This window comes from Microbacterium sp. GXF7504 (assembly GCF_054798235.1).
In genome coordinates this window covers 280,106-369,582 of sequence record NZ_JBSJZI010000004.1, presented here as the reverse complement: position 1 = coordinate 369,582, position 89,477 = coordinate 280,106, and the positions used below count along the sequence as shown (strand labels likewise).

The window sequence follows — 89,477 nt, the reverse complement described above, 5'->3', positions numbered from 1 at the left end:
GAATGCGTGTGCACCACACCACCGACCTCCGGCATGTTCCGGTACACGTAGGCGTGCGCCGCCGTGTCACTCGACGGCGACCGGTCCGACCCCGGCGTGCCGGGGACCACGTTGCCGTCCAGATCGCACAGGATCATGTTCTCCGGCGCCAGATCGTCATACGACACCCCCGACGGCTTGATCACGAACAGATCCGCACCCGGCACCCGGCCCGACACGTTCCCACCCGTCCACACGACCAGCCCGTACCGCACCAACTCCGCATGCAGCCGCGCCACCTCCTCACGCACCCGCGCGATCGCGACCTCGGTCGCTGCGGTGATGGCCGTGTCTTCGTTCGCCATGGGGTTCCCTTCGTCTGGTGACCTCCAGCATGTTACCGGTAACAACGATCCTTCGACGACCGTCCCGCCGACGCCGTCAAGGCCTGGCCCGTCGGGATGCCGCGCCCCTAGCGTGACGGGACGACGAAAGGAGACCCCATGTCGACCGGAGGATTCCCCCCACCCGCACCCTTGGACGACGACGCCGGCGCCGACGAGCCGGTCCGCGAGACGGACGGCGACGAGGTGCTCGACGAGGACGCGAACGACGACCTCGTGGACAGCGCGGAAGCCGACCGCATCGCCGCCGAGGACGGCTCCGCCTGAGCCTCCGCCTCCGTCCGGCACGGATGCGGCGACCGCCCGTGCCGGACGGCGACGGCGGTGACGCCGGTCAGAGCGCGAGCAGCCGGTCGGTGTCGCCGTAGACCTCGAGGCCCGCGCACTCGGCGACCCCGTCGAGGAGGACCGTCCCGTCCCGCGCGGTGTGCCGCACCGCGATGCGCGCGTCGAGGGTCTCCTCCACCCGCTGGTGCATGGCCGTCCGCAGCGGCGCGTGCAGGAGCCCGCCGCGCACCCGCTCCGCGTCGAGTTCGAGCGTGCCGTCGGGCCCCTCGACCCGCCACCGCACCCGGTCGTCGGTGATCGACAGCTCGCGTTCGACCGAGCGGTTGTAGGTCGTCCAGCGGTGCAGCCGGCCGCCGTGCCGGAGCCCCACGATCGAGCCTCGGAACGCGCCGCGGAGCCACGGGATGATCGCGACCGAGCCGATGAGCGACGCGTCGGCCCGCTCGCCCGCGGGTTCGTCGATGTGGTTGCTGGCGAGCCACACGTAGCCGTCCGGGAACGCCTTGCCCCAGTCCTTCTCGATGTAGCCGCGTCCGCCGTCGAACCCGTGCCGGGCACCGTCGATCTCGAGGCTCCCCCGCAGGCCGTGACCGAACGACACGATGCCGTGGAAGCACTCCATGAACGGCACCAGCCCGTACCAGCCCATGATCCCCGGCTCGCGCCGGGTCACCGGCCACGGTTCGAGCGGTGCCACGAACGAGACGTCGCCGCGCATCCCCGGCAGGTCGAGGTGCACGCCGTCGGCGCTGAACCGGTTCGCGCCGACGCGCACCTCGAACTCCCGGTCGGATGCGGTGAAGTCGCCCGGTTCGAACCGGTGGTACCAGGACCGCCCGGTGAGCCCGTCGAGCACCTGCACGAACGCCTCGTCGGTGACGCCCCCGTCGAGGCCGCGGAAGACGCCCGGGATGACGGCCCACCGTTGCGACCGGTCGGCGGAGACGAGCTTGACGTACCAGCCTTCGAAGAACCCGCGGCGCACCCCGTGCCCGTGGAACGCCTCGGGGTGCCGGACGCCGCGCACCCACGCGGCCGGCGACCTCACGACACCTCCGCCCCACGGACGGATGCGGTGAGGCCTGGGCGCTGCGCCATGCGGGCTCCTTCGGATCGGCGTGGCGCCAGTGTGCCCCGTCGCCGCCGCATCCCGCAGCCCCTTGCGCTCAGACGATGGGGTGGGTGTGCACCGCGGTGGAGCAGGTGGTGCCGTTGAGCTCCACATAGAGCCAGCCCTCGGTGACGGTGAGGCTCATGGTGTTGCGTCGCTCGATGAGCGGCACGGCGAGGTCGAAGAAGCCGGGGTCGAAGCTGCGCAGCACGATGTCCTCGGCGCGGTGGATCTTCTTGCCGGCCCAGTTCGGGAGCACCTTGGCCGGGTCGCGGTGCGTGTAGACGAGGGTCCGCTCGGCGAGACGGCTGCCGTGGTGGAGGCGGTCGGCGTCGGGCGCGCCGACCTCGACCCACGCCGTGACGGCACCCGTGGCGTCGCGGGCGATGACGGCCGGTTCGTCCTGCGCCGCGATGCCCTCGCTGAACCCGATGCCCTCCTCGTACTCGAGGCAGTAGGCGAGCACCCGCGTCAGCATGAACGCGTCGGTCTCCGAGGGATGACGGGCCACCCGCAGCGCCAACTCCTCGTACACGCCGCGGTCCATGTCCGCCAGCTGCACCGTGAACGTGTGGATCACCGAACCGATCGCCATCCGAACGAGCCTACGCGGTCGGCGTCACTCCGCAGCTGCGACGGCGGCACGCACGAGCGCGAGGTTCGCGGCGATCGTCACGGCGACGTCGTCGGGCGTGCGGTCGGACGGCCGACGCACCACCTTGACCCCGATCCACGGCACGGCGCCCGCGGCCCGGATCACGGCATCCAGCGCTGCGGCGTCCAGCAGCGACCCGGAGACGGGGTCGGCGTCGAGGAGCGGCACGTGCGCGTCGGCCCAGGCCCGGCCGTAGGGGCCGTCGACGGCCGCGGCCCCGGAGAGCGCGAGCCCGCGCAGGCGGCCGGATGCGGCGACCGCGGCGATCTGCGCCGTGACGGCGTCGACGTCGCGCAGCTCGACCGCGGAGCGGCCCCAGTTCAGCCACATCCCGATCGGGGCGCCGGTCCGCTCGATCGCGGCGAGTTCGGCCTCGACCGGGAGGAAGCCCTTCTCGAACGGCTGCCCCGGCACCTCCGCGTCGCAGTGTTCGACGACGAGTTCGGCACCGGACCAGTCGAGCCCGGCCAGTTCGGCCAGCGACGCGGCGAACGCGTCGGCGTCCCCGCCGCCGCGCGGCGCGCTGTGCACGACGACGACCTCGACGTCGGCCGCAGACGCCGTCTGGAGCGTCCGGACGTCGGCCGCGAGCCGCCGGGCATCGGCGAGCGCGGCGGCCCGACCCGCCGCATCCGGGGACGCGAGCCCGTAGCCGCGTTCGACGGCTGCGCGCTGCATGGTGAACGGCAGCGCCGTGACCGTCATCCGTCCGGCGGGGACGTGCGCGAGGAACCAGGCGTCGTCGTGCGGGTGGACGCCGCCGAGCCACGGCAGCTCGAGCCCCGCGACGTCCGGCAGCGCCGCGAGGGCGGGCAGGAGCGCGGCGTCGAACGCGGGGTCCCAGGCGGCGTGGGCGGGTGAGGCGACGTAGCCGCTGACGGTGAGCGAGGGGGATGCGGGGTGGGGGATGGCGGATGGCACCTCGAAACGATACCGGCGGCGGTCAGCCCGCCAGCACCCGGTGCACCGAGGCGATGGCGCTGGAGCCTTCGCCGACGGCCGCCGCCACGCGCTTCATCGAGCCGCGGCGGACGTCCCCGGCGGCGAAGACCCGCGGGAGGGAGGTCTCGAACGGAAGCGGTCCCCGGTCGAGGTGCGCCCACGGGTCGGCGGGCGACACGTCGGTGCCGGTGAGGATGAACCCCGCCTCGTCGCGGTCGAGCCCGTCGGCCCAGCCGGTCGCGGGGTCGGCGCCGATGAAGCAGAAGAGGCCCCGGGCGGGCACCCATCCGGCGGTGTCGAGTTCGACCCGGTGCAGGGTGCCGTCGCCGTCGAGGCCGACCACGTTCGACGAGGTGTGCAGCCGGATGCGGGGATCGGCCGCCAGCCGGTCGACGAGGTACGACGACATGGTCTCGCGGGGGTCCTCCCGTCGCACGACCAGGTGCACGGTGCAGCCGTTCGCGGCGAGGAAGAGCGCCGCCTGCCCGGCCGAGTTCGCCCCGCCGACGACCACCACCGAGCCGCCGCCGACCTGACGGAGTTCGAGCGGGGTGGCGGCGTAGTGGATGCCGCCGCGCTCGAACTCCTCCCAGCGCTCGAGCGGCAGGCGCCGGTAGTGCACACCGGAGGTGACGACGGCGGACCGGGCGGCGATGACCCCGCCGCCGACGAGGTCGATCTCCACGCCGTCCGCAGTGGACCGCAGCGACGCCGCCTCGCAGGGCGCGCACACGCGCACCCCGAACTTGATGGCCTGGAGCGTCGCCTGGCCGATGAGGTCGTCGCCCGAGACTCCGAACGGGAACCCGAGGAAGTTCTCGATGCGCGAGGTCGCCGCCGCCTGCCCGCCGGGCGCGACCGCCTCGAGGAGCACGGCGCTCAGCCCCTCGGACGCGGCGTAGATCGCGGCCGCGAGTCCGGCCGGCCCGCCGCCGACGATCGCGACGTCCGCCGACCCGTCGTAGGCGGGGTCGTAGGCGAGGCCGAGCCGGTGGGCGATCTCGCCGGGGGTGGCACGTGGCACCGGTTCGCCCCGGATGAAGGCGATGGGGAGGTCCGCCGCGGAGATGTTCGCACCGGGGTGGTCGAGCCCTTCGCCCGGCGCAAGACCGACGGCGGTGTGGACGAGGTCGAACCGCTCGGCGAACCTGCGCAGCGCGAGGAACTCCGCGGAGGTGCCCACGCCCACGAACTTCAAAGTGAACGCGGCCGTGCCGGTGCGGAGCGACTCGCGTCGTGCCCACAGCGTGCGCAGGATCGTGTCGCCGAGCTCGTCGTCCTCCGCGAGCACGCGCCGGAGGTCCGTGCGGGCGAGGCGACGGATGCGGCTGGGCGCGGTCGCGCGCACCGACAGGAACGCCCGCTGGCCGTTCAGGAGTCCGAGTTCGCCGAGGAACGTCCGGGGGCCGGCGGTGGCGACCACCTCTTCCCCGAGCCATCGCAGCGGGTCGCGGACGAGCTCGAGCTCCCCCTCCTCCACGAGGATCATCGGGTAGTCCCGGTCGCCGGCGGGCACGACGACCTCACCGGCCTGCACCGTGGCGGGGACCGCATCCGCGCACAGCCGTCGCCACTGCGCATCCGTCAGTGGAGGCGCGAGCTCGGTGTAGGCGCGGGTGCCGGAATCGATGTCGGTCATGAGGGTCTCCTCCCGCCGCCTAGCCTGACGTAGAGTTCGGCCATGGTCGAGGGCATGATCGACATCGCCGTCCCGCCGTCGGGGACGGGCTGCGCGGAGTGCGAGCAGGCGGACGGCTGGTGGGTGCACCTGCGCCGCTGCGCCGCGTGCGGGCACATCGGATGCTGCGACTCGTCGCTCGGCCGCCATGCGACCGCGCACTTCGAGGCCACCGGCCACCGGTACGTGCGCAGCTTCGAGCCGGGCGAGACGTGGTTCTGGGATTACGAGGAGGGCCGGTCGGTCGACGGACCCGACCTGGCGCCGCCCGCGAGCCGGCCCGAGTCGCAGCCCTCCCCCGGTCCCGAGGGTCGCGTCCCGGCGGACTGGCGCCGGTTGCTCGCCGCCCGCGACGCCTGAGCCTCCGTGCCGCGGCCGGCACCTGGTCGGGTCAACGGTTGCGCCAACGGGGCGGTCGCTTGCGGGCGAACGCGGTCATCCCCTCGAGCGCGTCGTGGCTCACCATGAGCTCGTCGATGACGGACGTCCGCAGGGTCACGGCGTCGACCACATCGGGGATCGCGCGCGTCTGCGCCATGAGCCGGAGGGACGTGCGCACGGAGGTCGGGGAGACGGCCGTGATCTCCGCCGCGATCTCCTTCGCCGCCGTCAGCGCGGCGCCGGCGGGAACCACCCGGTTGACCAGTCCCAGCCGGTGCGCCTCGGCCGCATCGACCTGACGGCCCGTGAGGATGAGCTCGGTCGCGATCTTCTCCGGGATGGCGCGCGGCAAGCGCACGACACCGCCGGCGCCCGCCACCAGGCCCACCTTCACCTCGGTGAGTCCGAAGCGGGCGGTCTCCCCCGCCACGATGAGGTGGCACGCCAACGCCGTCTCGAACCCGCCGCCGAGCGCGTACCCCTCGACTGCGGCGATGACGGGTTTGGACATGTCCCGCCGGCTCGTCAGCCCGGCGAACCCCTGTGCCGGCAGGTAGGTGGGTTTACCGGATGCGGTGTGCACGAGGTCGTTGCCCGCGCAGAACGTGCCGCCGGCACCGGTGATGACCGCCACCCACAGGTCACGGTCGGCGAAGAACGCGTCGAACACCGCTCCGAGTTCCTCGTTGGCCGCGGGGAACAGCGCGTTCCGCGCCGCCGGCCGGTCGATCGTGACGACGAGCAGGTGGCCGTCGCGCTCCACGCGCACGTGCTCGTACCGCTCGGCGAGGACGGGCGGTCGCGACGGGCGGAGCTCCTCGGCGCGTTCCGGCGACACCGTCACCCGGTTGCCCGGCCCGGTCGACAGTGCCCAGACCCGCATCCCGATCGGTTCCTCCCCGGCGAGCAGGTCGAGGATGCGGTCGTCGTCCTCGAGTCCCAGCGCGACGAACCGCTCACCGGTCGCCTCGAGCCGGCCGATCACGATCCCGCGGCGGCGGCCGTCCCGGTGGTGGTCGATCGTGCAGGTCTCGATCACCGCCCAGCCGTTCGCCCGGCTGGTCTGCGGCACGGCCGGCGCCGCGGCGTCGAGCTCCGCCTGCACGTGCGCGGACCGGCCGGGGCGCCAGGCGCACGGGGTCGTGGAGTACACGGCGGCGGAGTACTTGCCGAGGATGCCGCCGTTGGCACCGACGAACCCGACCGCGCCGGGCCGCCGCCGCATCCGCTGCACCGTCTCGGCGATCGCGTGCATCGCGTAATCGTTGCCCGGACCGCCGAAGTAGGGCAGTCCGCCGGTGACCGTCAGCCCGCGCGGGTCGTCCGGCTCCAGACCGAGCCCGTCGACGGCGACGGCCGTGACGGCGATCGGGAAACAGCTGTAGAAGTCCCACGTGTCGACCTCGTCGAGCCCGACCCCGGCGGTCTCCAGCGCCAGCGCGGCGGCGGCGACCGCGGCGGGGCTCCGGGACAGGTCGGGGCGGTCCATGAGCGGGCGCTCACGCAGATCGGCGTGCCCGTGGAGGAAGACCCACTGCTCCTCGGGGACGCCCAGCTCCCGTGCGGCGGCGACGGAGGCGAGGAGCACCGCGGCGCCCTGGTTGACCTGGTCGCGTGCGACGAGCAGGCGCGGGTACGGGTCCGCGATCATCCGGTTCGCATCGGTGACCGTGACCAGCTCGTCCGCGGATCGCGACACGGGTGCGGCGGCGTACGGGTTCGCGGCGGCGACCGCGGTGAACGACGCGAACAGTTCCCCCATCGAGCGCGCGTAGGCGGCACGCGAGCAGCCGAGGCGTGCGCGTCGGGCGTGCTCCAGGAGTGCGTACTGCGGCGCGGCGGCGGCGAGCCCGTGCTTCGCCAGTTCCATCGTGACGATGCCCTCGAGGCCGTACCCCCGGTCGTCGAGTCCGCCGTCGACGTGCTCGGTGAAATCGGGCCGGTCGTCGGCCCGGGCGAGCGCGCGGACGGTGGAGATCGCCTCCGCCCCGACGGCGAGCGCGACGCGACGGGTGCCGGCGGCGATGGATGCGGCGAGCTCGGTCACCAGGTGCTGCGGGCTCTGCCCGCCGCCCACCTCGAGGATCGCGTGCGCGGGGTCGGCGCCCAGGCGTGCGGCGACCGAGCGCGGCACGTTGTCCGACCGTCCCAGGGGAGCCCGGGCGCCCGGTGTGGAGTCGTCGAACTGGCGGATCGCGGCGACCGTGTCGATCGCGGTGCGGACGGCATCCGCATCGGCTCCGGTGTCGTCGATCGCGCGGGCGGCGGCGGCCGCAGCGAGGTCCACCGCCGACCGCGCTTCGTAGTCGTCGGCGCCCAGCCGGTCGATGCTCTGCCCGACGCCGATGATGACGGGGGTGTTCGGGTCGATCTCGGTCACGCCGTCCTCCTGTCGCGTGCGCGTCATTCGCCGACCGCCTCCTCGACACGTCCCACCGCGTCGAGGAAGTCCTCGGCGAAGTCGAGGACGATCTGCCGGGAGGTCTTCTGCCGGTTCATGAGCCCGACGCCCTGCCCGACCCAGTAGGTCGCGAGCGCCTGCGCCCCCTCGTGTCCGCCGTCTGCGAGCCGGTCGATCGTGCGGAGGTTCTGCTCGGACAGCATGCTCTGCAGCGGCATGCCCAGCGGAGTCGGCGCACCCGTCTGCTCGTACGCCTCGGTCCAGTCGCTCTTGAGCTGCCGCGACGGTTTGCCGGTGCGGCACGCCGTGCGGCGGGTGTCCCGTGAGGAGGCGGCGAGGAGTTTGCGCTTGACGGTCTCGGACACCTCGGACTCGGGGGTCGTGAGCCACACCGACCCGGTCCACGCACCGGCCGCGCCCAGCGCGATCGCCGCCGCCATCTGCCGCCCGGTGACGATGCCGCCCGCCGCGAGCACGGGGACCGCGTCGCCGATCGCGTCCACCACCTCCGGCACGAGCACGAGCGTCGACACCTCGCCGCAGTGCCCGCCCGCCTCGCCGCCCTGCACGACGAGGAAGTCGACCCCGGCGGCGACCTGCTTCAGCGCGTGCTCCTTGGCGCCCACGAGTGCCCCGATGGGAACGCCGTGCTTCTTCGCCTCGTCGATCATGAACTGCGGCGGCACCCCGAGCGCGTTGGCGATGAGCTTGATCGGATGCCGGAACGCGACCTCCAGGAGCTTCTCGCCCGTGTGCGCGGTGGGCGCGCGCCCGAAGTCGCGGACCACGTCCTCCGGGGCGGTCTCGATGCCGTGGGAGGTGAGCAGGTCGGCGACGAAGCGCCGGTCGCTCTCGGGGATCATCCCGACCAGACGGTCGCGGGTCATCCGCTCGCCCTTGCCGACGAGCTTCTCGGCCACGATGATGTCGATCCCGTACGGCTTGCCGTCGACGTGCTCGTCGATCCAGGTGAGCTCCTCCTCGAGGCTCTCCGGGGTGAACGAGGAGCCGCCGAGCACACCGAACCCGCCCGCGTTGGTGACCTCGGCGACGACGTCGCGGCAGTGGCTGAAGGCGAGCAGGGGGATGTCGATGCCGAGCATCTCGGTGATGGCGGTCTTCATGGTTCCTCCGGTGACGGATCGGGGAGCGGCGGCGCCTCGAGCACCCCGCGGGTGAGCAGGTCGTCGACCTCGGCGGGGCTGAGCCCGAGGACGTCGGTCGCGATCTCGACGGTGTGCTGCCCGAGCATGGGCGCCTGCCCGGCGGGCGGGTCGGCGACGTGATCGGCGTGGACGAGCACGTCCTCGAGCACGAACGGCTCCCGCGCATACGGATGCCGCTCGCTGCGGAATCCGCGGCGGAACCGGAAGTAGTCCCAGTCGGGCAGCTCTGCGCCGCGCAGCATGGCCGCCGCCGGCACCCCCGCCGCCTGCAGCAGTTCCATCGCGGTGCCTGCCGGGTGCGCGGCGGCCCAGTCGCGGACGGCCGCCTCGATCCTCGTCCGACCCGCCGTGCGTCCGGCCGCGTCGGCGAGTGCGGGGTCGTCGCGCAGATCGCGTCTGCCGATCACGTCCATGAGCGCCCGCCAGTCGGCGCCGTCGCGCGCGGTGACGACGAGCCAGTCGTCGTCACCGTCGGCGGCGAACACGCCCCACGGCACGTCGCGTCCAGCGGTGCGCACGTCGTGCCCCCGCGCCGCGAGCGCGTCGGCGACGAGTTCGGGGCCGAGCTGGTCGAGGATGACCTCGGCCTGCGCGAACGCCGCCGCGCCGCCCGTCCCGGTGCGGTCGCGCCGGATGAGGAGGGCGAGGCCGAGGAGTGCGCTGAGCCGCGCGCAGACATGGTCGGGGTAGGCGGTGACGTCGTCCTGGAAGCGGTCCGGCAGGTCGGGGTGGACCCATCGTCCGGTGAAGCCGACGGCGGCGCGCACGAGCGGTCCGTAGCCCAGCCGATCCGCCCATGGTCCGGTCGCCCCGAAGGCGGAGCTCTCCACGGTGATGACTCCGGGCGCCCGCGCCGCGAGCGTCGCCCGGTCGAGACCGAGCTTCGCGGTCGTGCCGGGCTTGAAGTTCGAGAACACGAGATCGGACCGTGCGGCGAGCGCGTGGAGGAGCCGGCGGCCCTCCGTCGTGGTGAGGTCGATCCCGATCGACCGCTTGTTACGGTGCCCGGAGGCGAACCCGGCCATCATCCGCCCCGGCGGCAGCGATGCGCGGGCGCCGTCGGGGAACGCGGAGCTCTCGACCTTGATGACCTCGGCACCGAGGTCGGCGAGGATGCGGGTGCTGTCGCCGCCCACGATGATGACACCGAGATCCAGCACGCGGACCCCGGCGAGCGGCAGGGTGCGCGACGCGGAGGCGGGGTCCGCCGCGGCAGGGGGCCGCGCGGCGGCCGGGGACGCCGACCGTGCGGGCGCGCGCAGTCGCATCCCGTCGACCTCCGCGAACCCGGCCGGGACGGGCGCGACGAGTCCCGGCGCGAGTTCCGCGTCCTCGACGGCGCCGCGTTCCCGCAGATGCGGCGAGCGCAACGCCTCGTCCACGCTCCGCAGCGCGGCGGTCGGCACACCGTGGCGGCGCCCCTCCTCCTCGAGCTCGGCCCGGGTCTTGTCGGCGAAGAACGCCGCGATGGCGGGAAGGAGGGACGGGGTCCGGTACCGCACGTGCAGCAGGTCGAGCTTCGGGTCGGCGAACGCCTCCGGCCGCCCCATCCACTCGAACATCCCCCGCCACTGGCGCGCCGCGAGGATGCAGATGCGGACGTGCCCGTCGCGACAGGGCAGGATCGGGTACTTGTGCCCCTCATCGGTGCGGCCGCGCGGCAGCGAGGCGAGGGGCTTGCCCATCGTCGCGGAGCCGGCCATCCCGAACGCCGGGTCGATGGCGGCGGTCGCGCCCTCGAGCACCGCGAAGTCGATGCGGTCGCCACGGCCGGTCCGACGTGCCTCGCGGACGAGCGCGAGCGCCTGGACCGCGGCCTGCACGGCCGCCGCGTCGTAGGGCAGTTCCCCCGGCGGGACGAGCGGTTCCCGGCCGGGTTCGCCGGTCCGTGCGAGCACCCCGGTGAGCGCGTGGAAGACCGGGCTCGTCGCCTGCCAGCGCGAGAACCGTGTGTCGCGGCCGAAGTCGCTGAGCGAGAGCACCACCAGCCCCGGGTGGGCGGCCCGGATCCGCGGCACGTCGAGCGACGCCTCCGCCGCCGAACCCGGCGGGGTCGCCTCGACGAGCAGGTCGGCGCCCTCCAGCATCCGCCGCCACGTCGCCGGATCGGCACGGGGATCCACCTCCGCATGCCGGGCCCCGCGGGCCGCCAGCGCGTCGACGACCCCGATCCCGTCCACGACCGGGCCGAAGGGCCGCTCGACGGTGATCCCGGGCGCGGTCACCCGGGTCAGGTCGGCGCCCAGCTCCGCGAGGAGTCGGCCGACCGTCTGGAGCGGACCGCCGGTCAGATCGAGCACGCGGATGCCGCGCAGCGGCGGATCGACTGCGTCGTCCGTCATCCGTGTCCTCCTCGTCCGCGGCCCCGCAGGGTCCCGGGTGCCGTCACCGGCATCCGACCAGCGGCGGCGCGCGTGTGTCCATCACGGATGCGGTCACCTGCACATGAGCGGACGCGACACGTGCCGCGCCGCACATGTCCGATCCGCTCACCTGCGACTGACCCGATCCGTCGTGTACGGGCGCGGCGGCACGGTGGTTGCGTGTTCGGCAGCGGGGGTCCCCCGTCGAGGAGAGGAGCGGCCGGTGACGCTGCAGGACGAGGTCCACGAGTTCGTCGACACCGCGTGGCGTGGGGCGGACGACCCCGCCTACCGCCGGCGCGTGTTCGCTGCGGGCTGGGCGGCGCCGGGATGGCCGCGGGACGCGTACGGGCGCGGGCTCCCGGCGGCCGAGGCGCGCCGGGTGCCGGCGCTGTTCGCGGCGGCCGGCGCCCCGGACCCGGTGCGCAGCACCCGCGGGTACGGCGCACTCATGGGCACGCCGGTGCTGCGCGAAGGGTCGCCCGAGCTGCGCGAGGCCGTGCTGCCGAAGCTCCTCACCGGCGAATGGCACACCGGATGCCTGCTGTACAGCGAGCCGGGCAACGGCTCCGATCTCGCGGGCGTGCAGACCCGGGCGGTGCGCGACGGGGACGACTTCGTCGTCACCGGGCACAAGATCTGGACCACCGAGGCGCACCTGGCCCAGGCCGCGCTGCTGCTGGCGCGGACGAATCCGGACGTGCCGAAGCACGCAGGGCTCACGCTGTTCGTCCTCGACATGGCGACGCCCGGCATCGAGGTTTGCCCGATCCGGCAGATCACCGGCGAGCAGGACTTCAACGAGGTGTTCCTCACCGAGGTGCGCGTCCCGGCGCGGAACGCGATCGGCCCCGTCGACGACGGATGGCGGGTCCTGCAGATCGCGCTCGCCGAGGAACGACGCCTCATGGGGCTCGCGCTCGGGGTGCGCCCGAAACGGCCCGGGGAGCGGCCGCGGATCTTCACCGCATCCGACGACCTGGTCGCCGCGGCGCGCGCCGCGGGCCGGCTCGACGACGAGGCCGTGCGGCAGCAGCTCATGCGCATCCACTCCTGGCGCATGGTGAACCGCTGGACCGGGCAGCGTGCGCTCGCGGAGCTGCGGCGCAGCGGCTCGTCGTCCCTCGCCTCGATCGGCAAGCTCGAGAAGTCCCGGATCCTGCACGAGGGCTGGGGTCTGCGGTTCCGTCTGCAAGGGGCGCAGAGCCTGCGCTACGACTACGACGACCCGGCCGCGTCGGAGGTCGGGCACCAACTCATGTGGTCGTTCATCAACTCGATCGGGGGCGGCTCCGACCAGATCCAACGGAACATCATCGCCGAACGCATCCTCGGCCTGCCCAAGGGGCACGAACCCGACCGCGACGTCCCGTTCCGCGACATCGTGAAGGGCGGGATGCTGCACCCGCGGGCCGAGGAGGACCGCGCATGACGTTCGGGGCACCGAGCGAGGAGCAGGAGGCGTTCCGCACCGTGGTCCAGGACTTCTTCCGGGCCACGGCGGACGAGGCGACGGTGCGCCGGCTCATGGCCACGGAGCAGGGGTTCGACCGCGAGGTCTGGCGTCGCCTCGCGCAGGAGGTGGGCGCCGTCGGGATCGCCATCCCGGCCGAGTACGGCGGCGGCGGGTACACGTGGGCCGAGCTCGGCGTCGTGCTCGAGGAGGCCGGACGGGTGCTGTTCCCCGGCCCGCTGCTCTCGACCGCGGTGCTCGCGGTGACCGCGCTCCTCGAATCGGACGACGAGGCCGCGAAGCAGCGGCACCTGCCCGGGATCGTCGCCGGCGAGACGATCGCCACCCTGGCGATCACGGATGCGTCGGGCGGCTGGGACCCTCGCACCATCGCGATCACCGCGACACCGGACGGCGCGGGGTGGCGGCTGCGCGGCGAGGCGCATCACGTCGTCGACGGGGCGAGCGCCGACCTCGTCCTGGTCCCGGCGCGCACCCCGGCCGGGCTGTCGCTGTTCGTCGTGGACCCGGCCTCGCCCGGGGTGCGCCGGACCACCACCCCCACGCTCGACCAGACCCGCCGGCTGGCGGTCGTCGCGCTGGAGGCGGCGCCGGCGACGCTGATCGGCACCGACGGCGGCGCCGACGCCGTGCTCGATCGCGTGCTGGATGCGGCGGGCACGGCGCTCGCGCTGGAGCAGGCCGGCGGCGCCCGCGCGGCCCTCGAGATGTCCGTCGCGTACCTGAAGACGCGGGTGCAGTTCGGCCAGCCCATCGGTGCGTTCCAGGCGCTCAAGCACATGGCGGCCGACGTGCTCGTCGAGGTGGAGTCCGCCGCATCCGCCGCGCACTACGCCCTCGCGGCGATGGTCGAGGGCTCCGAGGAGTTCGCACCGGCCTGTTCGCTGGCGCAGGCCACCTGCAGCGAGGCGTTCGTGTACGCCGCGCACCAGAACATCCAGTTCCACGGCGGCATGGGGTTCACCTGGGAGAGCGCGCCGCACCTCTACTACAAGCGCGCACGTTCGTCGGAGATCTACTTCGGCGATGCCGACCACCATCGCCGCAGGCTGGCCGAACGGATCGGGATCTGAGCTCAGACCGGCACCGGCGCGAACCGACCGGTGAGGGCGGCGACGGCGGCCGGGATGCGTTCGTCGCCGTCCGGCAGCCACGCGAGCGCGAGCTTGGCCGGCGGGTAGGAATCGGGATCGAACGGCACGAGCGCGAACTCCGGCGGCGAGAACATGCGGCCGACGAAGGAGTCGGGGGCGTAGGGCAGCACGACCGGGGTGCCGTGCGCGTAGGCGTAGTTCGCGAGTTCCAGCTCCCCGCCCTTCGCGGTGACCGAATGGACCAGCCGGGTGAGTCCGACGGCGTTGAGCCGACGGATCGTCCAGGCCAGCAGTTGGGGGTTGGGACGGGCGAAGTCGACGAGGATGTCGCGATCCCTGACGTCCTCCACGCGGATGGCGGCGAGCTGTGCGAGCGGGTCGTCCGCCCGCACCGCGAGCGCCGTGGGGTAGCTCGAGATGACCTGCTTCAGCAGCCGGGAGTCGAGGACCGGCAGGTGGATGAGCCCGATGTCCAGCCCGCCCGAGAGCAGCTGCTCCTTCACCTCGGCGGCGGACCCGGCCACCACCGCATCCGCCCCCGCCGCGAGCCCGCGACACGCCTCCTGGAACTCGAGGAGGAACCCGCTCGGCGCGTACGCGGTGATCCCGATCCGCAGCGGCGGGGCGTCCGTCACGCCGCGTGCGACGGCCGCCCGGAACCCGCCGACCGCGGTGAGCACCGACCGCGCCGCCGGGAGCAGCGCCTCCCCCAGCGGGGTGAGCCGGACCCGGTGGTAGTGCCGCTCGAACAGGGCCCCGCCGACCTCGCTCTCGAGCACGCGGATCTGTCGGCTGAGGGGAGGCGGGCTGATGCGCAGCCGTTCGGCGGCACGCGCGAAGTGCAGTTCCTCGGCGACGGCGACGAAGTAGCGCAGGCGCGTGAGGTCGACATCCATGGCTCCCCCTCCGGGCGACGACACCGGCGCCCGCTGACACGATACTGCGGCGCGGGGCCGCGTCCGAAGCCTCCCGCAACCCTCTTGTCGGGGGCGCACTGCAGCGGCACCGTGGCGGCATGAGTGACAGAGACGACATCAAGCAGCCCCTCGACCATCTGCCGAAGAAGGAGGAACGGGACCCGCTGATCGAGGTCGACGAGCCCCACTACCCGGATGCGGGCGCCCCCGCCGGCGGCTCGCACGCATCACCGCAGACCGCCGCCGAGCCGGACAAGGCCGACCGGCACGGGGTGGCGAAGCAGCCGCCCAGTTCCCGCTGACGAACACGGGCCCCGCGTGCACTGCTCACGCGGGGCCCGATCCTTTCACGCGCCGGTCGTGGTGATCACCACCGGCACGGAGACCGACTTCAGTCCTTCCACACCGAACTCCAGGCCGTACCCGGAGCCCTTGATCCCGCCGAACGGGACCATCGGGTGGATGCCGCCGTGGGCGTTGATCCAGACGGTGCCCGCCTCGAGCTGCAGCGCGATCTCGCGGGCGGCGGCCGGATCGTCCGACCAGACCGAGGCGCCGAGCGCGGCGTCCAGCGCGTTCGCCCGCTCCACGGCGTCGGCCACGTCCCGGTACTTGATCACGGGGAGCACGGGACCGAACTGCTCCTCGTCGACCAGGGGCGCCCCGTCCTCGATGTCGGCGACGATCGTGGCCTGGAAGAAGTTCGGCCCCAGGTCGGATGCGGGTGCACCGCCCGCCACGATGCGCGCGCCACGCTCCCGCGCGTCGTCGACCAGGCGCTGCACGATCCCGAACTGCTGCGGGTTCTGCAGCGGCCCGAGCACGTTCGTCTCGTCGAGCCCGATCCCCATCGGAGTGGACTTCGCCCGCTCGGCGAGCGCCGCGACCACCTCCTCGTACTGCGACTCGTGCACGTAGAGGCGCTTCAGCGCCGCGCAGGTCTGCCCGGTGTTGATGAACGCGCCCCAGAAGATGTCGTCGGCATGCGCGGCGATGTCCGTCCCCGGCAGCACGATCCCGGCGTCGTTGCCGCCGAGTTCCAGCGTGAGCCGGGTGAGGTTGTCCGCGGAGCTGCGGATGATCGCCTTCCCGGTCGCGGTCGAGCCGGTGAACATGATCTTGTCGAACCCGGGGTGCGACGCCATCGCGGCGCCCACCGCGCGGTCACCGGAGACGACGTGGAGCACGTCGGCGGGAAGCACGTCGTTCATCACCGTGATGAGTGCCTGCACCGACAGCGGCGTGTACTCGGACGGCTTCACGACGACCGTGTTGCCCATCTTCAACGCGGGCGCGACCTGCCAGATCGTGATCATCATGGGCCAGTTCCACGGCCCGATGGCGGCGACGACCCCGACGGGCTTGTAGATGAGCTCCGAACGGTTGCCGGGCTCGTCGACGACGACCTCCACCGGCACCTGCGTCGCCGCGGTCGCCCGCAGCCACGCGGAGCACGCACCGACTTCGAAGCGTGCGTTCGGCCCTTCGAGCGGCTTGCCCTGTTCACGGGACAACAACCGGGTGAGTTCGTCGGCGTTCGCGTCGATGGCGTCGGCGACGGCGTTCAACAGGGCGTCGCGCTCGGCCTGGGGCAGCGCCGCCCATCCCTTCTGCGCCGCGCGGGCCGCCTCGTACATGCGCTCGAGATCGGCGACGGTGTGGCGGGCGGTCCGCCCGATCACCTCGCCGGTCGCGGCATCCGGGATCTCGCGGCCGTCGTCGACGACGACCCGGTCGATGAGTGACATGGTGACTCCTTCTGGTCCGGGGGGGTTCAGGCGTTCAACAGCAGCTCGGCGGCCTTCTCGCCGATCACCGCGCTCGGGGCGTTCGTGTTGCCGGTGGTGACGGTCGGCATGACCGACGCGTCGGCGACCATCAGCCCTCGAAGTCCGCGGACGCGAAGCCGCGGGTCGACCACGGCGCGGTCGTCGACACCCATGCGGCAGGTGCCGACCTGGTGGTGGTAGGTGATGACACGCTCACGCACGTACTGCACGAGGTCGTCGCCTGCGACGTCGGGTCCGGGGTACACCTCGGTCGCACCCCATGCCTCGGCCAGTGCCGGCTGTGCGCCCACACGACGGCACTGCTCGACGGAGGCGAGCATGCTGCACAGGTCGCGTTCGTCGGCGAAGACCTGCGGGTCGATCAGCAGCCCGTCGGCCGGGTCGGCCGAGGCGAGCTTCACCGTGCCACGGCTCTTCGTCGACACGATGCCGGCCATGAGCGAGAAGCCCCAGGGGATGGGTGCCATGTCGGGCTCCAGCATCGGGACGCTGAAGTTGATCGGCTGGGTGTCGGGCACCGTGAGCGACGGGTCGCTCTTCCAGAACCAGTGCGTCTGGGTCACCGACCGGTGCGGCTGCGGCGGTTCGACCTCGCGCTCGGTGCCGAAGATGACCGGGACCAGGTAATGGTCGTGCAGGTTCTCTCCGACGGGGAGGTCGGCGACGACGGGGATGCCGAGCCGTTCGAGGTCTGCCGCGGGACCGACTCCGCTGCGCAGCAGGATCTCGGCGCTGCCGAGCGTGCCGGCAGCGAGGACGACCTTGTCCGCCGTGATGGTCTCGGGACCGTCCGCCGTGAGGATCTCCACACCGGTCGCGCGGTCGCCGTCGAACCGGAGCCGGAGCACCTGCACGCCGGTGCGCGCTTCCAGGCGACCCGCCTCGACGGCCGGCTGGGCGTAGGCGTCCCAGGTGCTGACGCGGTCGCCGTGCTCGATCGTCACCTGCTGGCGGGAGACGCCCTCGAGCGACGCGCCGTTGTAGTCCTCGTTGCGGGGCAGGCCCTCCTCGACCGCCGCCGCGATGATGGCGTCCTGGATCGGATGCATCGGCTGGTTCTCCTCGATGGGGAGCAGCCCGTCGGTGCCTCGGAGCGCCGACGGCGTCCCGTTCCAGTGCTCGATGCGGCGGTACACCGGCTCGACGTCCGCCCACGACCAGCCCTCGGCCCCCTCGGCGGCCCAGCCGTCGAAGTCCTCGGGCGCGCACCGCACCCAGATGGCGGCGTTGAGCGAGTGGCTGCCGCCGAGCACCTTCCCGCGCGGCAGGTGGATGCGACGGTCGGCGGCGTGGGCCTGGGGGACGGTGTGATAGTTCCAGTCGGTGTCGCTGTGCCAGAGCTGATTCAGCCGGCCGACGTCCTGGATGTCGTCGCGGCGGTTGTCGCCGCCGGCCTCGAGGATCAGCGTCCGGCGCCCCGCATCCGCGAGCCGGCGGGCGATGATCGAGCCGGAGGTGCCGGCGCCGACGATGACGACGTCGTAGTGGGTCATGCTTCGTTCCTTCATCCTTCTGAGAGCCGGTACGCCCGGCTCAGCTGGTCCGGGTCGCGCTGGAGGTCCGCGGCCGGTGCGTGCAGACTGACCTCGCCCTGCGCGAGGACGGTCGCCGTGGTCGCGAGTTCCAGCGCGACCGTCGTGAACTGCTCGATCAGGAGCACCCCCACACCGGATGCGGCGATCGAGCGGACGGCGGGGATCAACCGCTGCACGATGACCGGGGCGAGCCCCAGCGACATCTCGTCGATGACGAGGTACGCGGGCTTCGCGACGAGCGCGGACGCGAGCGCCAGCATCTGCTGCTGGCCGCCTGACAGCTGTCCGCCGAGCCGGTCGGCGAGGCCCCGGAGCTCGTCGAAGAGCTCGAGGGTGGACTCGACCGCTGCGGCCCGTTCCTTCGCCGGCAGCGGCAGTGCGGCGATCCTGAGGTTGTCGGCGACGGAGATGTCCGCGAACACGCGGTGCCCCTCCTGCACGGTCGCGATGCCGGCGCGGCGCGTGCGGGTGGGGTGCCCGGACTTCAGCGCCGTCCCGTCGATCGCGATGGTGCCGGTCACCTCGCGGATGATCCCGGCGACGGCGAGGACGGTGGACGACTTGCCGGCGCCGTTCGCGCCCAGGAGCGCCGTGACCTCGCCGGCGGGCACCGTGAGGTCCACGCCGTGGACCACCTCCCGCCCGCCGCGCGTGACGCGCAGGTCGGTGATCGTGAGCTCGCCCATCAGTCCTCCACTCCGAGATAGGCCTTGCGCACCGCGGGGGACGCGAGCACGTCGTGCGTGGGCCCGAACGCGATCCGCTTACCGAAGTCGAGCACGGCGACGGTACCGCATGCGGCGCGGACGAGGTCCATGTCGTGGTCGACGAGGAGCACCAGTGCCCCGAACCGCTCCGGGATGCCGGTGATGAGCTCCAGCAGCCGGGCGGATTCGGCGGGGTCGAGCCCCGCCGCGGGTTCGTCGAGGAGCACGAGCTTCGGCGCGCCGATGACGCATCGGGCCACCTCCACGAGCCGGCGCTCGAGCATCGTGAGCCGGTTCCCCGGCCGGTCGCGGTCCTGCAGGCCGACGTAGTCGAGCGCACGCTCGACCTCCGCGAGGGACGCGCCGGTGTGGTCGGCGCCCAGGCGCACGTTGTCCCAGAGCGAGAGGGTGCGGATCACCTGCTCCTGCTGGAAAGTGCGGCGCAGCCCCCAGCCGGGCCGCCGGTGCGGCGCGAGGTCGAGCAGGGACTCCCCGTCGAGCCGGACGCTGCCGGCGACCGGCAGCGCGAACCCGGACAGGACGTTGAAGAGCGTCGTCTTGCCGGCGCCGTTCGGCCCGATGATGCCGCACACTCCGGGCTCGAAGGTGAAGCTGACGTCGTCCAGCGGGGTGACGCCGCCGAACCGCACGGTGACGTTCTCGATCGCGAGGCTCATCGCCGATCCGCCTTCCGGTCTCGGATGCGGGCCCACAGGCCCGTGAGCTGGCCGGCGATGCCGCCGGGCGCGGTCGTGATCGCCTGCACCAGGCCGAGGCCGAGGATCACGAAGATGAGGTTGCCGTTCACACCCCAGGCGTCCAGCAGCGGCGGGACCCCCTGGAAGAAGAAGCCGGCGATGAGCGCACCGCCCAGCGTGAACGCGCCGCCGATGAGCACGGTGGCGAACAGCAGGATCGACTGCTGCGCCTTGAACGAGACCGGGTCGAGCAGCCCCGCGTTCGCGGCGAGGAGGGCGCCCGCGACGCCGGTGAGGGCCGAGACGACGGCGAGGGCGAGCAGCCGGTAGCGGGTGACGCCGATCCCGACCGAGATCGCACCGGCCTCGCCCTGGCGGATCGCGGCCCAGGAGCGTCCGGGCTTGGACCCGAGCAGCCAGCTGAGGAGCAGGAACACGATGAGGAGCACGATCACCACGTAGCGGAAGTACGAGGCGTCGTCAGGTGCGAGCACCGGACGCGGCATCGCGACGGGGAGGGTGCCGCCCTCGACGCGACCGAGGAACCCGGTGCCGCCGTTGGGGAACCCGCTCGCGCTGATGAGCACCTCGATGGCGCCGGCGACCATGAGCGTGACGATCGCGAGGCTGAGCCCCGAGAGCCGGAGCGCCGGAAGGCTCACCACTGTGCCGATGATCCCGGTGCCGATCGCGGCGATGAGGAGGACCACCTCGAAGGGGAGGTGGGTGCCGTGCCAGACGCGGAGGGCGATCCAGCCGCCGATCGCGACCAGCCCCACCTGCATGATCGACACGAGGCCGACCCGGCCGTACAGGACGCCGACGCCGGCGGCGGCGATCGCGTAGATCGCGCACACCGTGAGCACACGGGTCCAGTACGCACCGGCGATCATCGGGACCGCGACGATCGCGAGCAGGGCGATCACCACGCCGAGCGCGTTGGCCCGCACATAGGTACCGAACGCATGCCGCTTCATGAACGCACCACCGAGATCGAGATGAACCGCCGCCGACGGCCGATGAGGATGACGATCGTCGCGATGACGAACGGCACGGCGGTGCTGAACGCGCTCGTCGCAGGGTTCGCCGAGACGAGCGACTGGACGAGCCCGATCCCGAGACCGCCGAGGAGCGCCCACCACAGCGAGCGGAAGCGTCCGACGACGACCGTCGCGAGGATCGGGATGATGAGGAAGGTGAGGAACGCCGGCTCGAGCCTGGTCTGGTCGGCCAGCAGGATGCCGGAGACCCCGGCGATGGCGCCGGAGATCGTCCAGGCGCTGAGTTCCACCGCCCGCACGTTCGTCCCGAGCACGGCGGCGAGCTCGCGGTCGCTGGCGAGCGCGCGCATCGCCGCACCCACCGAGGTCCGCGCCAGTGTGAGGGACGTGCCGACCACGACCAGGAGCGCCAGCGCGAGGCAGATGATCTGCGTGAGGTTGATGCGGGCGCCGGGCACCGAGAACGCGATCTTGCTCGTCTCGAGGCTCAGGGTCCGAGCCTTGTCGTTCCAGGCGAACAGCATCACCCCGAGGAGGGCGAGCGCGAGTCCGAGGGTCGCGGTCGCCTTCCGGAGTTCGTCGATGCGGGCGAGATAGGGCCCCGCGATGAGCCCGAACAGGAGGGCGACTGCAGCCCCGATCGCGATCGCGAGCACGATCGCGATCGAGGGCTGCATCCGTGATGCGATGAACTGCCACGCCATCATCGCCGAGAGTCCCCCGATCGCCCCGTGGGCGAAGTTGAGGACACCGGTCGTGCGGTACAGCACGAGCACTCCCACACCCGACAGGGCGTAGACGGAACCGATGACGAGGCCGGCGATGATGAAGGGCAGGACATTCATCGGTTAACGCTCCAGCAGACCTTCCGACTGCTCCCGCTCGAGGATGTCGGCCATGGCCGGGTCCTCGACCTCGGTGCAGCCCTCGACCTCGACCCACTCGCCGTTCTCCATCTTGGCGTTGCGGGTGGCGTGGTTCGCGTGGTGCTCGTCGGCCTCGCCGTAGTACCAGGGCGCGCAGAGCAGGCTGGACTCGTAGCCGGTGATGCCGAGAAGCGCCTCGGAGACGGTGGCGCGGTCGAGGGTCGCGGGGTCATCGATCTCGAGCAGCGTGTCGGTGAAGATCTTCGCTGCGAGGAAGCCCGCCTGGCTGAAGGTGTCGCGCGGGGTGTCCGCCGGGGCGTAGGCGTCCATGACCGCGTTCCACAGGTCGCTGTCACCGCCGGTCGCGGTCACGAGCTGGAGCTCGGAGTTGACGAGGAAGCCCTCCCAGTAGTCGCCGAGACCCGCCGCGAACTGCTGGTCGTAGCAGGAGGCCGTACAGGCCCACGCGATGTCGCCACGAGCATCCTGCTGCTCGGCCGAGGCCAGGATGGAGGCCGTGATGGGCGCCGGGTCGGCGATGACCAGCGCGGATGCGCCGGAGGACTGGATCTGGCCCACGAGCGGCAGCCAGTTGCTCTCGGCCGGGTCGCTCAGCGTCTCGCCGACGAGGTCGATGCCCGCTTCCTCGGTGTACTCCTGGATGCCGGCGGCGACCCAGTCGCCGTTGCCGCGGGTGTTCAGTCCGACGGAGTAGAACCCGCCGTCGAGCAGCCCCTCGCGCTCCATGTACTGCACGAGCGCGAGCGCCGAGGTGCGCGGCCCGGCGTTGACGGGCGCGATGTTGGTGGACTCGAAGCAGGCCTGCGGCACGCCCACGCCGGTGATCGAGTAGAGGCCGGCCTTCGCGTACTCGACGTTCGCGACGTCGCAGCCGACGAAGGTCGCGTCACCGACGAGCGCGACGACGTCCTGGTCGCCGGCGAGGCCGGCAGCCAGCTGCGCGGTCTTCGTCGGGTCGAGCGCGTCGTCCTCGAAGCTGTACTCGATGGGGCGGCCGTTGATGCCGCCGTTGTCGTTCACGCAGTCGAAGAACGCCTGCGCGGAGACGGGCGAGGACGAGAAGTCCACGCCGCCGGATGCGGTAGCGATGGCGCCGACCTTGATCGGGTCGCCGGTCGCCGCCTCCCCGGTACCGAGGCCGCAGGCGACGTCACCGGCTGCTGCTGTGCCGCCCCCGCCTCCGGGGGCTGCTTCATCGGCCACACAGCCGGCGAGCGATGCCGCCAGCGTGGCACCGACGAACAGGGCGCCCAGGCCCTTCATGGTGCGATTCATGGCTGTACTCCTTCGTACGGTCGCGGCGCATGGCTGTCGCTCACCCGCCGAGACCAGCGTCTCGGGCCGCGGCGTTCCGCGATTGAACGAGCGTGAACACGGGGTTGCCCATGCGTGCACGAAGCGGCCGCGGTTGGCGCGCTGGAGGGCACGGTGTATAGATAGGTGGGTCATCGTCGACTCTGGAGGTGGACACGATGCGCGCGACCGCACCGCCCCGCACGAGCAGGAACGCCTCGTCCGCGCAGATCCTGCGCCTGGGCGGCGTGGGCGAGTTCCGCGAGGTCGTGAACCGCTCCTTCGTGCCGCTCGCTGTGAGCACACGGCGCCCGCATCACTTCCATGCGACCGTGCAGGGCCAGTTCCTCCAGGACGTCGGGATGACCGAGGTCGTCGCCGACCCGCACGTGGTGGAACGGACGAGGCGGCTGTGCGAGGACGGCGGCGCGACCCCGAACTACAAGATCAGCCTCATGCTGGGCGGCACCGCGTATCTCTGCCAGGACGGCCGCGATGTCGTGCTGAACCCCGGCGACCTCGCGATCTACGACACCACGCGGCCGTACACCCTCGCGTTCGAGGACAGTTTCCGCAGCATCGTCGCGATGTTCCCGAAGCACCTGGTGAGCGTGGACGAGCAGGGCGTCGGCAGGCTGACCGCCACCGCGCTCGGCGGCGACGACCCGCTCGCCGGCATCGTGGCGACCATGCTGCGGGAGGCCACCGGGCAGATGGGTCGGCTGTCGGCGCCGGTCGGCGGCAGGCTCGCCCGCAACATGGTGGACCTCGTGTCGATCCTCCTTCGGGAACAGCTGGATGCGGAGCCCGCACCCCGACAGCACCTGATCGACCAGATCCGCGACCACATCGACGACCACCTCGGCGACCCCGATCTCACGCCGGGCTCGATCGCCGCGGCGCACTTCATCTCCGTGCGCTATCTGCACACGCTGTTCCAGGGCGAGGGCACGACCGTTGCCTCATACATCCGCCAGCTCCGCCTCGAGCGGTGCCGGGCGGACCTCGCCGATCCCCGGCTGGCCGACCTCACCGTCACGACGATCGCGGCACGCTGGTCGTTCTCCGACGCCCCGCACTTCTCGCGACTGTTCAAGGCCGCGTTCGGGCAGACGCCGAGCGCGTTCCGCGCCGCCGTCGCCCGCTGATCCGGCCGCCGCCGCCGAGCGCGCGCATGCTGCACGCGTGCGCAACCCGCTGTGCCCTGACGCACAAGCGTGGGCCTCGCGCCGCGCGTTGACTGGGACCACATCGACGGAGATGGAGGTCCCGTGACGGATTCAGCGGTTCAAGTGGTGTTCCCCCGCGCAGGCACGGTCGAGGTCCGGGAGGTCCCGGTCCCCCGCGCGGCAGCGGACGAGATGGTCATCGAGGTCTCGCGCGTCGGGATCTGCGCGACCGACCTCCACCTTCGGGACGGACACATCGGCGATCCGTTCCCGCTCGTCCCCGGGCATGAGTTCATCGGCGTCGTCACCGAGGTCGGTGCGTCCGATGCCCGCGGCTTCGGCGTCGGCGACCGGGTCGCGGTGGAGATGCTCGTCCCATGCCAGCGTTGCCCGCGGTGCCGGGAGGGGCGGTACAACCTCTGCCGGGAAGACCTCGACACCCCGGGTGCCGGGCGCCAGCTCGGCGTCAACATCCCGGCGACGGACCAGCCCTACGCCGGCGGCTATGCGACGCACCTGGTGGTCCCCCCGCAGGCCATCGTGCACCGCATCCCCGACACGATCGACCCGGACGCCGCCGTGCTGGTGGAACCGCTCGCGGTTGCCTGCCGGGCCGTGGCCCGGGGGCGCGTCCGCCCGGGCGACCGCGTGGTCATCATCGGCCCGGGTCCGGTCGGGCTCCTGTGCGCGGCTGCCGCGAGCACGGCGGGGGCGGCCGAGATCGTCGTGGTCGGCGGGCGTCCCGAACGTCGCGCGCTCGCCTCCGCCTTCGGATCCACGGCTCAGGTCGCGGCGCGCGGAGCGGAACTCCACGACGCGGTGCGGCGGATCCTCCCCGACGGCGCCGACGTCGTCATCGAGGCCGCCGGCTCGGTCGACGCCCAGCTCGACGCGCTGTCGCTCGTGCGCCGCGGCGGCCGGGTCGTGCTCGCCGGCGCCTGCGGATCGGGTCCGGTGCTCCGCGTGCCAAGCGACGATCTCCTGCTCACGCGCGAGGTCGACGTGCTGCCGAGCTTCCTGTCCGCCGGCGGCTTCGAACCTGCCATCGCGCTCCTCGCGTCCGGCCGCTTCCCCTTCTCGTCGCTCGTCACCCACGTCTACCGACTCGCCGATGTGGAGCGCGCGTTCGCCGACATCGAGAACCGTACCGACGGCCTCATCAAGGCCGTCCTGATCCCCTAGGAGGAACCACATGACCACTTCGCAATCGATCGTCGTCGGCGACCGCACGGATGCGGCCGACCCCACGCAGTGGAAGACGTACGACGAGTTCGCCGCGGGGATCGACACCTACCGGCTCCCCGCGACCGAGCTGACCGGGCGCTCCGTGTCCTTCACCTTCGAGGGCGGTGTCGCACTCTCCCTCACCTTCCTCGACGGGCAGAACGTCGAGTGGTCCTCCGACGGATTGCTCTCCGCATCCGGCGGCAACCGGGACCCGTACGACGCCGTCCAGGTGCGCCCGGACGTGTACTTCGTCAACCTGCCGCTGGAATCCCGTGCCCGCGAGGCCGTGACCGTCATCTGGAACGACACCACCGGTCGCGCCCTGCTCGCGCACTCCGTCATCGCCGCGGAACCCGTGCCGGGCACCCCGCAGGTCGGGCAATCGTTCGCCGCCGGTGTCGTGGACGGCATCGAGGCGACGGGTGCGAAGCCCGGCCCCAGCCGCGACCTCATCGGGATGCGGAACGTCTACCGGTACAGCCCGAACCACCTCTACGAGCACGTCTACCTGTCGTCCGAGCGGTACGCGTGGCAGTGCGTGCAGGGGGAGCAGCGCGGGCACGGCGACGTGGACATGTCGACGGTGTGGAAGTTCGAGCACGGGCTGTACCTGTTCTGCTTCCGCGAGTTCGTGATCCCGGTCGCGAGCGTGTGGCTGCACGACCTCGGCTACGAGCTGCGCACGACGGGGATCTTCCTCGGCATCAACGGCGACGGCGAGGCACAGCACAGCCGCGCCGGCGGTCACATCTACCCGCTCGGGAGTGTCACCTACCCCGACGTCGAGCCCGTCTGAGAGGAACATCGATGCCCAGCAACGCAGACATCATCCGCGCACACTACGCCGCCTCCGACGCCGGCGACCTCGAGGGCATGCTCGCCCCGCTCGCCGCGGACGTGCAGTGGCGCGAGGCCGACGGCTTCCCCGCCGCAGGCCTCTACACCTCGCCCGACGAGGTGAAGCAGCACGTCTTCATCCGGCTCGCCGAGGAGTACGACGGGTACCGACTCGACGTCGACGAGGTGCTGGACGCCGGTGACACGGTCGTCGGCGTCGGCACCTACTCGGGCACGTACCGCGCGACCGGAAAGCCGTTCCGCGCCCGCGTCGCGCACATCTGGCGACTGTCGGACGGTGTGGTGACCCACTTCGAACAGATCACGGACACCCTCATGGTCGACCGCGGACGGCACTGACCCGTCCGACGCGAGCGCCCTCCCGCATCCGTGGGAGGGCGCTTCCGGTTCATTCCACGCCGTAACGGATGCGGGGGAACGGCCAGTCGCGCTCGAGCCAGGCGGGCACAAACGCGTCGAGCGCGGCGGCGACCGGCGTGCCGACCAGGCCGTCGACCGCCCACCAGGACACGACCGCATCCGCGTCGTCCGCCTCGGTCGGGTCGATGTACACGCAGCCGAGGAGCGCCTGCTCGTGCTCGTCGAAGAACGCGTAGTTGTAGGAGCTTCGCGAGGCCATCTCGTCCTCGTGGTACTGCAGGTCCTCACGGTCCTGCTCGTGGGTCATGCCCGCCGGCGGCCAGCCCCACGCCTCGCCGTAGATCGCGAAGAGCCGCTCGCGGGAGCCCATCACCGCGACCATGTCGAGGTCGACGTCCGTCACGCGGATCTGCCGGAGGTGGTGCCGCTCGGCGTCACCGAGCTCGATCCGCACGGGCGGGGTGAAGTCGTCGGGGAGCCACGGCATCCCCGCATGGTGGCACAGCCGAGGCCGTCGCACCAGGTCGTTCGGCGCCCGAGTTCCGTCGCTCTCGTGCGCGACCCACCCCCTTTTCTGCGAGCCACCCCTCTTTCGACGGCAGAAAAGGGGTGGGTCGCAGAAACAAGGGTGGCTCGGCGGGGGCGCACCCGCAGGCGGGCGCACGCGCAGGCGGGGCACGCGCAGGCGGGCGGGCATGCACGCCGGGGGCGGGGCGTCACGCGTGTGAACGCGGATGACGGGAGGTGACCGCGCGTGTCACACACCGGGGCGGCGGTGCACCGGGCGGTGCGAACCTGCTGGGCATCCGCACCGCCCGCTCCGAAAGGCCCACCCGTGCCCACTCCCCCCGCCATCCGGCGCATCGCCCCGATCGTCTCGCTCGGGGCCGTCGCGCTCCTCGGCCTCACCGCCTGCGGAACCGCAGCCGCGATCCGGCCCGCCGCCGACGCGCAGCGGGTCGACGGCGGCACGATCGTCTACGCCCACCAGCAGGAACCGCCATGCGTCTTCGGCGGCTGGATCGAGCAGGCCTACCTCTCGTACCAGGTGCTCGACAGCCTCTTCTCCCTCGACGAGGACGGCACGCCCGTGCCGTGGCTCGCCGACGGCTGGGAGGTCTCGGACGACGGACTCACCTACACGATCACCCTCAAGGAGGGCGTGTCGTTCACCGACGGCACCCCGGTGGACGCCGAGGCGGTCGCCTACAACTTCGACTACTGGGTGAACGGCGGCAACAGCACCGCCGCCGTGTGGCTCGGCGGCTACTACGAGTCCGCCGAGGCGGTCGACGCCCGGACCGTCGCGATCCATCTCAGCCGGCCGTACACCCGGTTCATCGAGAACCTCACGCAGGGGTACTTCGGCATCCAGTCGCAGCAGGCGCTGGAGACCCGCACCGAGGAGGAGAACTGCGAGGAACCGATCGGCTCCGGCGCGTTCACCGTGGCGGAGTGGAACCGCGGCCAGAACGTGATCCTCGAGCGCAACGACGACTACACGTCGTGGCCGGCGAACGCGCTGCACGAGGGTCCCGCCTACGTGGAGCGCGTCGACTGGCGCTTCACCGGCGACCCCACCACCCGCGTCGCGGCACTCCAGGCCGGCGAGGCCGACCTCATCTACGACGTGCCCGCAACCTCGTGGGCGTCGCTCGATCAAGCCGGGTACGAGCTGCAGAAGTTCATCACCCCCGGGCGCCCGCAGCAGCTGTCGTTCAACACCGCGCAGGGTCCGTTCACGGACGAGCGGGTGCGGCAGGCGTTCGTGTACGCGCTCGACCGGGAGGCGATCGTGGAGACGATCGGCCAGGGCGTCATCCCCTACGAGGGCAACGGCGGCGTGAGCCGCGCGACCCCCGGATACAGCGAGGACGCCGCCGACCGCTACGCCTTCGATCCGGATGCTGCCCAGCGGCTCCTGGACGAAGCGGGATGGCTGCGGGACGGCGACGAGGGCTACCGGACGAAGGACGGCGAGGTGCTCGAGGTGCTGCTGCCCTACGGTGCCGGCTCGATCATCAACGCGGACGGCGCCTCGATCCTGCAGGCCGTGCAGGAGCAGGCGAAGGCGGTCGGCTTCAAGGTCGACCTGCTGCCGCTGAGCCAGGCCGAGCTCTGGGGCGGCAAGTACAGCACCCCCGACGCCTACGACCTGTCGGTCGGGTACTGGACGAGCGTCAACGCAGGGATCCTCTACGTCAACTGGCGCCAGAGCACCGACGAGGCCCCCAACTACTCCAACAGCGCGTTCTTCAACGACCCGACGCTCGAGCAGCTCATCGTCGACGCGAACTCGGAACCGGATGCGGCGGCGCAGGACGCCCTGTACCGGCAGGCGCAGGAGTACATCGCCGACCACGCCACCTCCGTCGGCCTCTACGACCGGCTCAGCACCCTCGCGGTGAGCCCGTCGCTGCGGGGCGTCTGGCAGGAGCACGCACAGGGAGGACCGACGTTCCATGACGCGCACTTCGTCGAGTGACACCCTCGCCGTCACGGCCGAGCGACCGGCGGAGAAGCCACCCGCCGCGGAGCGGCCCGCCGCGGAGCAGCCCACCGAGGTCGCGTCCCGGCGGCGGGCGCCGCGGGTGCGCCGCATCCTCCGCCGCGCCGGGGGCGGGCTGGTGGTGCTGTGGGGCGCGGCGACCGCGGCGTTCCTCGCCCAGCTGGCCCTCCCCGGCGACCGCGCCACCGCGATCCTCAACATCCGCACCGGGCAGGCGCAGCAGCGCACCCCCGACGAGCTCGCACCGATCATCGAGCAGTTCGGGCTCGCCGACCCCGTGCTCGTGCAGTACCTGCGCTATCTCGGCGGGCTCGTCCGCGGCGACCTGGGCGTCTCGTACCAGCAGTTCCGTCCGGTCTGGGACGTCATCGCCGAGCAGCTCGGCGCGACGCTCGTGCTGAGCCTGTCGGGCATCGCGCTGGCCTGGGCGATCATGGTCGTCTGGGTGACGCTCACGGCCGGCCGGTCGCCCCGCATCCGGAGCGTCGGGTCCGGGGTCGACACCCTCGTCGCCGGCATCCCGCCGTACTGGCTGGGCATCCTGCTGCTGCTCGTCTTCGGCCTGCAGCTGCGCTGGTTCCCGGTCATGGGCGGCACGGGACTTCCCGCACTGGTGCTCCCCGCCCTCACCCTCGCGATCCCCCTCGCCGGATTCATGGGCCAGGCCACCCGCACCGAGTTCGAGCGGGCGCTCGAGCAGCCGTTCGTGCTGAGCGCACGGATGCGGGGCATGGGCGATCTCGGGATCCGGCTGCGGCACGTGCTCCGGCACGCGGCGATCCCCGCCGTCACGCTCACCGGCTGGGCGCTGGGCGCCACGATCTCGGGTGCAGTGATCGTCGAGTCCATCTTCTCCCGCCCCGGCATCGGCGAGACCCTCGTCACCGCCGTGAGCACCCACGACCTCCCGGTCGTCACCGGCATCGTCGTGCTGGTCGCGCTCGTCTACGTCATCGCGAACCTGCTCGTCGACATCGTCTACACCGTCATCGATCCGAGGATGGCCGCCGCATGAGCGCACTCGAGACCACCACCGGCACCGCCGTCCGAGCCACCCGCCTGCGGGCGCCCGGCACCGGGACGATCCTCGCCGCGGTCGTGCTGCTGGTGTTCGCGCTCGCCGCGATCGCGCCGGCGCTCCTGGCGACCCACTCGCCGACCGCGCAGGACTTCGCGAACGCGCTGCGCCCGCCGGGGCTGCAGTTCTGGTTCGGCACCGACGAGGCGGGCCGCGACCTGTACAGCCGGGTCGTGTACGGCACCCGCGAGTCGCTCGTCATCGGCATCGGGGCGGCCGGGCTCGCACTCGTCATCGCGATCGTGCTGGGCACGCTCGCCGCCCTCGGCGGCCGGGTGGTCGCGGCGGTCGTCGACCGGGTCATCGAGGTGACGTTCGCGTTCCCCATCCTGCTGTTCGCGCTGCTCCTGGTCGCGATCCTCGGGCCGTCCGCCGGCACCGCCGTGCTCGCCGTCGGGCTCAGCACCGCACCCGGCTACGCCCGGATGGTGCGCGGACAGGTGCTGGCGGCCAAGCACGCGGGGTACGTCGAGGCGGCACGCGCACTCGGCCACAGCCCCGCCCGCATCGTCCGGCAGCACATCCTCCCCAACGCCATGCGCCCGCTCATCGCACTGTTCACGATGTCGATCGGACAGTCCATCGTCTGGGCGTCCGGCCTCGCGTTCCTCGGCCTGGGCGTGGCACCGCCCTCGTCCGAATGGGGTGCGCTCCTCGACGCCGGCCGCGCCTACGTGTTGCAGGCGCCGTGGCTGACCATCATCCCCGGCCTCGTGATCCTCCTGCTCGCGCTCGCGGCGACCACCGTGGGCCGGGCCGTCCAGTCCCACCTCGAGAAGGGCGAGTAGATGAGCCTGTTGGACCTCCCCGCGGTGGCGACCGCATCCGCCGACGACGCCGAGCCGCGACTGCGGGTGCGCGACCTGTCGGTCGGCTTCGCGACCCGCGACGGCGTGCGGCCGGTCGTCCGCTCCGTCTCGTTCGACCTCCCCCGCGGCCGGTGCGTCGCGATCGTCGGCGAGTCCGGCTCCGGCAAGAGCGTCACCGCGCGCACCCTCGTCGGACTCACCGGGGCGGGCGGTGTCGTCACCGGCGGCAGCGCCGTGCTCGGCGACCACGACCTGCTCGCACAGTCGGCCCGGTCGTGGCGCCGCATCCGCGGGCGCGACATCGGGTTCATCCAGCAGGACGCGCTCGTCTCGCTCGACCCGCTCCGGCCGGTCGGCGCCGAGATCGAGGAGGCGCTGCGCCTCCACGGCTGGCGCGACCGCCGCGCCCGGCGGGCGAAGGCGGTCGAGCTGCTGGGCGCCGTCGGCGTGCCCGAACCGGCACGCCGTGCACGCCAGCGGGCCGGCGCCCTCTCCGGTGGGCTGCGGCAGCGGGCGCTCATCGCCTCGGCGGTGGCGCTGGATCCCGGCCTCGTGATCGCCGACGAACCGACCACCGCGCTCGACGTCACCGTGCAGGCGCAGGTGCTTCGCCTCCTCGGCCGGATGAAGGCCGACGGCGCGTCGATCCTCCTCATCAGCCACGACCTCGCGGTCGTCGCCGAACTCGCCGACGAGATTCTCGTCATGCAGCGCGGCGACATCGTCGAGCAGGGGCCGGCGGCGACCGTGCTGGGCGCCCCGCGGCATCCGTACACCCGGGCGCTGCTCGACGCCGTCCCCGGCGGCCATACCCGCGGCGAGCGCCTGGCGCCCGCGACGCCCGACGTGCCCGACCTGCACCTCGCCGCGCCGTCGCGCACCGCCGACGCCGACCCGCAGGCACCCGTGCTCGTCGCCCGCGACCTCGTCCGGCACTTCACGGCACCGGACGGCACCGTCACCCGCGCCGTGGACGGCGTCTCGTTCGACCTGCGCCGCGGCGAGACCCTCGGCATCGTGGGCGAATCCGGGTCGGGCAAGAGCACGACGGCCCGCATCGCCCTCGCGCTGGAACCCGCAGACGCGGGTGCGGCGACCCTCCTCGGGCACCCGTGGACGGCCGTGCGGGAGTCGCGCCGGCGGCGGCTGCGGGATCGCATCGCGGTCGTCTCGCAGGACCCGCTGAGCTCGTTCGACCCGCGCTGGACGGTCGAACGCATCCTCCTCGACGCGATCCCCGCCCGCGCCGTGTCGGGGGTCGCCGCGCGGCGCGACCGCGCCCGAGCCCTCCTCGCGCAGGTCGCGCTCGGCCCCGAGGTGCTGCAGCGGTCGCCGCTGCGGCTCTCCGGCGGGCAGCGGCAACGGGTCGCGATCGCGCGGGCGCTCGCACCGTCGCCCGAGATCATCGTGCTCGACGAGGCCGTCTCCGCCCTCGACGTCTCCGTGCAGGCGCAGATCCTCGACCTCCTCGTCCAACTGCAGGACGACTACGGCCTCAGCTACCTCTTCATCTCGCACGACCTCGGCGTCATCCGACACGTCAGCGACCGGATGCTGGTCATGACCGGCGGCCGGGTCGTCGAATCCGGCGACACCGAACGCGTCTTCACCGACCCGCAGCATCCGTACACCCGGCGCCTCATCGCCTCGCTCCCGACCCTCGACCTCCCCGCACGAAAGGCATCCGCATGACCGATCCCGCCCGTCCGCTCCGTTTCAACGCGTTCGTCATGCACACGAACTCCCACATCCAGCACGGCCAGTGGCGCCGGCCGGATGCGGGGCAGGTCGACTTCGAGGACGTGAACCTGTGGATCGGGCTCGCCCGCACACTCGAGGAGGCGAAGTTCGACGCCATGTTCTTCGCCGACGTCACCGGGCACTACGGCGACGCGGACGCGGACTTCGAGGTGTACGCGCGGCACGGCCTGCAGATCCCGAGCAACGACCCGACCGTGCTGCTCGGCGCGCTGGCCACGCACACGACCGACCTCGGGCTCGCGCTCACCTCGAACGTGGCGCAGAACCACCCGTTCAACTTCGCACGGCAGGTCTCCACGCTCGACCACATCTCCCGCGGCCGCATCGCGTGGAACATCGTCACCGGCACGCAGGACAACGGCGCCCGCAACTTCGGGCTGCCGCAGCTGACCGACCACGGCGAGCGGTACCGGTGGGCGGAGGAGTACGTCGACGTGACGTACAAGCTGTGGGAGGGGTCGTGGGACGAGGGCGCGCTGGTGAAGGACCGCGAGCGAGGCATCTACGCCGACGCGTCCCGCATCCACAAGATCCACCACGAGGGCGAGCGGTACCGGGTCGAGGGTCCGCACCTGCCCGCGCCGTCGCCGCAGCGCACGCCGCTCCTCTTCCAGGCCGGCTCGTCGGAGTCGGGTCGGCGCTTCGCCGCGCGGCACGCGGAGGCGACGTTCATCATCGCCCCGAACCCCGAGGTCGCCCGGCGGCAGATCGAGCACACCCGGCATCTGGCCGTCGAGGCCGGACGCCTGCCGGAGGACGTCACGTTCTACCAGGGGCTCAGCTTCGTCATCGGCGACACCGAGGACGACGCGCGGCGGAAGGAGGCCGAATACGAGCGGTACGTGAGCACCGAGGGATACCTCGCGCACTCCGCCCTCGTCGACAAGAGCGGCCGCGTCTACGACCCGGCGACGCCCATCAAGGACATCGACACCAACACCGCCCGGGGCTTCCTCACCTGGGCGTCGCAGGTCATCCGCGACCGGGAGCCGGTGCTCGAGGACATCGCGATCCTCAGCCGCCGCAGCACCCGGGTCGTCGGCACCCCGGAGCAGATCGCCGATCGGCTCGCGGAATGGCAGGCGGCGGGCGTCGACGGCATCAACGTCATCAACTGGGTGCTGCCGGGGTCGTTCGAGGAGTTCGCGGAGAAGGTGCTGCCGGTGCTGCGTGCACGCGGGCTCGCGCAGGAGTCGTACGCGCCGGGTCCGCTGCGGCAGAAGCTGTTCGGCGCGCCGCTCCTGAACGACCGGCACCCGGCCGCCCGGTACCGCGGTGCGTTCAGCGCCCACGCCCGCACGTGGGAGGAGGCTCGGGCCCTGCGCGCGGGTCGGCTGCAGCCCGCCTGAGCCGCCGCATCCGCGCCCGCCGCTCGCGCTGCGTGCCGCCTCGGCGAGCGCGTGCCGCACTGCTTGTGTGCGGACCCCCTCGCGCGACCCACCCCCTTTTCTGCGAGCCACCCCTCTTTCTGCGGCAGAAAAGGGGGTGGCTCGCAGAAAGAGGGGTGGGCCGGCGGAGCGCGGCTCCCGCTGAGCGGAAGGGGATGCTTGAAACTTCGGCCGCCCGAAAATATTCTTTCGGCATGCCGAAAACGCAAGGACTGCGTGGCGTGCTCGGGGGCGTCGTCGCCCTCGTCGCGCTGACGGCGACCGCATGCGGGTCGCCGGGATCGTCCGCGTCCGGCGACGGCCGCCCCGTCGTGCTCACCACGTTCACCGTGCTCGCCGACATCGCGCAGGAGGTCGCCGGCGACCACCTCGAGGTGCGTTCCATCACGAAGCCCGGCGCCGAGATCCACGGCTACGAACCCACGCCCGGCGACATCCGGCAGGCGGCGGACGCCGACCTCATCCTCGACAACGGCCTGGGCCTCGAAGCCTGGTTCGCGCAGTTCGTGGAGACCGTCGACGCCCCGCACGTCGTCGTGTCCGACGGCGTCGAGGTGGTCGACATCACCGAGGACGCCTACGCCGGCAAGCCGAACCCGCACGCGTGGATGAGCCCGGTGAACGTGCAGGTCTACGTCGACAACATGGTCGCCGCGTTCGCCGACCTCGACCCCGACCACGCGGACGACTTCGCGGCGAACGGCGACGCGTACAAGGCCGAGCTGCAGGCCGTGCAGGACGACCTCACCACCGCGCTCGCCGAACTGCCCGAGCGGCAGCGGGCGCTGGTCACCTGCGAGGGCGCGTTCAGCTATCTCGCCCGCGACGCCGGACTCACCGAGGCGTACATCTGGCCGGTGAACGCGGAGCAGCAGGCGACGCCGCAGCAGATCGCAGCGGCCATCGGCTTCGTCGACGACAACGACGTCCCGGCCGTGTTCTGCGAGTCCACGGTGTCCGACCGGGCGATGCAACAGGTCGTGCAGGCGACGGATGCCGCCTTCGGCGGCGTCCTCTACGTCGACTCCCTGTCCGAGCCCGACGGCCCCGTGCCCACCTACCTCGACCTCATCCGCCACGACGTCGACGTCATCGTCGCGGGTCTCACCGGACGCGGCGCATGAGCGGCATCCAGGTCGACGCGGTCACGGTCCGCTACGGCGACGTGCTCGCCCTCGACGACGTGTCGCTGCGGATCGCGCCGGGCACCGTCACGGCCCTCATCGGCATGAACGGCGCAGGCAAGTCCACGCTCTTCAAGACCGTGACCGGCCTCATCCGCCCGGAGCACGGCAGCGTGCTGCTCGACGGGGTCGCCCCGTCCACGGCGCGGAAGCAGGGACGCATCGGCTACGTGCCGCAGAGCGAGGACGTCGACTGGACCTTCCCGGTGTCGGTGCGCGACGTCGTCATGATGGGCCGGTACGGCGCGCTCGGCCTCACGCGTCGCCCTCGCGCGGCGGACCGCGCGGCGGTCGACGAGGCGCTCGAGCGGGTCGAGCTCGCAGACCTCGCCGACCGGCAGATCGGCCGGCTCTCCGGCGGGCAGCGCAAGCGCGCGTTCGTCGCCCGCGGCATCGCACAGGACGCCCCGATCCTCCTGCTCGACGAACCGTTCGCGGGGGTGGACAAGGCATCCGAGGCGACGATCGTGCGGCTGCTGCGCGACCTGGCCGCGGCGGGCCGCACCGTGCTGGTGTCGACGCACGACCTGCACGCGCTGCCCTCGCTCGCCGATGAGGCGGTGCTGCTGCTGCACCGCGTCGTGTTCCACGGCAGCGTCGCCGACGCGCTCCGACCCGAGCACCTGGCGCTCGCGTTCGGCCTGGACGTGTCGGACGGAGGCGCGGCATGACCCTGCTCGACCTGCTGTGGGAGCCGCTCCAGTACGAGTTCATGGTGCGGGCGTTGACCACCACCGTCATCGCGGCGATCGTGTGCGCCGTGCTGTCGTGCTGGCTCGTGCTGGTGGGCTGGTCGCTCATGGGCGACGCGGTCTCGCACGCCGTGCTCCCCGGTGTCGTGCTCGCCTACGTGTTCGGGGCGCCGTTCGCGATCGGCGCGCTCGTGTTCGGCTTCCTCGCGGTGGCGCTCATCGGCCTCATCCGAGGTACGAGCAGGGTGAAGGAGGACGCGGCGATCGGCATCGTGTTCACGACGCTGTTCGCCCTCGGCCTGGTGCTGATCTCGGTGACCCCGAGCCAGACCGACCTCAACCACATCATCTTCGGCAACGTGCTGGGCGTCTCGCCCGCGGATCTCGTGCAGATCGCGATCCTCGCGGCGGTCGCGTTCGGCGTGCTGCTGTTCAAGCGCCGCGACCTGACGCTCTACGCCTTCGATCCGACGCACGCGTTCGCGATCGGGCTGTCGCCGCGGTTCCTCGGGGCGCTGCTGCTCGGTGTGCTCGCCCTCACCGCGGTCGTCGCGCTGCAGGTCGTCGGCGTCATCCTCGTGGTCGCGATGCTCATCATCCCGGGCGCGACGGCGCACCTGCTCACCGACCGGTTCGGACGGATGCTGGTGATCGCACCCGTGCTCTCGGCGCTGTCCTCGGTCGTCGGGCTGTACCTCAGCTACTGGCTCGACGCGTCGCCCGGAGGGCTCGTCGTCCTGGTGCAGGGCGTGGTGTTCGCCGCCGCGTACCTCTTCAGCCCGCGCCAGGGCGTGCTGCTCCGCGGGCGCCGGGCCCGCCGCATCCGCCGCGCCTGAGTGCCGCGCGCGTGCGCACGCTGCGCACGGGTTCTCCCTGCGCACGCTGCGCACTGCCCCCGCCGAGCGACCCCCTTTTCTGCGACCCACCCCTCTTTCCGCATCAGAAAAGGGGGTGGGTCACAGAAAGAGGGGTGGCTCGGCGCAGTGCGGTGCGGTCGCAGTGCAGTGCAGTGCGGTGCGGCGCGACGCAGCGCGGCGCGGGTCAGAGGAGGGCGTCGGCCTCGATCTCGACCTTGAGGTCGGGGGCGGCGAGCGCGTTCACCGCGAGGATCACGATCGACGGGCGGATGTCGCCGAAGACCTCGCCGTGCACGGCACCGACGGCGTCGAAGTCGGCGATGTCGGCGAGGTACACGCGGGTGCGGACGACGTCCGCGAGCGACGCACCGGCCTGCTCCAGCGCGGCACCGATGCGGCGGAAGACCTCGCGGGCCTGCTCGGCGGCATCCGCACCGGGCGCGGTGGTGCCCGAGACGAACACGAAGTCGCCCTTGCGGACCGCCCGGGAGTACCCGATCGACTGCTCGAACGGGGAGCCGGAGGAGATGTTGGTGCGTGCGGTCATGCGGGGACTTTCGGGTCGATGGATCGGACGCCGACCGGCGCCCGATCCATCATGGCGGATGCGGCGACCCGCCCCGACCGCGCGTTGACCCACCCCGGACCGCGGGTCAGCCCACCCCGACCACAGCCCGTTCCGCCGCGGTACGGATGACCTCGGCGACCACGGGCGCCTGCGTCATGAACAGCGCGTGGCTGCCGGAGACGCGGGTGATCTCAGCCCCGGCGCGCTCGGCCATATGCACGAGCATGGCCTGGTCGAACGACTGGTCCTCCGTCGCGATGACGGCCCAGACGGGCTTCTCGTGCCAGGCGGCGTGACCGACGGGGGTCGCGAACGCCGCCATGTTGATCGGCACCTGCGAGTCGCGGAGGAACGCCGCATCCTCGTCGCTCGCGTCGGCCGCGAACCCGACCTTGAACAGGTCTCGGTTGAGGAAGCCGAACCCGTCGGCCCCGACGTCGATGACGAAGTTCGGCGTGGCCGCGAACCCCTCGTACTGCTCCGACGTGTTCTGCCCGCTGTCGGGCGCGAGCGCCGAGACGTAGACGAGGCCCGCGACGGCGGGGTGGTTGCCCGCCTCGGTGATGACGGTGCCGCCCCACGAGTGGCCGACGAGGATCGTCGGGCCGTCCTGCTGGTCGAGCACGCGGGTCGTCGCGGCGACGTCGTCCTCGAGCGAGGTGAGCGGGTTCTGCACGATGCTCACGCGGTATCCGCGCGCGGTGAGGTCGTCGTGCACGCGGCGCCAGCCGGAGCCGTCCGCGAATGCACCGTGCACGAGCACGACGTTCCTGATCCCCTGGTCGATGCTGCTCATCGGGTTCTCCTTCATCTCTTCTTCTCTGTCACCCCGCGATTGCCGCGAGGACGGTCCGTGCGACGGCGTCGGGCTCCGACATCGGGACGGCGTGCGAGGCGCCCGCGACGACGGTGACGCCGCGCGCCCGCGCCCGCTCGGCGAGGAACGCGTGCACGGCGGGCGGGATGCTGCGGTCGGCGCCACCGGACACGAACCACGACGGGACGGTGCGCCAGGCCGGCCGGTCCTCGGGGAAGGGCTCGCGCAGCGCCTGTTCCGCGACGCCGCGCTGCGTCGCGGCGAGCAGCGCGGCGGTCGCGACGCCGAGGTCGGCGCAGACGCGGTCATGGAACCGGTCCGGCCGGACCGTCAGCTCGACACCGCCCGTGCCGTCGGGGACGGCGGCGAACACGTCGTCGGTGATGTCGCCGGTGAACGCGAGCACCGTCTCCCCCGGGCCGGGCGCGAGTGCGGCGACGTAGACGAGCGCCTCGACGCACGACACGTGCGCCGCCGCGGCGGTCATCACCATGCCGCCGTAGCCGTGCCCGACGAGGACGACCGGCCCGTCGACCGCGCGCGCCCGTGCCGCGACGGCGGCGGCGTCGACCGCGACACCCCGCAGCGGGTTGGCGGCGGCGACCGCGCGCACCCCGTCGGCGGCGAGACGGGAGATGACCGCGGTCCAGCCGGCGTTCTCGGCGAACGCGTCGTGCACGAGCACGGCGGTGATGCTGGCGCCGGTCACGACGGCCGCTCGGTGCGGTTGCGGCATCGGGGCATTCCCGGATGATGCCCGCCGCCGCGACCCGCCCCACAGCGTCGGTCGACCCGATCGAGTCACCGACGAGTCGTGGCCGGTCGGGCGCACCAAGAGGGGATGTGGGCTGATCAGGTCTTTCCGTATCATCAAGCATGGCCACCCGACCGGTCGCGGCCGACGGGCCCTCCGCCCTCGTGCTGCGCCACCTCGAGGACGTCTTCGGCGCCGCCGAGCCGACCCCGTCCGCCCTCGAGCGGTTCCGCGTGGCGGACCACTGGTTCCTGACCCTGCCGCGACCGGCCGAGCTGCCGCCCGAGGCGCAGCCGCTCGTGGCGCACTACCGTGCCCTGCCCGCCCCCGAGCGGGCGACGCTCCTCGGCCTCGCCATGCGCACCCGGACCACGCCGTCCGAGTCCGTGGCGCACGAGGTGGGCGGCTTCATCGAGCGGATGCGGCGGGGCGCGGCCGAGTGGGCGTCGCCCGCGCACCGGCTCGCCGTCCTGGCGGGTGCATCGCCTGCGGACCATGCCGGCGCGCGTCTCGACGCCGACAGGCCGGAAGCCGCGGTGCACGGCCTCCTGGCCGACGCGGACGTGCCGGCGGAGGCGCTGGTCGCGGCCGCGGAGGGGTTCGCCCGAGCGGACCGGCCGTCCTGGGCGGTGGCGTGCCTGGTCGCGGCGGCCGAGGCGGCGGACGACCCGGCCGGCACCGCGCGCCTGGCCGCCCGGGCCGCGGTGGTCGCCGCGTTCGACGGCGACTTCCGGGTCGCCGCGGCCGTGCTCGGCCGGTTCACCGCATCCGACACCCGCGTGCTCATCCGCGAGAGCGCCCCCGCGCGGGCGCTCCGCCAGGCGCTCGTCGAGGGCGACACCGCCGCGGCCAGGACGACGGCGGAGATGCGCCTGCGCGACCCCGCCGCAGACACGGATGCGGTGGGCCAGGCCCTCGTCGTCCTGGCGCTCGCGAACATCATCGACGGCGATCCCGGCGGGTGGGCGCGGTTCGTCGAACTCTGTGCCTCGCTCGGAGTGCCGCTGCATCCGGACGTCGCCGCGATCGCGACCGCCTACGGCCTGCCCGATCTCGCCCCGCCCGCGCACCTGGACTTCCCGGTGTCGTCGGACGGGCGCGGGTGGACGCAGCTCGCGGGCAACCTCGCGTCGCTGCTGAACGAGTACCGCGACATGCGGATGGGGTCAGCGACACCGTCGCCTGACCCCTGCACGCGGACGGCGAACCGGCTGGTGCGGGCGGTCTCGGCGACGTGGCTCGGGGTCATCCTCGCGCACGACCAGCGCTGGGCCGACCTCGAGGTGGCGACCGCCGTCGCGCTGGAGACCACCGAGACGGTGCCGATCCCGCTCATGCGGGCGAACGCCGAGACCCTGCTGGCGCTCGCGGAGGCGTTCCGGGGCGAGCAGGATGCGGCGAAGGCCCGCATCGACCGCATCCGCGCCGACCCGGCGCTGCGTCGCGGGTACCGCCTGCGGATCGTGCTCGATTCGGTCGAGGCGATGGTCGAGGGTGCTGCGGGCCGGTACGAGCGCGCGCTGGCGCTGCTGTCCACCCGCGACCCCGACGCGCTCGATCTCACCGCCGGCCCGCGGGGGCCGGTGGAGCTGTTCGACGTCGTCGACTTCGCGCTCCTGCTGCACCGGCGGGAGGAGGCGACGGCGAGGCTCGCGCACGCCGAGGAGCTGCTGCACGGGCTGCAGTCGGAGCGCACGCGGTTCGTGCTCGACGCCTGCGCGGCGGCGCTCGCCCTGCACGACACGCTCGAGCCCACCGAGGCGCTCCTCCAGCGGGCGGCGACGACACCGTACGTCTACGAGACCGCGCGGCTCAGACTCGTGTACGCCGAGCGGCTGCGCCGACTGCACCGGTCCCCCGACGCCCAGCGGCAGCTCGTACGGGCGGAGGTGGAGTTGCAGAGTGTGGAGGCGGGTGCATGGCTCGACCGCGTGCGCCGCGAGTTGCGCGCCTGCCGCCGTGAGGACGCGGTGCAGACCGCGACGCTCACGGAGCAGGAGGCGCGCATCGCGGAACTCGCCGCGGTGGGCATGTCGAACAAGGAGATCGGAGCACGGCTGCACCTCTCACCGCGGACCGTGGGCGGGCACCTCTACCGGATCTTCCCGAAGCTCGGGATCGCCACCCGGGCGCAGTTGCGGGACGCGCTGACCGCCGGCTCGGACGGGGCGTGACGCAGCCGGTCACCGGACCGGCGTCGGGCGCCCTTCCGCGTGGTCGAAGATGAGGCTCGTGTTCGTCGCCGCGACCTCTTCGCGCAGGCTGAGGGTGTCGGAGACGAGGTCGCGGAGCGCGGCCGCGTCACGGACGGCGACGTGGACCAGGAAGTCGCGGTCGCCGGCGAGGAAGTAGACGTGGCGCGTCGCCGGGAGCCGCTCCAGGTACGACTGGAATCGACGCAGTCCGCCGCGCGCGTGCGCGTGCAGCCGGATCGCGATGAGCGCCTCGAGACCGATCCCGAGCGCGGCGGGATCCACCTGCGCGGTGAACCCGGTGATCACCCCGCGCGCCACGAGCGAGCGGATCCGCTTGTGACAGGTGGACTCGGCCACCCCGACCCGGGCGGCCACCTCGCTGTTCGGCATCCGGCCGTTCTCGACGAGCGCGTCGATGATCGCGAGGTCGATCGCGTCGAGCTCCGCCTCGAGCGCTGAAGATTCCGCCACCATGGCCCTCCGTTCACTCGTCCCTGGTGTGGATTCTCCCTCATAGAAGGCATCACCACGAAGAAGAAGCCGATTGAAGCCGCCCATCCCCTCGGAATCCACATCATGGAGGCATCGGACGAGGGAGGGACGCGATGGCGCGAGCGATCGTGATCGGTGCCGGCATGGTGGGGCTCGCGACGGCGTGGCACCTGCAGGAGCACGGCTTGGAGGTGACCGTGCTCGACCGCACCGGGGTCGCCGCCGGGTCGTCGTGGGGCAACGCCGGGTACCTGACCCCCGGGAAGACCATCCCGCTCGCCGACCCGAGCGTCTGGACCTACGGCCCGAAGGCGCTCGTCGATCCGGACGCCGCGCTCACCGTGCCGTTCCGGGTCGACCCGAAGCTGTGGGGATTCCTCGCGCGGTTCGCGGCCCGCGGCACCATGCGGGCGTGGAACCGCACGATGGCGAAGCTCGTCCCGGCGAACAACCTCGCCCTCGACGCGTTCGACGAACTGGCCGCCGGCGGTGTGAACGCCCCCACGAACGATCGCCCCTTCATCGTCGGGTTCACCGAGGAGGCGCACGCGACCCGCTTCCTCACCGAGGTGTCCCACATCGAGGCGCACGGGCAGCGGGTGCCGATCGAGCGCGTCGAGGATCCCCACACCTACGCGCCGCAGCTGTCCGACCGCGTCGGCGTCGTCTACCGCATGGACGGGCAGCGGTTCATCGAACCGGGCCCGTACGTCGAGTCGCTCGGCGAGGCGGTGCGGGCGCGCGGCGGTGTCTTCCGCTTCGGCCATGCGGTCACCGCCGTCTCGTCGACCGGACGGCCCGGCGTCACGCTCGACACCGGCGAGCGACTGGATGCGGATGCGGTCGTCATCGCGACCGGTGCGTGGATGCCGACGCTCGCCCGGCCGCTGGGTGTGAAGGTGCGCGTGCAGGCGGGGCGCGGCTACTCCTTCTCGGTCGCGACGAAGGACAGGGCCGAGCACGCCGTCTACCTGCCGGTGCAGCGGATCGCGTGCACCCCGTATCGGGGCCGGCTCCGGGTGGCGGGGACCATGGAGTTCCGCGGGCCGGACGAGCCGCTCCAGCCCCGCCGCATCCAGGCGATCGTGAAGACCGCCCGCGACCTCCTCACCGGCGTCGACCTCGACGACCGGCAGGACGAGTGGGTCGGCTCGCGTCCCGTCACCCCGGACGGGCTGCCCCTCGTGGGCGCCACCCGGGCACCCGGCGTGTACGTCGCCGGCGGGCACGGCATGTGGGGCATCGTCCTCGGCCCCATCACCGGCAAGCTGCTCGCGAAGCAGATCGTGACGGGCGAGGTCGACCCGGTCGCCGCCCCCTTCGACCCGCTCCGCTGACACGACGCGGCCCCGGGCGCATCGCACGCACCCGGGGCCGCATCCGTCGTCGGATCAGAAGGGGTAACCCTCGATCTCGGACTGCACCGTGATCCACTGCGTCTCGGTGAAGGTGTCGAGGTTCGCGTGGGGGCCGCCGAAGCGACCGCCGGAGCCGGACGCCTTCGCGCCGCCGAACGGGATCGGGGCCTCGTCGTCGACCGTCGCATCGTTGATGTGCACCGCGCCCGACTCGATCCGCTCGGCGAGTTCGAACGCGCGGTACGCGTTGGACGTGAGGATCGAGACCGACAGGCCGTACTCGGACGCGTTGATGAGGTCGATCGCCTCGTCGATGTCGTCGTACACCAGCACCGGCGCGACCGGACCGAAGATCTCCTCCGTCCACGCCCGGTTGTCGGGAGTGAGGTCGGTGAGCACGGTCGGCGCGTAGAAGCGGCCCTCGTGCGTGCCGCCGGCGGCCACAGTGGCACCCTGCGTGACCGCGGTCTCCACCACGTCGACGACGTGCTGCAGCTGCCGGTCGTCGATGATCGGACCGAGCGCGTTCGACGGGTCCGCACCGTCGCCGACAGGCAGCCGCTTCGCCTTCTCGGCGAGCACCCGCACGTACTCGTCGGCGATGGAGCGGTGCACGATGTGGCGGCCGGTGGTCATGCAGATCTGCCCCTGGTGCAGGAAGCTGCCCCAGGCGCCGACGCCCGCCGCCTTCTCCACGTCCGCATCCGGCAGCACGAGCAGGGCGTTGTTGCCGCCGAGTTCGAGGTGGAGCTTCTTCAGCATCGGCGCCGCGGCCTCGGCGATCTTGCGGCCGGCGGCCGTCGACCCGGTGAACGAGATCGTCGAGATGCCCGGGTGCGCGACGATCGCCTGCCCCACGTCGCCGCCGCCGGGCAGCACGTGCAGCACGCCGTCCGGGAGTCCCGCCTCGGCGAACAGCTCGGCGAGCGCGAGCCCGCCCGAGAGCGAGGTGCGCGGGTCGGGCTTCAGGATGACTGCGTTCCCGAGCGCCAACGCCGGCGCGACCGAACGCATCGACAGGATGCCGGGGAAGTTGAACGGCGAGATGACGCCCACTACCCCCACCGGCACGCGCTTGGCGACCGAGAACCGGGGCTTCATCGACCGCAGCACCTCGCCGTACGGGTGGGATGCGAGCGCCGCCGACTCCTCCAGCTCGGTCGTGACGAGCATCGTCTCGAACCCGGCCTTGCCCTGGGCGGAGCCCGCCTCGGCGACGAGCACGTCGTGCAGTCGCGACGGGTTCTCACGCAGCAGCTGGGCGGCCTTCAGCAGCACCGCGACGCGCGCGGTGTAGGGCTGCGCGCCCCACGCCCGCTGCGCGGTCTTCGCGCTCGCGACGGCACGGTCGACGTCGGCGGCGGAGGCACCGGCGACCGTGGTGATGCGCGCACCCGTGGCGGGCGAGACGACGTCGATCGGGTCGCCCGAGCCGGCACTCCAGCCGTCGGAGAACAGCTTCCCCTCCCAGACGGGGGCGGTGGTGTCGATGGTCATGATGGGGTTCCTTCCGCTGCGTCGCGCCGTCCGCGGCGCTGCGCGGATCGCACAGCAGTGGACGGATGCGGCGAGCCTAATACGGGGCGGGACACCACGGATCGGTCCCGGCCGGATCGGATCACCGTCGTAATACGGCCGACGCCCTGCGCGACGCAAGGGGGCTGCGGCGACCGGACCTCCCGTCTACCGTCGCGGGATGGACATCGCCGCATACATCGCCATCGCCGGAGTGCTCGTCTGCGCGGTCGCCCTGGTCGCCCTGCACGTCGTGCCCTCCGGGAAGAGCCCGGTCGGCGACGCGCTGAGCGCGTACGGTGCGACGAGATACCGTCCCCTGTACGTCGCCCAGGCTGTCGCGTTCGGCATCGGCGAGATCGCACTCGGGATCGCCTTCCTCCCGATCGACGGCGCCGTCCTGGCCACGGTGCTTCTCCTCCTCCTCGGCCTCACCAGGCTCGGTCTCGCGTTCCTCCGCGTCGATGATCCGGATGCTGCGGGCACCGGCCCGGGCGTGCTCCACATCGCCCTGACCGTCCTGGGGTTCGCCGCGGCCACCATCAGTGCGTTCGTGATCGGGACCGTCTACGCGGCCACCGGGGAAGGCGGGCTCGGATTCTCCGACGCATCGAACTGGCTCGGCTGGATCATCGGCGCGGGGAGCATCCTGGCGCTCGTCCTCGCCGCGACGCCGGCGTTGCGACGAGGCTTCGGGCTGCCGGAACGACTCGTGACGCTCGCCATCCTGGTGTGGTCGCTCGTCGTCGGCATCGGCACGATCACCGTGCTCTGAGGCGCCCGACTCAGCGGCGGGCCGCCGCATCCGCCGGCCGGGACCACGCCGCGCCCTGCTCGCGGTCGAGGGCGGTCTCGGCACGGTTGCGCATGAAGAAGATGTAGACGACGAGGCTCATCGCGATGACCGCGGTGACGTAGACGACGAACCACAGCACCTGGTCGGCGGCGAGGAACGCCTGGTAGATGACCGGCGCGGTGCCGCCGAAGACGGAGTTCGCGACCGCGTAGCCGAGACCGACGCCGAGCGCACGGACCTCGGCGGGGAAGACCTCGGCCTTCACGATCGCGTTCACCGACGTGTACCCCGTGAGGATGACGTAGCCGATCGCGGTCAGCAGGAACGCCGTGATCGGCGAGGTCGTCTGCGGCAGGAAGGTGATGAGCACCCACGTGTAGAGCACCCCGCCTGCGCCGAAGAAGACGAGCATCGGCTTGCGGCCGATCCGGTCGCTGAGGAGCCCTCCGAGCGGCTGGATGAGCATGAGGAAGACGAGTCCGATGAGGTTCGTCCAGGTCGCGGCCATTGCGCCGTCCTCGCCGAAGGTCGTCTTCACGATGGCGGGGGCGTTGACACTGTAGGTGTAGAACGCGATCGTGCCGCCGGCGGTGACGAGGAACACCCAGAGGAGCGGTCGCCAGTATCGCGTCAGCAGGGTCTTCAGCGATCCCGCCGCACGGTCCTGGCCGCTCCGCACCGCCTCGAGGTGCGATTCGCTGAGCGACTCGTCCATCGTGCGCCGCAGCCACAGCACCACGAGTGCCGAGATGCCACCGATGAAGAACCCGATCCGCCATCCCCAGTCGGCGACCGCCTCGACGGGCATGACGGCGAGGATGACAAGGAGCGTGAGCTGCGCGAGCACGTGTCCGCCGACGAGGGTGACGTACTGGAACGAGGAGAAGAACCCGCGCCGGTTCGCCGTGGCGGCCTCGGACATGTACGTGGCGGAGGTGCCGTACTCTCCGCCGGTCGCGAACCCCTGCAGCAGCCGCGCGAACACGAGGATGACGGCGGCCCAGACGCCGATCACCTCCCGCGTCGGCATGATCGCGACGATGAACGAGCAGGCCGACATGAGCGTGACGCTCACCGAGAGCGCCGCCCGGCGCCCGCGCCGGTCGGCGAACCGGCCGAAGAACCACGACCCGATCGGTCGCATGATGAACGTCACGGCGAAGATCGCGTAGATGTACACGGTCGAGTTCTTGTCGGCCTCGTCGAAGAACTGCGCTTCGAAGTAGGTGGCGAACACCGTGTAGACGTACACGTCGTACCACTCGACGAGGTTGCCGAGCGACCCTTTGATCGTGTTGAGGATGGCCTGCCCGGTGCTGACCGGGGCGCGGGTGGGGCCGGATGCGGGACGCGCGACGTCGCTCATCCGAGCGAGGGTACGCGCGGCGCGGCGACCGTTCGGCGAGGGCTGTGGATAAGCACGCAGCGCCGGCATCCGATGTCCGCGTCCCGGGAACGCGGACGCAACGTTCGTTCTTACGCGCCTTCGCCCCCGTCCGCCAGGGGGTGCCCGGTGGTCGGGCGACCCGTACCGTGGCTGGTCCACCGCCGATGCCCACGCGAAGGAACCACGGATGCCGTCGCCGACCCGATTCACCGACCGCACCGCGGCGGGGCGCGCCCTCGCCGAGGCGCTCGAGCCGTATGCGGGACGCGACCTCGTCGTGCTCGCCCTGCCGCGCGGCGGCGTGCCCGTCGCAGCCGAGGTGGCCAGCGCACTCGATGCGCCGCTCGACGTGCTCGTCGTCCGCAAGGTCGGGGCGCCGTCGCGCCCGGAACTCGCGATGGGTGCGATCGCGATGGTCGCCGGCACGATCGAGACCTACCGCGACGACGACCTCGTCGCACGGCTCGGCGGCGGCCAGGCGTTCGACGACGTGGCCGCGCGCGAACTCGCCGAGCTCCGCCGTCGCGACGCGCGGTACCGTGCCGGCCGCGACCCGTCGACGATCCGCGGCGCGACGGTGCTGCTCGTCGACGACGGGTTCGCGACCGGGGCGACCATGCGGGTGGCCGTCGCGGCGGCGCGCACCCTTCGGCCGGAACGCGTCGTGGTCGCGGCCCCGGTGGGTTCGCAGGAGGCGTGCGAGGCGCTCCGGCACGTGGCCGACGAGGTCGTCTGCCTGGCGACGCCGGAGCGGTTCCGCGCCGTCGGGGAGTGGTACGACACCTTCCCGCAGACGACGGACGGCGAGGTCACCCGACTCCTGGAGGCGGGCATCCGGGAAGGCAGCGACGATGACGACCGATGACCCCCGCAACGACTCGGGGCGGCCGGCCGAGCCGACGTCGTGGTCGAACCAGACTCCGCTGCAGCAGGGCTCGGCGCGGCAGTGGCTCATCCCCGCGACGGCGCTGGCGGTCATCGCCCTCGTCGTGTTCGGCTTCCTCCTCACCCTGCAGCTCGCGTTGCCGATCGTCGGCATCGCGTTCACCGTCGTGATGTGGGTGCTCATGCTCCTGATCGCCCGCAGCGGCGGCGACCCCCGCCGACGCAACCGACGGCTCGCCTGGGCCATGGGCGGGCTCGCCTTCGGGGCGCTGGCGATCGCCTTCGGCGTCTACGCCCTCGAGACGCTCGGCGTCGCCGCATCCTGACGAGGCCGAGCGTCGGCTCGCCGAGACGCCGGAACCGGAGGTCACCGGGCTTTTCCTGCGTGCGCTCGACGCCTCGGGTCCCCTAGCATGTGCGGCAACGACGCGAGGGGGAAGCGATGACGGACACGCGGCTGCGGGAGCGCACCGGCACGGCGACACGGGACCGGGTGGCGAGGATCTGGTTCGGCGCCATCGCCGTGATCGTCGCGCTGTCGCTGATCGTGCAGATCATCCTCATCCTCACCGGCGGGCAGGACGCGAACTCGGGCTCGAACGCGACCGGCCCGGTCGGCACCCGGATGGTGCGGCTGTTCAGCTTCTTCACCATCCAGAGCAACCTGTTCGTGCTCGGCACCTCGATCGCGCTCGCCCTGTCGATCCGCCGCGACGGTCCGGTCTGGCGGGTGCTGCGGCTCGACGCCCTGCTCGGGATCATCATCACCGGGCTCGTGTACGAGACGATCCTCGCGCCCCTCGTGCACCTCGAAGGATGGGCGCTCGCGGCGACCATCGGCTTCCACTACATCTCGCCGTGGGCGACGCTCATCGGCTGGCTGATCTTCGGGCCGCGCCCCCGGATGACGTGGGTCACCCTGCCGCTCGCACTCATCTGGCCCGTGCTCTGGATCGTCTACACGTTCATCCACGGCGCGTTCACCGGCTGGTACCCGTACCCGTTCCTCGATGTCACGACCATCGGTTTCGCGGCGTCGCTGCGCAACTGCATCGTCGTGCTCGCGATCGGCATCGTCATCGCCGTGATCCTGGTGGTCGTCGACCGGCGGGTGCCCGCGCTCATCACCGACGATCACCGCGATACCGATCGAAAGGCTTGAGGTTTCTATCGAATATCGATAGATTGAGAGCGGTTCCGGAAGGGGCACCCTCATGCACACCACGGTCATCGTCATCCTCAAAGTCGTCATCACGCTCTCCCTCGCGGGGTCGGTGCTCGTGCAGACGCTCATCGCGCCGGCCGTCTGGTCCGACCTCCACGGGGAGGCGCTCTGGGGACGCATCGCGCTCGTGGCGATCCTCGTCCTGGGTGTCGCCACGATGCAGGTGTTCGGCGTGTGCGTGTGGCGACTGCTCACCCTCGTCCGGCGCGACGCCGTCTTCTCCGACGTCTCGTTCCGATACGTCGACGTCATCGTCGGGGCGATCGCTGCCGCATCCGTGCTGGCGTTCGTCCTCGCCGTCCTGCTCGCCCCGGGCGGCGCGGCGCCGGGGCTCGTCGGCCTGGTCGGAGGCGCCGGGCTGGTCCTCGCCGGCATGGCCCTGCTCGTCGTGGTGATGCGCGCCCTGCTGCGCCAGGCCATCAGGCGGGAACGGGAGGCCCGGATGCTGCGCGACGAGCTGGACGGGGTGATCTGAGTGCCGATCGTCGTCGGCATCGACGTCATGCTCGCCCGGCGCAAGATGAGCGTCGGCGAACTCGCCGAGCGGGTCGGCATCACGCCGGCGAACCTGGCGGTGTTGAAGAACGGGCGGGCGAAGGCGGTGCGGTTCACGACACTCGAAGCGCTGTGCGAGGCGCTGGACTGCCAGCCCGGCGACCTCCTCCGGCACGAGGAGTGACCAGCCGTCGTTCGCGCGGTGACGCCGCCTCGCCACGACGCGGATGGGATGATCGGGGGGTGACCCCGGAACGACAGGTGCGCGCCCCCCGCCAGCAGCGCACCCGCGACGCCTGGGAGCGCGTGCTCGAATCCGGCGTCGCGCTCCTCACCGAGGGCGGACTCGACGCGCTGACGGTCAGCGCCGTCTGTCGCCGCGCCGACATCTCGGCACCCTCGCTGTACGCGCGGGTCGACGGCCGGGCCGGTCTCGTCGCCGCGGTCTACGAGCACGTGATGCTGCGGATCCGCGCCTCGGACGAGGCGGCCGTCCGCGCTCTGCCCGACGCCTCCGCACCCGTCCTGACGCGCATCGGGGCCGTCGTCGATGCGGCGGTCGCGCAGTTCAGCGACCACGCCGCACTGCTGCGCCCGGTGATCGCCGCGTCGCTCCAGGACGAGCTCATCCACCGGAGGGGCGTCGAGGAGGCGCGTCGCCTCATCGACGCACTGTCCGCAGCACTGGCGCTCGGCGAGGAGGTCGGCCGCGACATCGCCACCATGCTCTTCTCCGAACTCGTGATGAGCACGATGTACGGACCGGACTTCGCCTCGCCGTTCGCACCCGACGACGAGAGCCTCCGCCGACGGCTCATCCGCATGGCGGCGGCCCGCGCCGGGGTCGCCGACGCGGGCCGCTGAGACCGAGGGGTCAGGCCGGGACGCGGATCCCGTCGCCCATCTCGTCCAGCTGCGCGACGATCTCCTTCGGGCTCCGCTCACCGATCTGCTTCTGCAGCATCGGGGTGCGGTCCAGCACGACGTCGCGGAGCGGGCGCAGCGGTGCCGGCGCATGGTGGAACACCTTGCCGAGGATGTACGCCTGCTGCACCTGCATGGTCGTGTGCGGGATGCGGATGCGGTCGTACTCTGCGAGCGCGCGGCCCACCGCGTCACCGTCGGTCAGGTCGGCCCCGGCGAGCAGCTTGCCGAGGAAGTACCCGTCGCCGATCGACATCCCGGCGCCATAGGCGGCGTACGGGCTGGTCGCGTGGGCGGCGTCGCCGGCGAGGGTGATGCGCCCCTTCGACCATTGCTTCAGCGGCTTCCGGTCGCGGATCACCCAGCGTTGCACGTGGTCGTCGGTCGTCGCTTCGATGAGCGAGGTGAGCGGGGCGCCGAAGCCCTGCGCACCGCGGAGCGCCGCGCCACGCAGATCCGCGGGTGCGGGCGCGTCCGGGTCGCACGCCTGCAGCACCCACCACTGGTACCCGTCGCGGCCGCCCTCACGGATCGACGTGTACGACCCCTGCACGGTACGGGTGTGCGCGATGATCGCCTCGCCCTGCTCGGCGTCGGGCACGTCGTCGAACGTGTACCCGCCGATGATCGCCAGCCGGTGCTCGCGCTTGGGCGAGTCGCCCCAGAGATGGCGACGCACGATGGAGTCGATGCCGTCGGCGCCGATGAGCAGCGGGGTGCGTCGGAGCGTCCCGTCCGCCATCGACAGCTCCACATGGTCGCCGGCGTCGCGGATGCCGGTCACCTCCTGCCCGGTGCGCAGCATCCCCTCCGGGAGCGCGGCGAGCATCCGCCGGTAGAGCTCGGGGCGCAGCATCCCGATGAAGCCGCCGCCGTAGCGTTCGACGACGTGGTCGGGGATCTGCACGTCCGCCCGGACGCGTCCCTTCGCGTTGCGGAACGTGGAGTGGCACGGTGCACCGAGGTCCCGGATGTCGACGCCCATGTGCTCGAGGGCCTTGATGGGCGGTGGCCACAGATTCAGGATGTTGCCGGCCGGGCGGGCCTCGCGGTATCGCTCCAGGATCACGACGTCGTGCCCTGCGGTGTGCAGCGCGAGCGCGCAAGCCATGCCGGCGGGGCCGCCACCGAGCACGACGATCGGTTCGGTCGGGGTTCGGGTCATCGATGACTCCTCGGGTCTGGATGGCGACACTGCCATCATCAGAACTGTAAACCCCTTACAGTTCTGATGAGAACATCCGGACACGATGCCGGGTATCGAATGCGACGATGCAGCAGCGGGAGGCACCATGACGATCCGAACCGTGACCTGGGTGGCGCGACGCGTCACCGAGCCCGTACGGGACCAGGCACGAGCCATGGCGAGTGCACTGGGCCTGTCAGTGGTGCTCGACGAACCGGGCAAGCTCCTGGTCACGACCGCCGACGGCGATCTGCTGGAGTATCTGACCGGGGATCAGGCCCGTCCCGAGTATCTCTTCGACGGTCAGGACACCGTCGTCGGATTCCTCGTCGAGGATCTCGTGACCGCTGTCGATACCCTCGCGGCTGCCGGATTCGCCGCCATCGGGACCGGGGGCGAGGGCGGCGGCGTGCGGTTCCGGCATGTGCTCGGGCCGGGCGGCGTCGCATACGGACTCATCGAACGGACCGGAACCCGATGACGGGACGCGCCGCCGTGCCGGGCGGGGGCGTCAGCCGCGGTTCGTCGACTCGCGCTCGATCAGCGCGATCGGGACGAAGACCTCGGTGTCGACCGTGGCCCCCTCGATCAGCCGGATGAGGGCCTGCACCATCATGGCCCCCTTCTGCTCCGTGTGGAGGTCGACCGTCGTCAGCGGCGGGGTCGTGCTCGTGGAGAAGTAGTTGTTGTCGAGCGTCGCGATGAGGACGTCCTCGGGCACGCGAAGGCCCTGCGCCTGCAGCACACCCAGCGCGCCCGACGCCATCTGGGCGGACGCGACGAACAGCGCGTCGAACGGCTCGTCGCGCTCGAGCAGCCGACGCATCGCCGCGGCGCCGCCGGCCGGCGTGTAGTCGCCTTCCTCCCACGCGCCGGGGGTGAGCCCCGCCGTCACGAGGGCGTCGCGCCATCCTTCGAGCCGTTCGCGCCCGGCGGTGGTGTCGAGCGGCGCGGTGATCGTCGCGACGCGCGCGGCACCGCGCTCGACGAGGTGCCCGGTGGCGAGCGCCGCCGCCGCGGCGTTGTCGACGTCGACCACGTGGATGTCGGCGTCGTGCGCCCCGGGCGGCCGGACGCCGAAGACGACCGGGAGCGACGAGGAGAGCCGGAAGTAGGTCTCCGACTCGCTGTAGTGGGACAGGATCAAGGCGCCGCCCACGTTGCCGCGTCCGAGCACCTGATGCGTCTTCTCCGGCGCGGACTCGGATTCGATCAGCAGCGTGAGCGAGTAGTCCGTGGACGACGCGTACAGGGCCGCCCCCTGGATCACCTCGGCGAAGTACGGGTCGGCGAAGAACTCCGCCGTGCGCTCGGGGATCATCATGGCGATGGTCTGCGGCTGCCGCCGGACGAGACTGCGTGCGGCGCGGTTGGGGACGTAGCCGAGCTGCTCGATCGCCGCCTGGACGCGGGCGACCGCTTCCGCCGTCACGTGCGGGGAGCCCGTGATCACCCGCGACGCCGTGGAGGTCGACACGCGGGCGAGCTCCGCAACGGCACGCAGCGTGGGCACGTGCGACCTCGGCGACGCAGATGTCCGCTCGTCCAAGCCGGCCTCCCTCCGCCGATCGATGGTCGCGCGCGACCGGCGGCGATCCCCTCCGTTAGCGTATGGCACTCCTCCCGGGCGTTACTCCGGGATGACGCGGCGGTCGATGAGTTCGGCGAGCCAGCGCCCGCTGTCCTTCACCGTGCGCCGCTGGGTGTCGTAGTCGACGTGGACGATGCCGAACCGCTTGCTGTACCCGTAGCCCCACTCGAAGTTGTCCAGCAGCGACCACACGAGGTAGCCGCGGAGGTCGACGCCCTGCGCCATCGCGCGGCGCGCGGCGTCGACGTGCCGGCGCAGGTAGTCGACGCGCAGGTCGTCGTGCACCCGCTCCCCCACCACCTCGTCGTCGAACGCGGCGCCGTTCTCGGTGATCATCAGCGGCAGCTGCGGGTACCGCTCGTGCAGCGACACGAGCAGCTCCTCGAGCGCCTCGGGCGCGATGTTCCAGCCCATCGCCGTGTACGGGCCCTCCTGCTGGAGGAACTCCACGTGCTCGCTGCCGGGCCAGGGGGATCCGCCGACGTCCTTGTGCCCGTCCGCCCGCTGGCGCGGCGAGACCCCGTCCCACATGCGCACCAGGGTCGTCGAGTAGTAGTTCACCCCGAGGAAGTCGAGCGGCTGGTGGATGAGCTCGGCGTCCCCCGGCCGCACGAACGACCAGTCGGTGACGGATGCGGTGTCCTCGAGGAGGTCCGCCGGGTAGGCGCCCTCGAGGATCGGACCGGTGAACGACCGGTTCGCGAGCGCGTCGATCCGACGGACCGCCTCGGCGTCGGTGCCGCGGACGACGTGGAAGTTCAGCGTCACCGACACCTCCGCATCCGGTGCGAGCTCGCGGATCACCTGCGCGCCGAGCCCGTGGGCGAGGTTCAGGTGGTGCATCGCGCGCAGCGCCGCGTCGGGGTCGGTGCTGCCGGGGGCGTGCGCGCCCGAGCCGTACCCGAGGAACGCGCTGCACCACGGCTCGTTCAGCGTCGTCCACACCGGCACGCGATCCCCGAGCGCGCCGACGACGATCCGGGCGTAGTCCGCGAACCGGTACGCCGTCTCGCGGTTCGTCCAGCCGCCCGCATCCTCCAGGGCCTGCGGGAGGTCCCAGTGGTAGAGGGTCGCGATCGGGCGGATGCCGCGGGCCAGGAGCCCGTCGACGAGTCGGCCGTAGAAGTCGAGTCCGGCCTGATTGGCTTCGCCCGTCCCGGTGGGCTGGATCCGCGGCCACGCGATCGAGAAACGGTACGCCTGGAGCCCGAGGCCGGCCATGAGGTCGAGGTCCGACTCCAGCCGGTTGTAGTGGTCGTCGGCGATCGCGCCAGTGTCCCCGCCCACGATCTTCCCCGGGGTGGCGCTGAAGGTGTCCCAGATGGAGGGGCCTCGCCCGTCCGCCTCGGTCGCACCCTCGATCTGGTACGCCGCGGTGGCGGAGCCGAAGAGGAAGCCGGGCGGGAAGACGCGATCCTCAGACAGCGCGTCCGGACGTTCCCGGGAATGGATCGACATGTCGACGGTCATATCAGCCTTTCACTGCACCTTGCATGATTCCGGCCACGAGCTGGCGGCCCGCGACGAAGAAGAGGATGAGCAGCGGGATCACCGAGAGGACGGCGCCCGCGAGCACCATGGCGTTGTCCGGGTTCTGCCCGCCCGCGGCGCTCAGCGCGGCGAGCGCGGTCTGCACGTTGGGGTTGCGGGGACTGAGGACCAACTGCGGCCAGAGGTAGTCCGTCCACGACGCCATGAAGGTGAACAGGGCGAGCACCGCCATCGCCGGTCGGGCCGCGGGGACGGCCACGTGCCAGAACGTGCCCCACATGTTCGCGCCGTCCACCCGGGCGGCCTCGATGAGCTCGTCGGGGATGACGTCGACGAGGTACTGCCGCATGAAGAAGACGCCGAACGCGGTGACCATGCCGGGGACGATGACCGCCTGGACGGTGCCGATCCAACCCCACTCGCCCATGAGCATGAACAGCGGGATGATGCCCAGCTGGGTCGGGATGGCCATCGTCGCGATCACCGCGAGCAGCAGCCCGGTCCGCCCGCGGAAGCGGAGCTTCGCGAACGAGTAGCCGGCCAGGGTGGAGAAGAACACGACCGAGACCGTGATCGCGCCGGAGATCAGGATGCTGTTGAACAGCGCCAACCAGAACGGCACGATGTCGAACACCTTGCCGACGTTGACCAGGAAGTTCGGTCCCGGCACGACCGCCGGCGGCACGAGGTTGACGTCGGAGGACTGCCGGCTGCCGATGACGAACGACCACCAGAGGGGGAACGCGGAGCCGGCGAAGAACGCGATGAGCAGTGCATAGGTGAGCACGCCGGGGCGTTCGTACGCGCGCTTGCGCCGGGCCCGCCGTTCCGCGTCGGCGGTGCGCCGTTCCTTGTCCGTCGTGGCCTTCGGGGTGCGCGGGGACGCGATGATGCCGGTCATGACTCTCCCTGCTGCGCGCCGATCGTGGCGATCTTGACCCGACCGGTCTTGGTGTCGGCGCTGCGGATGGCTCTGGTGATCGCGTAGCTGAGGAGCCCGACGAGCACGATGATGAGGAACAGGATCCAGGCGGTGGCGGCCGCGCGGCCGAAGTCGCGCCGCGCGAAGCCCATCTCGTAGAGGAAGAGGACGATCGTCTGGAACTGCTTGTTGCCGCCGCCGTAGGTGCGGGCGTCGAAGAGCCGCGGCTCCGTGAAGATCTGCAGGCCGCCGATCGTCGCGGTGATGACGACGAACACGAGCGTCGGCCGGATCATCGGGATCGTGATGGACCAGAACCGGCGGAGTTTGTTCGCGCCGTCGATCGCCGCAGATTCGTACACGTCGCGCGGCACGGCCTGCATGGCGGCGAGCAGCAGGAGGGCGTTGTACCCGGTCCAGCGCCAGTTCACCATCGTGGCGATGGCGACGTGGGAGGGGAAGACGTCGAAGGTCCAGCGGATCGGATCGAGCCCGAAGAGCTCGAGGAGCCCGGCGATGGGGCCGTGGTACTGGTTGAAGATCTGCAGGAAGATCACGGTGACCGCGACCGGCGCCACGATGTACGGCAGCAGGACGCTCATGCGCCAGAACGTCTTGCCGCGGATCGCCTGGTCGAGCAGCGCGGCGATGCCGGTGGCGACGACGAGCTGCGGGATGGCGGAGAGCAGGAAGATGCTCACGGTGTTGCCGAACGCGTTCCAGAAGAGGCCGTCGCTCAGGATCTCGACGTAGTTCGCGAGCCCGACGAAGTCCCCCTGCCCCTTCAGCAGGTGCCAGTCGTAGAGCGAGACGTTGAACGTGTACGCGATCGGGAAGATGCCGATCAGGGCGAAGAGGATGAAGAAGGGGGCGATGTAGAGGTACGGGGAGAAGGTGTAGTCGAAGCGATTGACCCTCTGGCGGAACGTGAGTTCCGAACGGAGGGGGCGACTCCGGGTGAGGGTGGTCATCATTGAGCCAATCCGCGAGACGGGAAGGTGGAGGGGGTGGCGGGCGCACGGCCCGGCGCTGCCGCCGGACCGCGCGCCCCGTGGTCAGTCGACCAACTGGTGCAGCAGCTCCATGGCCTCATCCCACGCTTCCTGGGGATCCGTGATCTCGCCCTGGCTGACGCGGTCGAAGGTCGGACCGAAGACGTTGTCCTGGATGTTGGAGTCCTCCGGACCCTTCACCTGGGCGACCACGCCCTCGGCGCGGGCTGCGAAGATCTCGCCGACGGGGGCGTTGTTGAAGAACTCGCTCGTCGTGCCGGCGACGAGCTCCTGACCCTCCAGCGTGCTGGGGAAGGGACCGGCCACTTCGAACGCGGCCGCCTGCTGCTCGGGCGAAGCGAGCCAGAGGGCGAGCTTCGCCGCCTCCTCCTTGTGCTCGGACGACTCGGAGACCCCGAGGAACGCGCCGCCCCAGTTCGCCGCGCCCCCGGGGAGCACGTCGGCGAAGTCCCAACCGCTGTCGGTCGTGCCGGCGTCGTAGTAGCCCTGCACGATGCCCAGCATCCAGCTCGGGCACATGTAGACGGCGAAGTCGCCGGCCTTGGCCTCAGGCCCGACGTCCCAGCCCGGGAGTCCGGCGCCGAGGCCGTTCTGCTCCGCCTCGACGATCTTGAAGAACTGGTCCTTCAGGACCTTGTTGTCCTCGATGTTGAGGGTCTCGCCGTCCTTCTTGTAGTAACCCTCCTCCTGCTGGTTCACGAACGAGTTCCAGAAGAACCGCGGCGAGTGGTAGAACGCCTTGCCGGTCTTGTCGACGTACTCCTGACCGACCTCGAAGAAGCGGTCCCAGGTCGCGTCTTCGCCGCCGAAGTACTCGGCCACCTCGGTGCGCTCGCTCGGCAGGCCCGCCTCGGCGAACAGGTCGCCGCGGTAGCAGAGCCCCTGCGGGCCGATGTCGAGCCCCGCGCCGAGCACCTTGCCGTCGGTGGTGGTGCCCTGCTCGTACTTCCAGTCGAGCCACTGGTCCTTGACGTCTTCGATGCCGTAGTCGCGGAGGTCGACGAAGGCGTCGGAGACCTCCGCGATCGTGCCGAGCCAGCCCTCCTCGATCGCCACGATGTCGCTGAGACCCGTGCGCGCCGCGATCTTCGCGTAGGCGTCGTCACGGGCGGCGCCACCACCCTCGAGGTTCGTCGCCTCGATGACGATGTTCGGGTTCTCCTCCATGTACTTCTCGTAGTTGGCGTCGACGCCCATCGTCCCGAACGTGGTGATGGTCAGCGTGATCTTCTCGTCGCCGCCTCCCCCACTCTCACTCGGGCCGTTGGAGCAGCCGGCGGCGATGAGCGCCAATGCGGCGACACCGACCACCGACGCTGCGACCTTGCGCGTTGCGTTCACGATCACTCCTTTGTGTGCGGAAAGTCCGGAATCCATGGGCACGTTCCCATGGGCACGTTCCCATGACTTGCGGAAGACGGTATGCGCTCCGGGGGGCCGGCGTCAAGGATTTCTTGGGAGCGCTCTCTCAGGAGCGATGCTCATGACGCGTCGAGCACCTGTCGGCGTGCCTCGTCGATGACCGCCAGGACGCCGATCGACGCGTCAAGCGGATGCTCCGGCGCCTCGATCCGCCCGTCCGCGACGTGCCGGGCGACGGTGGCGGTCTGCCACGCCATCCCCTGCCGCCGGGTCAGCCCGGACGCGTCGTCGAAGCGCTGCCGCATCCCGTCGCCGGTGACGAGGTCGAACCCGCTCGGGAACACCCATGCCGGGTCGAGGTCGAGGTGCGCCGCAGCGCCGGAGATCCCCGCACGACCGGGCGAGCCGACGAGCAGACTCGTCGTCAGCACGGCCTGGGCACCGGACTCGTGCCCGAGCACGACCGTGCTCTGCGCGTCGACGCCCGTGGAACTCCGGATGCCGCGGGCTTCGACGGTGTCGGGCGCGCCGAGCCACAGCCGGCTGAGCCAGACGAGGTACACCCCGAGATCCAGCAGCGCACCACCCCCGAGCGCCGGATCGAGGATGCGACCCCCGCCCTCGGCGCGGAAGCCGAAGTCGGCCGTGACGAGTCGCACCTCGCCGAGGTCGCCCGCATCCCGGAGCTGCACCATGACGTCGGTCTGCGGCAGGAACCGCGTCCACATCGCCTCCATCGCGAAGACGCCGGCCGAACGCGCCGCATCGCGGATGATGCGCGCCTGGTCGGCGGAGAGCCCGATGGGCTTCTCGACGAGCACGTGCTTGCCCGCGCCGATCGCGCCGAGCGCGAGCGCGAGGTGCTGACTGTGCGGCGCCGCGACGTAGACGATCTCGACGTCCGTGTCGGCGTACAGGCCCTCGTACCCCGCGTGACTGCGAGGGATGCCGTGGCGCTGCGCGAACGCCGCCCCCCGCTCCGGTGACCGCGACGCGACCGCCACGACCCGCTGATCCGTGTGCGTGTGCAGCGCGTGGACGAAGTCCGCGGCGATCGCGCCGGGGGCGACGATGCCCCACCGGAGCGAGGGGCCGCCGCGCAACGGGTACGTGCGCGGCGTGGGCATGGTCGGCGGCGTGCGGGTCATGGTGACCGAACGTAGTGGGTGGGCGATCTATGCCGATACCGGCATGAAGTGGCGCCACCGGATTGCGACGCCCGCCGTCACACTCGCATGCCTCGCTCGCGGAGCGTCTCGAGCGCTGCGATGACCGCATCCGCGCGCGCAGGGCCGACCGCATCCCGCCACTCGCGGTAGATCGCGTCGAAGCCTTGCGCACCGATGGCGATCGCCGCGTGACCGCGGTCGGTCACGACGAGGCGCTTGCGGCGAGCGTCGTCGGGGTCCGCGGTCCGCGTCACGTAGCCCATGGACTCGAGCGCGGCGATCGTCTTCGCCGCCGCCTGGCGCGTCACGCCGAGCGCACGGGCGAGCTCCGCAGCATTGGCCGCCCCGGCATCGATCGCCTGCATGGCGAACTCGTTGGCGACCGTCAGACCGGCATGTCCCTCGCGGGCGAGATCCTGCCGCACGCCGTCGACCATCGCCTCGAACGATCGGTACAGGAGTTGCGCGAAGCGGGCGCCGGTCATCGTGTCCACCCCTCGACCGTAGCGCGCACGGACACCTATTGACAACCACGTTGCCTAGTCTTACTTTGACAATCAGGTTGTCAATTGAAAGGACGAATCATGATCACCACCATCGCCCCACGAGGCGCAACGATCCCCCAGGTCACGCACCACATCGCCGATGTGGGCGGAACGACGCTGCACCTCGTCTCCTCCGGCCCGAAGGACGCACCTCCGGTCCTGCTCGTGCACGGCTTCCCGGAATCCTAGTGGGCCTTTCGCAGGCTCATCCCGCTGCTCGCGGACCGGTTCCGGGTGTTCGCGGTCGACCTCCGCGGGTTCGGCGACTCCGCGACCGCCGACGAGAGGTTCAGCAGTGCGGTCGCGGCAGCTGACCTGCATGCGCTGATCGTCGCCCTCGGCGTCGGTCCGGTGCACCTCGTGGGACAGGACATCGCCGGCGGCGCCCTCTACCGTCTGGCCGGCGACCACCCCGCCGACGTCCGGAGCATCACGGGCATCGAGATGGGGCTCGCGGGGTTCGGCCTCGAGGCGTTCGGAGACATCACCCGCGGCGGCTCGTGGCACATCGGCGCCCTGACCGCTCCCGGCATCCCCCGCCTGCTCTTCACCGGGCGCGAACGCGAACTGCTCGGAGCGTGGGCGTTCCCGTCGATGACGGGTGTCACCGGCTCGATCACCGACGAGGACGTGGCCGAATTCGCGCGCGGCTACGCCCGCACCGACGGCTGGAACGGCGCCGTCGGTCTGTATCGGTCCATGCTCGCCGAGGGCGAGGAGTTCCGGGCGCGAGCGGCGACACCGCTGAGCGTCCCCACGCTCGCCGTCGGCGGATTCGGTGGTGACTTCACCGCCGCGACCCTCGCACAGGTCGTCGCCGGGCCCGTCACCCACGTCGAGTTCGAGGGCGTGGGGCACTACGTCGCGCAGGAAGCGCCGGAGCGCGCCGCCACAGCCATCCGCGAGTTCTTGGCAGCGCAGGAGCGCGGCTGAGTCGCGGGTGGCTGGGCGGCATCCACGATCAGGCGCGTTCGACCGGCAGCCACAGCTCGCAGGTGGCGGTGCTGAAGTCCTCTGCCCGGTCGAGCACCGCGACGATGGACGGTCCGGTGCGGAGCCGCCACGGGTTCGAGGGGAACCACTCCGTCGCCGTGGCCGCCCAGGCGTCCTGCAGCGCAGCCGGGTAGTCGCCCTCGACACGGAACACGGCCCACATCCCGGCCGGGACGTCGATGACGTCGAGACCGTCGGGCACCGGCGTCGCGTCGGTGACGGCGACCCCGTGGAGGTAGGTCAGCTCGCTCCCCTCGGCGTAGTCCGCGTCCACGTCGGCGCTCACCTGCAGCAGCCCCGCCGGATCCGTGTCGCCGAGCGCCTTCAGACGCGCGTGCTCCACGGCGGGGATCGAGGCGATGTGGGCTTGGATGTGCGGGTTGACGCCTTCATGGATGAGCGGCACGCGGGCGGCGTGGCCCACGAGTCGGAAGGCGGGTCGGTCGGTGATGCGGGTGTCCATGGGGACGCTCCCTTCGACGGTCAGGCGGAACCTGAGTTGCGGTTGGATGCGAAGGGGACCGCCGTCTCGCCGCACGTCGCCGACGCCGGCGCCGTGGACGGAACGGAACGCCCGCCCGAAGGCCTCGGTCGAGCCGTACCCGTACCGCACTGCGATGCCGAGCAGGTCGCCGTCTCCGAGCACGTCGGCGACGGCCACCGACATACGGCGCCTTCGGACGTACTCCGACAGCGGCATGCCCGCGAGCGACGAGAACATCCGGCGGAGGTGATACTCCGTCGTGCCGAGCTCGGTCGCCAGCATCCCGACGTCGAGGTCGTCGTCGAGACGTTCCTCGACCAGCTCGACCAATCGGTTGAGTGCAGCGATCATGGGGCCTCCTTCGGCATCCACCCTTCCGGGGCGTCGCGATCGGCACCCTACTATCGCGGTCCGATCCGATCGCCGCCGGATTGACCCGGTCGCCGGCCCACCGTCGCCGGAGCACGCGCGACTTAGAATTCGCGGGTGGGGATGCGTCGCAGAACGAAGATCTGGCTGTGGGTGGCGGGTGCGGTCGTGGTGCTGCTCGCCGCGGTCGCCGCCGTGTTCGTGGTGCCCATCCTGCTGCACGAGGACAAGGGCGTCTCCCGTGTCGTGGAGACCGATGAGGAGTGGCCGCAGAGCGTCACCGCGGTCGGCGAGGACGGCCGCACCCGGACGATCATGGTGATGCCGGCCGAGGCGGGGGCCGAGGTCGACACCAGCGCGCTGCAGGTCGGCGAGCGCATCGTCGTGGCGGGTTCCGGGTTCGATGTCTCGCAGGGGATCTACGTCGCGATCTGCAAGGCCGCGGAGGTGGGGGTCAAACCGGGGCCGTGCCTGGGCGGCGTGCCCGACACGTCGTCGGGCGAGCAGGAGGTCGGTACGGTGCAGTTCGCGCCGAGCAACTGGATCAACGACGACTGGGCTTGGAAGCTCTTCGGTGCGCGCGGCTACGACGACGCCGAGACCGGCACGTTCACCGCCTACCTCGAGGTGCCCTCCCCCGAGGGCGACGGCGTCGACTGCCGGGTGGACCGCTGCGTCATCGCGACCCGCAACGACCACACGGCACTCGGCGACCGGGTGCAGGACGTGCAGCTGCCGATCGGCTTCGCGGACTGATCCGCTCAGGTCGCGTCGCTGTCAGGTCTTCCGCGGGCGGGGCGGTTCGGCCGCACGACGGGCACAGCCGGCGACCACCGAATCACGAAGAGGCGAGGAGTTCGGCGCACGCCTGCTCACAGCGACGGCAGGACTCGGCACAGACGCGGCAGTGCTCGTGCATGTCGGCGTGCTGTCCGCACTCGGCGGCACAGGACGCGCAGGCGGCGCGGCAGGCTTCGAGCAGGGCGCGAACGGTGGTGGAATCCGGCGCGGTCTGCCGGGAGAGCACGGCGCCCGTGGCGGCGCAGATGTCCGCGCAGTCGGCGTTCCTGCGGATGCAGGTGACGAGCTCCGCGACCATGTCTTCCGCGAGGCACGCGTCAGCGCAGGCGGTGCACGTCTGAGCGCATTCGACACACGCCTCGATGCAGCGGAGCCGGCTGTCCGCCGCGGTCACGAGACCGACCTTCGGATGGGTGGCGAGCATCTGATCTGCAACGGTCACGGCTGTTCCTTTCGTTAGGGGCGTTGTCTGCGATGGCCACGGTAGGGCGAGGGCAGAGGTTGCGCCGGAGGGGTTGCGGACTCGCTCACGTGCAGAGGAAGGTTCGCGCCCTGCGCCCGAAGCAGTTCGACGGCGTCGTCAACGACGAAGCCCTGCCACCGCTCGCCTCGACAGTGAGAACATACGAATCGTCAGCGTCATCCTTAGGGAGGTTCCGTGATCGACCGGCTACCCCCGTTCGCCTACACATGAAGGGCACCTCCCGCAGTCTCATCCAGGCCGCCGGCACGGCCGACGCCGTGACCCTCGAGTGGGGACGCCACGACGAGGAGGGCGCGTGGCACCTGTCGACCCTCGGTCACGGCGGCGCTCGACCTGCAGAGCCGGACGTGGACATCAGTTTCTACGACGGCAGGCCGGGAGTCCACGCATCCGGAACCTGCGGCGTCAGGCGTCCGCGCGCAGGTTGTTTCCGGCGGTCTCTCCGCCGTCGACCGCGAACGAACCACCGTTGCAGAACGAGGACTCGTCGCTGGCGAGGAACAGCACGACACTCGACACCTCATCGGGACTGGCATCCCGCCCCATCGCAATCTGACCGAATCCGCGCTCGAGACCGGCCGTCAGCGGGGTGCGAACACTGCCGGGATGGATGGCGTTGACCCGGATTCCGTACTCTCCGAAATCCAGCGCACTGGTCTTCGTAAGGCCCACGACTCCCCACTTCGCCGCTGCATACGCTGCCCGGTTCTTGAATCCGACCAGCCCGGCGATCGACGAGATGTTGATGATCGACCCGCCCTGCTTGGCCTTCATCCCGGGGACGACGGCCTTGGTACCGAGGAAGACTCCGGTGAGATCGATGTCGATCGTTCGTTTCCAGTCGCCGACCGACGCCTCTTCAGCATTGCCCCGCGTGTAGATGCCGGCGTTGTTGATCAGAACATCGGGATGTCCGAAACGCGCTGTCGTTTCGGCGACCGCTCCTTGCCAGCTGTCGAGCTCGGTGACGTCCAGGCGTGTCGCGAACGCCCTGTGTTCGCCGAGTTCGGAAGCAAGCGCCGCCGCTTCCTCCACGAGGACGTCTCCGAGAGCGACGCGCGCCCCTTCCGCGACGAGACGCCGCGCGTGAGCCGCCCCCATACCGCGGGCAGCACCGGAGATGAGGATCGTCTTGCCGGCCACCCGTCCGGTCATCCGGCAACTCCAGCCGGGGCGGGCGTCGGCTTCTGGTGGCGGAGATACGGTTCCCCGAGCTCGTCGATGGGCGTGTGCGCCGTCTCGCGGGATGTGAGCAGCGAAGCGAACGAGAGCACCGCGCAGACGAGCCCGAAGAGCGCGACAGGCAGCCAGCCCCACACACCTTCACCGATCAGAAGGCCTCCGATGGTGGGGGCGAACCCCGCGACGATGAGCCCCAGCTGATTCCCGAGCGCCATCCCCGTGTACCGGATCGGCGTGGCGAAGAACTCTGCGAAGAATCCCGGCCAGATGCCGTTGTAGCCGGAGTAGAAGACCGTGATGAACAGGAAGCTCGCAAGGAACACCAGCAAGAGGTTCGCGGAGGAGAGCGCAAAGAAGTACAGGAACAGCGACACGATCCCGCCGACGATCGCGACGCCCATCACAGGCTTCCGCCCGATCTTGTCGGACAGCATCGCGCACAGTGGCATTGCGAACATGGAGAGCCCGATCGCGGTGGCGTTGACCGTCAGGATGGCCCCGCGATCGAAGCCGGCTTCACCGGTCGCGTACGCGAGACCGAAGACGGTGAACAGGGTCTGCATGGCAGAGAAGATCGAAAGCAGCAGCACGCGCACGACGTCCGGCGCCTGGAAACGCAGGACCTCCCGCACGGGAAGCTTCTTGATCTCGCTCTCCTGCTGCTCCTCCTTGAAGGCCGGGGTCTCGTCGAGGTGGGTGCGCACCCAGTAGGCGATGATCAGCACGACCACGGAGAGCAGGAACGGCACGCGCCATCCCCACGACAGGAGCTGCTCATCGGGGAGCGCGGAAACCGGGACGAACACCAGCGTCGACAGCACCATGCCCGCCGCGTAGCCGGTCATCACGAACGAAGTGAAGAAGCCACGCTTCCCGACGGGCGAGTGTTCGAGGGTGAGCGTCGACGCCCCTGCCGACTCGGCGCCGGCCGAGAACCCCTGAACGAGGCGCGCGAGGGTCAGCAGGATCGGTGCAGCGATCCCGATCGTCTCGTACGTCGGCAGGAGCCCGATGCCCAGCGATGCCAGGCCCATCAAGAGGAGTGTGAAGAGCAGAACCCGCTTGCGTCCGATCCGGTCGCCGAAATGGCCCATCACGATACCGCCCAGGGGTCGGGCGATGTAGGCGACACCGAAGGTGGCGAATGCGGACACGAGGCCGACCGTCGGACTCGCCGTGGTGAAGAAGAGCTGCGGGAACACGAGCGCCGCCGCTGTCCCGTAGATGAAGAAGTCGTAGTACTCGAGGGTGCTGCCGAGGAAGGACGCCAGGGCGGCCTTCCGGGGAGCGTGCGTGGTGGTGCGGGATGACGTCATCGTCATTCCTCCAGTCGTGAGATGGGGTGGGGGGAGGGATGGCGCAGGGTTGCGCAGCAGCTACACGGCGGTCATTCCATGGTCAGCCATCCTTCCGCGCTTGTGTCACGCCCGCCGCGAGCGGTGCCTTCGCCTGCACCGGCGCATCCGTGGCCAGCCCTGCGATGTCCCGACCCATCCGGTAGCCGAAGACCAAGGCGGGGCCGATGTGAGAGCCATAGCCGGGGTATCCCCCGCCGAACACGGACACGGCGGCGGCACCCACGGCGTAGAGCCCCCGAATCCGGCTTCCGTCCGCTCGGATGACCGCATTGTGCTCATCGACGTCGATCCCCGCGAACGTACCCAGATCGCCCATGCGGACCTTCGCGGCGAAGTATGGCCCCTTGTCGATCGGCGCGAGGTTCGGGTTGGGCTTGTGCTCCAGATCGCCACGGAAGTGGTTGTACGCGGTGGAGCCACGCCCGAACTCCGTGTCGACGCCGGCGACCGCGTCGCGGTTGAACCGCTCGAGGGTCTCTGCCAGGCCTTGCGGGTCGACACCGATCTTGCGCGCGAGCGCCTCGACGGTACGGCCCTTGTGCAGGTATCCCATCTTGTAGAAGAGGAATCGCGGGATCGGCCATGGTTTCGCGTACCCGATTCCGTACTTGTGCATGAGCTTCGCGTCGCCGACGATCCATGCGAACACCGACTCCTCGTCCTTCATGTGTTCGAGCATCTGCCCGCCGAAGTCGTGGTAGCTCAAGGCCTCGTTGCCGAAGCGCTTCCCATGGCGGTCGACGGTGATCATGCCTGGCAGGCCGATCTGACGAAGGTGTGGGAAGAGGCGTTGTGCCCCGGTTCGGAGGTTCTTGAACACGGTGACCGGGGCCCAGGAGACGGGCGAGGAGACGTCGTCGTTGATGCGTCCGCCGGCGGCGAGTGCCATCCGCGCGGAGGACCCGTCGTGGCCCTGCGTCGGGGTGAAGTGCTCGCCGCCGTGGCGGTCGTGCGGGAAGTAGCGCCGACGCAGTTCCGCGTCGCCGGAGAATCCGCCGCCCGCGAGGACGACACCGATGCGGGCGGTGACGCGACCCGCCTGGGCACCGCCCAGGACGGCGCCCGTCACCGCGCCGGTCTCGTCGGTGACCAGCTCGGTCACAGGGGTGCGGGTCCAGACGCGGACACCCGACGCGAGAGCGGAAGCGACCATGCGGACGATGAGGGCGGAGCCGTTGGTGCGGGTCATCGGCTGCTGGTAGAGCGCGGTGTCGACCCACGTGCGCAGGAGCTTGGAGGCGGTGTAGACGAATGCCTTGAGCGACTGGTTGGCCTTGAGGATCGTGGCCATGTCGGGACCGACCTGCGGCATGTACCCGAACACCGTGTACGAACTCAGGTAGGGCTGGAGCTCTTTGCGACGGTCGCCCAGCATCCGGATGTCGGCGTCAGTGGGGAGGATGGCACGGCCACCGAGCTTGGCACCGGGCAGGTCCATCTTGTAGTCCGGCGCCTTCTCCGGGTAGCTGAAGGTGACCGAGGTGTGGTCCTCGAAGAAGTCGATCGCCTCCGGCACGGTGTCGAGGAAGGCCGCGACCTTTTCCTCATTGAGGGTGTCGGGGGCCAGCGCGCGAAGGTAGGTCTCGACTTCTTCGCGGGTATCGCCGGTCGCGGCGGCACCCTTCCGGTTTCCGGGGACCCAGGACCATCCGGCCGACAACGCGGTGGTGCCGCCGAAGTGGGGCGACTTCTCCGCGACGATGACGTTGAGGCCGTCATGCGCCGCCCGCAACGCCGTTGCGAGTCCGGCGACGCCCGAGCCGACGACCAGGATGTCGCACTCGTGCATGGTAGGGGGATCGGTCGGGAAGTCAGGCATCGGTACTCCTGCGGGGGGTCGGTTCGAGTTCGAGGTCGACGTAGGCCAGGTCCGCGACGTTCGGGAGCGAGTGGACTTTGATGGCCTCGTGCAACGGGTGGGTGTTGTACACCGCGAGGGCGTCACGGTCGACGAAGTCGGCGATGATGACGTGGTCCCATGAGCGATCGGTGCGGAGCGAGTCGGCGCCGTGCTGCAGGGAGATCAGGCCGGGGATGCCGGCCTGCAGCTTCTCCAGGCCGGCGATCCACTGCGCGCGTACATCGTCCGTGAAGGTCTCCTTCCAGCGGAAGAAGACGACATGCCGGATCACGCGCGTGCCGCCGCGACGACGCCATGCTCGACCGGAGCGCCCGCGAGGGTGCGACCGGCGAGGTAGGCCATCGTCATGAGCGGCCCGAGTGTCGCACCGGCGCCGGGGTAGCCGGCGGCGTAAGGACTCTCGGTCGTGTTGCCGGCCGCGAAGAGCCCCTCGATGGGGGCGCCGTCGACGTCCAGCACACGCGCTCGCCCGTCCGTGGCCACGCCGCCGCAGGTGCCGAAGGCGCCGTTGACGACTTCGAGCGCGTAGTACGGGCCGTACTGCAGCGGGCCCAGAGAGGGATTCGGCCAGGAGTTGTCCGCGTCGCCCCAGTAGCGGTCGTACTCGGATGCACCGCGACCGAAGTCGGGGTCCTCGCCCTCGATCGCGTGCGCATTGAAGCGCGCCACGGTGTCGACGAGCGCGTCGGCGGGGACATCGATGCGCTCGGCGAGGCCCTCGAGCGTCGGTGCCTCGATGAGCCACTCGGGCGTCGGCATCCCGGCCCGGTGGTCCAGGATGCCGTAGCGCTCGAGATAGGACTGGTCGAAGACGACGTGTGCGGGCGTGTTCAGCGTCTGGTTGTTGGCGGAGTCCCACGAGTGCAGGACGCGAGCCAGGTCGTTGTAGTTCTGTGCCTCGTTGGCGAAGCGGACGCCGTGGCGGTTGACCATGATCGAACCCGGCCCCTGCCGCTCGAAGCGCAGCAGTGAACCGATCGCCTCGCCGTCTCGCATTCCGCCGGTGAGGGACATCGGGGCCCACCATGCCTCGCGGGTTCCCCGGGTCATGGCGCCGACGCGCTGCGCCATCTTCAGGGCGTCTCCGGTGTTGGAAGGCGGGGAGCACATGGTGTGGAGGCGGGTCGCGAGCATGGAGTCCGCGAATGCCTTGTCCCATTCGAATCCGCCCGCGGCGAGCATGACGCCGGCGGCCGCTTCGACGACGGTCCCGTCGGCGAGCGCGACGCCGGTGATGCGGCCGTTCGTGGACAGCAGGCGCTCAGCACGTGCCTCGATCGCGAACTGCACGCCGTTGTCGACGCACGCCTTGATCAGCATCGAGACGAGGGCGTGTCCCTTCGCAGCGAGCCCTGCGGCCTGACGCTTGTTCAGTTCATCCCAGGGGAACTTCGTGAACGCGCCCCAGTCCTCGTATTCCTGCATCGTGTAGGGGTGGCGGCCGTCCGTGCGGACGTGCGCCGCAAGCTCGCCGAGGGCCTCGCGATAGTCGAAGAGTTGTGGCTCGATCGTGCGCCCACCCTTGACGGCACCGGGGAGGTCCTGCCGATAGTCGGGGAAGTTGTCGAGGAAGATGAATCGGACGCCGAGTTCGTCTTCGGCGAACCGGAGCATCGTGTCGCCGAAGTCGAGTGCCGCGTCCAGGAGTTCGGCGCGGCCGCGACCGCGCGCGACGGCTTCCACATATGCGCGGCCGGCTTCCTTCGAGTCTTCAAGGCCGGCCTCTCGGGCGTAGTGGTTGTCGACGACCCACAGCATGCCGCCGGAGACCGCCGATGTCCCGCCCAGCAGTTGGGACTTCTCGAGCACGAGCACGGACAGCCCGGATCGGGCCGCAGTGGCCGCGGTGGTCAGAGCACCTGCCCCGGAACCGACGACGACGACGTCATAGCGGCCTGAGTTCTCTCCGTTGAGCATCAGCATGAAGATCTTCCTTCGGTCGAGCAGACCGCGGCACAGAATGTGTTCTTCGCGGTCTGGGAAGGCTCGCACTGCACAGCGCCCGGGCAGCACCGCTGTTCCGTTGAGTCGGACACTTTGTTCCATTCAATGGAACGCCACTGCCAGCTCAGGGAATACTGATCCGCTTGACGGCGCTCAACGGCGACTCGTACCCCAGGCGACGGGAGATCCCGCGCGACGCGAGCTTCATCTGAGGCACGATGATCGACAATCGCTCCAGCCCCCGCGGCGCGATCACGGTGAGCGTCGCGATGACTTGGCGGTCCTCACCGAAGATCGGGACGGAGATACCGCTTGATTCTTCGACGATGATTCCCCGCATCGCCACATAGCCGTCTCGGCGTGCGTCCGCGAAGATCCGTCGAAGCTCGGCGGGCTCGGTCACGGTGTCGTCAGTGAGCTTCGGGAGTCGCCGTTGCAGAAACCGCTCGCGTTGATCCTCGGGAGCGAAGGCCATGAAGACAAGGCCGGCAGAACAACCGTGCACGGGGAGACGACCCGCCACCCGCGTGATGTTGACCGTCGAGTCATCCGGTGAGAGCCGCTCCAGATAGAGCACGTCGGTCCCCTCCATCACCCCGAGGGAGACGTGGCTACCGGTGTGGTTGAGAAGGTCTTCCATCAACGGGAGGGCCGCTCCACGCAGGTTCGATGCGCTGGAGCCGCGGGAGGCGATCTCCCACATCCGGTGCCCATGCCGCACGCGCCCGACCTCATCACGAACGAGAAGACCCTCCACCTCGAGCTCGGCGACGAGGCGGTGCGTCGTCGAGACGGGCAGCTCCGTCATCCGGGCGAGTTCCCGGATGTGCAGGGCCGGACGGGCGTCGGTGAAGGCGGAGAGTATGCGCACCGCACGATGGATGACCGAGTCTCCGGATGGAGAGTTCGCCACAGGCATGCCTTCCGATATGTGATGCAAGCCGTGGCGGGGCGTCTGGCTCCGGCAACGGAGAAAGAGAAGGCGTCACTCGCGCTGGCCTGAACGGAGTTTACCCATGCGGTTCCCGTCACACGCGATCACGGCGGCACAACGCAGTTCAGCCCCGGCGAAAACCGGGGACTGCGATGCGAGCTGTCCGCGCGCCCGCTCGGAGGACGCACGTGTACGCGCGATCGATGGCCTGCAGAGCCGCGAGCGCGGGGATGATCGGTCGATCGATCGGCCGCAGTCCGCGACCCGACCGAGACCGCAAGCGGCTCTCTCCGTGTCGCCTACGGAGCACCCTGCCGTGCGCTGGCAAGAATCGCATCCACGGCAAGGTCATTGGCCGCGTCCAGCGCCTCGACCGGAGCACCCGCCAGTAACGCCAACTGCAGACCGCGCCAGGTGGCGACGATCGCTTCGGCTGCCGAGGCGCGCACATCACCTGCGACCTCGTCGGCGATCGCCGCTTCGACCTGCTCCCGCCACCATGTGCGGATCTCCCGGTGGACGTCGTCCCGTCGGAGCCCACCGACTCCCAACCCGAACTCCTCGAAGAAGAGGGTCACGGATGCTCTCGCCTCCGGTGACGCGATGCGTCTCCACACCTGCTTCAATCGCTCGCCCGCGCGACCGGACGCATCGCCGATCCTGCTCATCCCGATGTACTGGTCGTGAAACCGGAACGAAGCCTCCGCCACGAGCGCGTCGAACGACCCGAAGTAGTACAGCAGCATGCGGTTGTTCGAACCGATACTGCGTGCAAGACCGGTGAGGTTCAGGCCGACCGTGCCATACATGCCGATGTGCTTCACCACGCGGTCGAGCAGGTCGGTGCGCACGGCCTGCCCTTTGCGAGAATGGCCGTGGCCGGTCATACGGAGCTCCTATTCATGCGCGAGCACACGGTAGCGCCCCTGATGGAAGAGCAGCGGTCGCGTCGCGGCATCGGTCTTGCCGAGTTCCACGGTGCGACCGACGACCAGCAGGTGGTCTCCAGCCTCATGCTCCGCCCATAGCTCGCAATCCACCCACGCTGCAGCTTCTTCGAGCACGGGGTTGCCGTTCGCCGTCGGACGCCAGCGCGTTGTCGCCCAACGGTCGACCCCCTTTCGAGCGAAGCGTGTCGAGTCCTCACCCTGGTGCTCCGCCAGTACGTTCACGCAAAAACGCCCCGACTCGCGGATAGATGGATATGTCGTTGACGTGTTCATCACGCTGATCAATACGAGCGGCGGATCCAGCGACACACTCATGAAGGACTGGCACGTGAACCCGGTAAGGGATCCCTCGATCGCGGTCGTCACCACCGTCACCCCGGACGGGAAGGTCCCCATCACAGACCGCATCGTCTCGGCAGACACGCTCATGAGCGAACCTCCGTCCGCGCTCGGTGACTATCAGCGATCCGGTCACCTTCGCCGAAGATGCGGTCACGAAGCGAAGTGGCCGATTCGACGTGCCGGATCATGCCGCGGGCATCGAGCTCCGGCATGACGAGCTTGATGAACTCGTCATAGGTGCCGGGTGTGATGTAGGGCTCCACCAGGAACCCGTCGACGTCAGTCGACCGCACGTAGTCCTCGATCATGGCGGCCACCGTTGCAGGCGCCCCAACGAATACGTTGCCGCGCGTGCTTCGTGCCTTCCATTCATCGATGATCTCCCGCACGGTGCGAGCACGCCCGTCGGGCGCACGCGTGTACCGCTCAAGGTTCGACTGACCCTGCTCCGTCGCCGTCCCTTCGGGAAGCGGGAGGGCCGGGTCGTACGCCAGCAGATTTACGCCCGTCAGCCGTGCGAAGTCCATGGCGGCAGCGCCATCGCTGGTGTAGTCCAAGTAGTCCCGATGCTTCGCCTCGGCTTCCGCATCCGTAGGAGCTGTGATGACAGTCATCCCGACGATCGTCTTGATCTCCGACACGTCCCGCCCGAACTCGGTCGCGAACCGCTTGATCTCGGCGACCGCGTCGCGGACCGCCGAAACCGACGAGCCTTGCAAGAAGACACATTCGGCGTTCCGAGCCGCGAATTCCCGTCCGCGCGTCGACATCCCCGCTTGGAAGATGACCGGGGTGCGCTGCCGTGACGGCTCCGCCGTGTAGACGCCACGCGACCGGAAGTACTTGCCCTCGAAGTCGTGGAAGCGGATTCCGGTCGGTTCGGCATACAACCGATCGGCCTTCGACTTGATGATCGATCCATCCTCCCACCCCCGCTCCCACAGATCGAACGCGAGATCGAGAAACTCGTCCGCCATGTCGTAGCGCGCATCGTGCGGAATCAGATCCATACCGAACAATTCGGACGCCGTGGCTGCGCCGGCCGAGGTCACGACGTTCCATCCGATGCGCCCGTCGGACAGATGGTCCAAGGTGGTGAACCTGTGCGCCATCGAGAGCGGGTGATCAAACGTGGTAGGGGCGGTAGCGACCAGACCGAGATGTTCGGTCATGCCGATCATCGTCGCGACGGCCGCCACCGGGTCTCCCCCGAGGAACGCACCGACCTCGAAGGCACTCTCGGGGAGACGACCATCGACGCCCGGATAGCCGTAGTCCCCAGCGAGGAAAAGGAAGTCGAAGCCGCCCTCCTCGAGTGCCTTGGTCATCGACTGCCAGTACGCGAGCGTGGTGTACTCCGACGCTGCGCTCTCCGGGTGGGCCCAGATCGAGCTCCCCATCGAGTGCGTGGAGAAACTCTGAAACGCTCCCAGGATCAACTTCTTCATGACCACGAATGTAAGAAGCGATCGGCTCCCCAGTGTTTCCAGCCGTTTCCTATTTGTGAACTCTGCAGTTCACTTTTGCGCCGAGGCGCCCAGACTCCACGTGCGCTGCGCGCAACGCGTCCACCCACCGGTGCCGTTCGGGCAAGCAGATCCGCAGGCGTCGGCATGTCGGGGCAGCGGTGCTCTGGGACTCGTTCGCGGCACGATGACGGGCAGCTCGGCGGGCGCCCGACGGGCGCGACGAAGACGGGGACCCGGTGCGCAGTGCGTTCGCGAAGCCTCGACACAAGCCGTCGACGTCACGACGACGCGGGTGAGCTACCCACCGCAGGCAGCACACCAAGAAGAAAACCCCCGTTTTACCGGGGGTTTTCAATGGCGGTGACGGTGGGATTTGAACCCACGGTAGGGGGTTACCCTACACAACTTTTCGAGAGTTGCACCTTCGGCCGCTCGGACACGTCACCGCCGACGAGTTTACGGCACTCGCGCCCGCCCCGCCAATCGAGCGGGTCACGGCTGCATCCGTCTGTGCAGAACTCAGGACGGATGCGGCGGCCGCCGCGGGATTCCGCGGCTCCAAGGACGCCGGGCGCGGAATGTCCTGACTTCTGCACACGGCGGCTACGCGAGGAACGGTTCCTGGTGGTAGCCGGCGTCGTCGACCGTCATCACGGTGTTCTCGGGCACCTCGAGGAAGGCCCCCGGAAGGTCGTTCAGCGGCTCGGAGACGACCATGCGCGCGCGGTCGCCGATGCGGGAGAGACGTTCGAAGTCCGGGTACATGCGTCGCATGGTGGGGATGTCCTCGGAGTGGAAGAGGGTCCGCGACCGCCCGATCGAGGAGTAGCGGAACGCCCACAGCGTCACGCCGTCCGAGACCGCGATCGTGGCCTGCACGGGCATCGCGACGCCGGCGGCATGACCCACCCGCTCCACATGCCGGATCGCGTCCGCCATGCCGCGCACCGGATCCTCGGGGAGCCCGTAGGTGAGCGCCAGATAGAAGAGGAGTTCGGAGTCCGTGCTCCCCTGGATCCGCGGGTACAGCTCCGGATCGACCGCCAGCATGAGCTCACGCTTGACGCGGGGGAACTGCGCGATGGCCCCGTTGTGCATGAACAGCCAGTTGTCGTGGCGGAACGGGTGGCAGTTCGTCCGCTGGATGGGGGTGCCGGCGGTCGCCGCCCGCACGTGGGCGAAGAAGAGCGGACTGCGCACCGCACGGCAGATCTCCCGCAGGTTCTCGTCATGCCATGCCGGATCGATGCTGCGGAAGAGCCACGGATGCGGCGACCCGTCCTCCGCGTACCAGCCCAGGCCGAACCCGTCGCCGTTCACCGTCTCGGCACCGAGCGGCGAGTTCTGCGCCATCGCGACCACGGAATGCTCGGGGTCGAGCACGAGGGTCGACGGCTGCAACGGCTCGCCCGAATACGCCAGCCACCGGCACATGGTCGCCTCCGAACCGCGACCCCTCGGCGGGCCGTCTCGCGTGCATCGTATGCCGGTCACCCATACGGCGTGAACGGGTTGCGGGGCGGCGTCGCCGCCGCATCCGTCCGCTCGTCCGACACAGCGGGCCACGGCATCCGCGCGGTCGCGTATCGTCGCTGACCAGGAGGTGGGCGATGCCCGAGCGGTTCTCCCCTCAGCAGCGACTCGTCGTCGCGATCGCGGTGCTCGCGTCGTTCGTGTCGTTCCTCGACGGCACGATCGTCAATGTCGCACTGCCCGCCATCGACCGCGAACTCGGCGGCGGCCTCGCGACGCAGCAGTGGGTCGTCGACGCCTACCTGATCACGCTCGGCGCGCTCATCCTGCTGGCGGGTTCCGTGAGCGACGCGTTCGGCCGCATCCGGGTGCTGCGATGGGGGCTCATCGGGTTCGGGATCGCCTCGGTCGCCGTCGCCGTCGCACCCACCGGGCTCCTGCTCATCGTCGCTCGCGCCGTGCAGGGCGCCGCCGCGGCGTTCCTCGTGCCGAGCTCGCTCGCCCTCATCACCTCGACCATGCGGGATGCGGTGCAGGCCCGGGCCATCGGCGTGTGGACCGCGCTGACGACCTGCGCCATGGTCGCGGGCCCGCTCATCGGCGGACTCTTCGTCGACACCCTGTCGTGGCGGATCGCGTTCGTGATCAACGTGCTGCCGGTCGCCGCGACCCTGCTGCTGCTCCCCCGTCTCGAGGTGCGCGACCGGCGGGCGCCCGACGCGCGCATCGACTGGTGGGGCGCCGCGCTGTGCACGCTGGGGCTCGGGCTGCTCGTCTTCGCGCTCATCGAGCAGCCCCGCCTCGGCTGGGACTCGCCCGTCGTGTGGGGCGGCATCGCAGCGGGCGCGGTGCTGCTCGCCGGGTTCGTGTGGCGGCAGCGGGTCGCCGCATCCCCGATCCTTCCGCTGTCGCTCTTCCGCATCCGGAACTTCACCGCCGGCAACCTCGCGACGCTCTTCGTCTACGCCGCGCTGTCGCTCAACGGGTTCGTCGTCGCGATCTACCTGCAGCAGGGCGCCGGGCTGTCGGCGACCCTCGCCGGGCTCGCGAGCCTGCCGACGACGATCCTCATGATCCTGCTGAGCTCGCGGTTCGGCGCCCTCGCCGGCCGGTTCGGGCCACGGCTGTTCATGACCGCGGGGCCGATCCTCATGGCCGGCGGTGCGATGCTGCTGCTGCTCGTCGCCGAGGACTTCGACTACTGGTGGCAGGTGCTGCCCGCGATGATCGTGTTCGGCCTCGGCCTGTCGATGACCGTGGCCCCGCTCACCTCCGCCGTGCTCGGCTCGGTCGACCCGGCGCGTTCGGGCATCGCGTCGGCGGTGAACAACGCGGTCGCCCGGGTCGCCGGGCTCGTCGCGGTCGCGGTGATCGGCGCGGCGGTCGGCACGCTCGATCTCGGCGGCTTCCACGGCGCGGCGGTACTGACGGCCGCGCTCCTCGCGGTCGGCGGCGTCGCGTCGTTCCTCGGCATCCGCAATCCGCGGCCGGCCGGGGCCGACGCGGCGGCGTGACGCCGCATCCGTCGCTCGGGCGGTGTTCACAACTCAGGCAGGATCGCCGTTTCGGGGGCGGAATCGGCGGTTCCGGGCAGTTCTGCCTGAGTTGTGAACGCGGGCGGGGCCTCAGCCGGATGCGGGCGCGTGCCCGGCCCGCCGGTGCGGGCCGCCCGAGCCGGTGCGGCCCGCCCGAACTCCTCAGAAACGCGCACCCGACCCGGCTCCGGCGCCGAAACCACCCGGATCTGAGGAGTTCGGGCGGGGGACGGATTGTCACGGCGGCGGCACTGTCCCGCATCCGGGGCCGCTGTCAGACTGAGGGCATGGCCGTGATCGAGAACTCCAAGCTCACCGTCGTCGGGGCCGGCTCTGTCGGTTCCTCCACCGCCTACGCCGCACTGATCCGCGGTTCCGCGCGGCACGTCGCGCTGTACGACATCGCGACCGAGAAGGTCGAGGCCGAGGTGCTCGACCTCGCGCACGGCACGCAGTTCACCGGCTCCAGCGACATCACCGGCGGCAGCGACATCTCCGTCGCCGAGGGCTCGCACGTCGTCGTCATCACCGCCGGCGCGAAGCAGAAGCCCGGCCAGACCCGTATCGAACTCGCGGCGACGAACGCCCGCATCCTGCAGACGATGCTGCCGCAGCTGCTCGAGGTCGCGCCCGACGCGATCTACGTCATCGTCACGAACCCCTGCGACGTGCTGACCGTGCTCGCCCAGGAGGCTACCGGCCTGCCCCCGGAGCGGATCTTCGCGTCCGGCACCGTGCTCGACACGTCGCGCCTGCGCTGGCGCTTGGCCCACCGTGCCGGGGTCTCCGCGTCGAGCGTGCACGCCTACATCGTCGGCGAGCACGGCGACACCGAGTTCCCGCTGTGGTCGAAGGCGACGGTCGGCTCCGTGCCGATCCTCGACTGGCGCAGCGAAGGGCACCCGCCGATGACGGCCGCCGAGCTCGACGAGATCGCCGTCGACGTGCGGGATGCGGCCTACAAGGTCATCCAGGGCAAGGGCGCCACGAACTACGCGATCGGACTGTCGAGCGCGCGCATCGTCGAGGCGATCCTGCGCGACGAGCATGCCGTGATGCCGGTGTCGACAGTGCTGCGGGACTTCCACGGGATCGACGGTGTCGCCCTGTCCGTCCCCTCGATCGTGAGTGCGCGCGGCGCGGTGCCGATCCCGGAGACGGACTTCGACGCCCACGAGCTCGGGCTGCTGCGGCGGTCCGCCGACGCGCTCCGACAGGTCGCCGCATCCCTCCGCTGACCTGCGACACAGGCCGGTAACCGGCCGCCGATATCGTCGAAGGATGCAGCATCCCACCCGATCCGCAGCCCGAACGACCCCTGCGGCGGTGACCGCATGATGCTCGAACTCGCCCGCGCGAGCTGGACCGACGTCCGCGACCACCTCGCCGCCCACCGCGGAGTCGCAGTGCTGCCGGTCGGCGCGCTCGAGCAGCACGGGCCGCACCTGCCGCTGTCGACCGACACGCTGCAGGCGGATGCGGTCGCGCGCCGCCTCGCGGAGCGCCTCGACGCCGTGCTCCTCCCGGCCCTGCCGCTCGGCAACACCTGGAGCAACGATCAGCTCCCCGGCACCGTCTCGGTCAGCGCCGACACCGTGTACGCGTTCGCCGCGGACGTCGCCGTATCCCTCGAGCGCGCCGGGTACGAGCTGCTCGTCGTCGTCAACGGCGACTTCGGCAACCGGAACCCGCTGCAGCGTGCGGCGGAGGATGCGGCGGCCCGCGGCGGCATCCCGGTCGTCGTGCTGGACTACCCGGGCCTCGTCGAGATGGGCGACGAGGTGAAGGAGACCCCGTGGGCGGCGCCGGGGCTGTGCCACGCCGACGAGTTGGAGACGTCGATGATCCTCGCCGTCGCCCCCGACCTCGTGCACGCCGACCGCATGGCGCCGAGCTACCCGGAGCTGCCGGCCGACTTCGGGCTGCGGCAGATGCCGCTCGCGCCGCTGTCGGAGACCGGCGTCTTCGGCGACCCGCGTCCGGCGACCGCCGAGAAGGGCGAGCGCATCATCGAGCACGTGGTCGCGCAGAGCGAGGCGGTCGTGCGCCGCGTGCTCGACGCGCTCGGCTGAGCCTCCGCGCGCGCGACATCCCGCTGCGCGAGCGACATCCCGCGCGAGCGACCCCCTTTTCTGCGAGCCACCCCCTTTTCCGCCGCAGAAAGAGGGGTGGCTCGCAGAAAAAGGGGTGGGTCGCGCCTCGCACAGCGGGCACCGCGCACGCGCACGCACGCACAGCACGCAGCGCGCGACCGCGCGGCGTCAGACGCGGGCGCCGGGGATCGCGGCGATGAGTTCCTTCGTGTACGGGTGCTCGGCGTCGTCAAAGATGCGGCGCGCGTCGGCCTGTTCGAGGATGCGGCCGTCCTTCATGACGGCGACCCGGTCGGAGATCTGGCGGATCACGCCGAGGTCGTGCGAGATGAACAGGTACGTGAGCCCGAACTCGGCCTGCAGGTCGACGAGCAGCTGCAGCACCTGCTCCTGCACCGACACGTCGAGCGCCGAGACCGGCTCGTCGAGCACGACGAACTCGGGCCGGAGCGCCAGCGCGCGGGCGATCGCGACGCGCTGGCGCTGCCCGCCGGAGAGTTCCGCGGGGCGGCGCGTGCGCAGGTCGGCGGCGAGGCGCACCTGGCCGAGGAGCTCGCGGACCGTCTCGGTCCGCGACCGACGGTCGCCGATGCCGAAGGCCCGCAGCGGCTCGGCGATGATCCGCTCCACGGTCATGCGCGGGTCCAGCGACCCGAACGGGTTCTGGTAGACGACCTGGATGCGGCGGCGCAGCTGCCGCAGGGCCTCACCCGAGACGCGGCTGATGTCCTGCCCGTCGAACTCGATCGTGCCGGCGTCGGCGTCGATGATGCGGGCGACCATGCGTGCCGTGGTGCTCTTGCCGGAGCCGGACTCGCCCACGAGCGAGAACGTGGAGCCGCGGGCGATCGCGAAGTCGACGCCGGCGACCGCGGGGGCGGCGGCGGCCTTCGCCCGGCCGGTGCCGCCGTAGGTCTTGGTGAGTCCCGAGACGGTGACGAGCGGGCCGCCGGATGCGGGGATCATCTGGTCGACGGCGGTGATCGTCGGCTTCAGCCGGGCCGCGTTCAGCGCGGGGGCCGCGGCGACGAGCCGGCGGGTGTACGGGTGCGACGGGGCGGAGAGCACGTCTGCGGCGACGCCCGCCTCGACGATGACGCCCTTCTCGACGACGATGATGCGGTTCGCACGGTCGGCCGCGACGGCCAGATCGTGCGTGACGAGCAGGACCGCGGTGTTGTGCTCGGCGGCAAGCGACTGCATCCGGTCGAGCACGTGCCGCTGCACGGTCGCGTCGAGCGCGCTCGTGGGCTCGTCGGCGATCACGAGGGCGGGCTCGCACGCCCAGGCGATGCCGATGAGCACACGCTGGCGGAGACCGCCGGAGAGCTCGTGGGGGTACTGGCCGGCGCGCCGCTCGGGCTCGGGGACGCCCACCTCGCCGAGGATCTCGACGGCGCGCGCGGCGGCATCCGTCCGCGACATGCCGCGGTGCCGGCGCAGCGTCTCGGCGATCTGCTCGCCGATGCGCATGAGCGGGTTGAGGCTGTGCGAGGGGTCCTGCGGCACGAAGCCGATCCGGCCGCCCCGGATGCGGCGCATCGCGGCGACGGGGGTGCGGAGCAGATCGGTGCCGTCGAACTCGACCGCGCCGCCCCGGATGTGCGCGACGTCGGGGAGCAGGCGCACCAGGGCGTGCGCGATGGTGCTCTTGCCGGAGCCGGACTCTCCGACGACGGCGACGATCTCGCCGGGGGCGACCTCGAAGTCGACGCCGCGGATCGCGGGGTTGGCCCGGCGGCCGGAGCCGTAGTCGACGCGCAGGCCGGAGACGCGCAGGAGGGCGGTCATCGGTCACCTCCGATGAAGCGGGAGACACGGTTCACCGAGAGCACGACCGCGAGGATCACGGCGCCCGGCAGGAGGCTCAGCCAGGGGGCGACGGCGACGAAGTCGCGGCCGGCCGACACCAGTGCACCCCACTCGGGGGCGGGCGGCTGGGCGCCGAAGCCGAGGAAGCTCAGCGCGGAGACGGAGAGGATCGCGACGGCGAGTTCGAGGGCCGCCATCGAGATGACCGGCCGCGCGGCGTTCGGCAGCACGTGACGGAACAGGACGCCGGACCCGCGGACGCCGATGGTGCGGGCCGCCTCGACGTACTCCTCGCTGCGCACCCGCAGCACGGCGGAGCGCATGACTCGGGCGAACGAGCCGGCGGTGCCGAGCCCGACACCGAGCGCGATCGAGAACGGGCCGAAGCCGAGGGTCGCCACGACGATGAGTGCGAGCAGGATGCCGGGGATGGCGATGAGCACGTCGACGAAGCGCATCGCGACGAAGTCGACGGGGCCGCCGAGGTAGCCGCAGACGAGACCGACGACCGAGCCGACCACGACGCCGCCGATGACGGCGAGGCCGGCCGCGGTCAGCGAGAGCTGCGCACCGTAGATCACGCGGGAGAACACGTCACGGGCGAGATGGTCGGTGCCGAACAGGTGCTCGGCGCTGGGAGGAGCGAGCCGGGCGTTCCCCACGGACTCGTACGGGTCGTAGGGTGCGAGCAGCTGCGGGGCGATCATCGCGAGCACGGTGACGGCGAGGATGAGGAATGCCACCAGCAGCATGGGCTTGCGGAGGATGCTCATGCGCTCACCGCCTTCGTGCGGGCGAGCCGCGTTCGGGTCCGGGGGTCGATGACGCCGTAAAGGGCGTCGACGACGAGGGTGGTGACCGCGTAGACGACGGCGACGACGATCACGACGCCCATGACGACGTTGATGTCGCGGGCGAGCACGGCGTCGACCGTGAGCCGGCCGATGCCGTCGCGGCTGAAGACGGTCTCGACGACGGCGGTGCCGCCGGCGAGGTACCCGATCTGCAGGCCGATGATCGTGATCGAGGGGAGCAGGGCGTTGCGCAGCACGTGCCGCACGACGACGGTGCGCTGCGCGAGGCCCTTGGCGTTCGCGGTGAAGACGAAGGGGCTCGCGCCGGCGTCGAACACGGCGGCGGAGAACACCTGGAAGAAGATGGCGCCCGTCGGGAGGGCGAGGGTGATGCCCGGCAGCACGAGCGAGACGAAGCCGTTCGTGCCGGATGCGGGGAACCACCCGAGGCCGAACGAGAAGACGCTGATGAGCACGAGCCCGGACAGGAACGCGGGGATCGCGATGCCCAGCGGCGGGATCTGCGTGACGACGTTGCGCACCCAGGCGGGGCGGGCGACGTACGCCCACACGGTGAAGGCGAGGGCGCCGACGAACCCGAGCACCAGGGAGAACAGGGCGAGCGCCGCGGTGTGGGGGAAGGTGCGGCCGATCATGTCGGTGACCGGCTGTCCGGTGGCGATGGAGATGCCGAGGTCGCCGCGGAACAGGTCGAGGAAGTTCACGACGTACTGCTGCCACAGCGGCCCGTCCAGGCCGTACCGGGCACGGAGGGCGTCGAGGGCCTCGGGGTCGGTCGAGGTGGCGTCCCCGCCCTTCACCGACAGTGCGGCGAGGACGGGGTCGCCGGGCAGCGCGTGGATCAGCAGGAACGCGACGGTGTACGTCGCCCACACCACGAAGATGCACTGGGCGATCTTCGGGAGGAGGAACCGGACGAACGACCCGAGGGTCGACGTGTCCACTGCCGGAGCCACGCGCTGCCCCTTGCTCACTCGGAGACGACGGCTGCGTCGTACAGGTGCAGACGCGCGGCCGAGTCGAACGTGATGCCCTCGACGCCGGCACGCGAGGCGTGCAGCTGCAGCACCTCGAGCGTCGGGATGACGTAGGCGCGCTCGGCGACGAGCTGCTGGATCTGCTCGACGATCTCCTGGCGCTCCTCGACGTCGGCGGTCTGCGACTGCGCGAGCAGCAGCTCCTCGAGCTCCGGGTCGTCGACGATGCCCCAGCGGGACTTCGACTCGGTCGACAGCAGGCTGCGGAGCACGTCGGGGTCGGTGCGGGTCAGGCCGGCGCCGAGCATCTCGAAGTCGCCGGTGGCCGCGGCGCCGAAGAAGTCGCCGGAGGAGACCATGTTGATCTGCAGGTCGATGCCGGCCTCGGCCAGCTGGATCTGCGCGGCCTCGAGCACGTCCTGCGCGTAGAACGCGGTGACCGTGACGGTCAGCTTCTGGCCGTCCTTCTCGTAGATGCCGTCCGAGCCGAGGGTCCAGCCCGCGTTCTCGAGCAGCTTCTGCGCACCCTTGGGGTCGAAGTCGAGCTCGCCGTCGAGGGCGACGTAGCCGGGCGTGGAGGAGCTCAGCACGCTGGTGGGCGGGTTGCCGCTGACGGAGCCGGCGATGACGTTGATCTGGTCGCGGTCCAGGCTCTTGGTGATGGCCTGGCGGACCGCCTCGTCACCGAGGACGCCCGCGGTGGTGTTGACCACGAACGAGTTCGGCACACCCGGGTTGGCCTTGGCGTAGAGGTTGTAGTCCGGAGTGGTGAAGCGGGCCTCGTCGACGTACGGGAGGTCCTGGATCACGTCGTACTCGCCCGACTCGAGGCCGCCGGTGCGGACCGAGTTCTCGGCGATGATCGGGAAGCTGACCGAGGCGAGGTAGGCGTCTCCCTCGTGCTCGCGCAGCTCGGACGCCCAGTCGTAGCCCTCGCGCGCCGAGATCTCGACGCTGTCGTTGGGCACGTAGGAGTCGAGCACGAACGGACCGGTGCCGACGATCGTCTGGCAGCGCTCCTCGGGGGCGGCGGCGACCGTCTCGGGCGAGAGGATGCCGAGCGACATGGTGGTCGCGCCCTGCAGGAACTGCACGTTCGGGGCGGAGAAGTTCACCGTGAACTCGGTGTCGCTGACGATGTCGGTGCCCTCGTAGCCGGCGATGTAGCCGTTGGCGAGGGATGCGGCGGCGCCGAGCTCGACGATCTTGTCGAAGTTCGCGGCGACGGCCTCGGAGGTCAGCGGGGTGCCGTCGCTGAAGGTGACGTCGTCACGCAGCGTGAAGCTGTAGGAGGTGAGGTCGTCGCTCACCTCGTACTCGGACGCGAGCCACGGCACGATCTCGCCGGTCTCGGGGTCCTGGTCCAGGAGGGAGTCGGTGAGCTGGCGGCCGACGATCAGGGCGGTGGTCAGGGAGGTCTGCTGCGGGTCGACGCAGACGATGTCCTCCTTGAGCGCGAAGACGATGTCCTGCGCGAGGTCGGCGTCGGGCGTCGCGGCGGCGTTCTCCCCGCCGGCACAACCGGCGAGCGAGACCACGGCGGCAGCGGCGGTGAGCGGAAGGGCGATGCGCCGCATCCGGGAACCACGTGTGCTGGTCACGGTTACTCCTTGTTGGGGGTGGGGTGGTGCAGGAGGGGGGAGGTCAGCGGGGCAGGCTGCCGGCGACGACACGGCCGCGGGCGACGACGGCGACGATGTTGTCGGCCGTGAGCTGGTCGATGTCCTGCCAGGGGGTGCCGCGGACGACGACGAAGTCGGCGCCGAGCCCGGGGGCGAGCCGGCCGATCTTCTTGCCCATGCCGATCGCGTCGGCGGCGTCGGAGGTGCCCGCCTTGAGCGTGCGCTCCGAGCTCCAGCCGAACGAGCGGCGCATGAGGCTCAGCTCCTCGAGCTGGTCGCCGAATGCGACGAACACGCCGTTCGCGTCGGTGCCGAGCACGAACCGGACGCCGGCGGCCGCGGCGCCGACGAAGTTCTCGTCGCGCTCGGTGACGACGGCGCGGCCCTTCTCGGCGGCCTCGTCGGTGACCGGGATCTCGCGGTCGGCGATGCGGTTGTTGATGAGGAGGGTGGGGGCGACCGGGAGGTTCCGCTCGAGGAGCACCTCGAAGTGCCGCTCCAGGATGCCGGTGCCGTGCTCGATCGAGTCGGCGCCGAGTTCGAGGGCGATGTCGACGCCCTCGGCCGAGTGCGCGTGCGCGGCGACGAGCATGCCGAGCGCGTGCGCCTCATCGATCGTCGTCGCGATCTCCTCGTTGGTCTGGTTGCGCCAGCCGACCTTGTCGCCGATGGAGAGCACGCCGCCGCTGGTGAAGATCTTGATGCCGTCGGCACCCTGACGCGCCCACTGGCGCACGAGCTTGCGGCACTCGTCCGGGGAGTCGGCGACCGGGCCGCGGTGCGGGTAGTGCGGCGGGATGAACAGGTCGCCGTGACCGGCGGTCATGCCGACGGCGCCGTGCACGAGCAGGCGCGGGCCGGGGATGAGGCCGGCGTCGAACCCGCGGGCCGCGGAGAGCTGGGCTTCGCTGCCGGAGAGGTCGCGGAGGGTCGTGATGCCGTGCTCGACCGCGCGACGGGCGTGCGCGACCACGTGGAGCGTGCGCTCGGAGACGGGGGTGATGAGCGGCCAGCTCATCCAGTCGCCCGCGCCCGGCACCGCGGCGGAGTCGAGGTGCACGTGCGTGTCGATGAGGCCGGGGATGACGCTCAGGCCCTCGTGGGCGGGCGCCTCGGCGGCGGCGACCTCGGTGATCCGGTCGCCGTCCCAGGCGAGACTGACGTGGCCGCGGTCGGCGTCCCCGTCCCACAGGGCGATACCGGTCAGCCGTTGCGGGTTGGCGGTCACTGGCACTCCTCGGGTCCGGGGGCAAGAAAAAGACGGGCTGTCGTCCGACAGCTCCGTCTGCAGCGTCACGATACCGGGATTGCGCAACACAGATCGACAAGTACGGTCATCTTCGGCAACGTTTACGGAATCGAAACACGGGTTCCGCGGAATTCTGCGGACTCGTGCGAGACTCTGGCACCAGGTCGACGTAACTTGTCGACAAGATCCCCCGCTTTCGAGGAGACAGCCATGAAGACCGCCTTCGCCCGCACCGGCCGACGGATGCTGGTGGCCCTCGAGCCCGGCGACGAGGTCGTCGCATCGCTCGCGGAAGCCTGCCGCACCGCCGGCATCGAGCAGGCCGTCATCACGACCTTCAGCGGCGCGTTCCGCTGGGCGCGCATCATCGCCGCCGACCACGCGCCGGCGGACCCCGAGCTCCCCCTCCCCGAGGAGGCGCGGATCGGGTACTCGGAGGGGGTCGGCTCCGGCACGATCCTCCGCGACGGCGACGGCGCGTACATCGTCCACGTGCACGTCGCGTTCGGCGAGAAGGACCGGTCCGGCGCCGCCGCGGCCGGCCACCTGCTCGAGGCGGAGACGCACTACGTCGTCGAGATCGTGGTGGACGAGGTGCTCGACCCGCCGCTGCGGCGCGCGCCGCATCCGGGCGCCTCGGGCCTGCACATCCTCGATTTCCCGGAACAGCGCCGCCCGCTGCCCGCCGACCCAGCATGATGGACCGACGGGGGAACAGAGGGGGACTGTCGTGACGTATCTGCCGCTGCCTCGGCCGCACGGCCCGGGCGACGCCGCGCACATGCGCGTGCAGCACGGCCTGCTGCGCTTCGTCCGGGAGGCCGCGCAGCGCCGCGCGCCGCTGCCCGGCGAGATCGAGCTGACCGCGCGGCTCGGCTGCACGCGGCAGCAGCTGCGCAACGCGATGGCCGCGCTCGAGGCGCAGGGCATCGTCCGCCGCCGCCAGGGCACCGTGACGACCGTCGACCCGATCGCGCTCCGGCTGAGCGTGCGGCTCGAGGAGCAGTTCGAGCACGCCGACCTGCTCGACCGGCTGGGCTACCGCGCCGAGGTGGAGACGCTCGCGACCGAGCGCACCGACCTCGGCGCCGAGGTCGGCGCAGTGATGGAACTGCCGGCGGAGACCGCCGCGGTCGCGGTCCGCAAGCGCTGGCGCGCGGACGGCGCGGTCGCGATGATCGCCGACGACGTCGTGCCGTACGAGGGCGACCTCGACCACGAGCCGGGGGCATCGGTGTTCGCGATCGCGGCGGCGGCATGGGGCGAACCCGTCATCTGGGAGGTCGCGACCCCGGGTGCGAGCATCCTCACGGGTGAACTCGCGGAGCTCTTCGAGCGCCCCGAGGGATCACCCGTGATGACGGTCGAGATCATCGGCATCGGCGCGAGCGGCCGGCGCCTCATGCACAGCATGGAGTACCACGCGCCCGACCTGGTGTCGTACTCGCTGGTGCGCACCGTGCGTCCGCCGTGGGGCGGGCCGCACTGACGCTCCGGCGGATGCAGGAACCCCGGGGTCAGTCCCAGAAGCCCACGTGCGCCTCGGCCGCTTCGTCCTCGAGCATCGGGCCGAACACCTCGATACGCCGCTGACCGCGGGCGAAGACCTCGCGGCACGGCAGCGAGAACGTGGGGTTCTCGGGGTGGTCGCCGGTGAGCTCGAGCAGCCGGCGCTCCGAGAGCGCGTAGACGACCCGGTCGATCCCGGTCCAGTACGCGGCGCCGGAGCACATCGCGCACGGCTCCGCGCTCGTGAACAGCGTGGAGCCAGCCATCCCCTCGGCGCCGAGCACGCGGAACGCATGGGCGACGGCCTGGAGCTCGGCGTGCTGCGTGGGGTCGCCCTCGGGCGGCAGCGAGTTGTTGCCGAACGACGCCACGATGCGGCCGTCGGCACTCACCACGATCGAGCCGAACGGATGCCGACCGCCGGCCCGCGCCTCGTCGGCGACGCGGATGCTCTCCCGCAAGAACGCCAGGTCAGCGTCCGAGATCGTGTCCGTCATCTCTCTCCTTGTTAACAAGTGCTACGAACCGTTTCACTGTAGCGGGCACGAACCGCCACAATTCAGGCGCGGATTACGCACGAGTTACGAGTACGGAACAAAACGCCGCTCAACTTGTCGACAAGTGGGAGTTGCTCGCTACCGTTCCTCTGTACCGCACGCGCGAAAGGCCCCCATGCACTCCCACCCGCTCCCCACCCGCATCGATGAAGAGGTCCTCCGGGCACTGCCCAAGGCCGAGGTGCACATCCACCTCGAGGGCACCTTCTCGCTGCTGGACATCCTCACGCTCGCCAAGGAGAACGGCGTGCAGCTGCCGGGGCCGGCCGCCACGCTGTTCGACATCACCACGCACGACGCGTACGACGCGCCGGAGGTCACGACCGGCGGCGGCGCCGGTACCGGGTCTGCGGGCCTCACCGGGTTCCTCCGGTTCCTCGACTGGCAGTGCGGACTCGTCCGCACCCCCGCGCAGGCCGCCCGCGCCGCGTACGCGTTCGCCGCGCGGCAGACCGCTTCGGGGGTGCGCTACAGCGACGCCATCATCAACCCGACGCACTGGAACGCCTGGCGCGGCCGCGAGCTGGCACTGCTCGACGGGTTCGCCGCCGGCTTCGACGAGGCCGAGCAGGACGGCCTGTGCACCGTGAACATCGCGTACTCGCTGCTGCGCGCGCAGAGCGCGACCGAGGCGGAGGACATCATCCGCGGGATCCTCGAGCACCGTCCCCGCCGCGTCGTCGCGCTGTCCGTCGACGGCGACGAGAAGGTCAGCGGTCGCACGGGCGAGAAGTTCCGCGACGCGTTCGCCCTCGCCGCATCCGGTGGCCTGCACCGCACCGTGCACGCCGGCGAGTCGAGCGGCCCCGAGGGCGTCTGGGACGCCGTCGACCTCCTGCAGGCCGAGCGCATCGACCACGGCGTCCGCTCCATCGAGGACCCCGCCCTCATCGAACGCCTCATCGCGGACGGCATCAGCCTCGGCGTGTGCCCGCGCTCGAACGTCACCCTCGGCATCTACCCCGACTGGCAGCACCACCCGCTCCGTCGCCTCCTCGACGCGGGCGTGCTCGTCACCCTCAACACCGACGACCCCGCGCCGCTCGGCAGCACCCTGGAGTCGGACTGGGCGGTCGCCGCGCAGCAGTTCGGATTCGAGTACGCCGACATGGTCGGATTCGCCGCCCGGTCGATCGACGCGTCCTTCGCCGACCCCGACCTGAAGGCCCGGCTGCACGCCGAGCTCGCCGCCGTCTCGGAGGCCGCGTCCGCATGATCCGGTCCGCACGCCGTCCGATCACCGGGGCCGTGGCACTCGCCGCGACCGCGGTGCTCGCGGCGTGCACGCTGACCGGATGCGCGGCCGCCGAGCCCGACCTCGCAGAGGTCGTCGCCTCCTGGCCCGACCACTACCTGGTCGAGGGCACGAAGGCCGAACCGCTGTACACCGAGCTCATCGCGGCCGAACGCGACGGCGACGTCTTCCGCCTCCGGATCGACGCGGTCGGGCAGGGCGACAGCGCGATGGGCACGCAGCGCAGCGGCGTCCGCGTCGATGCGGACGGCACCGTCACCTGGCTCGCCGACTGCGCCCCCGCAGCGGCGTGCGCCGACGACCGCGCGGTGCGCGGTTTCCTCACCACAGCGCTCGTCGTGGGGCTCGCCCGCACCGGCGGACTCTCCGCCGCCGCGACCGCGCGCGAGCTCCACGGCACCCCGGTGCTCTGCGTCGACGACGCCGCGCTGCACCCGGATGCCGCCGCGACCGTGCCGCTCGACCCCTGCTTCGACCGGGCCACCGGCGCCGTGCTCGGCCACTGGTCGCCCGAGAGCGAGGCGTTCGTCGGCCCGACGCTCGCCCCGGGCTTCACCGTCACGGTCGACACCTGAGCTTCCCCCGATCCCACCGCACCAACCCACACGAACAAGGACCCGACATGCGCAAGACCTTCCTGCCCGCCGTCGTCGCGGCCGCCGCCGCGGCCGTCGTGCTCGCCGGCTGCTCCGGCACCGACACCGACACCGCAGCCTCCGACACCGACGCCGCCTCCGACGTCATCCGCGTCGGCGCCCTGACCCCGGGCAACGCCAACGACGGTGCCTTCAACCAGTCGCTCGCCGACGCGCTCGCGAAGCTCGCCGACGAGGGCCTCATCGAGTACGAGCTGCGCGAGCAGATGGCCGACCCCGCCACCAGCGAGCCGGTCATCGCCGACTTCGCCAGCCAGGGCTTCGACCTCGTCATCGGCCACGGCATCGAACTCGGCGACGCCGTCTTCTCGGTCGCCGAGGACTTCCCCGAGGTGCACTTCACCGCATCCGGCGGCGCCGACATCCTCGACAAGGCCACCGCCAACGTCGAGACCTGGACCTACGACGCGAGCCAGGTCGGCTACGTCTCCGGCTACATCGCGGGCGTCACGGGCGCCGAGACCATCGGTCGCGTGGAGAGCCTCGAGCTCGACTTCGTGAAGTACACCGACGAGTTCTTCCAGCAGGGCGTGCTCGCCGCGAACCCCGCCGCGAACCTCCTCCCCGTCGTCTACGCGGGCAGCTTCGACGACGCCGAGGCCGCCGCCACCGCGACCACCGGCCTCATCGACCAGGGCGCCGAGCTCGTCTACACGACCGGTGACGGCATCGCCGCCGGTGTGGGCGCCGCCGCCGCCAAGGGCGGCGCGCTCTCGGTCGGCGTCTCCGCCGCCGCCGGCACCGAGGCGCTGAGCAGCAACGTCTCCACCGTCGACCTCGACATGTACCCGATCATCAAGGCATGGGTCGAGGCCGTCGTCGCGGGCGACTTCGGCGACCAGGGCGTCGTCTCCACCTTCGCCAACGGCGGTCTCACCTACACCGAGATCAACGACGTCGACGGCCGCGTGGCCGCCGACGCCGTCACGAAGCTCGAGGAGCTCGTGGCCGGCATCGCCGACGGAACCGTCACCATCGGCTGATGACGGACACCGTCGTCGCGACCGACCGGGCGCTCGTCGCCCGGTCGGTCGCCATCCGCTTCGGCGCCGTGCAGGCTCTGCAGGGCGTCGACATCACCGTGCGTCCGGGCACCGTCCACGCACTGGTCGGCGAGAACGGCGCGGGCAAGTCCACGCTCGCGAAGATCCTCGCCGGCATCGAGTCCCCCGACACCGGGGAGATGACCATCGGCGGGGCCCCGTACGCGCCCCGCGACCGCGCCGACGGCAAGGCCCGCGGCGTGAACATGGTGCCGCAGCAGCTCAGCCTCGTGGGCGAGCTCAGCCTGGTCGAGAACTTCCTGCTCGCCGGCCCCCACCGCATCGTCAGCCGCCGCGCCGCACGCCGCGCACTGACCGAGACGCTCGAGCGCGCCGGGGTCACGGTCGACCTCGACGCTCCCAC

General features: G+C 71.1%; 87 protein-coding genes, 1 tRNA gene and 1 pseudogene (1 of these 89 cut by a window edge). 39 read left to right on the top strand and 50 right to left on the bottom strand.

All coding sequences use genetic code 11. From position 1 onward, the window contains the following. Positions 1-344: class II aldolase/adducin family protein (locus ACWAUO_RS12365; RefSeq protein ID WP_460775784.1), on the bottom strand; the 344-nt coding region annotated here is incomplete at its 3' end. A 138-nt stretch (positions 345-482) separates the two neighbouring features. On the opposite strand from ACWAUO_RS12365, the gene ACWAUO_RS12360 reads away from it, so the two are divergent. Beyond that, positions 483-650: a hypothetical protein gene (locus ACWAUO_RS12360; RefSeq protein WP_460775782.1), complete on the top strand. Its 168-nt coding sequence runs from the start codon at positions 483-485 to the stop codon at positions 648-650. Between the two features lie 67 nt (positions 651-717). On the opposite strand, the gene ACWAUO_RS12355 is transcribed toward ACWAUO_RS12360, so the two are convergent. The 4 genes from ACWAUO_RS12355 to ACWAUO_RS12340 all read right to left on the bottom strand — a co-directional run bounded on the left by ACWAUO_RS12355 (position 718) and on the right by ACWAUO_RS12340 (position 5,018). Beyond that, entirely contained in the window at positions 718-1,719 is a 1,002-nt protein-coding gene (locus ACWAUO_RS12355; RefSeq protein WP_460775781.1) for a tocopherol cyclase family protein, read from the bottom strand. A 118-nt stretch (positions 1,720-1,837) separates the two neighbouring features. Continuing rightward, entirely contained in the window at positions 1,838-2,377 is a 540-nt protein-coding gene (locus ACWAUO_RS12350) for a YaeQ family protein (protein ID WP_460775780.1), read from the bottom strand. A 24-nt stretch (positions 2,378-2,401) separates the two neighbouring features. Beyond that, on the bottom strand, positions 2,402-3,358 hold the full coding sequence (locus tag ACWAUO_RS12345; protein ID WP_460775778.1) for a DUF4862 family protein: 957 nt from the start codon (positions 3,356-3,358) through the stop codon (positions 2,402-2,404). Between the two features lie 22 nt (positions 3,359-3,380). Next, the gene (locus ACWAUO_RS12340) at positions 3,381-5,018 is read right to left on the bottom strand and encodes an FAD-dependent oxidoreductase (protein WP_460775777.1); all 1,638 of its coding nucleotides are present in this window, start codon (positions 5,016-5,018) and stop codon (positions 3,381-3,383) included. Between the two features lie 42 nt (positions 5,019-5,060). On the opposite strand from ACWAUO_RS12340, the gene ACWAUO_RS12335 reads away from it, so the two are divergent. Continuing rightward, complete coding sequence (locus ACWAUO_RS12335) at positions 5,061-5,417, top strand: UBP-type zinc finger domain-containing protein (RefSeq protein WP_460775776.1); 357 nt, start codon at positions 5,061-5,063, stop codon at positions 5,415-5,417. A gap of 31 nt (positions 5,418-5,448) precedes the next feature. On the opposite strand, the gene ACWAUO_RS12330 is transcribed toward ACWAUO_RS12335, so the two are convergent. From ACWAUO_RS12330 to ACWAUO_RS12320, 3 genes are read right to left on the bottom strand one after another with little or no spacing between them, the layout of a single operon-like run. After that, a complete protein-coding gene (locus ACWAUO_RS12330; RefSeq protein ID WP_460775774.1) occupies positions 5,449-7,818 on the bottom strand; it encodes an acetyl-CoA acetyltransferase in 2,370 nt (789 codons plus the stop codon). Positions 7,819-7,841: 23 nt separating this feature from the next. Beyond that, positions 7,842-8,963, bottom strand: coding sequence for a nitronate monooxygenase (locus ACWAUO_RS12325; RefSeq protein WP_460775773.1), 1,122 nt, complete (start codon positions 8,961-8,963; stop codon positions 7,842-7,844). Then, positions 8,960-11,347, bottom strand: coding sequence for a CaiB/BaiF CoA-transferase family protein (locus tag ACWAUO_RS12320; RefSeq protein ID WP_460775771.1), 2,388 nt, complete (start codon positions 11,345-11,347; stop codon positions 8,960-8,962). The genes ACWAUO_RS12325 and ACWAUO_RS12320 overlap by 4 nt, the downstream gene beginning before the upstream one ends. Before the next feature lie 244 nt (positions 11,348-11,591). On the opposite strand from ACWAUO_RS12320, the gene ACWAUO_RS12315 reads away from it, so the two are divergent. Both ACWAUO_RS12315 and ACWAUO_RS12310 read left to right on the top strand, forming a co-directional pair. After that, a complete protein-coding gene (locus tag ACWAUO_RS12315; protein WP_460775769.1) occupies positions 11,592-12,800 on the top strand; it encodes an acyl-CoA dehydrogenase family protein in 1,209 nt (402 codons plus the stop codon). Next, positions 12,797-13,915, top strand: coding sequence for an acyl-CoA dehydrogenase family protein (locus tag ACWAUO_RS12310; RefSeq protein ID WP_460775767.1), 1,119 nt, complete (start codon positions 12,797-12,799; stop codon positions 13,913-13,915). Before ACWAUO_RS12315 ends, ACWAUO_RS12310 begins: the two co-directional genes overlap by 4 nt. A gap of 2 nt (positions 13,916-13,917) precedes the next feature. On the opposite strand, the gene ACWAUO_RS12305 is transcribed toward ACWAUO_RS12310, so the two are convergent. Then, positions 13,918-14,832, bottom strand: a complete 915-nt coding sequence (locus tag ACWAUO_RS12305; protein ID WP_460775766.1) for a LysR family transcriptional regulator — start codon at positions 14,830-14,832, stop codon at positions 13,918-13,920. A gap of 119 nt (positions 14,833-14,951) precedes the next feature. On the opposite strand from ACWAUO_RS12305, the gene ACWAUO_RS12300 reads away from it, so the two are divergent. Further along, positions 14,952-15,155: a hypothetical protein gene (locus ACWAUO_RS12300; RefSeq protein WP_460775765.1), complete on the top strand. Its 204-nt coding sequence runs from the start codon at positions 14,952-14,954 to the stop codon at positions 15,153-15,155. A 45-nt stretch (positions 15,156-15,200) separates the two neighbouring features. On the opposite strand, the gene ACWAUO_RS12295 is transcribed toward ACWAUO_RS12300, so the two are convergent. From ACWAUO_RS12295 to ACWAUO_RS12265, 7 genes are read right to left on the bottom strand one after another with little or no spacing between them, the layout of a single operon-like run. Continuing rightward, the gene (locus tag ACWAUO_RS12295; RefSeq protein WP_460775763.1) at positions 15,201-16,601 is read right to left on the bottom strand and encodes an aldehyde dehydrogenase family protein; all 1,401 of its coding nucleotides are present in this window, start codon (positions 16,599-16,601) and stop codon (positions 15,201-15,203) included. 26 nt (positions 16,602-16,627) lie between these two features. Further along, positions 16,628-18,136, bottom strand: coding sequence for a GMC family oxidoreductase (locus tag ACWAUO_RS12290; protein WP_460775762.1), 1,509 nt, complete (start codon positions 18,134-18,136; stop codon positions 16,628-16,630). A gap of 11 nt (positions 18,137-18,147) precedes the next feature. Beyond that, on the bottom strand, positions 18,148-18,864 hold the full coding sequence (locus ACWAUO_RS12285) for an ABC transporter ATP-binding protein (protein ID WP_460775761.1): 717 nt from the start codon (positions 18,862-18,864) through the stop codon (positions 18,148-18,150). Next, positions 18,864-19,562 (bottom strand): ABC transporter ATP-binding protein, encoded by a 699-nt coding sequence (locus tag ACWAUO_RS12280; RefSeq protein WP_460775759.1) that lies wholly within the window; start codon positions 19,560-19,562, stop codon positions 18,864-18,866. Before ACWAUO_RS12280 ends, ACWAUO_RS12285 begins: the two co-directional genes overlap by 1 nt. Further along, complete coding sequence (locus tag ACWAUO_RS12275) at positions 19,559-20,560, bottom strand: branched-chain amino acid ABC transporter permease (protein ID WP_460775758.1); 1,002 nt, start codon at positions 20,558-20,560, stop codon at positions 19,559-19,561. The genes ACWAUO_RS12280 and ACWAUO_RS12275 overlap by 4 nt, the downstream gene beginning before the upstream one ends. Next, positions 20,557-21,429, bottom strand: coding sequence for a branched-chain amino acid ABC transporter permease (locus ACWAUO_RS12270; protein WP_460775757.1), 873 nt, complete (start codon positions 21,427-21,429; stop codon positions 20,557-20,559). Before ACWAUO_RS12270 ends, ACWAUO_RS12275 begins: the two co-directional genes overlap by 4 nt. Before the next feature lie 3 nt (positions 21,430-21,432). After that, on the bottom strand, positions 21,433-22,746 hold the full coding sequence (locus ACWAUO_RS12265) for an ABC transporter substrate-binding protein (protein ID WP_460775755.1): 1,314 nt from the start codon (positions 22,744-22,746) through the stop codon (positions 21,433-21,435). A gap of 197 nt (positions 22,747-22,943) precedes the next feature. On the opposite strand from ACWAUO_RS12265, the gene ACWAUO_RS12260 reads away from it, so the two are divergent. From ACWAUO_RS12260 to ACWAUO_RS12245, 4 genes are all read left to right on the top strand, one after another. Further along, positions 22,944-23,912 (top strand): AraC-like ligand-binding domain-containing protein, encoded by a 969-nt coding sequence (locus ACWAUO_RS12260; protein WP_460775801.1) that lies wholly within the window; start codon positions 22,944-22,946, stop codon positions 23,910-23,912. A 123-nt stretch (positions 23,913-24,035) separates the two neighbouring features. Beyond that, positions 24,036-25,115 (top strand): zinc-dependent alcohol dehydrogenase, encoded by a 1,080-nt coding sequence (locus tag ACWAUO_RS12255; protein ID WP_460775754.1) that lies wholly within the window; start codon positions 24,036-24,038, stop codon positions 25,113-25,115. Between the two features lie 10 nt (positions 25,116-25,125). Next, positions 25,126-25,956 (top strand): MoaF C-terminal domain-containing protein, encoded by an 831-nt coding sequence (locus tag ACWAUO_RS12250; protein ID WP_460775753.1) that lies wholly within the window; start codon positions 25,126-25,128, stop codon positions 25,954-25,956. An 11-nt stretch (positions 25,957-25,967) separates the two neighbouring features. Further along, positions 25,968-26,357 carry a nuclear transport factor 2 family protein gene (locus ACWAUO_RS12245; protein ID WP_460775751.1) on the top strand — a complete coding sequence of 130 codons (390 nt, stop codon included), beginning with the start codon at positions 25,968-25,970 and terminating at the stop codon, positions 26,355-26,357. Positions 26,358-26,406: 49 nt separating this feature from the next. On the opposite strand, the gene ACWAUO_RS12240 is transcribed toward ACWAUO_RS12245, so the two are convergent. Continuing rightward, a complete protein-coding gene (locus tag ACWAUO_RS12240; RefSeq protein WP_460775750.1) occupies positions 26,407-26,865 on the bottom strand; it encodes a GNAT family N-acetyltransferase in 459 nt (152 codons plus the stop codon). A 348-nt stretch (positions 26,866-27,213) separates the two neighbouring features. On the opposite strand from ACWAUO_RS12240, the gene ACWAUO_RS12235 reads away from it, so the two are divergent. From ACWAUO_RS12235 to ACWAUO_RS12200, 8 genes are all read left to right on the top strand, one after another. Further along, entirely contained in the window at positions 27,214-28,863 is a 1,650-nt protein-coding gene (locus tag ACWAUO_RS12235) for an ABC transporter substrate-binding protein (protein WP_460775748.1), read from the top strand. Further along, the gene (locus ACWAUO_RS12230) at positions 28,841-29,902 is read left to right on the top strand and encodes an ABC transporter permease (RefSeq protein ID WP_460775747.1); all 1,062 of its coding nucleotides are present in this window, start codon (positions 28,841-28,843) and stop codon (positions 29,900-29,902) included. The genes ACWAUO_RS12235 and ACWAUO_RS12230 overlap by 23 nt, the downstream gene beginning before the upstream one ends. Next, entirely contained in the window at positions 29,899-30,753 is an 855-nt protein-coding gene (locus ACWAUO_RS12225) for an ABC transporter permease (protein ID WP_460775745.1), read from the top strand. The genes ACWAUO_RS12230 and ACWAUO_RS12225 overlap by 4 nt, the downstream gene beginning before the upstream one ends. Beyond that, positions 30,754-32,466 carry a dipeptide ABC transporter ATP-binding protein gene (locus tag ACWAUO_RS12220; protein WP_460775744.1) on the top strand — a complete coding sequence of 571 codons (1,713 nt, stop codon included), beginning with the start codon at positions 30,754-30,756 and terminating at the stop codon, positions 32,464-32,466. It begins immediately after the preceding gene. Beyond that, the gene (locus ACWAUO_RS12215; protein ID WP_460775742.1) at positions 32,463-33,884 is read left to right on the top strand and encodes an NtaA/DmoA family FMN-dependent monooxygenase; all 1,422 of its coding nucleotides are present in this window, start codon (positions 32,463-32,465) and stop codon (positions 33,882-33,884) included. The genes ACWAUO_RS12220 and ACWAUO_RS12215 overlap by 4 nt, the downstream gene beginning before the upstream one ends. A gap of 233 nt (positions 33,885-34,117) precedes the next feature. Continuing rightward, positions 34,118-35,047: a metal ABC transporter substrate-binding protein gene (locus tag ACWAUO_RS12210; protein ID WP_460775741.1), complete on the top strand. Its 930-nt coding sequence runs from the start codon at positions 34,118-34,120 to the stop codon at positions 35,045-35,047. Next, complete coding sequence (locus tag ACWAUO_RS12205; protein WP_460775739.1) at positions 35,044-35,778, top strand: metal ABC transporter ATP-binding protein; 735 nt, start codon at positions 35,044-35,046, stop codon at positions 35,776-35,778. Before ACWAUO_RS12210 ends, ACWAUO_RS12205 begins: the two co-directional genes overlap by 4 nt. Then, entirely contained in the window at positions 35,775-36,635 is an 861-nt protein-coding gene (locus ACWAUO_RS12200) for a metal ABC transporter permease (RefSeq protein WP_460775738.1), read from the top strand. Before ACWAUO_RS12205 ends, ACWAUO_RS12200 begins: the two co-directional genes overlap by 4 nt. Before the next feature lie 205 nt (positions 36,636-36,840). Here the strand turns inward: ACWAUO_RS12200 and ACWAUO_RS12195 are convergent, their stop codons facing one another. The 3 genes from ACWAUO_RS12195 to ACWAUO_RS12185 form a co-directional block, all read right to left on the bottom strand. Then, positions 36,841-37,203 carry a RidA family protein gene (locus ACWAUO_RS12195; RefSeq protein WP_460775736.1) on the bottom strand — a complete coding sequence of 121 codons (363 nt, stop codon included), beginning with the start codon at positions 37,201-37,203 and terminating at the stop codon, positions 36,841-36,843. Between the two features lie 106 nt (positions 37,204-37,309). Beyond that, positions 37,310-38,020 carry an alpha/beta fold hydrolase gene (locus ACWAUO_RS12190; RefSeq protein ID WP_460775735.1) on the bottom strand — a complete coding sequence of 237 codons (711 nt, stop codon included), beginning with the start codon at positions 38,018-38,020 and terminating at the stop codon, positions 37,310-37,312. A 28-nt stretch (positions 38,021-38,048) separates the two neighbouring features. Beyond that, on the bottom strand, positions 38,049-38,750 hold the full coding sequence (locus ACWAUO_RS12185; RefSeq protein ID WP_460775733.1) for an alpha/beta fold hydrolase: 702 nt from the start codon (positions 38,748-38,750) through the stop codon (positions 38,049-38,051). 167 nt (positions 38,751-38,917) lie between these two features. On the opposite strand from ACWAUO_RS12185, the gene ACWAUO_RS12180 reads away from it, so the two are divergent. Then, positions 38,918-40,969 carry a helix-turn-helix transcriptional regulator gene (locus ACWAUO_RS12180; RefSeq protein ID WP_460775732.1) on the top strand — a complete coding sequence of 684 codons (2,052 nt, stop codon included), beginning with the start codon at positions 38,918-38,920 and terminating at the stop codon, positions 40,967-40,969. A gap of 9 nt (positions 40,970-40,978) precedes the next feature. Here the strand turns inward: ACWAUO_RS12180 and ACWAUO_RS12175 are convergent, their stop codons facing one another. Next, the gene (locus ACWAUO_RS12175) at positions 40,979-41,464 is read right to left on the bottom strand and encodes an Lrp/AsnC family transcriptional regulator (protein WP_460775730.1); all 486 of its coding nucleotides are present in this window, start codon (positions 41,462-41,464) and stop codon (positions 40,979-40,981) included. 131 nt (positions 41,465-41,595) lie between these two features. Here ACWAUO_RS12175 and ACWAUO_RS12170 point away from each other — a divergent pair, with 131 nt between their 5' ends. Continuing rightward, positions 41,596-42,819, top strand: a complete 1,224-nt coding sequence (locus ACWAUO_RS12170) for an NAD(P)/FAD-dependent oxidoreductase (protein ID WP_460775729.1) — start codon at positions 41,596-41,598, stop codon at positions 42,817-42,819. Positions 42,820-42,873: 54 nt separating this feature from the next. On the opposite strand, the gene ACWAUO_RS12165 is transcribed toward ACWAUO_RS12170, so the two are convergent. Further along, on the bottom strand, positions 42,874-44,337 hold the full coding sequence (locus ACWAUO_RS12165; RefSeq protein WP_460775727.1) for an aldehyde dehydrogenase family protein: 1,464 nt from the start codon (positions 44,335-44,337) through the stop codon (positions 42,874-42,876). A 199-nt stretch (positions 44,338-44,536) separates the two neighbouring features. Here ACWAUO_RS12165 and ACWAUO_RS12160 point away from each other — a divergent pair, with 199 nt between their 5' ends. Next, positions 44,537-45,130 carry a DUF998 domain-containing protein gene (locus ACWAUO_RS12160; protein ID WP_460775725.1) on the top strand — a complete coding sequence of 198 codons (594 nt, stop codon included), beginning with the start codon at positions 44,537-44,539 and terminating at the stop codon, positions 45,128-45,130. A 10-nt stretch (positions 45,131-45,140) separates the two neighbouring features. Here the strand turns inward: ACWAUO_RS12160 and ACWAUO_RS12155 are convergent, their stop codons facing one another. Then, positions 45,141-46,517: an MFS transporter gene (locus ACWAUO_RS12155; RefSeq protein WP_460775724.1), complete on the bottom strand. Its 1,377-nt coding sequence runs from the start codon at positions 46,515-46,517 to the stop codon at positions 45,141-45,143. A 208-nt stretch (positions 46,518-46,725) separates the two neighbouring features. Here ACWAUO_RS12155 and ACWAUO_RS12150 point away from each other — a divergent pair, with 208 nt between their 5' ends. The 6 genes from ACWAUO_RS12150 (at position 46,726) to ACWAUO_RS12125 (ending at position 50,007) form a co-directional block, all read left to right on the top strand. Continuing rightward, positions 46,726-47,403, top strand: a complete 678-nt coding sequence (locus ACWAUO_RS12150) for a phosphoribosyltransferase (RefSeq protein ID WP_460775722.1) — start codon at positions 46,726-46,728, stop codon at positions 47,401-47,403. Then, positions 47,390-47,749, top strand: coding sequence for a hypothetical protein (locus ACWAUO_RS12145; protein WP_460775720.1), 360 nt, complete (start codon positions 47,390-47,392; stop codon positions 47,747-47,749). The genes ACWAUO_RS12150 and ACWAUO_RS12145 overlap by 14 nt, the downstream gene beginning before the upstream one ends. A gap of 116 nt (positions 47,750-47,865) precedes the next feature. Next, positions 47,866-48,585, top strand: a complete 720-nt coding sequence (locus ACWAUO_RS12140; RefSeq protein ID WP_460775719.1) for a Pr6Pr family membrane protein — start codon at positions 47,866-47,868, stop codon at positions 48,583-48,585. 52 nt (positions 48,586-48,637) lie between these two features. Further along, on the top strand, positions 48,638-49,123 hold the full coding sequence (locus ACWAUO_RS12135) for a DUF2975 domain-containing protein (RefSeq protein ID WP_460775717.1): 486 nt from the start codon (positions 48,638-48,640) through the stop codon (positions 49,121-49,123). Continuing rightward, positions 49,124-49,327 (top strand): helix-turn-helix domain-containing protein, encoded by a 204-nt coding sequence (locus tag ACWAUO_RS12130; protein WP_460775715.1) that lies wholly within the window; start codon positions 49,124-49,126, stop codon positions 49,325-49,327. Between the two features lie 59 nt (positions 49,328-49,386). Further along, positions 49,387-50,007, top strand: coding sequence for a TetR/AcrR family transcriptional regulator (locus ACWAUO_RS12125; protein WP_460775713.1), 621 nt, complete (start codon positions 49,387-49,389; stop codon positions 50,005-50,007). Positions 50,008-50,017: 10 nt separating this feature from the next. Here the strand turns inward: ACWAUO_RS12125 and ACWAUO_RS12120 are convergent, their stop codons facing one another. After that, positions 50,018-51,232, bottom strand: a complete 1,215-nt coding sequence (locus ACWAUO_RS12120; RefSeq protein ID WP_460775712.1) for an FAD-dependent oxidoreductase — start codon at positions 51,230-51,232, stop codon at positions 50,018-50,020. Positions 51,233-51,359: 127 nt separating this feature from the next. On the opposite strand from ACWAUO_RS12120, the gene ACWAUO_RS12115 reads away from it, so the two are divergent. Beyond that, positions 51,360-51,734 carry a hypothetical protein gene (locus ACWAUO_RS12115; RefSeq protein WP_460775710.1) on the top strand — a complete coding sequence of 125 codons (375 nt, stop codon included), beginning with the start codon at positions 51,360-51,362 and terminating at the stop codon, positions 51,732-51,734. A 30-nt stretch (positions 51,735-51,764) separates the two neighbouring features. Here ACWAUO_RS12115 and ACWAUO_RS12110 read toward each other — a convergent pair whose 3' ends face one another. From ACWAUO_RS12110 to ACWAUO_RS12080, 7 genes are all read right to left on the bottom strand, one after another. Then, positions 51,765-52,766, bottom strand: coding sequence for a LacI family DNA-binding transcriptional regulator (locus ACWAUO_RS12110; protein ID WP_460775709.1), 1,002 nt, complete (start codon positions 52,764-52,766; stop codon positions 51,765-51,767). A 117-nt stretch (positions 52,767-52,883) separates the two neighbouring features. Beyond that, complete coding sequence (locus ACWAUO_RS12105; RefSeq protein WP_460775708.1) at positions 52,884-54,302, bottom strand: GH1 family beta-glucosidase; 1,419 nt, start codon at positions 54,300-54,302, stop codon at positions 52,884-52,886. A 13-nt stretch (positions 54,303-54,315) separates the two neighbouring features. After that, positions 54,316-55,236, bottom strand: a complete 921-nt coding sequence (locus tag ACWAUO_RS12100; RefSeq protein ID WP_460775706.1) for a carbohydrate ABC transporter permease — start codon at positions 55,234-55,236, stop codon at positions 54,316-54,318. After that, on the bottom strand, positions 55,233-56,231 hold the full coding sequence (locus ACWAUO_RS12095; RefSeq protein WP_460775705.1) for a carbohydrate ABC transporter permease: 999 nt from the start codon (positions 56,229-56,231) through the stop codon (positions 55,233-55,235). Before ACWAUO_RS12095 ends, ACWAUO_RS12100 begins: the two co-directional genes overlap by 4 nt. Positions 56,232-56,312: 81 nt before the next feature. Further along, positions 56,313-57,611 (bottom strand): ABC transporter substrate-binding protein, encoded by a 1,299-nt coding sequence (locus tag ACWAUO_RS12090; RefSeq protein ID WP_460775704.1) that lies wholly within the window; start codon positions 57,609-57,611, stop codon positions 56,313-56,315. 140 nt (positions 57,612-57,751) lie between these two features. After that, the gene (locus ACWAUO_RS12085; RefSeq protein WP_460775702.1) at positions 57,752-58,780 is read right to left on the bottom strand and encodes a Gfo/Idh/MocA family protein; all 1,029 of its coding nucleotides are present in this window, start codon (positions 58,778-58,780) and stop codon (positions 57,752-57,754) included. A gap of 77 nt (positions 58,781-58,857) precedes the next feature. Next, positions 58,858-59,286 (bottom strand): MarR family winged helix-turn-helix transcriptional regulator, encoded by a 429-nt coding sequence (locus ACWAUO_RS12080; RefSeq protein ID WP_460775800.1) that lies wholly within the window; start codon positions 59,284-59,286, stop codon positions 58,858-58,860. Between the two features lie 99 nt (positions 59,287-59,385). Between ACWAUO_RS12080 and ACWAUO_RS12075 the strand changes: the two genes are divergently transcribed. After that, positions 59,386-59,535: a hypothetical protein gene (locus ACWAUO_RS12075; RefSeq protein ID WP_460775700.1), complete on the top strand. Its 150-nt coding sequence runs from the start codon at positions 59,386-59,388 to the stop codon at positions 59,533-59,535. Positions 59,536-59,547: 12 nt separating this feature from the next. Continuing rightward, positions 59,548-60,279, top strand: a pseudogene (locus ACWAUO_RS12070) (alpha/beta fold hydrolase); the annotation flags it as partial. Between the two features lie 28 nt (positions 60,280-60,307). Here ACWAUO_RS12070 and ACWAUO_RS12065 read toward each other — a convergent pair. Continuing rightward, entirely contained in the window at positions 60,308-61,174 is an 867-nt protein-coding gene (locus ACWAUO_RS12065; RefSeq protein WP_460775698.1) for an AraC family transcriptional regulator, read from the bottom strand. 141 nt (positions 61,175-61,315) lie between these two features. On the opposite strand from ACWAUO_RS12065, the gene ACWAUO_RS12060 reads away from it, so the two are divergent. Then, a complete protein-coding gene (locus tag ACWAUO_RS12060; protein ID WP_460775697.1) occupies positions 61,316-61,948 on the top strand; it encodes a hypothetical protein in 633 nt (210 codons plus the stop codon). Between the two features lie 82 nt (positions 61,949-62,030). On the opposite strand, the gene ACWAUO_RS12055 is transcribed toward ACWAUO_RS12060, so the two are convergent. The 12 genes from ACWAUO_RS12055 to ACWAUO_RS12000 form a co-directional block, all read right to left on the bottom strand. Further along, positions 62,031-62,417 carry a four-helix bundle copper-binding protein gene (locus ACWAUO_RS12055; protein ID WP_460775798.1) on the bottom strand — a complete coding sequence of 129 codons (387 nt, stop codon included), beginning with the start codon at positions 62,415-62,417 and terminating at the stop codon, positions 62,031-62,033. Between the two features lie 465 nt (positions 62,418-62,882). After that, entirely contained in the window at positions 62,883-63,632 is a 750-nt protein-coding gene (locus tag ACWAUO_RS12050; RefSeq protein WP_460775695.1) for an SDR family oxidoreductase, read from the bottom strand. Continuing rightward, a complete protein-coding gene (locus ACWAUO_RS12045) occupies positions 63,629-64,975 on the bottom strand; it encodes an MFS transporter (RefSeq protein ID WP_460775694.1) in 1,347 nt (448 codons plus the stop codon). The genes ACWAUO_RS12050 and ACWAUO_RS12045 overlap by 4 nt, the downstream gene beginning before the upstream one ends. An 82-nt stretch (positions 64,976-65,057) precedes the next feature. After that, positions 65,058-66,836 carry an FAD-dependent oxidoreductase gene (locus tag ACWAUO_RS12040; RefSeq protein WP_460775692.1) on the bottom strand — a complete coding sequence of 593 codons (1,779 nt, stop codon included), beginning with the start codon at positions 66,834-66,836 and terminating at the stop codon, positions 65,058-65,060. After that, positions 66,829-67,149: a Dabb family protein gene (locus ACWAUO_RS12035; protein WP_460775691.1), complete on the bottom strand. Its 321-nt coding sequence runs from the start codon at positions 67,147-67,149 to the stop codon at positions 66,829-66,831. The genes ACWAUO_RS12040 and ACWAUO_RS12035 overlap by 8 nt, the downstream gene beginning before the upstream one ends. After that, positions 67,146-68,891, bottom strand: a complete 1,746-nt coding sequence (locus ACWAUO_RS12030) for an FAD-dependent oxidoreductase (RefSeq protein WP_460775689.1) — start codon at positions 68,889-68,891, stop codon at positions 67,146-67,148. Before ACWAUO_RS12030 ends, ACWAUO_RS12035 begins: the two co-directional genes overlap by 4 nt. A gap of 55 nt (positions 68,892-68,946) precedes the next feature. Further along, positions 68,947-69,735, bottom strand: a complete 789-nt coding sequence (locus ACWAUO_RS12025) for an IclR family transcriptional regulator (protein ID WP_460775688.1) — start codon at positions 69,733-69,735, stop codon at positions 68,947-68,949. Between the two features lie 320 nt (positions 69,736-70,055). After that, positions 70,056-70,643: a hypothetical protein gene (locus ACWAUO_RS12020; RefSeq protein ID WP_460775686.1), complete on the bottom strand. Its 588-nt coding sequence runs from the start codon at positions 70,641-70,643 to the stop codon at positions 70,056-70,058. A 9-nt stretch (positions 70,644-70,652) separates the two neighbouring features. Then, entirely contained in the window at positions 70,653-71,135 is a 483-nt protein-coding gene (locus ACWAUO_RS12015) for a flavin reductase family protein (protein WP_460775685.1), read from the bottom strand. Next, positions 71,132-72,496 carry an NtaA/DmoA family FMN-dependent monooxygenase gene (locus ACWAUO_RS12010; RefSeq protein WP_460775684.1) on the bottom strand — a complete coding sequence of 455 codons (1,365 nt, stop codon included), beginning with the start codon at positions 72,494-72,496 and terminating at the stop codon, positions 71,132-71,134. The genes ACWAUO_RS12015 and ACWAUO_RS12010 overlap by 4 nt, the downstream gene beginning before the upstream one ends. 376 nt (positions 72,497-72,872) lie before the next feature. After that, a tRNA-Ser gene (locus tag ACWAUO_RS12005) sits at positions 72,873-72,963 on the bottom strand. A 157-nt stretch (positions 72,964-73,120) separates the two neighbouring features. Further along, positions 73,121-73,951 (bottom strand): class II glutamine amidotransferase, encoded by an 831-nt coding sequence (locus ACWAUO_RS12000; RefSeq protein WP_460775682.1) that lies wholly within the window; start codon positions 73,949-73,951, stop codon positions 73,121-73,123. A 176-nt stretch (positions 73,952-74,127) separates the two neighbouring features. Here ACWAUO_RS12000 and ACWAUO_RS11995 point away from each other — a divergent pair, with 176 nt between their 5' ends. The 3 genes from ACWAUO_RS11995 to ACWAUO_RS11985 all read left to right on the top strand — a co-directional run bounded on the left by ACWAUO_RS11995 (position 74,128) and on the right by ACWAUO_RS11985 (position 77,597). After that, the gene (locus tag ACWAUO_RS11995) at positions 74,128-75,504 is read left to right on the top strand and encodes an MFS transporter (RefSeq protein ID WP_460775681.1); all 1,377 of its coding nucleotides are present in this window, start codon (positions 74,128-74,130) and stop codon (positions 75,502-75,504) included. Between the two features lie 308 nt (positions 75,505-75,812). Further along, positions 75,813-76,763 carry an L-lactate dehydrogenase gene (locus ACWAUO_RS11990; protein WP_460775679.1) on the top strand — a complete coding sequence of 317 codons (951 nt, stop codon included), beginning with the start codon at positions 75,813-75,815 and terminating at the stop codon, positions 76,761-76,763. A gap of 96 nt (positions 76,764-76,859) precedes the next feature. Beyond that, complete coding sequence (locus ACWAUO_RS11985) at positions 76,860-77,597, top strand: creatininase family protein (protein WP_460775678.1); 738 nt, start codon at positions 76,860-76,862, stop codon at positions 77,595-77,597. 189 nt (positions 77,598-77,786) lie between these two features. Here ACWAUO_RS11985 and ACWAUO_RS11980 read toward each other — a convergent pair whose 3' ends face one another. From ACWAUO_RS11980 to ACWAUO_RS11960, 5 genes are read right to left on the bottom strand one after another with little or no spacing between them, the layout of a single operon-like run. Continuing rightward, complete coding sequence (locus ACWAUO_RS11980) at positions 77,787-79,409, bottom strand: dipeptide ABC transporter ATP-binding protein (protein WP_460775676.1); 1,623 nt, start codon at positions 79,407-79,409, stop codon at positions 77,787-77,789. Beyond that, entirely contained in the window at positions 79,406-80,203 is a 798-nt protein-coding gene (locus ACWAUO_RS11975; protein ID WP_460775675.1) for an ABC transporter permease, read from the bottom strand. The genes ACWAUO_RS11980 and ACWAUO_RS11975 overlap by 4 nt, the downstream gene beginning before the upstream one ends. Beyond that, positions 80,200-81,201, bottom strand: a complete 1,002-nt coding sequence (locus ACWAUO_RS11970; protein ID WP_460775673.1) for an ABC transporter permease — start codon at positions 81,199-81,201, stop codon at positions 80,200-80,202. The genes ACWAUO_RS11975 and ACWAUO_RS11970 overlap by 4 nt, the downstream gene beginning before the upstream one ends. A 14-nt stretch (positions 81,202-81,215) precedes the next feature. Beyond that, a complete protein-coding gene (locus ACWAUO_RS11965; protein ID WP_460775671.1) occupies positions 81,216-82,823 on the bottom strand; it encodes an ABC transporter substrate-binding protein in 1,608 nt (535 codons plus the stop codon). A 43-nt stretch (positions 82,824-82,866) separates the two neighbouring features. Continuing rightward, positions 82,867-84,072: a metal-dependent hydrolase family protein gene (locus tag ACWAUO_RS11960; RefSeq protein ID WP_460775670.1), complete on the bottom strand. Its 1,206-nt coding sequence runs from the start codon at positions 84,070-84,072 to the stop codon at positions 82,867-82,869. 231 nt (positions 84,073-84,303) lie between these two features. Between ACWAUO_RS11960 and ACWAUO_RS11955 the strand changes: the two genes are divergently transcribed. Both ACWAUO_RS11955 and ACWAUO_RS11950 read left to right on the top strand, forming a co-directional pair. Further along, positions 84,304-84,792, top strand: coding sequence for a PPC domain-containing DNA-binding protein (locus tag ACWAUO_RS11955; RefSeq protein WP_460775668.1), 489 nt, complete (start codon positions 84,304-84,306; stop codon positions 84,790-84,792). Positions 84,793-84,823: 31 nt separating this feature from the next. Next, positions 84,824-85,582, top strand: coding sequence for a GntR family transcriptional regulator (locus tag ACWAUO_RS11950; protein WP_460775666.1), 759 nt, complete (start codon positions 84,824-84,826; stop codon positions 85,580-85,582). A 28-nt stretch (positions 85,583-85,610) separates the two neighbouring features. On the opposite strand, the gene ACWAUO_RS11945 is transcribed toward ACWAUO_RS11950, so the two are convergent. Further along, positions 85,611-86,099: a nucleoside deaminase gene (locus ACWAUO_RS11945; RefSeq protein WP_460775665.1), complete on the bottom strand. Its 489-nt coding sequence runs from the start codon at positions 86,097-86,099 to the stop codon at positions 85,611-85,613. A gap of 175 nt (positions 86,100-86,274) precedes the next feature. Between ACWAUO_RS11945 and add the strand changes: the two genes are divergently transcribed. The 4 genes in view from add to ACWAUO_RS11925 are tightly spaced (at most 47 nt apart) and all read left to right on the top strand, a layout consistent with a single transcriptional unit that may run on beyond the window. After that, positions 86,275-87,375 carry an adenosine deaminase gene (gene add / locus ACWAUO_RS11940; protein WP_460775664.1) on the top strand — a complete coding sequence of 367 codons (1,101 nt, stop codon included), beginning with the start codon at positions 86,275-86,277 and terminating at the stop codon, positions 87,373-87,375. Beyond that, positions 87,372-87,989 carry a hypothetical protein gene (locus ACWAUO_RS11935; protein ID WP_460775662.1) on the top strand — a complete coding sequence of 206 codons (618 nt, stop codon included), beginning with the start codon at positions 87,372-87,374 and terminating at the stop codon, positions 87,987-87,989. The genes add and ACWAUO_RS11935 overlap by 4 nt, the downstream gene beginning before the upstream one ends. A gap of 47 nt (positions 87,990-88,036) precedes the next feature. Continuing rightward, positions 88,037-89,053 (top strand): BMP family lipoprotein, encoded by a 1,017-nt coding sequence (locus ACWAUO_RS11930; RefSeq protein ID WP_460775661.1) that lies wholly within the window; start codon positions 88,037-88,039, stop codon positions 89,051-89,053. Then, positions 89,053-89,477: the 5' portion of an ABC transporter ATP-binding protein gene (locus ACWAUO_RS11925; RefSeq protein WP_460775660.1), read on the top strand. The gene runs 1,108 nt beyond the window's last position; 425 of the gene's 1,533 nt are visible here — the first part of the coding sequence; the start codon lies at positions 89,053-89,055; the stop codon falls past the right edge of the window. The genes ACWAUO_RS11930 and ACWAUO_RS11925 overlap by 1 nt, the downstream gene beginning before the upstream one ends.

Coding starts and splice junctions, on each gene's coding strand:
- ACWAUO_RS11985 (WP_460775678.1), top strand. CDS start 76,860: ATGATGCTCGAACTCGCCCGCGCGAGCTGGACCGACGTCCGCGACCAC.
- ACWAUO_RS12260 (WP_460775801.1), top strand. CDS start 22,944: ATGCGCGCGACCGCACCGCCCCGCACGAGCAGGAACGCCTCGTCCGCG.
- ACWAUO_RS12140 (WP_460775719.1), top strand. CDS start 47,866: ATGACGGACACGCGGCTGCGGGAGCGCACCGGCACGGCGACACGGGAC.
- ACWAUO_RS12105 (WP_460775708.1), bottom strand. CDS start 54,302: ATGTCGATCCATTCCCGGGAACGTCCGGACGCGCTGTCTGAGGATCGC.
- ACWAUO_RS11995 (WP_460775681.1), top strand. CDS start 74,128: ATGCCCGAGCGGTTCTCCCCTCAGCAGCGACTCGTCGTCGCGATCGCG.
- ACWAUO_RS12270 (WP_460775757.1), bottom strand. CDS start 21,429: ATGAATGTCCTGCCCTTCATCATCGCCGGCCTCGTCATCGGTTCCGTC.
- ACWAUO_RS12010 (WP_460775684.1), bottom strand. CDS start 72,496: ATGAAGAAGTTGATCCTGGGAGCGTTTCAGAGTTTCTCCACGCACTCG.
- ACWAUO_RS12155 (WP_460775724.1), bottom strand. CDS start 46,517: ATGAGCGACGTCGCGCGTCCCGCATCCGGCCCCACCCGCGCCCCGGTC.
- ACWAUO_RS12225 (WP_460775745.1), top strand. CDS start 29,899: ATGAGCGCACTCGAGACCACCACCGGCACCGCCGTCCGAGCCACCCGC.
- ACWAUO_RS12135 (WP_460775717.1), top strand. CDS start 48,638: ATGCACACCACGGTCATCGTCATCCTCAAAGTCGTCATCACGCTCTCC.
- ACWAUO_RS12340 (WP_460775777.1), bottom strand. CDS start 5,018: ATGACCGACATCGATTCCGGCACCCGCGCCTACACCGAGCTCGCGCCT.
- ACWAUO_RS12080 (WP_460775800.1), bottom strand. CDS start 59,286: ATGACCGGCGCCCGCTTCGCGCAACTCCTGTACCGATCGTTCGAGGCG.
- ACWAUO_RS12280 (WP_460775759.1), bottom strand. CDS start 19,562: ATGAGCCTCGCGATCGAGAACGTCACCGTGCGGTTCGGCGGCGTCACC.
- ACWAUO_RS12290 (WP_460775762.1), bottom strand. CDS start 18,136: ATGACCCACTACGACGTCGTCATCGTCGGCGCCGGCACCTCCGGCTCG.
- ACWAUO_RS12150 (WP_460775722.1), top strand. CDS start 46,726: ATGCCGTCGCCGACCCGATTCACCGACCGCACCGCGGCGGGGCGCGCC.
- ACWAUO_RS12230 (WP_460775747.1), top strand. CDS start 28,841: ATGACGCGCACTTCGTCGAGTGACACCCTCGCCGTCACGGCCGAGCGA.
- ACWAUO_RS12020 (WP_460775686.1), bottom strand. CDS start 70,643: ATGACCGGCCACGGCCATTCTCGCAAAGGGCAGGCCGTGCGCACCGAC.
- ACWAUO_RS12165 (WP_460775727.1), bottom strand. CDS start 44,337: ATGACCATCGACACCACCGCCCCCGTCTGGGAGGGGAAGCTGTTCTCC.
- ACWAUO_RS11945 (WP_460775665.1), bottom strand. CDS start 86,099: ATGACGGACACGATCTCGGACGCTGACCTGGCGTTCTTGCGGGAGAGC.
- ACWAUO_RS12325 (WP_460775773.1), bottom strand. CDS start 8,963: ATGAAGACCGCCATCACCGAGATGCTCGGCATCGACATCCCCCTGCTC.
- ACWAUO_RS12310 (WP_460775767.1), top strand. CDS start 12,797: ATGACGTTCGGGGCACCGAGCGAGGAGCAGGAGGCGTTCCGCACCGTG.
- ACWAUO_RS12285 (WP_460775761.1), bottom strand. CDS start 18,864: ATGGGCGAGCTCACGATCACCGACCTGCGCGTCACGCGCGGCGGGCGG.
- ACWAUO_RS12200 (WP_460775738.1), top strand. CDS start 35,775: ATGACCCTGCTCGACCTGCTGTGGGAGCCGCTCCAGTACGAGTTCATG.
- ACWAUO_RS11990 (WP_460775679.1), top strand. CDS start 75,813: ATGGCCGTGATCGAGAACTCCAAGCTCACCGTCGTCGGGGCCGGCTCT.
- ACWAUO_RS12320 (WP_460775771.1), bottom strand. CDS start 11,347: ATGACGGACGACGCAGTCGATCCGCCGCTGCGCGGCATCCGCGTGCTC.
- ACWAUO_RS12300 (WP_460775765.1), top strand. CDS start 14,952: ATGAGTGACAGAGACGACATCAAGCAGCCCCTCGACCATCTGCCGAAG.
- ACWAUO_RS12060 (WP_460775697.1), top strand. CDS start 61,316: ATGCGTCGCAGAACGAAGATCTGGCTGTGGGTGGCGGGTGCGGTCGTG.
- ACWAUO_RS11935 (WP_460775662.1), top strand. CDS start 87,372: ATGATCCGGTCCGCACGCCGTCCGATCACCGGGGCCGTGGCACTCGCC.
- add (WP_460775664.1), top strand. CDS start 86,275: ATGCACTCCCACCCGCTCCCCACCCGCATCGATGAAGAGGTCCTCCGG.
- ACWAUO_RS11975 (WP_460775675.1), bottom strand. CDS start 80,203: ATGAGCATCCTCCGCAAGCCCATGCTGCTGGTGGCATTCCTCATCCTC.
- ACWAUO_RS11930 (WP_460775661.1), top strand. CDS start 88,037: ATGCGCAAGACCTTCCTGCCCGCCGTCGTCGCGGCCGCCGCCGCGGCC.
- ACWAUO_RS12095 (WP_460775705.1), bottom strand. CDS start 56,231: ATGATGACCACCCTCACCCGGAGTCGCCCCCTCCGTTCGGAACTCACG.
- ACWAUO_RS12190 (WP_460775735.1), bottom strand. CDS start 38,020: ATGAGCAGCATCGACCAGGGGATCAGGAACGTCGTGCTCGTGCACGGT.
- ACWAUO_RS12220 (WP_460775744.1), top strand. CDS start 30,754: ATGAGCCTGTTGGACCTCCCCGCGGTGGCGACCGCATCCGCCGACGAC.
- ACWAUO_RS12215 (WP_460775742.1), top strand. CDS start 32,463: ATGACCGATCCCGCCCGTCCGCTCCGTTTCAACGCGTTCGTCATGCAC.
- ACWAUO_RS12115 (WP_460775710.1), top strand. CDS start 51,360: ATGACGATCCGAACCGTGACCTGGGTGGCGCGACGCGTCACCGAGCCC.
- ACWAUO_RS12065 (WP_460775698.1), bottom strand. CDS start 61,174: ATGATCGCTGCACTCAACCGATTGGTCGAGCTGGTCGAGGAACGTCTC.
- ACWAUO_RS12250 (WP_460775753.1), top strand. CDS start 25,126: ATGACCACTTCGCAATCGATCGTCGTCGGCGACCGCACGGATGCGGCC.
- ACWAUO_RS12000 (WP_460775682.1), bottom strand. CDS start 73,951: ATGTGCCGGTGGCTGGCGTATTCGGGCGAGCCGTTGCAGCCGTCGACC.
- ACWAUO_RS12100 (WP_460775706.1), bottom strand. CDS start 55,236: ATGACCGGCATCATCGCGTCCCCGCGCACCCCGAAGGCCACGACGGAC.
- ACWAUO_RS12205 (WP_460775739.1), top strand. CDS start 35,044: ATGAGCGGCATCCAGGTCGACGCGGTCACGGTCCGCTACGGCGACGTG.
- ACWAUO_RS12240 (WP_460775750.1), bottom strand. CDS start 26,865: ATGCCGTGGCTCCCCGACGACTTCACCCCGCCCGTGCGGATCGAGCTC.
- ACWAUO_RS12160 (WP_460775725.1), top strand. CDS start 44,537: ATGGACATCGCCGCATACATCGCCATCGCCGGAGTGCTCGTCTGCGCG.
- ACWAUO_RS12120 (WP_460775712.1), bottom strand. CDS start 51,232: ATGACCCGAACCCCGACCGAACCGATCGTCGTGCTCGGTGGCGGCCCC.
- ACWAUO_RS12145 (WP_460775720.1), top strand. CDS start 47,390: ATGACGACCGATGACCCCCGCAACGACTCGGGGCGGCCGGCCGAGCCG.
- ACWAUO_RS12040 (WP_460775692.1), bottom strand. CDS start 66,836: ATGCCTGACTTCCCGACCGATCCCCCTACCATGCACGAGTGCGACATC.
- ACWAUO_RS12245 (WP_460775751.1), top strand. CDS start 25,968: ATGCCCAGCAACGCAGACATCATCCGCGCACACTACGCCGCCTCCGAC.
- ACWAUO_RS12015 (WP_460775685.1), bottom strand. CDS start 71,135: ATGAGCGTGTCTGCCGAGACGATGCGGTCTGTGATGGGGACCTTCCCG.
- ACWAUO_RS12360 (WP_460775782.1), top strand. CDS start 483: ATGTCGACCGGAGGATTCCCCCCACCCGCACCCTTGGACGACGACGCC.
- ACWAUO_RS12180 (WP_460775732.1), top strand. CDS start 38,918: ATGGCCACCCGACCGGTCGCGGCCGACGGGCCCTCCGCCCTCGTGCTG.
- ACWAUO_RS12055 (WP_460775798.1), bottom strand. CDS start 62,417: ATGCTCGCCACCCATCCGAAGGTCGGTCTCGTGACCGCGGCGGACAGC.
- ACWAUO_RS12175 (WP_460775730.1), bottom strand. CDS start 41,464: ATGGTGGCGGAATCTTCAGCGCTCGAGGCGGAGCTCGACGCGATCGAC.
- ACWAUO_RS12295 (WP_460775763.1), bottom strand. CDS start 16,601: ATGTCACTCATCGACCGGGTCGTCGTCGACGACGGCCGCGAGATCCCG.
- ACWAUO_RS11980 (WP_460775676.1), bottom strand. CDS start 79,409: ATGACCGCCCTCCTGCGCGTCTCCGGCCTGCGCGTCGACTACGGCTCC.
- ACWAUO_RS12210 (WP_460775741.1), top strand. CDS start 34,118: ATGCCGAAAACGCAAGGACTGCGTGGCGTGCTCGGGGGCGTCGTCGCC.
- ACWAUO_RS12335 (WP_460775776.1), top strand. CDS start 5,061: ATGGTCGAGGGCATGATCGACATCGCCGTCCCGCCGTCGGGGACGGGC.
- ACWAUO_RS12305 (WP_460775766.1), bottom strand. CDS start 14,832: ATGGATGTCGACCTCACGCGCCTGCGCTACTTCGTCGCCGTCGCCGAG.
- ACWAUO_RS12050 (WP_460775695.1), bottom strand. CDS start 63,632: ATGACCGGACGGGTGGCCGGCAAGACGATCCTCATCTCCGGTGCTGCC.
- ACWAUO_RS11955 (WP_460775668.1), top strand. CDS start 84,304: ATGAAGACCGCCTTCGCCCGCACCGGCCGACGGATGCTGGTGGCCCTC.
- ACWAUO_RS12275 (WP_460775758.1), bottom strand. CDS start 20,560: ATGAAGCGGCATGCGTTCGGTACCTATGTGCGGGCCAACGCGCTCGGC.
- ACWAUO_RS12075 (WP_460775700.1), top strand. CDS start 59,386: ATGATCACCACCATCGCCCCACGAGGCGCAACGATCCCCCAGGTCACG.
- ACWAUO_RS12045 (WP_460775694.1), bottom strand. CDS start 64,975: ATGACGTCATCCCGCACCACCACGCACGCTCCCCGGAAGGCCGCCCTG.
- ACWAUO_RS12265 (WP_460775755.1), bottom strand. CDS start 22,746: ATGAATCGCACCATGAAGGGCCTGGGCGCCCTGTTCGTCGGTGCCACG.
- ACWAUO_RS12170 (WP_460775729.1), top strand. CDS start 41,596: ATGGCGCGAGCGATCGTGATCGGTGCCGGCATGGTGGGGCTCGCGACG.
- ACWAUO_RS12195 (WP_460775736.1), bottom strand. CDS start 37,203: ATGACCGCACGCACCAACATCTCCTCCGGCTCCCCGTTCGAGCAGTCG.
- ACWAUO_RS12350 (WP_460775780.1), bottom strand. CDS start 2,377: ATGGCGATCGGTTCGGTGATCCACACGTTCACGGTGCAGCTGGCGGAC.
- ACWAUO_RS12085 (WP_460775702.1), bottom strand. CDS start 58,780: ATGACCCGCACGCCGCCGACCATGCCCACGCCGCGCACGTACCCGTTG.